The 110,085-nt window shown below is 68.2% G+C and carries 108 protein-coding genes, 1 other RNA gene and 1 pseudogene (1 of these 110 only partly in view); 64 read left to right on the top strand and 46 right to left on the bottom strand.

The window, feature by feature from the left end:
* From I7S92_RS15665 to I7S92_RS15645, 5 genes are all read right to left on the bottom strand, one after another.
* Positions 1–239, bottom strand: the start of a protein-coding gene (locus I7S92_RS15665; protein ID WP_197646044.1) for a P1 family peptidase. It extends 766 nt beyond the left edge of the window; the window shows 239 of its 1,005 coding nt (coding positions 1–239); it begins with the start codon at positions 237–239; the stop codon falls past the left edge of the window.
* Between the two features lie 160 nt (positions 240–399).
* On the bottom strand, positions 400–2,259 hold the full coding sequence (gene uvrC / locus I7S92_RS15660; protein ID WP_197646042.1) for an excinuclease ABC subunit UvrC: 1,860 nt from the start codon (positions 2,257–2,259) through the stop codon (positions 400–402).
* A 298-nt stretch (positions 2,260–2,557) separates the two neighbouring features.
* Positions 2,558–3,331: an SDR family oxidoreductase gene (locus I7S92_RS15655; protein ID WP_197646040.1), complete on the bottom strand. Its 774-nt coding sequence runs from the start codon at positions 3,329–3,331 to the stop codon at positions 2,558–2,560.
* Complete coding sequence (locus I7S92_RS15650; RefSeq protein WP_197646038.1) at positions 3,328–3,513, bottom strand: hypothetical protein; 186 nt, start codon at positions 3,511–3,513, stop codon at positions 3,328–3,330. The genes I7S92_RS15655 and I7S92_RS15650 overlap by 4 nt, the downstream gene beginning before the upstream one ends.
* Complete coding sequence (locus I7S92_RS15645) at positions 3,514–4,305, bottom strand: S49 family peptidase (protein WP_197646036.1); 792 nt, start codon at positions 4,303–4,305, stop codon at positions 3,514–3,516.
* Positions 4,306–4,366: 61 nt separating this feature from the next.
* Between I7S92_RS15645 and I7S92_RS15640 the strand changes: the two genes are divergently transcribed.
* The 6 genes from I7S92_RS15640 to I7S92_RS15615 all read left to right on the top strand — a co-directional run bounded on the left by I7S92_RS15640 (position 4,367) and on the right by I7S92_RS15615 (position 11,185).
* On the top strand, positions 4,367–5,248 hold the full coding sequence (locus I7S92_RS15640; RefSeq protein ID WP_197646034.1) for a LysR family transcriptional regulator: 882 nt from the start codon (positions 4,367–4,369) through the stop codon (positions 5,246–5,248).
* Positions 5,249–5,334: 86 nt separating this feature from the next.
* Positions 5,335–5,793: a formate dehydrogenase subunit gamma gene (locus I7S92_RS15635; RefSeq protein WP_197646032.1), complete on the top strand. Its 459-nt coding sequence runs from the start codon at positions 5,335–5,337 to the stop codon at positions 5,791–5,793.
* A complete protein-coding gene (locus tag I7S92_RS15630) occupies positions 5,790–7,295 on the top strand; it encodes a formate dehydrogenase beta subunit (protein WP_197646030.1) in 1,506 nt (501 codons plus the stop codon). Before I7S92_RS15635 ends, I7S92_RS15630 begins: the two co-directional genes overlap by 4 nt.
* Positions 7,292–10,168: a formate dehydrogenase subunit alpha gene (gene fdhF, locus I7S92_RS15625; protein WP_197646028.1), complete on the top strand. Its 2,877-nt coding sequence runs from the start codon at positions 7,292–7,294 to the stop codon at positions 10,166–10,168. The genes I7S92_RS15630 and fdhF overlap by 4 nt, the downstream gene beginning before the upstream one ends.
* On the top strand, positions 10,165–10,965 hold the full coding sequence (fdhD, locus tag I7S92_RS15620; protein WP_197646026.1) for a formate dehydrogenase accessory sulfurtransferase FdhD: 801 nt from the start codon (positions 10,165–10,167) through the stop codon (positions 10,963–10,965). Before fdhF ends, fdhD begins: the two co-directional genes overlap by 4 nt.
* Entirely contained in the window at positions 10,955–11,185 is a 231-nt protein-coding gene (locus I7S92_RS15615; protein ID WP_197646024.1) for a formate dehydrogenase subunit delta, read from the top strand. Before fdhD ends, I7S92_RS15615 begins: the two co-directional genes overlap by 11 nt.
* A gap of 129 nt (positions 11,186–11,314) precedes the next feature.
* On the opposite strand, the gene rfbA is transcribed toward I7S92_RS15615, so the two are convergent.
* Genes rfbA through rfbC form a run of 4 tightly spaced genes read right to left on the bottom strand, consistent with a single transcriptional unit; the run spans position 11,315 to position 14,620 of the window.
* The gene (gene rfbA / locus I7S92_RS15610) at positions 11,315–12,187 is read right to left on the bottom strand and encodes a glucose-1-phosphate thymidylyltransferase RfbA (RefSeq protein WP_197646022.1); all 873 of its coding nucleotides are present in this window, start codon (positions 12,185–12,187) and stop codon (positions 11,315–11,317) included.
* On the bottom strand, positions 12,184–13,029 hold the full coding sequence (gene rfbD, locus I7S92_RS15605; RefSeq protein WP_197646020.1) for a dTDP-4-dehydrorhamnose reductase: 846 nt from the start codon (positions 13,027–13,029) through the stop codon (positions 12,184–12,186). The genes rfbA and rfbD overlap by 4 nt, the downstream gene beginning before the upstream one ends.
* Positions 13,026–14,063, bottom strand: coding sequence for a dTDP-glucose 4,6-dehydratase (gene rfbB / locus I7S92_RS15600; RefSeq protein WP_197646018.1), 1,038 nt, complete (start codon positions 14,061–14,063; stop codon positions 13,026–13,028). The genes rfbD and rfbB overlap by 4 nt, the downstream gene beginning before the upstream one ends.
* Positions 14,060–14,620 carry a dTDP-4-dehydrorhamnose 3,5-epimerase gene (gene rfbC, locus I7S92_RS15595; RefSeq protein ID WP_197646016.1) on the bottom strand — a complete coding sequence of 187 codons (561 nt, stop codon included), beginning with the start codon at positions 14,618–14,620 and terminating at the stop codon, positions 14,060–14,062. The genes rfbB and rfbC overlap by 4 nt, the downstream gene beginning before the upstream one ends.
* 133 nt (positions 14,621–14,753) lie before the next feature.
* Here rfbC and I7S92_RS15590 point away from each other — a divergent pair, with 133 nt between their 5' ends.
* The 11 genes from I7S92_RS15590 (at position 14,754) to I7S92_RS15540 (ending at position 27,943) form a co-directional block, all read left to right on the top strand.
* A complete protein-coding gene (locus I7S92_RS15590; protein WP_197646014.1) occupies positions 14,754–15,803 on the top strand; it encodes a saccharopine dehydrogenase in 1,050 nt (349 codons plus the stop codon).
* A gap of 84 nt (positions 15,804–15,887) precedes the next feature.
* Positions 15,888–17,039, top strand: coding sequence for a saccharopine dehydrogenase family protein (locus I7S92_RS15585; protein ID WP_197646012.1), 1,152 nt, complete (start codon positions 15,888–15,890; stop codon positions 17,037–17,039).
* A 129-nt stretch (positions 17,040–17,168) separates the two neighbouring features.
* Positions 17,169–18,875 carry a heparinase II/III family protein gene (locus I7S92_RS15580; RefSeq protein ID WP_354001340.1) on the top strand — a complete coding sequence of 569 codons (1,707 nt, stop codon included), beginning with the start codon at positions 17,169–17,171 and terminating at the stop codon, positions 18,873–18,875.
* 43 nt (positions 18,876–18,918) lie between these two features.
* Positions 18,919–20,505 (top strand): bifunctional phosphoribosylaminoimidazolecarboxamide formyltransferase/IMP cyclohydrolase, encoded by a 1,587-nt coding sequence (purH, locus tag I7S92_RS15575; RefSeq protein WP_197646010.1) that lies wholly within the window; start codon positions 18,919–18,921, stop codon positions 20,503–20,505.
* 2 nt (positions 20,506–20,507) lie between these two features.
* Positions 20,508–21,002 (top strand): signal peptidase II, encoded by a 495-nt coding sequence (gene lspA, locus I7S92_RS15570; RefSeq protein WP_197646087.1) that lies wholly within the window; start codon positions 20,508–20,510, stop codon positions 21,000–21,002.
* A 63-nt stretch (positions 21,003–21,065) separates the two neighbouring features.
* Positions 21,066–21,596, top strand: a complete 531-nt coding sequence (locus I7S92_RS15565) for a DUF3035 domain-containing protein (RefSeq protein ID WP_197646009.1) — start codon at positions 21,066–21,068, stop codon at positions 21,594–21,596.
* Between the two features lie 68 nt (positions 21,597–21,664).
* A complete protein-coding gene (locus I7S92_RS15560) occupies positions 21,665–23,053 on the top strand; it encodes a M16 family metallopeptidase (protein WP_386003938.1) in 1,389 nt (462 codons plus the stop codon).
* Positions 23,050–24,342 (top strand): M16 family metallopeptidase, encoded by a 1,293-nt coding sequence (locus I7S92_RS15555; RefSeq protein WP_197646005.1) that lies wholly within the window; start codon positions 23,050–23,052, stop codon positions 24,340–24,342. The genes I7S92_RS15560 and I7S92_RS15555 overlap by 4 nt, the downstream gene beginning before the upstream one ends.
* 42 nt (positions 24,343–24,384) lie before the next feature.
* The gene (gene mutL, locus I7S92_RS15550) at positions 24,385–26,208 is read left to right on the top strand and encodes a DNA mismatch repair endonuclease MutL (protein WP_197646003.1); all 1,824 of its coding nucleotides are present in this window, start codon (positions 24,385–24,387) and stop codon (positions 26,206–26,208) included.
* Positions 26,205–27,359 (top strand): DNA recombination protein RmuC, encoded by a 1,155-nt coding sequence (locus I7S92_RS15545; RefSeq protein ID WP_197646001.1) that lies wholly within the window; start codon positions 26,205–26,207, stop codon positions 27,357–27,359. The genes mutL and I7S92_RS15545 overlap by 4 nt, the downstream gene beginning before the upstream one ends.
* 59 nt (positions 27,360–27,418) lie before the next feature.
* On the top strand, positions 27,419–27,943 hold the full coding sequence (locus tag I7S92_RS15540; protein ID WP_197645999.1) for a HutD/Ves family protein: 525 nt from the start codon (positions 27,419–27,421) through the stop codon (positions 27,941–27,943).
* Positions 27,944–27,968: 25 nt separating this feature from the next.
* Here the strand turns inward: I7S92_RS15540 and I7S92_RS15535 are convergent, their stop codons facing one another.
* On the bottom strand, positions 27,969–28,613 hold the full coding sequence (locus tag I7S92_RS15535; protein WP_197645997.1) for a ChrR family anti-sigma-E factor: 645 nt from the start codon (positions 28,611–28,613) through the stop codon (positions 27,969–27,971).
* Positions 28,610–29,197 carry a sigma-70 family RNA polymerase sigma factor gene (locus I7S92_RS15530; protein ID WP_386001757.1) on the bottom strand — a complete coding sequence of 196 codons (588 nt, stop codon included), beginning with the start codon at positions 29,195–29,197 and terminating at the stop codon, positions 28,610–28,612. Before I7S92_RS15530 ends, I7S92_RS15535 begins: the two co-directional genes overlap by 4 nt.
* Before the next feature lie 190 nt (positions 29,198–29,387).
* On the opposite strand from I7S92_RS15530, the gene I7S92_RS15525 reads away from it, so the two are divergent.
* From I7S92_RS15525 to I7S92_RS15515, 3 genes are read left to right on the top strand one after another with little or no spacing between them, the layout of a single operon-like run.
* Positions 29,388–30,683: an NAD(P)/FAD-dependent oxidoreductase gene (locus tag I7S92_RS15525; protein ID WP_197645995.1), complete on the top strand. Its 1,296-nt coding sequence runs from the start codon at positions 29,388–29,390 to the stop codon at positions 30,681–30,683.
* On the top strand, positions 30,680–31,504 hold the full coding sequence (locus tag I7S92_RS15520) for a DUF1365 domain-containing protein (RefSeq protein ID WP_197645993.1): 825 nt from the start codon (positions 30,680–30,682) through the stop codon (positions 31,502–31,504). Before I7S92_RS15525 ends, I7S92_RS15520 begins: the two co-directional genes overlap by 4 nt.
* Entirely contained in the window at positions 31,501–32,259 is a 759-nt protein-coding gene (locus I7S92_RS15515; protein WP_197645991.1) for an SDR family NAD(P)-dependent oxidoreductase, read from the top strand. The genes I7S92_RS15520 and I7S92_RS15515 overlap by 4 nt, the downstream gene beginning before the upstream one ends.
* A gap of 35 nt (positions 32,260–32,294) precedes the next feature.
* Here I7S92_RS15515 and I7S92_RS15510 read toward each other — a convergent pair whose 3' ends face one another.
* From I7S92_RS15510 to I7S92_RS15460, 11 genes are all read right to left on the bottom strand, one after another.
* Positions 32,295–32,711, bottom strand: a complete 417-nt coding sequence (locus tag I7S92_RS15510) for a c-type cytochrome (RefSeq protein WP_197645989.1) — start codon at positions 32,709–32,711, stop codon at positions 32,295–32,297.
* A gap of 80 nt (positions 32,712–32,791) precedes the next feature.
* A complete protein-coding gene (locus I7S92_RS15505) occupies positions 32,792–32,986 on the bottom strand; it encodes a hypothetical protein (RefSeq protein ID WP_354001339.1) in 195 nt (64 codons plus the stop codon).
* Positions 32,987–33,011: 25 nt separating this feature from the next.
* Complete coding sequence (locus tag I7S92_RS15500) at positions 33,012–34,679, bottom strand: nitrite reductase (RefSeq protein WP_197645985.1); 1,668 nt, start codon at positions 34,677–34,679, stop codon at positions 33,012–33,014.
* The gene (nirJ, locus tag I7S92_RS15495; protein WP_197645983.1) at positions 34,654–35,862 is read right to left on the bottom strand and encodes a heme d1 biosynthesis radical SAM protein NirJ; all 1,209 of its coding nucleotides are present in this window, start codon (positions 35,860–35,862) and stop codon (positions 34,654–34,656) included. Before nirJ ends, I7S92_RS15500 begins: the two co-directional genes overlap by 26 nt.
* Positions 35,862–36,347: a siroheme decarboxylase subunit beta gene (ahbB, locus tag I7S92_RS15490; protein WP_197645981.1), complete on the bottom strand. Its 486-nt coding sequence runs from the start codon at positions 36,345–36,347 to the stop codon at positions 35,862–35,864. The genes nirJ and ahbB (I7S92_RS15490) overlap by 1 nt, the downstream gene beginning before the upstream one ends.
* Positions 36,344–36,814 carry an Lrp/AsnC family transcriptional regulator gene (locus tag I7S92_RS15485; protein ID WP_197645979.1) on the bottom strand — a complete coding sequence of 157 codons (471 nt, stop codon included), beginning with the start codon at positions 36,812–36,814 and terminating at the stop codon, positions 36,344–36,346. Before I7S92_RS15485 ends, ahbB (I7S92_RS15490) begins: the two co-directional genes overlap by 4 nt.
* Positions 36,814–37,785 (bottom strand): siroheme decarboxylase subunit beta, encoded by a 972-nt coding sequence (gene ahbB / locus I7S92_RS15480; protein ID WP_197645977.1) that lies wholly within the window; start codon positions 37,783–37,785, stop codon positions 36,814–36,816. Before ahbB (I7S92_RS15480) ends, I7S92_RS15485 begins: the two co-directional genes overlap by 1 nt.
* 1 nt (position 37,786) lies before the next feature.
* Positions 37,787–38,929 carry a cytochrome D1 domain-containing protein gene (locus I7S92_RS15475; RefSeq protein WP_197645975.1) on the bottom strand — a complete coding sequence of 381 codons (1,143 nt, stop codon included), beginning with the start codon at positions 38,927–38,929 and terminating at the stop codon, positions 37,787–37,789.
* Positions 38,926–39,231, bottom strand: coding sequence for a c-type cytochrome (locus tag I7S92_RS15470; protein ID WP_386003940.1), 306 nt, complete (start codon positions 39,229–39,231; stop codon positions 38,926–38,928). The genes I7S92_RS15475 and I7S92_RS15470 overlap by 4 nt, the downstream gene beginning before the upstream one ends.
* A gap of 58 nt (positions 39,232–39,289) precedes the next feature.
* Complete coding sequence (gene cobA, locus I7S92_RS15465; protein ID WP_197645971.1) at positions 39,290–40,093, bottom strand: uroporphyrinogen-III C-methyltransferase; 804 nt, start codon at positions 40,091–40,093, stop codon at positions 39,290–39,292.
* A 105-nt stretch (positions 40,094–40,198) separates the two neighbouring features.
* Positions 40,199–41,926 carry a nitrite reductase gene (locus I7S92_RS15460; protein ID WP_206761095.1) on the bottom strand — a complete coding sequence of 576 codons (1,728 nt, stop codon included), beginning with the start codon at positions 41,924–41,926 and terminating at the stop codon, positions 40,199–40,201.
* A gap of 166 nt (positions 41,927–42,092) precedes the next feature.
* Here I7S92_RS15460 and I7S92_RS15455 point away from each other — a divergent pair, with 166 nt between their 5' ends.
* From I7S92_RS15455 to I7S92_RS15415, 9 genes are all read left to right on the top strand, one after another.
* On the top strand, positions 42,093–44,108 hold the full coding sequence (locus I7S92_RS15455; RefSeq protein ID WP_197645967.1) for a NosR/NirI family protein: 2,016 nt from the start codon (positions 42,093–42,095) through the stop codon (positions 44,106–44,108).
* On the top strand, positions 44,105–45,310 hold the full coding sequence (locus I7S92_RS15450; RefSeq protein ID WP_197645965.1) for an NnrS family protein: 1,206 nt from the start codon (positions 44,105–44,107) through the stop codon (positions 45,308–45,310). The genes I7S92_RS15455 and I7S92_RS15450 overlap by 4 nt, the downstream gene beginning before the upstream one ends.
* Entirely contained in the window at positions 45,307–46,173 is an 867-nt protein-coding gene (locus I7S92_RS15445; protein ID WP_197645963.1) for an FAD:protein FMN transferase, read from the top strand. The genes I7S92_RS15450 and I7S92_RS15445 overlap by 4 nt, the downstream gene beginning before the upstream one ends.
* A gap of 161 nt (positions 46,174–46,334) precedes the next feature.
* Complete coding sequence (locus tag I7S92_RS15440) at positions 46,335–46,790, top strand: c-type cytochrome (protein WP_197645961.1); 456 nt, start codon at positions 46,335–46,337, stop codon at positions 46,788–46,790.
* Between the two features lie 11 nt (positions 46,791–46,801).
* On the top strand, positions 46,802–48,199 hold the full coding sequence (locus I7S92_RS15435; RefSeq protein ID WP_197645959.1) for a cbb3-type cytochrome c oxidase subunit I: 1,398 nt from the start codon (positions 46,802–46,804) through the stop codon (positions 48,197–48,199).
* A 5-nt stretch (positions 48,200–48,204) separates the two neighbouring features.
* Positions 48,205–49,005 (top strand): CbbQ/NirQ/NorQ/GpvN family protein, encoded by an 801-nt coding sequence (locus I7S92_RS15430; RefSeq protein WP_197645957.1) that lies wholly within the window; start codon positions 48,205–48,207, stop codon positions 49,003–49,005.
* A gap of 8 nt (positions 49,006–49,013) precedes the next feature.
* Positions 49,014–50,936: a nitric oxide reductase activation protein NorD gene (locus I7S92_RS15425; RefSeq protein ID WP_197645955.1), complete on the top strand. Its 1,923-nt coding sequence runs from the start codon at positions 49,014–49,016 to the stop codon at positions 50,934–50,936.
* 110 nt (positions 50,937–51,046) lie between these two features.
* On the top strand, positions 51,047–51,547 hold the full coding sequence (locus tag I7S92_RS15420) for a cytochrome c oxidase subunit 3 (protein WP_197646083.1): 501 nt from the start codon (positions 51,047–51,049) through the stop codon (positions 51,545–51,547).
* Positions 51,544–51,789: a cytochrome C oxidase subunit IV family protein gene (locus I7S92_RS15415; protein ID WP_197645953.1), complete on the top strand. Its 246-nt coding sequence runs from the start codon at positions 51,544–51,546 to the stop codon at positions 51,787–51,789. Before I7S92_RS15420 ends, I7S92_RS15415 begins: the two co-directional genes overlap by 4 nt.
* Positions 51,790–51,876: 87 nt before the next feature.
* On the opposite strand, the gene I7S92_RS15410 is transcribed toward I7S92_RS15415, so the two are convergent.
* The 5 genes from I7S92_RS15410 to I7S92_RS15390 all read right to left on the bottom strand — a co-directional run bounded on the left by I7S92_RS15410 (position 51,877) and on the right by I7S92_RS15390 (position 56,519).
* Positions 51,877–52,578, bottom strand: a complete 702-nt coding sequence (locus tag I7S92_RS15410; protein ID WP_197645951.1) for a Crp/Fnr family transcriptional regulator — start codon at positions 52,576–52,578, stop codon at positions 51,877–51,879.
* Positions 52,579–52,664: 86 nt separating this feature from the next.
* Complete coding sequence (locus I7S92_RS15405) at positions 52,665–53,795, bottom strand: NnrS family protein (protein WP_197645950.1); 1,131 nt, start codon at positions 53,793–53,795, stop codon at positions 52,665–52,667.
* A 2-nt stretch (positions 53,796–53,797) separates the two neighbouring features.
* Positions 53,798–54,460, bottom strand: coding sequence for an iron-sulfur cluster repair di-iron protein (ric, locus tag I7S92_RS15400; protein WP_197645949.1), 663 nt, complete (start codon positions 54,458–54,460; stop codon positions 53,798–53,800).
* The gene (locus I7S92_RS15395; protein WP_197645948.1) at positions 54,457–55,038 is read right to left on the bottom strand and encodes a UbiX family flavin prenyltransferase; all 582 of its coding nucleotides are present in this window, start codon (positions 55,036–55,038) and stop codon (positions 54,457–54,459) included. Before I7S92_RS15395 ends, ric begins: the two co-directional genes overlap by 4 nt.
* A complete protein-coding gene (locus I7S92_RS15390) occupies positions 55,035–56,519 on the bottom strand; it encodes a UbiD family decarboxylase (protein ID WP_197645947.1) in 1,485 nt (494 codons plus the stop codon). The genes I7S92_RS15395 and I7S92_RS15390 overlap by 4 nt, the downstream gene beginning before the upstream one ends.
* A 120-nt stretch (positions 56,520–56,639) precedes the next feature.
* On the opposite strand from I7S92_RS15390, the gene ubiT reads away from it, so the two are divergent.
* The 3 genes from ubiT to ubiV are packed head-to-tail and all read left to right on the top strand — an operon-like array spanning position 56,640 to position 59,052.
* Positions 56,640–57,167 (top strand): ubiquinone anaerobic biosynthesis accessory factor UbiT, encoded by a 528-nt coding sequence (ubiT, locus tag I7S92_RS15385; RefSeq protein ID WP_242070232.1) that lies wholly within the window; start codon positions 56,640–56,642, stop codon positions 57,165–57,167.
* On the top strand, positions 57,167–58,144 hold the full coding sequence (gene ubiU, locus I7S92_RS15380; protein WP_197646081.1) for a ubiquinone anaerobic biosynthesis protein UbiU: 978 nt from the start codon (positions 57,167–57,169) through the stop codon (positions 58,142–58,144). Before ubiT ends, ubiU begins: the two co-directional genes overlap by 1 nt.
* A gap of 2 nt (positions 58,145–58,146) precedes the next feature.
* Positions 58,147–59,052: a ubiquinone anaerobic biosynthesis protein UbiV gene (gene ubiV / locus I7S92_RS15375; RefSeq protein ID WP_197645945.1), complete on the top strand. Its 906-nt coding sequence runs from the start codon at positions 58,147–58,149 to the stop codon at positions 59,050–59,052.
* A 23-nt stretch (positions 59,053–59,075) separates the two neighbouring features.
* Here the strand turns inward: ubiV and I7S92_RS15370 are convergent, their stop codons facing one another.
* Positions 59,076–60,311, bottom strand: coding sequence for an RsmB/NOP family class I SAM-dependent RNA methyltransferase (locus tag I7S92_RS15370; protein ID WP_197645944.1), 1,236 nt, complete (start codon positions 60,309–60,311; stop codon positions 59,076–59,078).
* Positions 60,312–60,393: 82 nt separating this feature from the next.
* Between I7S92_RS15370 and I7S92_RS15365 the strand changes: the two genes are divergently transcribed.
* A complete protein-coding gene (locus tag I7S92_RS15365; RefSeq protein WP_197645942.1) occupies positions 60,394–60,567 on the top strand; it encodes a DUF1674 domain-containing protein in 174 nt (57 codons plus the stop codon).
* Positions 60,568–60,619: 52 nt separating this feature from the next.
* On the opposite strand, the gene I7S92_RS15360 is transcribed toward I7S92_RS15365, so the two are convergent.
* Entirely contained in the window at positions 60,620–61,156 is a 537-nt protein-coding gene (locus tag I7S92_RS15360) for a c-type cytochrome (RefSeq protein ID WP_197645940.1), read from the bottom strand.
* Positions 61,157–61,281: 125 nt separating this feature from the next.
* Between I7S92_RS15360 and I7S92_RS15355 the strand changes: the two genes are divergently transcribed.
* Entirely contained in the window at positions 61,282–62,115 is an 834-nt protein-coding gene (locus I7S92_RS15355; RefSeq protein WP_197645938.1) for a prephenate dehydratase, read from the top strand.
* On the opposite strand, the gene I7S92_RS15350 is transcribed toward I7S92_RS15355, so the two are convergent.
* Both I7S92_RS15350 and nudC read right to left on the bottom strand, forming a co-directional pair.
* A complete protein-coding gene (locus I7S92_RS15350; protein ID WP_197645936.1) occupies positions 62,116–62,601 on the bottom strand; it encodes an SRPBCC family protein in 486 nt (161 codons plus the stop codon).
* A gap of 36 nt (positions 62,602–62,637) precedes the next feature.
* On the bottom strand, positions 62,638–63,588 hold the full coding sequence (gene nudC, locus I7S92_RS15345; RefSeq protein ID WP_197645934.1) for an NAD(+) diphosphatase: 951 nt from the start codon (positions 63,586–63,588) through the stop codon (positions 62,638–62,640).
* Between the two features lie 229 nt (positions 63,589–63,817).
* Between nudC and I7S92_RS15340 the strand changes: the two genes are divergently transcribed.
* The 3 genes from I7S92_RS15340 (at position 63,818) to ffs (ending at position 66,569) form a co-directional block, all read left to right on the top strand.
* Positions 63,818–65,749, top strand: a complete 1,932-nt coding sequence (locus I7S92_RS15340; RefSeq protein ID WP_197645932.1) for a bifunctional 2',3'-cyclic-nucleotide 2'-phosphodiesterase/3'-nucleotidase — start codon at positions 63,818–63,820, stop codon at positions 65,747–65,749.
* A 36-nt stretch (positions 65,750–65,785) separates the two neighbouring features.
* A complete protein-coding gene (locus tag I7S92_RS15335) occupies positions 65,786–66,412 on the top strand; it encodes an HAD family hydrolase (RefSeq protein ID WP_197645930.1) in 627 nt (208 codons plus the stop codon).
* Positions 66,413–66,472: 60 nt separating this feature from the next.
* Positions 66,473–66,569: signal recognition particle sRNA small type (gene ffs, locus I7S92_RS15330), an RNA gene on the top strand.
* A 535-nt stretch (positions 66,570–67,104) separates the two neighbouring features.
* Here ffs and I7S92_RS15325 read toward each other — a convergent pair.
* Positions 67,105–67,302, bottom strand: coding sequence for a cupin domain-containing protein (locus I7S92_RS15325; RefSeq protein ID WP_197645928.1), 198 nt, complete (start codon positions 67,300–67,302; stop codon positions 67,105–67,107).
* On the opposite strand from I7S92_RS15325, the gene I7S92_RS15320 reads away from it, so the two are divergent.
* Positions 67,288–67,467: a MarR family transcriptional regulator gene (locus I7S92_RS15320; RefSeq protein ID WP_197645926.1), complete on the top strand. Its 180-nt coding sequence runs from the start codon at positions 67,288–67,290 to the stop codon at positions 67,465–67,467. The two genes, I7S92_RS15325 and I7S92_RS15320, sit on opposite strands and share 15 nt — an antisense overlap.
* A 190-nt stretch (positions 67,468–67,657) precedes the next feature.
* Here the strand turns inward: I7S92_RS15320 and I7S92_RS15315 are convergent, their stop codons facing one another.
* The 3 genes from I7S92_RS15315 to I7S92_RS15305 are packed head-to-tail and all read right to left on the bottom strand — an operon-like array spanning position 67,658 to position 70,617.
* Entirely contained in the window at positions 67,658–68,989 is a 1,332-nt protein-coding gene (locus tag I7S92_RS15315) for an NAD(P)/FAD-dependent oxidoreductase (RefSeq protein ID WP_197645924.1), read from the bottom strand.
* A complete protein-coding gene (locus I7S92_RS15310) occupies positions 68,989–69,876 on the bottom strand; it encodes a dihydrodipicolinate synthase family protein (RefSeq protein WP_197645922.1) in 888 nt (295 codons plus the stop codon). Before I7S92_RS15310 ends, I7S92_RS15315 begins: the two co-directional genes overlap by 1 nt.
* A gap of 18 nt (positions 69,877–69,894) precedes the next feature.
* Complete coding sequence (locus I7S92_RS15305) at positions 69,895–70,617, bottom strand: GntR family transcriptional regulator (RefSeq protein ID WP_197645920.1); 723 nt, start codon at positions 70,615–70,617, stop codon at positions 69,895–69,897.
* 116 nt (positions 70,618–70,733) lie between these two features.
* Between I7S92_RS15305 and I7S92_RS15300 the strand changes: the two genes are divergently transcribed.
* Positions 70,734–71,705 (top strand): 2-hydroxyacid dehydrogenase, encoded by a 972-nt coding sequence (locus I7S92_RS15300; protein ID WP_197645918.1) that lies wholly within the window; start codon positions 70,734–70,736, stop codon positions 71,703–71,705.
* Positions 71,706–71,948: 243 nt separating this feature from the next.
* Here the strand turns inward: I7S92_RS15300 and I7S92_RS23510 are convergent, their stop codons facing one another.
* A complete protein-coding gene (locus tag I7S92_RS23510) occupies positions 71,949–72,368 on the bottom strand; it encodes a hypothetical protein (RefSeq protein ID WP_287863215.1) in 420 nt (139 codons plus the stop codon).
* Here I7S92_RS23510 and I7S92_RS15295 point away from each other — a divergent pair.
* Entirely contained in the window at positions 72,321–77,255 is a 4,935-nt protein-coding gene (locus tag I7S92_RS15295) for a RecQ family ATP-dependent DNA helicase (protein ID WP_354001338.1), read from the top strand. The genes I7S92_RS23510 and I7S92_RS15295 overlap by 48 nt on opposite strands.
* Before the next feature lie 842 nt (positions 77,256–78,097).
* On the opposite strand, the gene I7S92_RS15290 is transcribed toward I7S92_RS15295, so the two are convergent.
* Positions 78,098–78,859 (bottom strand): outer membrane protein, encoded by a 762-nt coding sequence (locus I7S92_RS15290; RefSeq protein WP_197645916.1) that lies wholly within the window; start codon positions 78,857–78,859, stop codon positions 78,098–78,100.
* A gap of 702 nt (positions 78,860–79,561) precedes the next feature.
* Between I7S92_RS15290 and I7S92_RS15285 the strand changes: the two genes are divergently transcribed.
* The 13 genes from I7S92_RS15285 (at position 79,562) to I7S92_RS15225 (ending at position 93,387) form a co-directional block, all read left to right on the top strand.
* The gene (locus tag I7S92_RS15285) at positions 79,562–80,206 is read left to right on the top strand and encodes a response regulator transcription factor (protein ID WP_197645914.1); all 645 of its coding nucleotides are present in this window, start codon (positions 79,562–79,564) and stop codon (positions 80,204–80,206) included.
* A 354-nt stretch (positions 80,207–80,560) separates the two neighbouring features.
* On the top strand, positions 80,561–80,965 hold the full coding sequence (locus I7S92_RS15280; protein ID WP_197645912.1) for a hypothetical protein: 405 nt from the start codon (positions 80,561–80,563) through the stop codon (positions 80,963–80,965).
* Positions 80,962–81,534 carry a hypothetical protein gene (locus I7S92_RS15275; protein ID WP_197645910.1) on the top strand — a complete coding sequence of 191 codons (573 nt, stop codon included), beginning with the start codon at positions 80,962–80,964 and terminating at the stop codon, positions 81,532–81,534. The genes I7S92_RS15280 and I7S92_RS15275 overlap by 4 nt, the downstream gene beginning before the upstream one ends.
* A gap of 2 nt (positions 81,535–81,536) precedes the next feature.
* Positions 81,537–82,868: a CsgG/HfaB family protein gene (locus I7S92_RS15270; protein ID WP_197645908.1), complete on the top strand. Its 1,332-nt coding sequence runs from the start codon at positions 81,537–81,539 to the stop codon at positions 82,866–82,868.
* 137 nt (positions 82,869–83,005) lie between these two features.
* Complete coding sequence (locus I7S92_RS15265; protein WP_197645906.1) at positions 83,006–83,635, top strand: hypothetical protein; 630 nt, start codon at positions 83,006–83,008, stop codon at positions 83,633–83,635.
* 60 nt (positions 83,636–83,695) lie between these two features.
* On the top strand, positions 83,696–84,607 hold the full coding sequence (locus I7S92_RS15260; RefSeq protein WP_197645904.1) for a hypothetical protein: 912 nt from the start codon (positions 83,696–83,698) through the stop codon (positions 84,605–84,607).
* A 55-nt stretch (positions 84,608–84,662) separates the two neighbouring features.
* A complete protein-coding gene (locus I7S92_RS15255; protein ID WP_197645902.1) occupies positions 84,663–85,553 on the top strand; it encodes a hypothetical protein in 891 nt (296 codons plus the stop codon).
* A gap of 331 nt (positions 85,554–85,884) precedes the next feature.
* A complete protein-coding gene (locus I7S92_RS15250) occupies positions 85,885–86,508 on the top strand; it encodes a response regulator transcription factor (RefSeq protein ID WP_197645900.1) in 624 nt (207 codons plus the stop codon).
* A gap of 282 nt (positions 86,509–86,790) precedes the next feature.
* Positions 86,791–87,510, top strand: a complete 720-nt coding sequence (locus tag I7S92_RS15245) for a hypothetical protein (RefSeq protein WP_197645898.1) — start codon at positions 86,791–86,793, stop codon at positions 87,508–87,510.
* Positions 87,511–87,942: 432 nt separating this feature from the next.
* Complete coding sequence (locus tag I7S92_RS15240; RefSeq protein WP_197645896.1) at positions 87,943–88,896, top strand: glycine betaine ABC transporter substrate-binding protein; 954 nt, start codon at positions 87,943–87,945, stop codon at positions 88,894–88,896.
* 74 nt (positions 88,897–88,970) lie between these two features.
* Entirely contained in the window at positions 88,971–89,996 is a 1,026-nt protein-coding gene (locus I7S92_RS15235; protein WP_197645894.1) for an ATP-binding cassette domain-containing protein, read from the top strand.
* Positions 89,993–91,963, top strand: coding sequence for an ABC transporter permease (locus I7S92_RS15230; RefSeq protein WP_197645885.1), 1,971 nt, complete (start codon positions 89,993–89,995; stop codon positions 91,961–91,963). Before I7S92_RS15235 ends, I7S92_RS15230 begins: the two co-directional genes overlap by 4 nt.
* The gene (locus tag I7S92_RS15225) at positions 91,963–93,387 is read left to right on the top strand and encodes an amidase (protein WP_197645884.1); all 1,425 of its coding nucleotides are present in this window, start codon (positions 91,963–91,965) and stop codon (positions 93,385–93,387) included. The genes I7S92_RS15230 and I7S92_RS15225 overlap by 1 nt, the downstream gene beginning before the upstream one ends.
* Here the strand turns inward: I7S92_RS15225 and I7S92_RS15220 are convergent.
* The 4 genes from I7S92_RS15220 to I7S92_RS15205 all read right to left on the bottom strand — a co-directional run bounded on the left by I7S92_RS15220 (position 93,371) and on the right by I7S92_RS15205 (position 97,341).
* On the bottom strand, positions 93,371–94,201 hold the full coding sequence (locus I7S92_RS15220; RefSeq protein WP_197645883.1) for a helix-turn-helix domain-containing protein: 831 nt from the start codon (positions 94,199–94,201) through the stop codon (positions 93,371–93,373). The genes I7S92_RS15225 and I7S92_RS15220 overlap by 17 nt on opposite strands.
* Positions 94,202–94,342: 141 nt before the next feature.
* Positions 94,343–95,101: an ABC transporter ATP-binding protein gene (locus I7S92_RS15215; protein WP_197645882.1), complete on the bottom strand. Its 759-nt coding sequence runs from the start codon at positions 95,099–95,101 to the stop codon at positions 94,343–94,345.
* Complete coding sequence (locus tag I7S92_RS15210; protein ID WP_197645881.1) at positions 95,095–96,165, bottom strand: FecCD family ABC transporter permease; 1,071 nt, start codon at positions 96,163–96,165, stop codon at positions 95,095–95,097. Before I7S92_RS15210 ends, I7S92_RS15215 begins: the two co-directional genes overlap by 7 nt.
* Positions 96,166–96,216: 51 nt before the next feature.
* Positions 96,217–97,341 carry an ABC transporter substrate-binding protein gene (locus I7S92_RS15205; protein WP_197645880.1) on the bottom strand — a complete coding sequence of 375 codons (1,125 nt, stop codon included), beginning with the start codon at positions 97,339–97,341 and terminating at the stop codon, positions 96,217–96,219.
* A 133-nt stretch (positions 97,342–97,474) separates the two neighbouring features.
* On the opposite strand from I7S92_RS15205, the gene I7S92_RS15200 reads away from it, so the two are divergent.
* From I7S92_RS15200 to I7S92_RS15185, 4 genes are all read left to right on the top strand, one after another.
* Positions 97,475–98,254, top strand: coding sequence for a class I SAM-dependent methyltransferase (locus I7S92_RS15200; RefSeq protein WP_197645879.1), 780 nt, complete (start codon positions 97,475–97,477; stop codon positions 98,252–98,254).
* Between the two features lie 392 nt (positions 98,255–98,646).
* Positions 98,647–99,255 carry an HdeD family acid-resistance protein gene (locus I7S92_RS15195; RefSeq protein WP_197645877.1) on the top strand — a complete coding sequence of 203 codons (609 nt, stop codon included), beginning with the start codon at positions 98,647–98,649 and terminating at the stop codon, positions 99,253–99,255.
* Positions 99,252–100,103 carry a 4,5-DOPA-extradiol-dioxygenase gene (gene ygiD, locus I7S92_RS15190; protein WP_197645875.1) on the top strand — a complete coding sequence of 284 codons (852 nt, stop codon included), beginning with the start codon at positions 99,252–99,254 and terminating at the stop codon, positions 100,101–100,103. The genes I7S92_RS15195 and ygiD overlap by 4 nt, the downstream gene beginning before the upstream one ends.
* 95 nt (positions 100,104–100,198) lie before the next feature.
* The gene (locus I7S92_RS15185) at positions 100,199–100,666 is read left to right on the top strand and encodes a universal stress protein (RefSeq protein ID WP_197645873.1); all 468 of its coding nucleotides are present in this window, start codon (positions 100,199–100,201) and stop codon (positions 100,664–100,666) included.
* A 54-nt stretch (positions 100,667–100,720) separates the two neighbouring features.
* Here the strand turns inward: I7S92_RS15185 and I7S92_RS15180 are convergent, their stop codons facing one another.
* On the bottom strand, positions 100,721–101,107 hold the full coding sequence (locus I7S92_RS15180; protein WP_197645870.1) for a DUF302 domain-containing protein: 387 nt from the start codon (positions 101,105–101,107) through the stop codon (positions 100,721–100,723).
* A 132-nt stretch (positions 101,108–101,239) separates the two neighbouring features.
* Entirely contained in the window at positions 101,240–102,040 is an 801-nt protein-coding gene (locus tag I7S92_RS15175; RefSeq protein WP_197645868.1) for a glutathione S-transferase family protein, read from the bottom strand.
* 102 nt (positions 102,041–102,142) lie between these two features.
* On the opposite strand from I7S92_RS15175, the gene I7S92_RS15170 reads away from it, so the two are divergent.
* From I7S92_RS15170 to I7S92_RS15145, 6 genes are all read left to right on the top strand, one after another.
* A complete protein-coding gene (locus I7S92_RS15170; RefSeq protein WP_197645866.1) occupies positions 102,143–103,888 on the top strand; it encodes a DNA polymerase III subunit gamma/tau in 1,746 nt (581 codons plus the stop codon).
* On the top strand, positions 103,885–104,349 hold the full coding sequence (locus I7S92_RS15165) for a GNAT family N-acetyltransferase (protein ID WP_197645864.1): 465 nt from the start codon (positions 103,885–103,887) through the stop codon (positions 104,347–104,349). Before I7S92_RS15170 ends, I7S92_RS15165 begins: the two co-directional genes overlap by 4 nt.
* A gap of 54 nt (positions 104,350–104,403) precedes the next feature.
* Positions 104,404–104,757, top strand: coding sequence for a YbaB/EbfC family nucleoid-associated protein (locus I7S92_RS15160; protein ID WP_197645863.1), 354 nt, complete (start codon positions 104,404–104,406; stop codon positions 104,755–104,757).
* Entirely contained in the window at positions 104,757–105,353 is a 597-nt protein-coding gene (recR, locus tag I7S92_RS15155; RefSeq protein WP_197645860.1) for a recombination mediator RecR, read from the top strand. Before I7S92_RS15160 ends, recR begins: the two co-directional genes overlap by 1 nt.
* A gap of 104 nt (positions 105,354–105,457) precedes the next feature.
* The gene (gene accD, locus I7S92_RS15150; RefSeq protein ID WP_197645858.1) at positions 105,458–106,363 is read left to right on the top strand and encodes an acetyl-CoA carboxylase, carboxyltransferase subunit beta; all 906 of its coding nucleotides are present in this window, start codon (positions 105,458–105,460) and stop codon (positions 106,361–106,363) included.
* Positions 106,360–107,637 carry a bifunctional folylpolyglutamate synthase/dihydrofolate synthase gene (locus I7S92_RS15145; protein WP_197645856.1) on the top strand — a complete coding sequence of 426 codons (1,278 nt, stop codon included), beginning with the start codon at positions 106,360–106,362 and terminating at the stop codon, positions 107,635–107,637. The genes accD and I7S92_RS15145 overlap by 4 nt, the downstream gene beginning before the upstream one ends.
* A gap of 84 nt (positions 107,638–107,721) precedes the next feature.
* Here I7S92_RS15145 and I7S92_RS15140 read toward each other — a convergent pair whose 3' ends face one another.
* Together I7S92_RS15140 and I7S92_RS15135 are read right to left on the bottom strand one after the other, a co-directional pair.
* Positions 107,722–108,348, bottom strand: a complete 627-nt coding sequence (locus tag I7S92_RS15140) for a TetR/AcrR family transcriptional regulator (RefSeq protein WP_197645854.1) — start codon at positions 108,346–108,348, stop codon at positions 107,722–107,724.
* A gap of 64 nt (positions 108,349–108,412) precedes the next feature.
* Entirely contained in the window at positions 108,413–108,580 is a 168-nt protein-coding gene (locus tag I7S92_RS15135) for a hypothetical protein (protein ID WP_197645852.1), read from the bottom strand.
* 132 nt (positions 108,581–108,712) lie between these two features.
* Between I7S92_RS15135 and mbfA the strand changes: the two genes are divergently transcribed.
* Positions 108,713–109,714, top strand: coding sequence for an iron exporter MbfA (mbfA, locus tag I7S92_RS15130; RefSeq protein ID WP_197645850.1), 1,002 nt, complete (start codon positions 108,713–108,715; stop codon positions 109,712–109,714).
* 3 nt (positions 109,715–109,717) lie between these two features.
* Here mbfA and I7S92_RS15125 read toward each other — a convergent pair.
* Positions 109,718–110,085 (bottom strand): annotated as a pseudogene (locus tag I7S92_RS15125) (hypothetical protein); the annotation flags it as partial.

Here is a 110,085-nt window from a genome sequence, read left to right as displayed (position 1 = left end):
TCGAGCCCGAAGGCCGAGCCGCCGGAGAGGAAGAGCGCGTCCACCTCCTGCACCAGCCGGTCGGGGGCGAGAAGGTCGGTCTCGCGCGTACCGGGCGCGCCGCCCATGACATGGACGGCGGCAATGAAGGGCAGGTCGGCGGTCAGGACGGTGACGCCGGAGCGCAGGGCGGCGTCCTGGGCGTTGCCGACGCGAAGGCCGGGAACATCGGTGATCAGGTTCTTCGGACCGGGGCGCATCGGGCAAGTCTAGCCGAGGTGCAGGGGCGCGGGAAGGCCAAGCCGTCGCGCGCGGTGCGGGCGGCTGCAGGGTGGGGCGTGGCGCAGATTCTTTCTCGACCGAAGATCGGGGAAGGGTGGATCCGGTTTGGTGCGCTGTAGCGCACCCTACGACGACGAGTCAGCCTTTCGCCGAGAAGTAGTCGGCGATTGTCCTCGCCATCGCTTCGGAGATCCCGTCCACGGCCTGGAGGTCGGCCACTCCGGCCCGGGCCACGGCCTTGGCGCTGCCGAAATGTTGCAGGAGGGCGCGTTTCCTCATGGCGCCGATGCCGGGAATGTCGTCGAGCGGCGTCAGGCTGACGGCCTTCGCCCGTTTGGCGCGATGGGCGCCGATGGCCCAGCGGTGGGCCTCGTCGCGCAGGCGCTGGATGAAGTAGAGGACGGGGTCGTTCCTCTGCAGGGCGAAGGGGCGTTCGCCGGGGCGGTGGAATTCCTCCTTGCCCGCGTCGCGGTCGATGCCCTTGGCCACGCCGACCATGGCGATGTCGTCTACGCCCAGTTCCGCCATGATCCCGGCCACGGCCGAGACCTGCCCGGCGCCGCCGTCGATCAAGAGGAGGTCGGGCCACATGTCGGTCTTGCGCTCGGGGTCCTCCTTCAGCAGGCGCTCGAAGCGGCGGGTCAGGACTTCCTTCATCATGCCGAAGTCGTCGGAGTTGGCCCCGGCCTCCGACCGGATGTTGAACTTGCGGTATTGAGATTTCAGGAAGCCCTCGGCCCCGGCGACGATCATGCCGCCGACGGCGTGCGCTCCCTGGATGTGGGAGTTGTCATAGACCTCGATCCGCTGCGGCGGGCCGTCGAGGTCGAAGGCTTCGGCAAGGCCCATGAGGAGCTTGTTCTGCGTGGTCGACTCGGCCATCCGGCGGGCCAGGCTTTCGCGGGCGTTCCTGACCGCATTCTCCACCAGCTCGGCTTTCTCGCCACGCTGGGGCACGGCAAGCTCCACCTTGCGGCCTGCGCGTGCGGCAAGGGCCTGTGCCACCAGGTCGGGGTTGTCGACGGGGTGCGACAGCAGGATCAGCCGGGGCGGCTCCTTGTCGTCGTAGAATTGGGTGAGGAAGGCTTCCAGGATCTCGGGCGCCTCGGCCCCGGCGCCGGTCTTGGGGTAGAAGTCGCGGTTGCCCCAGCTTTGATTGGCGCGGATGAAGAAGACCTGCACGCAGGCCTGGCCGTGTTCGAGGTGGAGCGCCACGACATCGGCCTCGGTCACGCCCTGCGGGTTGATGCCCTGGCTCTGCTGGATCTGCGTCAGCGCCTTGATCCGGTCGCGCAGCGCGGCGGCGCGCTCGAACTCCATCGCTTCCGAGGCGGCGGCCATGTCGCGGGCGAGGTCGGCCTGGACCGAGGTGGTCTTGCCCTCGAGGAACCGCTTGGCGTCGTCGACGAGGGCGGCGTAGTCCTCGGCGGTGATCTTGCCGACGCAGGGGGCCGAGCAGCGCTTGATCTGGTATTGCAGGCAGGGGCGGGTGCGGCTGTCGAAGATCGAGTCGGAGCAGTTGCGGAGGAGGAAGACCTTCTGCAGCTGGTTCAGCGTGCGGTTCACCGCGCCGGCGCTGGCGAAGGGGCCGAAGTAGGCGCCCTTCTCGGACTTCTTGCCCCGGTGTTTCTTCAACTGGGGGAAAGGGTGTTCAGCCGAGATCAGGATGTTCGGGAACGACTTGTCGTCGCGCAGGAGCACGTTGTAGCGCGGCTTCAGCTGCTTGATCAGGTTCTGTTCCAGAAGCAGCGCCTCGAGTTCCGTTCGCGTGGTCAGGAACATCATTGACGCCGTTTCGTGGATCATCCGGGCGATCCGGCCGGAATGTCCCGTAGGGCGAGCGTAATTGGACACGCGCGCCTTCAGGTTGCGCGCCTTGCCGACGTAAAGCACCTCGGAGGCGGTGTTCAGCATCCGGTAGACGCCCGGCGAGCCGTCGAGCGTCTTGAGGTAATCCTGGATCACCTCATGTCCGGTGCGGGGTTTTTCGTCGGTCATCTGGCGGCGTCGATTCTAGGGGAAGGGCTGCACTGAACGGGGGGTGGTGGCAAGAGCAAAGCTGTCCACGGAATCTGGGGATAACTCTGCGGAGAAGATTTCGGGAGCGGCGAATTTCCCTTGTTTTCGGCTGGTTTCGTGAGGTTGCCTGTTTTTTAGGCAGATTTTTAACCATTTGAAAAGAAAGGGAAAATATTTCAGGTCGGACGCAAATCCCTGATATATCAGGCGAATTGTAACCGGACTGTGAAGGCGCGGCCGCAAGTGGACAAGTTGCCGCAAGGACATTCCGGAAGGGCTATTCCACGCCCAGAACATCGGGGGTCTTCCAGCCGAGATGCTGGCCTCCGTCCACGGCGATGAACTGGCCGGTGACACCGGGGCTGTCGAGGAAGAATCCCAGCGCGGCTGTGATGTCGGCGGGGTTCGCGCCGCGCCCCAGAACCGTCGCGGCGCGCTGGCGGGCGAAATGGCCGTCGCTTTGCCGGGAGCCTTGCAGGGTGGGGCCGGGGCCGATGGCGTTGACGCGGATATGGGGGGCAAGGCCCTGCGCGGCGGTCTGGGTCAGGGCCCAGAGGCCCATCTTGGCGATGGTGTAGGTGCTGAACTCGGGCGTCAGCTTCAGGACGCGCTGGTCGATCATGTTGACGATCAGGCCAAGGGGCAGGGGCTCTCCGGCCGCGTCGGTGCTGGCGGGGGGACACTGGCGGGCGAAGGCCTGCGTCAGGACATAGGGCGCGCGCAGGTTCGATTCGATGTGGCGGTCCCAGCCCTCGCGGGTAGAGGTCTCGATCCGGTCGTATTCGAAGATCGAGGCGTTGTTGACCAGCACGGTGAGCGGGCCGAGCGCCTGTGTCGCGGCGGGGATCAGGGCCCGGACCTGCGCCTCGTCCAGAAGGTCGGCCCGGAAGGTCCGGGCGCGGCGGCCCATGGCACGGATCTCGGCCACGACGGCCTCGGCCTCGTCGGTGGAGGAGGCGTAATGGACCGCAACGTCATGGCCGCGCCCCGCGAGGTAGAGCGCCATCGCCCGGCCCAGCCGCTTGCCCGCCCCGGTGACCAGCGCCGTCATTTCGCGCGGCCCCCGCAGTCGCAGCCGCCGCGCCCGATCAGGTAGCGCCCGCATTTGCCGCAGCGCGGGGCGCCCTTGCGCTTGCGCAGCACGGGCGGCAGGGCCGAGGGGAACAGCACCCGGCCGACGATTGCGACCAGGAACATGGCAAGCATGAAAAGAAGGATGATCTTCAACAGCATCTAGAGACCGTAACGCGCCCAGAGCGCCCTGTCCTCGACCGCGCCGAGGGTTTCGTCGATCAGCGACATGCCGAGGCGCTGGAACAGGCTGCGCTTGCGGCCGAGGGGCAGGAGCTTCACCTTGTCGCCGTAAAGCTGCTTCAGCCGGGGGACCATATGCGAAACCCCGTCGGCCAGGCCAAGGTCCACCGCCTGCTGGCCCACCCAGATGTCGGCGTTGAAGAGGTCGGCGGTTTCGCTGAGCCGGGTGCCGCGTGAATGTTTCACATGGTCGATGAAGGCCTGGTGGATCGGGCCCTGCAGGGCCTTCAGCCGCTCCACATCCTCGGCCTTCTGCGGCAGGAACGGGTCGGCAAAGCTTTTCGAGCGGCCGGCGGTGACGACGCGGCGCTCGACGCCCTGTTTCGCCATCAGCTCGGGGAAGCCGAAGGAGGCGAAGATCACCCCGATCGAGCCGACAAGGCTGCTGGGATCGACATGGATGTCATCCGCCGCGCAGGCAAGCCAGTAGCCGCCCGAAGCCGCCACGTCCTCGACGAAGGCGTGGACGGGAATCTTCTTCTCGTCCGCCAGCCGCCGGATGCGGGCGGCGATCAGAGAGGATTGCACCGCCGAGCCGCCGGGGGAATTGACCTGAAGCGCCACCGCCACCGGCTTTGCGCGGAAGGCCTTTTCGATCAGCGGGGCCAACGCCTCGTCGCTGATGGAGCGGGTGCCGGTGCCGATGGTGCCGGCCAGGCGGATCACCGGGACGAAGGCGGGTTTCGGCAGGAAGGGGATGAAGCGGCGCATGAGGCCAGAGGTAAGCCCTATGGGGCTTGCGGGCAAGGGCGGGGAGGGGCAGGGTCGTGGCATGATCGAAAAGCTGGAAATGTTCATCGCGCTGGCGAAAGAGCGGCATTTCGGCCGCGCGGCCGAAGCCTGCGGCGTGACGCAGCCCTCCTTGTCCTCGGCGATCCGGCAGCTGGAGGATCAGCTGGGCGTGCAGCTGGTGTTCCGGGGCAGCCGGTTCCAGGGCCTGACCCCGGAAGGGCAGCGCGTGCTGGACCGGGCGCTGGGCATCGTCGGCGACGTGCGGGCGCTGAAGGACGAGATGCGGGTGGTGCGCACCGGCCTGTCGGGAAACCTGCGGATCGGGGTGATCCCGACCGCCTTGCCGATGGTCGCCGACCTGACCGGGCCTTTCACCAAGAAGCATCCGAATGTGCGGGTCTCGATCCTGTCGCGGACCAGCATCGAGATCCTGACCGGGATCGAGGCCCTGGACCTGGAGGCCGGGATCACCTACCTCGACAACGAGCCGCTGGGCCGGGTGTCGCAGGTGCCGCTGTACACCGAGTTCTACCGCCTGCTGATCGCGCCGGGATCGGAGCTTGCCTCGCGCCGGCATGTCACCTGGAACGAGCTGTCCTCGGTGCCGCTTTGCCTGCTGACGTCCGACATGCAGAACCGGCGGATCGTGAACCAGCACCTGGGCGAGGCGGGGGTGGATGCGGTGCCGATGATCGAATCGAACTCGACCATGGCGCTGATGGCGCATGTACTGACCGGGCGCTGGGCCTCGATCGTGCCGAAGAAGCTGGCGGACATGTTCGTGGCGGACGGGCGGCTGCATTCGATCCCGATCGTCGAGCCGGAAGCCGAGCACACGGTCGGCCTGATCGCGGCCCGGCGCGACCCGCAGACGCCGGTGTTGCAGGCGCTGGTGGACGAGGCGATCCGGCTGTTTCGATAGGCATCTCCTATCAATTGACGATATATCGACATTGATTATCCTATCGACGGGCGTATACCGCTGCATGCTAGCAAGAGGTCGCCCGCATGCTCGATTCCCATCCCCATTCCGACCGGATCGCCGAAATCCTCGAGGCCCATCGCGGGCTTGAGGGGCCGCTGCTGCCGATCCTCCATGCCATCCAGGAAGCCTTCGGCCATGTGCCGGAAGCTGCCGTTCCGCAGATCGCCAAGGCCCTGACCATGTCGAAGGCCGAGGTGCATGGCGTGATCAGCTTCTACCACGATTTCCGCAAGGCCCCCGCCGGGCGGCATGTGCTGAAGCTGTGCCGGGCCGAGGCCTGCCAGACCATGGGCGCGGATGCGGTGGCCGAGCAGATCAAGAAGGCGCTGGGGATCGACTGGCACGAGACGACGCCGGACGGACGCGTCACGCTGGAGCCGGTGTTCTGCCTGGGCCTCTGCGCCTGCGGGCCTTCGGCGATGGTGGACGGGCGGCTGGTCGGCCGCTGCGACGAGTCGGTGCTGGCGGAGGTGGCGAAATGAAGATCTACGTTCCCCTGGATTCGGCGGCGGTCGCGCTGGGCGCGGACAAGGTCGCGGCGGCGATCACGGATGAAGCGGCGCGCCGCGGCGTGACGGTTGAGGTGGTGCGCAACGGCAGCCGCGGGATGGTCTGGCTGGAGCCGCTGGTCGAGGTGGTTTCCGCCGAGGGCCGCCTGGGCTTTGGTCCGATGGCGGTGGCCGATGTGGCCGGGCTGTTCGGCGATCTCGCCTCGCATCCCAAGGCGGTGGGGCTGGTCGAGGAATTGCCCTGGATGAAGGGCCAGACGCGGCTGACCTTTGCCCGCGTCGGCGTGATCGACCCCCTGTCGCTGGACGACTACCGCGCGCATGGCGGCCTGGTGGGGCTGGAGCGGGCGGTGAAGATGGCCGCGCCCGAGATCGTGGCGGAAGTGACCGAGTCCGGCCTGCGCGGCCGGGGCGGCGCGGGCTTCCCCACGGGGATCAAGTGGAAGACCGTCTCGGAGGCGGTGGCGGACCAGAAATACATCGTCTGCAACGCCGACGAGGGCGACAGCGCCACCTTCGCCGACCGGATGCTGATGGAAGGCGATCCCTTCACCCTGATCGAGGGCATGGCGATCGCCGGGCTCGCCACCGGGGCGACCAAGGGCTACGTCTACATCCGCAGCGAATATCCGGTGGCGATCCGGGTGATGGAAGCCGCCGTGCGCATCGCGCGCGAGGCGGGCGTGCTGGGCCCGCGCTTCGACATGGAGATCCGCGTCGGCGCCGGGGCCTATGTCTGCGGCGAGGAAACCTCGCTCCTGAACTCGCTGGAAGGCAAGCGCGGCGTGGTGCGGGCCAAGCCGCCGCTGCCGGCGCTGCAGGGCTTCCTGGGCCGGCCGACCGTGGTCAACAACGTGATCTCGCTGGCCTCGGTGCCGGTGATCATGGCCAGGGGGGCGGCCTACTACAAGGACTTCGGCCTTGGCCGGTCGCGCGGCACGATCCCGCTGCAGATCGCAGGGAACGTGCGCTTCGGTGGCCTCTACGAGGTGGCCTTCGGCCTGACCCTCGGCCAGATCGTGAACGAGATCGGCGGCGGCACCGCCTCGGGCCGCCCGGTGAAGGCGGTGCAGGTCGGCGGGCCGCTGGGGGCATGGTTCCCGGTCTCGCTCTTCGACACGCCCTTCGGCTATGAGGAATTCGGCGCGAAGGACGGGCTCATCGGTCACGCCGGCCTGACGGTGGCTGACGACACCATCGACATGCTGCAGATGGCCCGCTTCGCGATGGAATTCTGCGCGATCGAGAGCTGCGGCAAGTGCACGCCCTGCCGCATCGGCTCGATCCGCGGGGTCGAGACGCTGGACCGGCTGGCGCGCGGCGATACGAGCGCGATTCCGCTGATCACCGACTTGTGCAACACCATGAAGCTGGGCTCGCTTTGCGCCCTTGGCGGATTCACCCCATATCCGGTGATGAGCGCCCTCACCCATTTCCCCGATGACTTCGTCCGCGCGAAGGAGGCTGCCGAATGAAAGACTTCATCATCCCCGACCGTGACTTCGGCACCCCGGCCGCGAAGTCGAAGAAACTGGTCACGCTGAACATCGACGGCTACGACGTGACCGTGCCGGAAGGCACCAGCATCATGCGCGCGGCGGCCGAACTGGGCATCTCGGTGCCCAAGCTCTGCGCCACCGACAGCATGGACGCCTTCGGCTCCTGCCGCCTGTGTCTGGTCGAGATCGAGGGGCGGAACGGCACGCCCGCCTCGTGCACGACGCCGGTCATGCCGGGGATCAAGGTGCACACCCAGTCGCCGAACGTGCAGCAGATCCGCCGCGGCGTGATGGAGCTCTACGCCTCGGACCATCCGGTGCCGGGCCTGACCGATGCCGCGAACGGCGACAGCCAGCTGCAGACCATGGCCGCCCGCGTCGGCCTGCGCGAGATCCGCTATCAGCCGGTCGCCGACCATGTGCGCCAGTATGGCGCGGATGGCACCGCCAACCCGGACTGGCGCCCGGTCGACGAGAGCAACCCCTACTTCACCTTCGACAGCTCGAAATGCATCGTCTGCTCGCTTTGCGTGCGGGCCTGCGAGGATGTGCAGGGCACCTTCGCCCTGACCATCGAGGGCCGGGGCTTCGACAGCCGGGTCAGCGCCGGGGTGTCGGAGGACAACTTCCTGTCGTCTGACTGCGTGTCCTGCGGCGCTTGCGTGCAGGTTTGCCCGACCGGCAGCCTGCAGGAGAAATCCATCGCCGAGATGGGCCTGCCTGACCGTTCGGTCATCACCACCTGCGCCTATTGCGGCGTCGGTTGCTCGTTCAAGGCCGAAATGCGCGGCGACGAACTGGTGCGGATGACGCCCTACAAGCACGGCAAGGCCAACCGGGGCCATTCCTGCGTCAAGGGCCGCTTCGCCTATGGCTATGCCACGCACCAGGACCGCATCCTGAACCCGATGATCCGCGACGCGATCACCGACCCGTGGAAAGAGGTCTCCTGGGCCGAGGCGATGGAATTCGCCGCGGCGAAGATGAAGGGGCTCCAGGCCAAGTACGGCCGGAACTCGGTCGGCGTGATCACCTCCAGCCGCTGCACGAACGAGGAGACCTATCTCGTCCAGAAGCTGACCCGCGCGGTGTTCATGAACAACAACACCGACACCTGCGCCCGCGTCTGCCATTCGCCTACCGGCTATGGCCTGGGCCAGACCTTCGGCACCTCGGCCGGCACGCAGGACTTCGACTCGGTCGAGGACTCGGACGTGATCATGGTGATCGGCGCCAACCCCTCGGCGGCGCACCCGGTCTTTGCCAGCCGGATGAAGAAGCGGCTGCGCAAGGGCGCGAAGCTGATCGTCGTCGATCCGCGCCGGACAGAAACCGTGGAAGGCCCGCACTACAAGGCCGACCATCACCTGGCCCTCACGCCGGGGACGAACGTGGCGGTGGTCTCGGCGCTGGCGCATGTCATCGTGACCGAGAAGCTCTACGATGAGGAGTTCATCCGCACCCGCTGCGACTGGGACGAATTCCAAGACTACATGGAGTTCATCGCCGATCCCAAGCACTCGCCCGAGGCGCTGGAACTGGTGACGGGCGTGCCGGCCGCGGAAGTGCGTGGCGCGGCGCGGCTCTATGCCACCGGCGGCAATGCGGCGATCTACTACGGCCTCGGTGTGACCGAGCACAGCCAGGGCTCGACCACGGTGATCGGCATCGCCAACCTCGCCATGCTGACCGGCAACATCGGTCGGCAGGGCGTGGGCGTGAACCCGCTGCGCGGCCAGAACAACGTGCAGGGCTCCTGCGACATGGGGTCCTTCCCGCATGAACTGCCGGGCTACCGCCATGTGAAGAACCCGGAAGTGCGTGCGATCTATGAAAAGGCCTGGGGCGTCACCATCGACCCCGAGCCCGGCCTGCGCATCCCGAACATGCTGGACGCCGCCGTCGAGGGCACGTTCAAGGGCCTTTATTGCCAGGGCGAGGACATCCTGCAATCCGACCCCGACACCCATCATGTCGCGGCGGGCCTGGCGGCGATGGAATGCGTGATCGTCCACGACCTGTTCCTGAACGAGACCGCGAACTATGCGCATGTGTTCTTCCCCGGCTCGACCTTCCTGGAGAAGGACGGCACCTTCACCAACGCCGAGCGCCGAATCAACATGGTCCGCCAGGTGATGGCGCCGAAGCAGGGCTACGCCGACTGGGAAGTCACCCAGATGTTCGCCAACGCCATGGGCGCGAACTGGAGTTACACCCATCCGTCGCAGATCATGGACGAGATCGCGATGACCACGCCCTCCTTTGCCGGCGTGACCTACGAGAAGCTGGAGACGCTGGGCTCCGTCCAGTGGCCCTGCAACGAGAAGGCGCCGGAAGGCACGCCGATGATGCATATCGACGGCTTCGTCCGCGGCAAGGGCAAGTTCATCCGCACCGAATATGTGGCGACGGATGAAAAGGCCGGGCCGCGCTTCCCGCTCTTGCTGACCACGGGCCGGATTCTCAGCCAGTACAACGTGGGCGCGCAGACGCGGCGGACGGCGAACGTCGTCTGGCACGACCAGGACCTGCTGGAGATCAACCCGCATGACGCCGAGAACCGGGGCATCCGGGAAGGCGACTGGGTGCGGCTGGCCAGCCGGGCGGGGGAAACCACGCTGCGGGCGACGATCACCGACCGGGTGGCGGCGGGGGTGGTCTACACCACCTTCCACCACCCCGACACCCAGGCCAACGTCATCACCACCGATTTCTCGGACTGGGCGACGAACTGCCCGGAATACAAGGTGACGGCGGTGCAGGTCTCGCCCTCCAACGGCCCGTCCGAGTGGCAGGAGGAATATGCCGCGCAGGCGGCCCTGTCGCGACGGATCCTGGCGGCGGAATGAAGGGCGCGCGGGCCACGCCCCGGCTGGTGTTCGGCCCCTCGGTGACGCCGGGGGACCGGATCCTGCCCGAGGAAGTGGCCGTCGCGCTGTCGTTCAACGGCACCACGCAGGCGGTGATGATGGCGACCCCTTCGGACCTGGAGGACTTCGGCTATGGCTTCGCCGTGACCGAGGGGATTGCAGGCCCGGAGGAGGTGCTGTCGGTCGAGGTCGAGACGGTTCCCCGGGGCCGCGACGTGCAGGTCTGGCTGAAACCCGAGGCCGAGGCGCGGCTGGCCGCCCGGCGGCGGGTGATGGCGGGGCCGGTCGGTTGCGGGCTCTGCGGGATCGACAGCATCGACCAGGCGCTGCGCGAGGTTCCGGTGGTGGGGCCTTCGGCGTTCCGGATGACGCCTTCGCAGGTCCGGGAAGCCGTGGCGGCGCTTCCGGGCGAGCAGCGGCTGCATGACGCGACGCGCGCCGTGCATGGCGCGGCGTTCTGGAACGGGCGGTTGCTCTTGGCCCGGGAAGACGTGGGCCGGCACAATGCGCTGGACAAGCTGGTGGGCGGGATGGTCCGGCAGGGAACCCGGCCGGAGGGTGCGGTGGTGCTGACCTCTCGCGTGTCGACGGACATGGTGCAGAAGGTGGCGATGCTGGGCGCGCCCATGATCATTGCGGTCTCGGCCCCGACGGCCGAGGCGGTGGAACTGGCCGAGCGGGCGGGGATCACCCTGGTCGCCCTGGCGAGGGGGGACCGATTCGAGGTCTTCTCGCATACGGATCGCTTGATGACGGAGGGGGCCGATGTCGGCTGACAAGATTGTGCGGATGGCCAACCAGATTGCGCTGTTCATGGAGACGAAGCCCCATGCCGAGGGGGTCGCGGGCCTAGCGGGCCATATCAACGACTTCTGGGAGCCCCGGATGCGGCGCGAGTTCTTCACGCTGGTCGACGCCGGCGGGGCGGGGTTCCGGCCCCTGGTGCTGGAAGCGGCCCCGTCGATCCGGCGGCCGGTCGCCGAGCCCGCGTCCTGATCGGGGCGCCGGAATTCTGAAGGAGAATTCCGGTCCGGAAATCGTTCGATTTCCGGGGGTCGCGCGTTGGCCAGGCGGGAGTCCTTTGCACTGATCGACGCCGTCTGGCCCCGTCGGTCCCCGGCGCGGTCACTCTTTCAGCACGCCTTCCAGATGTGCGCCGTAGCTCGACTTGCCGAAGACCTGCGCCCGCTCGGCCAGCCCGGCGCGGTCGATCCAGCCTTGGTGGAAGGCCACCTCGTCCGGCGAGCCGACCTGCATCCCTTGCCGGTCTTGCAGCGTGCGTACGAAGTTTCCGGCATCGAGAAGGCTGCCCGGAGTGCCGGTATCGAGCCAGGCAAAGCCGCGGCCCATGCGCTCGACCTGCAGGCTGCCCTCGGCGCGGTAGTGTTCTAGGAGGTCGACGATCTCCAGTTCTCCGCGCGGCGAGGGCGTGATCCTTGCGGCGAGATCGGGGGCGCGGCCGTCGAGGAAGTAGAGCCCGGTGATGGCGAAGCTGGAGGGCGGGTCCCGCGGCTTTTCCACGATCCGGGTGACACGGCCTTGGGCATCGAAGGCGGCGACGCCGTAGCGTTCGGGGTCGGCGACGTGGTAGCCGAAGACGGTGCCACCGGAGGGTTGCAAGTTGGCACGGTGCAGGATCTCGGGCAGGCCATGGCCGAAGAAGATGTTGTCGCCCAGGACCATGGCCGAAGGCGCTCCGGCAAGGAAATCGCGGGACAGCAGGTAGGCTTGCGCCAGGCCCTCGGGGCGCTCCTGGATGATCCAGGTGAAGCTGAGGCCCCATTGGCTGCCGTCGCCCAGGAGGCGCTGGAACTGCGGCTGGTCCTCGGGCGTGGTGATGATCGCGATCTCGCGGATGCCGGAGAGCATCAGGACCGAGATCGGGTAATAGACCATCGGCTTGTCGTAGATCGGCAGGAGTTGCTTCGAGGTGCCCAGCGTGATCGGCCAGAGCCGGGAGCCGGTGCCTCCGGCGAGGAGGATGCCCTTGCGGGTCATGGATGAAGCTCCTTCACGATGGTGGCGAGGCCCGGCCGCCAGTCGGGGCGCGGGATGCCGAATGCCGTGGTAAATGCGCTGCAATCAAGGCGGGAATTCAGCGGGCGTCGGGCCGGAGTGGGGTAATCGCTGGTCGGGATGCCGTCGATCCGGCAGGGAAACCCGGCCTCGGCCATGATGGCGCGGGCGAAACCGGCCCAGCTGGTGTCGGGTCGGCCGGAGAAATGGTGGGTGCCGCCCGGCGCGCCGCGGGTCAGGGCCCGGGCGGCGGCGACCAGGGCCTGCGCGACGGCGGCGGCGGGGGTGGGGCCGCCGATCTGGTCGGCGACGACCGCGAGGCTGTCGCGCTCGGCCCCGAGGCGCAGCATGGTCTTGACGAAATTCGCGCCGTGGGCCGAGACGACCCAGGAGGTGCGCAGGATCAGGTGGTTGCCGCCTGCGGCGCGGATGCCCTGCTCGCCGGCCAGTTTCGACCGGCCATAGGCGTTCAGCGGCGCGGCGGGGTGGTCCGGCGCGAAGGGCCGGTCGCCCGATCCGTCGAAGACATAGTCGGTGGAGATGTGGAGGAAGGGGAGGCCCCGCGCGGCGGCAGCGCGGGCCATTGCGGTGGGCGCGTCGCCGTTGACCAAGGTGGCGGCGGCCTCCTCGGTCTCGGCCTTGTCCACGGCGGTCCAGGCGGCGGCGTTGATCACGGCATGCGCGTCGGTGGCCGCGATGGCGGCGGCGCAGGCGGCGGGGTTCGTCAGATCGGCGTCCTCGCGGCCAAGGAAGGTGGCGTCCGGCGCGATCCGGGCAAGCTCGCGGGCGACCTGGCCGGTCTTGCCGAAGACGAGCAGTTTCATGCCTTCCCCAACCGTTCGCCCACGCCCTTCCGGTCGAGCAGCGGGCGCCACCAGGCTTCGTTGTCGAGATACCAGCGCACGGTGCGGCGCAGGCCCTCTTCCACGGTGACCGAGGGCCTCCAGCCGAGTTCCTCGCGGAGGCGGGTCGGGTCGATGGCATAGCGGGCGTCGTGGCCGGGGCGGTCGGCGACGAAGGTGATCTGGTCGGCGTAGGGGGTGGCCTTTGGGGCCATCTCGTCGAGGAGCGCGCAGATGGTGCGCACGAGGTCGATGTTGCGGCGTTCGTTCTCGCCGCCGATGTTGTAGCTGCGGCCCGGTGCGCCCTTTTCCAGGACGAGGAGGAGGGCGTCGGCGTGGTCCTCGACATAGAGCCAGTCGCGGATGTTCTCGCCGGTGCCGTAGACCGGGATGGGCTTGGCGTGAAGGGCGTTCAGGATGGTGACGGGGATCAGCTTTTCGGGGAAATGGTAGGGGCCGTAGTTGTTGGAGCAGTTGGTGAGGACGGTCGGAAGCCCATAGGTTTCGGCCCAGGCGCGGATCAGGTGGTCGGAGGCGGCTTTCGACGCGGAATAGGGCGAGCGGGGGTCGTAGGGGGTGTGTTCGGTGAACTGGCCGGTGGGGCCGAGGGAGCCGAAGACCTCGTCGGTGGAGATGTGGTGGAAGCGGAAGCTTGCGGGTTTGCCGTGGCGGGTCCAGTGGGTGCGGGCGGCTTCGAGGAGGTTGAAGGTGCCGGTGATGTTGGTTTCGATGAAATCCGCCGGCCCGTCGATGGAGCGGTCGACATGGCTTTCGGCGGCGAGGTGCATCACGGCGTCGGGGTTGTGGGTGGCGAAGATGCGGTCCAGCGCGGCGCGGTCGCGGATGTCGGCCTTCTCGAAGCTGTAGAGGTTGGAGTGGGCGACGGAGGCGACGTTGGCCCCGTTCGCGGCATAGGTCATGGCGTCGAGGTTGACGACCTCGTGGCCCCGGGCCACGGCCAGACGGACGACGGCGGAACCGATGAAGCCGCAGCCTCCGGTGACGAGAAGTCTCATTTCGCCTCCCAACGGAAGGGCTGGCCGATCCCGGCCAGCAGGGGGGCGCTTGCGTCCTTGTCCGAGAGGATCGGCGCGGAGGTGCCCCAGTCGATGCCGAGGGCGGGATCGTCCCAACGGACGGCGCCGTCATGCTCCGGGCTGTAAAGGTCGGTGCATTTGTACTGCACCTCGGTGTCGTCGGCCAGGGTCAGGAAGCCATGCAGGAAGCCCTTGGGGACAAGGAGTTGCCGCCCGTTCCCGGGGGTCAGTTCGACGGCGACATGGCGACCGAAGGCGGGCGATCCGGTGCGGATGTCGACTGCGACGTCAAGGATCGCGCCGCGGGTGCAGCGCACCAGCTTGTCCTGCGCGCGGGGAGGCGACTGGTAGTGCAGGCCCCGCAGGGTGCCTTTCGCGGCGGAGAAGGAGTGGTTGTCCTGCACCCAGGGCAGGTCGAGGCCGGCATCGGCCATGCGGGCGGCGTTCCAGCTTTCGGTGAACCAGCCGCGCGCGTCGCCGAAGCGGCGGGGGGTGAGGACCAGGACCTCGGGCAGGGCGGTGGGTTCGATCTGCATCGGAAACTCGTATCGGCTCCGGGCAGGGTTGCGTCGAATGGCTGCGAATTGCAAGCCGGACGGGCTTGCTGGCCTATGGTCTTGGGCGGAGGTTCTGCTAAAGGGGCGGCGTGAGCAAGCGGAAGGACCGGACATGACCCATCTCTGGGTGCGCGCCGAAGAGCGGCCGAACGAGGAGCGCGTGGGGATCACGCCCGAAGGCGCGGCCGCGCTGGTCCGGGCGGGGATCCGGGTCACGGTGGAGCGGTCCTCGGTCCGGGCGATCCCGCTGGACGGCTATGTGGCGGCGGGCTGCGGGATCGCGGCCGAAAACTCCTGGCCCGGGGCCCCGGCGGAGGCGATCGTCTTCGGGCTGAAGGAACTGCCCGAGGTGGGCACGCCGCTGACGCATCGGCACATCATGTTCGGCCATGCCTACAAGGGCCAGCCGGCGGGGCGGGTGCTCTTGCAGCGGTTCAAGGCCGGGGGCGGGACGCTGTATGACCTGGAATATCTGGTGGACGAGGGCGGCCGCCGGGTCGCGGCCTTCGGCTATTGGGCGGGCTATGCCGGGGCGGCTGTCAGCCTGAAATGCTGGGCGGCGCAGCAGCGCGGCGGGATCGCCGGGCCGGTCCGGAAGGTGGCGTCGAAGGATGCGCTTCTGGCCGAGCTGGGCGCAGAGCTGGCGGGCCTCGGCCGGCCACGGGCGATCATCATCGGGGCGCTGGGGCGCGTGGGGACCGGGGCGGCGGATCTGTGCGACGCCATGGGCGTCGAGGTGACGAAATGGGACATGGCCGAGACCGCAAGCGGCGGGCCGTTCCCGGAGGTGCTGGAGCACGAGATCTTCCTGAACTGCATCCTGGCGCGTCCGGGCTGCCCGGTGTTTGTCCCGGCGAGCGCCAAGACCGATCCGAGGAAGCTGACGGTGATCGGCGATATCGCCTGCGACCCGACCTCGGATTTCTCGCCGATCAAAGTCTATGACCGGGCAACGGACTGGGACGCGCCGGCGCTGCGGGTGGCCGAGAACCCGCCGCTGGACGTGACGGCGATCGACAATTTGCCCAGCCTGATGCCGGTCGAGTCCTCGCAGGACTATGCGGCGCAGCTTCTGCCTTCGCTGCTGACGCTGAAGGACCTGGACAAGGGCGTCTGGGGGCGGGCGAAGGTGGAATTCGACAGGCACGTCGCGAGCGTGTGAGAGGGCGCAAATCTTTTCGAAAAGATTTGCAAGAGTTTTCGAAAACTCTTGGTCGCGCATCGGCCAAGCGAGGGGAGTGAGAACATGACGATCCATTGGTGCGGCACGGGGCTGTCGTCGATTCCGGGGCTGCGGCGGCTGATCGAGGCGGGCCATCCCGTCACGGTGTGGAACCGCACGGTCGAGAAGGCGCGTGCCGAGGTCGGCGACCTGACGCAGGACATCCGGCCCTTCAGCCTGGAGGCGCTGGCCGCCGTGCTGAAGCCGGGCGACATCGCCGTGTCGATGCTGCCCGCCGACCAGCATGTCGGGATCGCGAAGCTCTGCCTGGAGAAGGGGGCGAACTTCTGCTCCTCCTCCTACATCGCGCCCGAGATGCGGGCGCTGGACGAGACGTTCCGGGAAAATGGGCTGGTCTCGGTGAACGAGGTCGGCCTCGATCCCGGCATCGACCACCTGATGGCGCATGACCTGGTGGCGCGGTACCGCGCGTCCAAGGCCTATGATCCCGAGAATGTGCTGTCCTTCACCTCGTACTGCGGCGGGGTGCCGAAGGTCGCGAATGCCTTCCGCTACAAGTTCAGCTGGGCCCCGGCGGGGGTACTGAAGGCGCTGCGCTCGCCCTCGCGCAGCTTGCGGCATTTCTCGGAACTGCGGGTCAACCGGCCCTGGGATGCGATCACCCGCTATGACGCGCCCCTGCCGGTGCCGGAAAGCTTCGAGGTCTATCCGAACCGTGACAGCTATCCCTTCATGGAGGAATACCGCTTCGAGAAGCACTGGAAGGTGCGCGACTTCGTGCGCGGGACGATCCGGCTGAACGGCTGGGCCGACGCCTGGGCGCCGATCTTCCGAGAGATCGAGGGGCTGGAGGGCAAGAGCGCGGCCGAGGTCGATGCGGCGCTGAACGCGCGGGCGGCGGAACTGCTGAAGGAGAATTCCTATGCCGAGGGCGAGCCGGACCGGGTGGTCCTGTTCGTGGCGCTGAAGGCGGAAAAGGATGGCAAGCCGGTGTTCCACCAGACCTGGGCGATGGATGCCTGGGGCGATGAGCGCGGAACGGCGATGGGGCGGCTGGTCTCGATCCCGGTGTCGCTGGCGATCGAGGCGGTGATGAACCGCGAGATCGCGGCGGGGGTGCATGGCGCGCCGCATGATCCGAAGCTGCTGGCGCGCTGGCTGGGCGAGGTCGGGCATCTCGCGCAGGTGCTGCAACGCATCGACCATCTGGCCTGAGGCTTTCTCCACTTCGTCTCCTCGTCGGCGCAGACCCGCGAGGGGTGACGAAGTCATCGACGGGCGGGCCGGTCTTGCCTATCATCGCCGCACGTTCCGGGGCTACCGGACAGGTGAGCGAGGCGGGGCGTGGGCCGGATCAGCAACGCGTCAGGGCGATTGGACCGGCTGGCCGACCGGCTGGCGGTGCTGGCGGCGCTTCGGGCGCGGCCGGCCTCGGGCTTCGCGGTGCAGCCCGAGCCCCGCTCGGTCGGGTCCGTCACGCGGGGCGAGCGGCTGGTGGCGGGAGAGGTGTTCCTGGCCGGACATCTGGTCGCGGCCCCCGGCGTCCCGCTTTGGGACATCGCCGCGCCGGATGCCGATTTTTCCGCCGCGGCGCAGGGGTTCGGCTGGCTGGACGATCTGGCGGCCCTGGGCACGAAACCGGCCCGGCGGCAGGCGCAGGACTGGACCTGGCACTGGATCGCCCGACATGGCGCAGGGCAGGGAGCGGGCTGGACGCCCGAGCTGACCGGGCGGCGGATCCTGCGCTGGCTGCATCATGCGGCACTGCTGCTGGCGGGGCGCGACCGGGCGCAGGCGGGGGGCTTTTACCGCGCGCTGTCCCGGCAGGCGGCCTATCTGGCGCGGCGCTGGAAGGCGGCCCCCGCGGGCCTGCCCCGCATCGAGGCGCTGGTGGGCCTGGTCCATGCCGGGGTCCTGCTGGCCGGGATGCAGCGGCTGATCGGCCCTGCGACGGCGGCGCTGGCGGCGGCCTGCGAGGCGGAGATCGACGCCGAGGGCGGCATCGCCTCGCGCAATCCCGAGGAGCTTTCGGAGCTGCTGACGCTGCTTGCCTGGACGGCCGGCGTGCTGACCGAAGGCGCGCATCCGGTGCCTGCGGCCCTGTCGGCGGCGATACGGCGCATCGCCCCGACGCTGCGGGTGCTGCGCCATGCCGATGGCGGGTTGGCGCGGTTCCATGGCGGCGGCGCGGGGGCCGAGGGGCGGCTGGATCAGGCGCTGGCGCTGGCCGGGGTGCGTGCGGGGGCGTCCGCGCCGATCGCGATGGGTTTTGCCCGGCTGAGCGGGCGGCGGACCACGGTAATCGTCGATGCCTCCGCGCCACCCGGAGGGCGGGCGGCGCGGCGGGCGCATGCCTCGACCGCCGCTTTCGAGTTGACCTCGGGGCGGCGGCCGGTGGTGGTGAGCTGCGGCGCGGGCGAGGCGTTCGGCCCGGCCTGGCGACAGGCGGCGCGGGCGACGCAATCGCATTCGGTGCTGGCGATGGAGGGGGCCTCGTCCTCGCGGCTGGGGGCGGGCGAGGATCTGGCCGAGCGGGCGGTGGTGACGGCCTGCCGGATCACGCCGGGGCTTGAGGGGACGGACCTCTACCTGGCGCATGACGGCTGGCTGGCGAGCCACGGCCTGACCGCCAGCCGGAGCCTGACCTTGAGCCATGACGGCCGCCGCCTGTCGGGCGTGGACAGCCTGACCGCGTTGACCCATGAGGCGCGGCGGCGCTTCGAGGAACTGATGACCGCGACCGCGATGACCGGGGCGGGTTTCGCGATCCGCTTCCACCTGCATCCCGAGGTGGAGGCCGAGCTGGACCTGGCCGAGGCTGCCGTCACGCTGCATCTGCGCAGCGGCGAGGTCTGGATCTTCCGCTTCACCGGCCCCGTGGCCCTGGGGCTGGAGCCCTCGGCCTATCTGGAGGCCGGGCGGTCGCAGCCCTGGCCCTGCGCCCAGATCGTGCTGCACGGCAACGCGCGGGGATTCGAGACGCGGATAGGCTGGACCTTGGCGAAGGCAAAGGATACTCCGCTGGCCATCCGGGACCTGGACGGCGCCTGACGGTCGCCCGAAGGCCCCGCCGGGCATCTGAGAGGGTATCGCCATGACCAACCTCGTCCCCATCGGCCGCGCGCTGATTTCGGTTTCCGACAAGTCCGGCCTCCTGGAGCTGGCGCGGGCGCTGGATGCCCAGGGGGTCGAGCTGATCTCGACCGGGGGCACCTCGATCATGCTGCGGGCGGCGGGGCTGAAGGTGCGGGACGTGGCCGATGTGACCGGCTTTCCCGAGATGATGGACGGTCGCGTCAAGACCCTGCACCCGATGGTGCATGGCGGCCTCCTGGCGCTGCGCGACGATGACGAGCATCTGGTCGCCATGGCGGCGCACGGGATCGAGCCGATCGACCTCTTGGTCGTCAACCTCTACCCGTTCGAGGAGACGGTGGCCAAGGGCGCGGACCATGCCACCTGCATCGAGAATATCGACATCGGCGGACCGGCGATGATCCGGGCGGCGGCGAAGAACCACAAGTTCGTGACGGTGGTGACCGACCCGGCGGATTACGGCCCGCTCCTGGACCAGATGCGCGCGCATGACGGCGCGACGACCCTGGCCTTCCGGCAGAAGCTGGCGCTGACGGCCTATGCCCGGACGGCGGCCTATGACACCGCCGTCAGCACCTGGCTGGCGGGCGAGATCAAGGAGCCGACCCCGCGCTATCGCAGCTTTGCCGGCAAGCTGGCGCAGCCCCTGCGCTATGGCGAGAACCCGCATCAGGCGGCCGCCTTCTACCTGGACGGCAGCCGCCGCCCCGGCGTGGCGACGGCGCGGCAGTGGCAGGGCAAGGAGCTGTCCTACAACAACATCAACGACACCGACGCGGCCTTCGAGCTGGTGGCCGAATTCGCCGGCGGCGCCCCGGCCTGCGCGATCATCAAGCACGCGAACCCTTGCGGGGTGGCCACGGCCGCGACCCTGACCGAGGCCTACCAGCGTGCCTACCAATGCGACCAGACCAGCGCCTTCGGCGGGATCGTCGCGCTGAACCAGGTGCTTGACGGGGCCACGGCGGAAGAGATCGTGAAGATCTTCACCGAGGTGGTGATCGCCCCCGATGCGACGGAGGAGGCCAAGGCGGTGTTCGCGGGCAAGAAGAACCTGCGGCTCTTGACCACGGGCGCGCTGCCGGACGCCAAGGCCGGGGGGCTGGCCTTCAAGCAGGTGGCGGGCGGCTTCCTGGTGCAGGACCGCGATGCGGGGCATGTCGCGCCGTCGGACCTGAAGGTGGTGACCAGGCGCGCGCCCTCGGATGCCGAGATGCGCGACCTGATGTTCGCCTGGACGGTGGCCAAGCACGTCAAGTCGAACGCGATCATCTACGTCAGGGACGGCGCGACCGTGGGCGTCGGCGCGGGCCAGATGAGCCGCGTCGATTCGACCCGGATCGCCGCCCGCAAGGCGCAGGACATGGCCGAGGCCCTGGGGCTGGCGGGGCCCTTGACCAAGGGTTCGGTCGTGGCCTCGGACGCCTTCTTCCCCTTCGCCGACGGCCTCATCACCGCGGCCGAGGCCGGGGCGACGGCGATCATCCAACCGGGCGGCTCGATGCGCGACGACGAGGTGATCGCGGCGGCGGATGAGCGTGGGCTGGCCATGGTCTTCACCGGCATGCGGCACTTCCGGCACTGATGATGCGGCGATTCTGGCTGAGCGCGCTTGCGACCTTTGTCCTGGACCAGCTGACCAAGCTGGCCGTGGTCTTCGGGCTGGACCTGGCGAACCGGGTCGAGATCGATATCTTCCCGCCCTTTCTGGTCTTCCGCATGGCTTGGAACCGGGGGATCAACTTCGGCCTGATGGCGCATGGCTCGGACATCGCGCGCTGGGGGCTGATCGCGGTGGCTCTGGCGATCTCGGCCTGGGTGATCTGGTGGCTGCGGCGCACACCTGGCGGGCGCTGGCTGCAGGTCGCGGGCGGGCTGCTGGTCGGCGGCGCGCTGGGTAATGTGGTGGACCGGCTGGCCTATGGCGCGGTGGCGGATTTCCTGAACATGTCCTGCTGCGGGATCAAGAATCCCTATGCCTTCAACGTGGCTGACATCGCGATCTTCCTGGGCGCGGTCGGGCTGGTGTTCCTGGCCGATGGCCGGAAGGACGGCGGGAAGCCTTCCCGCGCAAGGAAGTAATCCCCCCGTGACGACCGGATCGCTTTAGGCTAAGAGGGGGCAAAGACGGGTTCGGAGGCAGGCATGCAGGCGGCAAGGGGCAAGGCGTTCATCGCGGTTGCAGCGGTGTTTGTCCTTACGGCTTGCGGCGGCAAGGGCGCGCCCGAGCTGATGAACCTGCGGACGGGCAGCGGGCCGGACGAATTCGCCATCGTGCCGCCGAAACCGCTGGAAATGCCCGAAACCCTGACCGACCTGCCCGAACCGACGCTGGGCGGGACCAACCGCACCGACCGCCGCCCCGAGGATGACGCCGTCATCGCGCTGGGCGGGCGTCCGGGCGCGGCCGGCGGCATCCCCTCGGCCGACAGTGCGATCTACGCCCATGCGGCGCGGTTCGGGGTCGACTCCGGCATCCGCGCGACGCTGGCGGCCGAAGACCTGGAATGGCGGCGCGACAACAACGGCCGGATCCTCGAGCGGCTGTTCAACGTGAATGTCTACTACAAGGCCTACCGCGACCAGAGCCTGGACCAGCAGGCTGAACTCGCCCGCTGGCGCAGGCTGGGCCTGCGCACGCCCTCGGCCCCGCCGCGCAAGGCTGGCGAAGAGTAACAAGCGCGTTCCCCCGCCTTGATCGCAGGCCGCCGGTCTGCACTATGCCCCCACGCCATAGGGAGAGCCTGATGCATCGTGATCTTGTCCGGGGCGCCGCCCTGTCGCTGGCGCTTGCCCTTCCCGTGGCGGCCGAGCCAGTGACCACCTTCACGCTGGACAACGGCCTGGACGTGGTGGTGATCGAGGATCACCGCGCCCCGGTCGTGGTGCAGATGATCTGGTACCGGGTCGGCGCGGCGGACGAACCCGCAGGCCATTCCGGCATCGCGCATTTCCTGGAACACCTGATGTTCAAGGGCACCGAGAAGGTGGGGCCCAACCAGTTCTCGGCCATCGTCGAAGCGCAGGGGGGCGACGACAACGCCTTCACCTCTTGGGACTATACCGCCTATTTCCAGCGCATCGCCGCCGACCGGCTGGAGTTGGTGATGGAGATGGAAGCCGACCGGATGCGCAACCTGCGCCTGACGGAAGAGGATGTCGCGACCGAGCGGCAGGTGATTCTGGAAGAGCGCGCACAGCGGACGGACAGCTCTCCCGGCTCGCTCTTGTCAGAACAGATGCGGGCGGCGCAGTTCCTGAACAATCCCTATGCCATCCCGGTGATCGGCTGGCGGCATGAGATCGAGGCGCTGGACCGCGAGGATGCGCTGTCCTATTACGAACGCTTCTATGCGCCCAACAACGCCACCCTGATCATCGCCGGCGATGTGCAGCCCGATGCCGTGAAGGCGCTGGCGGAAAAGCACTACGGCCCGCTGGAACCCTCTGACGGCATCGCGCCGCGCACGCGCCCGCAGGAGCCGCCGCAACTGGCCGAACGCCGGATCGCGCTGGCCGACGAGCGGGTGTCGGAGCCCTATCTCATCCGCACCTACCTCGCGCCCGAGCGCGACCCCGGCAACCAGAAGGACGCCGCCGCCCTGACCGTGCTGGCCGAGCTTCTGGGCGGGAACGGCCAGACCTCGGTCATGGCGCGGGCGTTGCAGTTCGATGCGCAGGTGGCGGTCTATGCCTCGGCCTTCTATGACGGGACCTCGATCGACGATGCGACCTTCGGACTGGTCGTCGTGCCCGCGCCGGGAGTGGAGCTTCAGGTCGCCGAGGCCGAGATGGACCGCGTCCTGGCCGATTTCCTGGAGACCGGCCCCGATCCCGCCGCGCTGGAGCGGATCCGCACCCAGGTCCGCGCGGCCGACATCTACGCCCGCGACGACGTGAACGCGCTGGCCCGCCGCTATGGCGAGGCGCTGTCGGTCGGACTCTCCCAGGCCGACGTCGACACCTGGGACGAGGCCCTGTCGGCCGTGACCGCCGAGGATGTGGTCGCCGCCGCCCGCAAGGTTCTGGACCGCAGGAACGCCGTGACAGGCTGGCTGACCCGGCCCGAGGGCGCCCCGGCCGAGGTCGCCGCGCCCGAAGCGCCCGTCGAACCCGCAGGAGAGACCGAATGATCCGCGCCCTTTTCGTCCTTCTTGCGCTTGCGCTGCCCGCGCGGGCCGAAATGCAGATCCAGGAGGTCACCTCGCCCGGCGGGATCACCGCCTGGCTGGTCGAGGATCACAACATCCCCTTCACCGCGCTGGAAATCCAGTTCCGGGGCGGCACCTCGCTGGACGCGCCGGAAAAGCGCGGGGCGGTCAACCTGATGACCGCGCTGATCGAGGAGGGCGCGGGCGAGATGGACAGCCGCGCCTTCGCCGAAGCGCGCGACGCGCTGGCGGCCGAGTTCCATTTCGACGCGGGCAAGGATTCGGTCGGCGTCTCCGCCCGCTTCCTGACCGAGAACCGCGATCAGGCCATCGACCTTCTGCGCGCGGCGCTGGTCACCCCGCGCTTCGATCAGGATGCGGTGGACCGGGTGCGTGGCCAGGTCCTTTCGATCCTGCGCTCGAACGAGAAGGACCCCGACAGTATCGCGTCGGAGACCTTCGACGCTCTGGCCTTCGGGGCGCATCCCTATGGCTCGACCGGGGACGGGACCATCGAGACGGTCACCGCGCTGACGCGGGACGATGTGGCGGCGGCGCACAAGGCGGCGCTGGCGCGTGACCGGATCTTCGTGGCGGCGGCGGGGGATATCACGGCCGCGGAGTTGGGGCCGCTGCTGGACCGCCTGCTGGGCGACCTGCCCGCGACCGGCGCGCCGCTGCCGGGGCGCGCGGAATGGCTGTTGCAGCCGGGCGTGACGGTCACGGATTTCCCCAGCCCGCAATCCACCGTGCTCTTCGGCCACCAGGGCATCAAGCGCGACGATCCCGACTTCTTCGCCGCCTTCATCCTGAACGAGGCGCTGGGCGGCGGCCGCTTCACCGCGCGCCTGATGAGCGAGGTCCGCGAAAAGCGCGGGCTGACCTACGGGATCGGCAGCTATCTGGTCGGGCTCGACCAGGCCGAGATCTACATGGGCCAGTTCTCGGCCTCGAACGACAAGGTGGCCGAGGCGATCGCGGTGGTGCGGGCGGAATGGGCCCGGATCGCCGGGGAGGGGCTGACCGAACAGGAGCTTGCCGATACCAAGACCTATCTCACCGGCTCTTACCCGCTGCGCTTTGACGGCAACGGGCCGATCGCCAGCATCCTTGTCGGGATGCAGATGGAGGGCATGCCGATCGACTATGCGGTGACGCGGAACGCGAAGATCGAGGCGGTGACGATGGAGGATATCCGCCGAGTCGCGGCGCGGCTCTACCAGCCGGAGGCGCTGCATTTCGTCGTGGTGGGCCAGCCGACGGGGTTGTGACATCCCTTCCCCGACTCGGGCGGGACTGCTACAGATGGGGGCATGACGTTGCACACCCCCAAGATAACGGGCGCTGACGGCCGCCCGGTCATCCGGCAACTGGACGAGGCCGCGATCAACCGCATCGCGGCGGGCGAGGTGGTGGAACGTCCGGCCTCTGCGGTGAAGGAACTGGTCGAGAACGCGCTGGACGCGGGCGCCAGCCGGATCCAGGTGGATATCGCCGATGGCGGCAAAACGCTGATCCGGGTCACGGACGACGGCTGTGGCATGACGGCCGAGGACCTGCCGCTCGCGCTCTCGCGCCACGCGACGTCGAAGATCGACGGGTCGGACCTCCTCGACATCCGCAGCTTCGGCTTCCGGGGCGAGGCGCTGCCCTCGCTGGGCTCGGTCGGGCGGCTGACCATCACCTCGCGCGCCGGGGGCGAGGCGGCGCAGATCGCCTGCGAGGGGAGCCGGCTCTCCCCCGTCCGCCCGGCGGCGCTGACGCGGGGCACCGTCGTCGAACTCCGCGACCTGTTCTTCGCCACCCCGGCGCGGCTCAAGTTCCTCCGGTCCGACCGGGCCGAGCTGCAGGCGGTGGCCGAGGTGATGCGGCGGCTGGCGATGGCCGAGCCGCAGGTCGGCTTCACCCTGCGCGACGTGACCGGGGGTGAGGCGCGGGTCCTGTTCCGCGCCGATCCGGCAAGCGGCGACCTTTTCGACGCGCTGGAGGGGCGGCTCTCGGGCATCCTCGGCCGCGAATTCACCGAGAACGCGCTGCGGATCGACGCCGAACGCGAGGGGCTGCGGCTGCAGGGCTATGCCGCGCTGCCGACCTATTCGCGCGGCTCGTCCTCGCAGCAATACCTGTTCGTGAACGGCCGCCCGGTGCAGGACCGGATGCTCTACGGCGCGCTTCGGGCGGCCTATTTCGACGTCCTTTCCCGCGACCGCCACCCGGCCGCCGTGCTGAACCTGATCGCCGATCCGCAGCGGGTGGACGTGAACGTCCACCCCGCCAAGGCCGAGGTCCGCTTCCGCGAGCCCGACGCGGCGCGGTCCCTCATCATCACCGCCCTGAAATCGGCGCTGACCGGGGCCGGTCACCGTGCCTCCTCCACCGTCGGCGCGGCGACCCTGCAGGCCATCCGTCCCGTCTACCAGATGGACCGCCCCAGCCAGCCGACCCTTGCCCGCGCCTTCGCCTTCCAGGCCCCCCAGACCTTCGCAGGCTTTGCCGAAGCGCCGATGGCCCCCGCCTTCGCGCCCCCCCGCGAGGCGGAGACGACGTCGAACGACGAGCACCCCCTCGGTGCCGCCCGCGCGCAACTGCACGAGAACTACATCGTCGCCCAGACGGCGACCGGCATCGTCATCGTCGACCAGCATGCCGCGCATGAACGCCTGGTCTACGAGCGCCTGAAACGCCAGCTGGCCGAGACCGGCATCCGCGCCCAGGCCCTCCTGATCCCCGAGATCGTGGACCTCTCGCCCACCGATGCCGCCCGCCTTCTCGACGCTGCGCCCGCGCTGGCCGGGGTCGGGCTGACCATCGAGCCCTTCGGGGGCTCCGCCGTGGCGATCCGCGAGGTTCCCGCCGTGCTGGGCCAGGTCAACGGCGCAGCCCTCTTGCGCGACATCCTCGACGAACTGACCGACAGCGGCGACAGCACGCTTGTCCGGGCGAAGATCGACGCCATTCTTTCCCGCATGGCCTGCCACGGCTCCGTCCGCTCCGGCCGCCAGATGCGCCCCGAGGAGATGAACGCCCTCCTGCGCGAGATGGAGGCGACGCCGCTTTCGGGCCAGTGCAACCACGGCCGGCCGACCTATGTCGAGCTCAGCCTCCACGACATCGAACGCCTGTTCGGCCGCCGATGATCACGCTGTTCGGCCAGAGCTACCAATGGAACGCGCCCGAGATCCTGCTCCTCGGCGGGGCCGCCCTCGTGCTCCTGATCCTCCTCGTCCTCATCCTCCGCGCCGCCGCCCGCGCCTCCTCCACCGCCGAACCGCTGTTGCGCGAGGTCTCCTGGCTGTCCTCCCGCGTCCAGACCCTGAACGACGGGCAGGAACGGCTGGCCGGGGGCCTGCACCATGTCTCGGAGGCGCAGGCCGTCAGCCAGACCGCCATGCTGCAGGTGATGGAGCAGCGCCTGGCGGATGTGCAGCGCCAGATGACCGAGGCCCTGCACGGCACCTCGACCCGCACGGCGCGGTCGCTGGGGGAACTCCAGCAGCGGCTGGAGACCATCGACAAGGCGCAGGCGAATATCGAGAAGCTGTCCGGCAACGTCCTCAGCCTGCAGGACATCCTGTCGAACAAGCAGACGCGCGGGGCGTTCGGGGAAATCCAGCTGCACGACATCGTGCAGAAGGCCCTCCCGAAGGACGCCTATACGATGCAGGCGACCCTGGCGAACGGTCGCCGCGCCGACTGCCTGATCCACCTGCCCAATCCTCCCGGCCCCATCGTCATCGACGCCAAGTTCCCGCTGGAGGCCTACGAGGCCCTGCGCCGCGCCGACACCCCCCGCCTCGCGCAGGAGGCCGCGCAGGCGATGCGGCAGGCCGTCCGCGCCCATATCCGGGCGATCAGCGAACGCTATATCCTGGAGGGCGAGACGGCGGACGGCGCGCTGATGTTCCTGCCCTCGGAAGCGGTCTACGCCGAACTGCACGCCAACTTCCCCGACCTGGTGCGCGAGGGCTTTGCGGCCAAGGTCTGGATCGTCTCGCCCACCACCTGCATGGCGACGCTGAACACGATGCGCGCGGTGCTGAAGGATGCAAGGATGCGGGAACAGGCGGGGGCGATCCGCAAGGAGCTGTCGCTGCTTTATGCCGACGTCGAACGGCTGGGGACGCGGGTGGAGAACCTGGACCGCCATTTCGGCCAGGCGGCGAAGGATATCGAGGAGATCAAGATTTCCTCGGACAAAGCCACGAAACGCGCCCGGCGGCTGGACAATTTCGACTTCGAGGAACTGGCCCCCGACACTCCCGCGAAGGTGATCGGCGCGGCGGAGTGAGGTAGGGTGGGTGGTCCCGCGATTCCTCGCGGATTCACCCGCCGGCCGATAGGAACACGATGCGCCACCTGACCCCTGCCGACTACACCCGCCAGCCCTGGAAGAACGGCAAGGGCAACACCACCGAGCTTTGGCGGCTTGAGCGGGACGGCCAGCTCCTCGTTCGCCTCTCCCGTGCCTCGGTGGTCGAGGACGGCCCGTTCTCGCTCTTTCCCGGCATCGAGCGGAACCTGACCGTGCTCTTCGGCCCCGGCTTCCGGCTGACCGGGCCGGGCCTGGATTTCCGCTGCGAGCCGCTGGTGCCGGTGGCCTTCCCCGGCGACGTGGAGGTCACGGCGACCGAAACCAATGGCCAGCAGTCCGACGATTTCAACGTCATGACTGCGCAGGCGCTGGCAAGGCCGCAGGTCATCGTCGCCCGGAACGACAGCCTTCCCGCCAAGGGGACCCTCGCGCTCTACGCGCTTGGCCCGTGCCGCATCAATGGCGCCGCCGTGAACCGCGACGACCTGGTCCTGACCGATGGCCCCGCCCGGTTGGACGGCGACTGGCCGGTGATCGCAGTCAGGTTGCAGCTTCCGTAGGCCGGGCTTCAGACCGGCGCCCCGGTCAAATCCGGAACAACGGCTGCGCCAGGCGCGGGATCAGGCCTCGAAACCGCAGCGGCGCATCCGTCGCCGCCAGGCAGATGCAATCCTGCCCGGCCAGCGCGACCGGAGTATGCTCCAGCGCCTCGTCCGCGATCTCGACATCGCCGCGGGAGAAGCGGTCGGTCTCGTCGGCGAAGGCGCCCTGCAGGACCAGCGTCAGCTCCAGCCCGCGGTGGCCGTGGTCCGGTACCGCCGTTCCCGCCGGGATATAGAGAAGACGCGCCGTCGCGTCGCGGTCGGTCGGCAGGATCGCTTGCCGCACCCCGCCGCCCACCCGCCGCCAGCGCACCGCCGGGAGATCGCCGCCGACATAATCCACCAGCGGCGCCGGGAAGATGCCCGCCGCACGCCGGGGCTTCGGGGCCGCGGCCCGCGGCAGCCACTCGATCCGGGCCAGGGTTCGCGCCAGGGCGTCTTCGCCCATGGCGATCTCTCCGGCTTCTTCCAGCACCGCGCCGCCGACCGCATCGAACGAGTCCGCCTGTGCCCGGCAGTCGTCGCACAGCGACAGATGGGCCGCCACGACCAGGCTGAACGCCTCGGGCAATTGACCGGCGGCATAGGCCATCAACAACTGGTCCGAGAGGTGGTGGCGTATCGTCATGTCCGCTTCGGTCCTTCACCCATCCGGTGGCGCAGCTTGTCCAGCGCCAGCCGTATCCGCGACTTGATCGTCCCCAGCGGAAGCCCCGTCTCGGCGGCGATCTCGCTATGGGAAAGCTCGCCATAGAAGGCGCGCTCGATCAGCGTCCTCTGCGGCGTGGGCAATGCGGCAAGCGCACGGCCCAGCCGTTCCGTCTCCTGCCGGGTCTCCAGCGCCTCGGCCTGGTCAGGCTCGGGCGCGGGGCCCCAGTCCAGCTCCTCCGGTTCCGCCCGGCGCGCGCGGCGCAGGGCGTTGATCCGGCGGTTGCGGGCGATCGTATAGACCCAGGTCGCCACGCTGGCCCGCGCCGGATCGAACAGATGCGCCTTCTGCCAGAGCACCGCCATCACGTCCTGCGCGCATTCCTCGGCCAGGGACGCCCCGGCGCCCGACTTCATCAGGAAGGCCTTCACCCTCGGGGCGAAATGCCGGAACAGGACGGCAAAGGCCGCCCTGTCCTGATGGTCGCGCACCCGCAGCAGCAGGGCCGCCCAATCCGTCTCATCCTCGCTCGACACCAGCCCGTCCTTCTTCCGGCGTAGCACGGCCCTTCCCGCCGCGCCGCGATGGCGCGATGGACCTGCCTGTCCCGTGATAGCGAATTCGCCGGTGTCCAGCATCATGCGATTTCATACGCCGCAGATGCCGGGCCGGATCACACCTCCGCGCGGGACAAGTGATCCGATCCGGCGCGGCCTGCGTAAGTGCCGAAAATCACCGAAGGAACCCACCGGAATGCCGTTCGAGACCTTGGGCCAGGCTCCTCGCCGCATCGCCGTCATCGGAGGGGGCATTTCGGGGATGGCGGCCGCACATCTGCTGGCCGAGACCAACACAGTCGTCCTGTTCGAGGCCGAACCGCGCCTTGGCGGCCATGCCCGCACCGTGATCGCGGGCAAGCGCGGCGACCAGCCGGTCGACACCGGCTTCATCGTCTTCAACCGGATGAACTACCCGAACCTCGTGCGCCTGTTCGAGAAGCTGGGCGTCTCCACCGTCGAAAGCCGCATGTCCTTCGCCGCCTCGATCCGAGGCGGCGCGCTGGAATACGGGCTGGCCACGATGGACACGCTCTTTGCCCAGCGCAGGAACGCCTTCAACCCGCGCTTCCTGCGGATGCTGGCCGACATCCTGCATTTCAACCGCAATGCCGTGGCCCTGGCGGCCGACCCCGCCATGACGATCCGCGAACTGCTGGATCGTCTCGGCACCGGGCCCTGGTTCCGCGACCATTACATCACCCCCTTCTCGGGCGCGATCTGGTCGACGCCGACGCGCGGCATCCTGGACTTTCCGGCGCGGGCGCTGGTGCGCTTCTTCCGCAACCATGCGCTGATGGGCCACAAGGGCCAGCACCAGTGGTATACCCTCCGCGGCGGCTCGGTCGAATATGTCCGCCGGCTTGCGGCCACGATGACCGCGCAAGGCGTCCACATCCGCACCAATACGCCGGTGGCCGGCGTGCGGCGCGAGGCGGGGTCGGTCCTGGTCCGGGCGCAGGGCGGAGAGTGGGAGCTTTTCGACGACGTGGTCCTGGCGACGCATTCCGACATCTCGCTGAAGCTTCTCGCCGACGCCACCCCGGCCGAGGCGGGGGCGCTGGCCGCGATCCGCTACCAGCCGAACCAGGCGGTGCTGCATTCCGACCCCTCGCTGATGCCGAAGTCGCGCAAGGTCTGGTCCTCCTGGTCCTATGTCGAGCCGAAGGCAGGGCCGGGAGAGCGCATCGACCTGACCTACTGGATGAACAGCCTGCAGCCGATCCCGCAGGACGATCTCCTGTTCGTCACGCTGAACACCAGCCGCCCGATCCGCGAGGACCTGATCCATGACGTGACCACCTTCCACCACCCGGTCTTCGACCTGGCCGCCCTGGCCGCGCAGGACCGGCTGCGCGCGATGAATGGGACCGGCAACACCTGGTTCTGCGGTGCGTGGATGCGGAACGGCTTTCACGAGGATGGCTTCGCCTCGGCGGTCGATGTGGTGCAGGCGATGGGAGAGCGGCAACGCTTCCGGCTGGCGGCATGACCAGGGTCGAGCGGATCCGGGCCGAGACCTTCCACCGCCGCAAGGGCCCGGTGAAGAACGCCTTCCGCTATTCGGTGGACTATGTGCTGCTGGATCCCGACCGGGCGCAGGGACCGTCGCTGTTTTCCCGCAACCGGGGCAACCTGATGGCGGTGCGTGACAGCGACCACGGCGGCGCTCCGGGGCGGGGGCGGGGCGCCGCATGGGCGCGCGAAGTGCTGGCGGGGCAGGGGCTGGCGCATGACCGGCTGCTCCTCCTCGCCCAGCCACGCCTGCTCGGCCATGTGTTCAACCCGGTCAGCTTCTGGCTGGCCCAGGATGCCTCCGGCCAGTTGCGCGCCGTGATCGCCGAGGTCACCAACACCTGGGGCGACCGGCATTCCTACCTCTGCCACCGCGAGGATCGTGGCCCGGTCACCCGCGAGGACACGCTTCGGGCGCAGAAGATCTTCCACGTCTCGCCCTTCCAGCCGGTCGCGGGGCGCTACGACTTCCGCTTCGACATCCGGCCCGACCGGATCGGGATCTGGATCGACTACACCACGCCGGACGGCGGGCTTTACACCAACCTGATCGGCCCACGCCTGCCCCTGACCAATGCCGGGATCATCGCCTCGGCCCTGCGCCGCCCCTTCGGCTCGCGCCGGGTGCTGGCGCTGATCCACTGGCAGGCGCTGAAACTGTGGTGGAAAGGCGTCCGCTTCACCCCCTGCCCGCCGCCGCCCCAAGGCGAGGTCTCCGGTCCGGCATCGCCCTTTCAGACTGGCCCAAATATCCCCGCCGGAGGCACGCGCAAGCCGCGTCGTAGGCGCCCGACATGAAAGGCGCCAGGCGGGGGCGGGAGTTCCGGGGCAAACGCTACTGGCTGGTCGGCGCCTCGCATGGGTTGGGCCTCGCGCTCGCCCGGCTGATGTCCGAGGCGGGGGCCGAGCTGATCCTCTCGGCCCGCGATGCCCAGGCGCTGGACGCGGCGGTGGCGGGCCTTCCGGGCAAGGCCCGGGCGCTGCCGGTGGATGTGGGCTGCCGCGCCAGCGTGGCGCGGGCGGCAGAGCAGTTGGGCGATCTGGACGGGATCGTGTTCCTGGCCGGCGTCTACTGGCCGATGCGGGCGCAGGACTGGGATGCGACGAAGGTCGAGGCGATGGCCGAGGTGAACTTCACCGGCTGCATCCGCGCCCTGGGGGTTGCCCTGCCCGCCATGCTGGCGCGGGGGCGGGGGCATGTGGTGATCACCGGCTCGCTCTCGGGCTTTCGCGGCCTGCCCGGCGCTATCGGCTATGCCGCGTCCAAGGCCGGGGTCATGGTGCTGGCCGAATCGCTACATGCCGACCTGCGCCGGTCGGGCATCGCGGTGCAGCTGGTGAATCCGGGCTTCATCCGCACCCGGCTGACGGCGAAGAACGATTTCGCCATGCCCTTCGTCATGCAGCCCGAGGCCGCGGCAAGGATCATGTTCCGGCACATGCGGTCGGGCCGGTTCAAGACCAGCTTCCCGACGCTCTTTTCCTGGATCTTCCGCGGCGGTCGGCTCCTGCCGGACTGGATCCATTACCGCCTTTTCCCGCCCCGCGAATGAGTAGGGTGGGCGATTCGCCCACCCTGCGCCTGGGCTTACTTCAGCGTGGCGAGATAGGCCGCGATATCCTCGGCTTCCTCGGCCTTCGGCAGCTTGAAGGTCATCTTCGACTTCGCGGCGTCATCGCCCGAGGCCGTCTTCACCCAGGCGTTCGGATCGGCCAGGTAGGTGACAAGCTGCGCCTCGTCCCAGACCGCGCCCTTTTCCTTGGCCGCCAGGATGCCGTCGCCGTATTTGAAGTCGGCCGACGAGGCGACCGGGTTGCCGACGATGCCCCAGAGGTTCGGGCCGGTCTTGCCGCCCTTCACCACCTCGGTTCCGTCCGCAGCCACGATCGAGTGGCAGGACTTGCACTTCTTGAAGCTGTCCGCGCCATCCTCGGCGCTGGGATCGGCAAAGGCGGGGGCCGCGAAGGCCGCGAGGGCGAGAACGGGGAGAAGTCTTTTGAACATGGGTCTTCCTTTCAGCTGCGTAACGGTCGGATCTGGCCATGCCATATGGCGGGCCCGGTATTCCTTGACTTTTGTCAGTTCTAGCCTGTCCCCTCGGCCTCGGCAATCAGGCGCGTCACCCAGCGGGCACCTGCCCAGGTGGCGGGCAGTCCCAAGGGCAGCGACAGCCAGAGCGCCGTGACCGGGGGAATCGCGGGCAGGCCGATGCTGACGCCGATCAGCCCCAGGAGGAAGAGGTTGATCGCCACGGCGCCGGTGGCAAAGGGCCACAGCACCGCCAGAAGCCGCCACGACGGCTGTCTAGTGGCTGGTGCCGTCCTCGAAGGTGATCTTGTTCCAGACATTGTATTTCCCAGACGGCTTGACCATCGGCAGCCGCTCAAGTTCCGTGAAGGTCGCCGCATCATAGATGATGACCGCGCCATCCATTTCCCAGATCGAGACCAAAGCATATTTCCCGTCCCGGGTGAATTCGGTATGCGCCACGGTCTTGCCGGGCTCCGGCTTCAGGACCTTCACCACCTCAAGCGACTGCTTGTCGATGATGTGCATCTCGCCCTTGTGCTCGCCGGTGAAGACATCGGCCCAGAGATAGGGCGTGCCGTCATGGCTGCGCAGGAAGAAGCCGGGGCCCGAGGTCTCGATCACCTTGACCAAGCTCCAGTCCTCCATGTCGATGATGCTGATCCGGGGTTCGTTCAGATGCGGGATCGCGACGACGCGGTGGCCGTTCCTCTCCCAGCTGATTCCCGAGCCGAGATGCGGCATCCCCGGCAGGGGCAGGCTGGCGATCTCGCGGCCGACGTCCAGATTCACCACGACGCCGGTTTCGCCCTCGCGGTTCGCGCCGATCAGTTCCCGGTAGTCGGGCGAGAAGAAGAAGTCGTCCAGCGGCGCCGAGACGTCGATCCGGCGCCGGGCGAAAAGGCCTTTCTCCACCCCGACCGCTTCCTCCATCCCGTTCTCGTTGTTGTGGACGAAGCCCTCCGAATAGGGCCCGCCGTCCTCGGTGAAGGCGACCTCCCAGATTTCGGGGACGTCCTTCAGCGCCAGGACGAAGGTCCCGCGCTCCGGGGCCTGGTAGACGGCCGAGACGCGGCTGGGCTCGCCCTTGCGGCCCGAGACCTCGAACACCCTGGCCACGGTCAGGTCGGCGGCGTTCAGGATGGTCAGGGTGTTCGGCAGGTAGTTGGCGACGGCAAGGTATTTCCCGTCCGAACTCATCGCGATGTTGCGGCTGTTCAGGCCGGCACGCACCCGGCCGACCTCGTGCAGCGACCAGAGATCGTATTTCTGCACCCAGCCGTCGCGTGACATGACGAAGACATAGCGCCCGTCCGAGCTGAACTTCGGCCCGCCATGCACCGCGAAGGGCGTCTCGAAGCGATCGAGGACGTCGAAAGTGTCGCCGTCGAGGACCGAGATATGGCTGTCGCCGGTTTCCACCACCAGCGTCACGTTCATCGGATCGGCGGTGAACACCGGCGCGGCGGCGGGGGTATAGTCGTCCCGCAGGCTGCGGGTGGCGAGGATTTCCGCCTCGCCCCAGACCGGCGCTTCGGCCAGGGGCTGCGAGATGAACTCGGCTACGGCGGCAACGCTCTCGGGCGAGAGCTGGTCCTTGAAAGCCGGCATCTGCGTCATGGCGCGCCCGTCCGCGATGACGGCCGTCAGCCTGTCGCCCGCCAGCCGCCCCAGGCTTTCCGGGATCAGCGCCGGACCCTGCGCGCCCAGCCGGGTTTCGGCGTGGCACGAGGCGCAGAGATCGGCATAGATCGTCGCGCCATCGGGCCCGGCAAGGGCAGGGGTGGCGACAAGCGTCAGGGCCAGCAGGACGCCGGAGAACCGGCGTCGCGCCCCCCACCCCCATCCCCTCCCCACGGGGGGGAGGGGAAGCGTGAAATGGTCATGGCGGGGACGGGTGGCCGGGCGGGCAGGCCTGTCAGGCGAATCGATGCGCGGGGTCATGGCTCTTTCCCCGGAAGGGGGTGACGGTGACGCGGTCGGCCTCGTCCACCCCGATCTCGGCATTGGTCAGGTAGCAGGCCGGATCCTCGGCCCAGGGGTCGCCGGTGACCTGCAGGGCGCGGATGCGGGTGTTGCCGCCGCAGATGTCCTTGAAGGCGCAGGCGCCGCAGCGGCCCTTCAACGGGCGCGGGCGCTGCCGCAAGGTCGCCAGCATCGGGTCGGGGCCGGTCCAGAGCTGGCTGAAGGGCGTATCCTTGACGCTGCCCACGGTGTAGTCGGACCAGTAGGTATCCGGATGCACCTTGCCCTGCGGGTCGATGTTCGCCACCCCAAGGCCGCTGGAGTTGCCGCCCCAGGCCTCAAGGTGCTGCGCCACATGTGCGGCGCGCTGTTCGGGGAAGTTGCGCTCTACCCAGCGCAGGAACCAGACCGCGTCGGCGTCGTTGTTGCCGGTCACGATCTCCAGGGGCTGATCCTCGGCCACCGCGACCCAGGCCCTGTCGATCAGCTGGGTCATCGCCTTGCGGGTGCGGGCATGGGCGGTGTCGTCGCCCCGGTTCTTGTCACCGCGCCCGGCATAGACGAGGTGGGAAAGGTAGAACTTGTCCACCCCTTCCGCATCGCACAGGTCGATCATCGCCGGCAGCATGTCGGCGTTGTCCTCGGTGATGGTGAAGCGCAGCCCCACCTTCACGCCCTTGGCCTTGCAGGCCCGCACCCCGGCCAAAGCCGCATCGAACGCCCCGTCCACACCGCGGAACCAGTCGTTCATCTGGCCGATCCCGTCCAGCGAGATCCCGACATAGTCGAATTCCAGATCCGCCAGCCGGTCGATGTTCTCGGCCACCTTGGTCCCGTTGGTCGACAGCGACAGGTGACGGAACCCCAGTTCCCGCGCCCGTTCGGCCAGCGGGAAGAAGTCGAAACGGCTCAGCGGTTCGCCGCCTGACAAGATCAGCGCCGGGATGCCGAAACCCGAAAGGTCTTCCAGCACGCCCATCGCCTGCTCATGCGTCAGCTCGCCCGGAAAGGGCACATCGGCGCTGGTGGTATAGCAATGCCGGCAGCGCAGGTTGCAGGTGCGGGTCAGGTTCCAGATCACCACCGGCTTCACCGGACCCGACCGGCGGCGGACGGGGGTGGGGTGGACCAGTTCGCGCATGTATTGCGTCAGGCGGAACATCAGCCTTCTCCGGCAAGGCGCATCCCGGTCTTCTTCAGGATGCGGGTGGAATACAGGATATCATGGCTGCGGCAGGCGTCACCCAGCAGCGCGGCGACCTCGGCCCGCTTGGCCTCGACCTCGTCGCGGGTCTTGCCATGCAGCATGGCGAACAGGTTGTAGGGCCAGTCCGGCAGGGCGCGCGGCCGCAGGTAGCAATGGCTGACGAAGGCCAGCGCGCCGACCCTGGCGCCCAGCGTCTCGGCCACCGGATCGTCCAGGTCCCAGACGCTCATCCCGTTGGCGGCCATTCCCAGCGCGTAATGGTTCGGCGCCACGGCCACGCGGCGGATGACGCCGTCGTCCTGCATCGCCTGCATCCGGGCGATGACCTCGTTCTCCGGCAGGAACAGCCAGCGCCCGACCTCCTCGAAAGGATGCGGCGTCAGCGGCAGGCCCGAGGCCGTTGCCTTCAATATCCGCCGGTCGGTTGCGTCAAGCGTCATGCCTCTACCCGGAAGCCGATGAAGAACTCTTTCAGTTTCGGAAAGCGCAGGACCTTCAGCCCCGTCTCCCGCTCGATCCGCGCCGCCGTTTCCGCGATCTGTTCGGCCTTTTCGCAGGCCAGGACGAACCACATGTTCAGCTGGTGCTGGCGTTCATAATTATGCGCAACCTCGGGAAGTTCATTGACATAAGTCACGACCTCGTCGAACTGCCCGGCCGGGACCGACATGGCGCACAGGCAGAAGGCCCCGCCCATCGCCTCGGCATCCAGGAACGGACCGAAGCGCGTGATCGCCCCGATCTCGCGCAGTTGGGCGATGCGGTCGACGACCTCGGCCTCGGTCAGCCCGGCCTCGGCCGCGATCGGGGCGAAGGGGGCATGGGTCAGCGGCAGCCCGTCCTGAAGGCGGTTGATCAGCAGGCGGTCGGTCGCATCCAGGGCATCGGGGGGAAGGGTTGCGCGCATCAGGCAGCCTCCTGCAGGCGGGCACCGGACTGTTTGAAGCAGCGGGTGGAGAACAGGACACGGTGGTCCGCCCCGGCCAGTTCCGGCAGGGCGCGGGCGGTTTCCAACACCGCGAGCGCCTCGGAGCGCGAGCGGGCGTGGATCATGCAATACAGGCGATAGGGCCAGACGCCGGGGACGGCGACGCGCTCATAGGCCAGCGTCACCCCTGGCAGCGCGGCAAGGGCGCGACCGGCGGCCTCGGTCTGCGCGACGTCCCAGACCACCATCGCATTGGCGGTGTAGCCCAAGGCGCGGTGCCGGACGATCACGCCCAGCCGGGTCAGGATCCCTGCCGCCAAGAGGTCGCCGATGCGGGCGGTCACCTCGCCCTCCTCGCGGCCAAGCTTCAGCGCCAGCGCGGCATAGGGCTGCGGCACCAGCTCCAGCCCCGCGCTGAGGGCGTGCAGCAGCGGCCGGTCCTCCGGGCGCAATGCGGCGGTCTCGACCTGCCGCCCGCCGGGCATTGCGACCGGGCCACCTGCCAGCGGAAAGCCGAGGTCGATGTTGAACGGCCGCACCAGCCGCAGGTCCAGCAGTCGCAGGCCGGTCGCGGCCTCGATCCGTGCCAGCATTGCCGAAAGCGCCGCTCCATCCGGCGCTGTGGCGACGAACCAGAGGTTCCAGTCCGCCTCGCGCAGGTAGGAATGGTTCACCCCCGGCTCGGCCCCGACGATGGCGGCGACCTCATCGATCCGCGCCTCCGGCACCGCCAGCGCGGCAAGGGTGGAGGCCCCGGCGGTGTTCGGCCTGACCGTGCCGCCGACACGGCTGATCCGCCCCGCTGCCTGCATCCGGGCCAGCCGCCCGATCACCTCGGCCTCGTCCAGGCCAAGCACCGTACCGATCCGGGCGAAAGGCCGGGCCTCCAGCGGGAAATCGCGCTGGAAGCGGTCGAGAAGGGCAAGGTCGGTCGGGTCGATCCGGTCCATGTCAAAGCCCCGTCTGATGCGCCCGGGCGGTGAAGAAGATGCCCGAAGGCGCCTCGGCCGCGATCTCGGCCACCTTCTCGCGGGTGCGGGTGTCGTAGATCAGCACCTTGTTGTCATCGCGGCTGGAGATCCAGACCTCGGCCCCGCGCGGGGCGAATTCCATGTGCAGCACCGCCTTGCCGGGGCTCAGGGTCGCCACGACCTCATGCGTGCGACTGTCGACCACCTGCACCGTATCGTTCAGCGGCGTCGCGAAGTTGACCCAGACATAGGGGCTGGCGGGCTGGGCGATGATGAACACCGGCTGGCCATGCACCGGCGTCGTCGCCACTGTCTTCTCGCTCGCGCGGTCCACCCACAGGATCTCGTGCCGCCCCACGGCGGGCAGGGCATATTGTCCCTCGGTGAAGGCCCAGCCCTGCAGGTGCGGCATCTTGTAGACCGGCATGTCCTCGCCGTCCTTGCCGTAGTCGGTCAGGAACTTCTGCGGCTTCGGCGCGGGGTCCCAAAGGTCGAAGGAGGTCACGCCCTTCTCGCCGAAGAGGCCCACCAGATAGGTATGCGCATCGTCGGTCAGCACCGCGTCGAACGGGTTCTTCCCGGCATTTCCCAGCGGCGTGATCACCGGCTCGGCACCCGAGAAATCGCCCAGGAAGACCTCGCCCGTGTCCCAGATCGTCCAGGCGAAGCGGCGGCCGGGGACATCGACCAGACCGATGGTCTTGCCCGCCGCCGGAATGTCCGCGACCAGCTCCAGCGTCTGGGCGTCGAAGACCTTTACCCCGCCGGGCTCGTAGTTCGACACCGCGACCAGCTTGCCGTCATCCGAAATCGCCCCGCCGATCGAGTTTCCGGCCTGCACGGTGCGGGCGACGACCTGGCGGGTCAGGATATCCACCTTGGTCAGCCCGCCGTCGCGGCCGAAGACATAGGCAAAGCGTTCGTCCGGCGAGTAGGTCAGCGAGGCGTGGCTCAGGTCGCCCAGCCCCTCGATCCGGCCCAGCGCGGCACGGTCCGAACGGTCGACCAGCACCAGGCTGCCGGTCGCGCGCTCGATCACCAGACCCAGGTCGCCGGTCGCGACCAGATCCTCGGCCCAGAGCGGCGTGGCAAGGAAGGCGGCCAGAAGGGCAAGGCGTTTCATGGGGTTACCCCTTTCAGGTAATCGGCGATCCACAGCGCCTCGTCCTCGGTCAGAAGGGGGCGCCAGGGCGGCATGGCGGTTCCGGGTACGCCATCAAGGATGATCAGCGCAAGCGTTTCCCGGTCGGAAGGGGCCAGCGCCTCATGCGTGAGCGGGCGGCCGAGACCGCCCTTCATCGTCAACCCGTGGCAGGACCCGCAATCCTGCACCACCATATGCTCCAGCGCCGCAGCCCGGTCGGGGGCGATCTCGGCGGCGGCGGGCGTGGCCAGCAGGATCAGCAGGCACAACTCCTTAAGCACCGCGTGCACGCGTGCCGGCGGGCGAGGAGTGCACGAAGTGCTCGACGAGCGGCGGCGGTCAGGCATAGGCCGCCATCCCGGCCCCCTCGCACAGGGAGGCTTCCAGGGCGGTGATCTCGGGATACATGCCCGCGACCTGGCCGATGATGAACAGGACCGGGGCTTCGGGCTGGGTCTTGGCCACATCGGTGCCGATCTGGCCCAGGGTGGACAGCATCCGCGTCTCGCGCGGGGTGGTGGCGGCGCTGACCGCCAGCACGGGCAGCGAATGGGCCAGCCCGTGCCGCATCAACTGCAGCGCGATCTCGGCGATGTTGCCTGCGCCCATGTAGACGACCAGCGTCGTGTCGCCGCTGGCCAGCGAGGCCCAGTCGAGGTCCAGCGCCGCGTCCTTCGCGCGGTGGCCGGTGACATAGCGCACGCCCGTCGCCAGGCCGCGATGAGTCAGCGGCACCCCGGTGGACGCCGCCGCGCCTTGCGCCGAGGTGATGCCGGGGATGTAGCTGGTCGCGATGCCGGCCTCGCGGCAGGCCTCGGCCTCTTCCGAGCCGCGGCCGAAGATCAGGGGATCGCCGCCCTTCAGGCGCGCGACGGTAAGGCCCTCGCGGGCAAGGTCGACCAGCAGCGCGTTGATCGCCTCTTGCGGGACCTTGTGGAATTTCGGCAGCTTGCCCACGTCGATGCGACGGGTGGCAGTAGGGACCAGATCCATGATCTCGGGGCTGACCAGCCGGTCGTGCACCACGACATCCGCCGTCTGGATCAGCCGCAGCGCCTTGAGCGTCAGCAGCTCGGGGTCACCGGGACCCGCGCCGATCAGGTGGACATGGCCAGAGGTGAGATGGCGGTCCAGGTCTTTCATGGCTGTCGGGTCCCGATGGCTGGAAGGAAAAAGGCGGGGATGGGGGAATGAATCCACCCCCGCCAGGTTATGCCCGCGACACGCCTGCCGCAGGCACGGGATTGCTCAGTAGACGTCGTCCTTCGTGTTCAGCACGTTGAACTTGCCGGTCGGGGTGATCAGTTTCGGGTCCTTGATCACCTTCTTCAGCTCCAGCGTCTTGTCATCGACCACGACGATGGCCGATTCCTGCTCCTTGCCGTTCCAGACGCTGAACCAGACCTCGGTGCCTTCCTTGTTGAACTCGGGCTGCACCACGCGCGGCTGGCCTTCCGGGATCCCCGCCCATTCCGCGATCGGAAGGGTGACGAATTCCGGATCGGTCTCGGTGTCGCCGCCCATCTTGGAGATGTCGAACACCGCGACCGAGGCCGAGATCTCCGCATCCGGGTTCAGGGTGGCGTCGACGTAGAGGTGCGTCGAGTTCGGGTGGGTCTTGATGAAGAGCGACCCGCCGCCCAGGGCGTAGAAGCTGTCCACGACCTTCCAGGCCTGGTCCGGGTGCCCTTCCGGGTCGGTCCCGATCAGCGCCACCGATTCGTCACCAAGGTGCGAGGTCGCCCAGACCGGACCGAAGACCGGGTGGTTGAAGTTCGCGCCGCGGCCCGGGTGCGGGGTCGCGCCGCCGGTTTCCACCAGCGCGGTCAGCTTGTCTTCCTTGGTGTCCACCACCGCGATCTTGCCGCGCTGGTTCGCCGCCACCATGAAATACCGCTTGGTGCTGTCGAAGCCGCCGTCATGCAGGAAGCGCTCGGCCTCGACTTCCACGGTCTTCAGGTTCTTCAGGTCGGTGTAGTCGACGAAGATGATCTTCCCCGTCTCCTTCACGTTCACGATGAACTCGGGCTTGTAGTGCGACGACAGGATCGAGGCCACGCGGGGTTCCGGGTGGTAGACCTGCTCGTCATAGATGTTGCCGCGGGTCGAGACGATCTTCTTCGGCTCCAGCGTGTCGCCGTCCATGATCACATATTGCGGCGGCCAGTAGGCCCCGGCGATGGCCAGCTTGTCTTCCCAGCCCTCGAACTTCGAGGTCTCGATCGAGCGGGCCTCGATGCCGATCTTGATCGAGGCGACCGAGGCGGGCGTCTCCATCCAGAGGTCGATCATGTTGACCAGGCCGTCCCGGCCGATCACGAACAGATAGCGGCCCGAGGCCGAGATCCGGCTGATGTGCACCGCATAGCCGGTGTCGATGATCGCGCGGATCTCGTAGGTGCCACCGTCGATCAGGGCGACCTGACCCGCGTCACGCAGCGTCACCGACATCAGGTTGTCGATGTCGATGTCGTTCATCTTTTCTTTCGGACGGTCCTCGGGTTTGACCAGGACCTTCCAGGACGCCAGCATCTCGGGCATGCCCCATTCGGGCGGCGCCGGCGGTTCCAGCAGCAGATAGCGGGCCATCATGCCCGTCTCTTCCTCGGTCATCGCGCCCGAGGTGCCCCAGTTCGGCATCCCCGCGGGCGAGCCGTAGGTGATGAAGCTGTGCAGGTAGTCATAGCCGTTCGCACGGGTGATGTCGGTGGTCAGCGGCTTACCCGTCGCCCCCTTGCGCAGCACGCCGTGGCAGCCGGCGCAGCGTTCGAAGTAGATCGTCGAGGCCTTCTGGAATTCCTCCGGCGTCATCACCGGATCGTCGGGCTTGAAGCCCGGGATTTCCACCTTGAGCTGGCCGAGCGTGGTCATCGAGGGCTCATAGGCGGCGGCGGGGGTGTCCGCGTGATCCTTCGGCTTGTCTTCGGCCATTGCTGGCGCGGCGACAAGGCCGAGGAACAGGGCCGCGGTGCCCATCAGGACTGTCCTGGCAGGTCTGGCTCTGGGGGTCATGGATTTGCTCCGTTAGCTGGTGAGGCTGGAAGGGACATTTAGCCGATGACGGATCCGTTACCTTGATTAAGGTCAAGGCGGCCTGGGCCATCACGCCGCAGGGTCGCGGCACCGGACGGATCCTCCCGACATGCGCATCATCCTGACTGCCCTCTTCCTGCTGCTCTCGCCCCTGGCCGCCCTGGCGGGGGGGCTGATCGCCGACGACACGCTCGCGGTGACGGCGCCCACACCCGAACAGGCGGCAGAACTCCTTGATCTTTCTGGCCCGGTGCAGCTTGCCCGCATCGACCAGGGCGTGCCCGGATGGCAGGTCAGCCAGGCGGGCAGGGTGGCGGGCCAGATCGGCTCGACCTGGGAAATCTCGACCACGGTCGGCTATTCCGGGCGCCCGCTCGACGTGCTGGTGGCGATCTCGCCCCAGGCGCGGATCACGGGGGCGATTCTGGTGCGACATGATGAACCAGTCCTGACGCTGGGCATCTCGGATGCCGACATCGCCGCCTATGTCGCGGGATTCCGCGGCTTCGACCTTGCTGCGACCGGCCCGGCCGAGGGATTGCCCGACGTGATCAGCCGGGCCACCGTCTCGACCGGGGTGATTCGCGATGGCATCCTCCGCACCGCCCGGACCCTTGCCATCGGCCGCGGCCTGATGGCCGGGGGCGGCGGGATCGACCGGCTGAGCTATCAGCCGCTGGGCTGGGACCAGCTTCTCGGGCTGGGGGCGCTGGCCGAGGTCCGGGTCACCATGGCCGAGGCGGCAAAGGCGCTGGCCGGGGCGAAAGTGCCGGTCGAGCCGGGCGACGGCGATTTCCTGCGTCTCTGGGCCGGGGTGATCGACACGCCGACGGCGGGCAAGAACCTCTTGGGCCAGCGGGAATTCACCCGCGCCATCGGCAACCTCGGCGCGGGCGGCTCGGTGCTGATCGTGATGTCGCAGGGCCTGCAGTCGCATCGCGGCACCGACTGGACCAGGACCGGCGCCTTCGACCGGCTGACCGTGGTGCAGGGCGAGACCCGCTGGCAGCCCGGCGCGGACGATTATCAGATGGTGAAGCATCTGGCGCTGGAAAACGTGCCGCAGCTGAAGGAGATCAGCCTTTTCGCCCTTCCGGCCCTGATCGACCCCACCCAGCCCTTCACGCTGGAGGTCCGCGCCACCCGTCCCACCGAAAGGGGCGAGGTCGCCATGACCGTGGCGCTGCCCTACACCCTCCCCGACGCCTTCCGCCTCGCCGCGCCGACCGAGCCCGAGCCGCTGTGGAAACAGGCCTGGCAGACGAAGCGCCCGCAGGTCGCCGTCGTGGCGCTGATGCTGACCGTCCTCACCCTGATCCTGTTCGCGCAGGAATGGATCACCCGGCGGCCGCGCCTGTGGCGCATCGGGCGTCTTTCCTTCCTCGCCTCGACCTTCCTCGTCCTCGGCATGGGGCTAAACGGGCAGCTTTCCGTGGTGCAGGTCGTGGCCTTCGTCCACTCGCTCCTGACCGGCTTCCGCTGGGAGACCTTCCTGATCGAGCCGGTCATCTTCATCCTGTGGAGCTTCACCGCGCTGGGGATGCTGTTCTGGGGCCGGGGGGTCTATTGCGGCTGGCTCTGCCCCTTCGGCGCGCTGCAGGAACTGGCCAACGCCGCCGCGCAACGCCTTGGCGTGAAACAGATCGCCGTGCCGCAGGCCCTGCACGAAAGGCTCTGGGTGGCCAAGTACACCTTGTTCGTGGGCATCCTGGCCCTATCCTTCTACTCGATGCACCATGCCCTGATCCTGGCCGAGGCCGAGCCGTTCAAGACCGCAATCTCGCTGCGCTTCATGCGCGCCTGGCCGTTCCTGCTGTTCGTCGCGGCGCTCCTCGGCGCGGGGCTGTTCGTCGAGCGTTTCTACTGCCGCTACCTCTGCCCCCTCGGCGCGGGCCTTGCGATCCCGGCCAAGCTGAAGATCTTCGACTGGCTGAAGCGTCGTCCGCAATGCGGCCGCGAATGTCGGATGTGCGAGACGAAATGCACCGTCGGAGCGATCGATTCGATCGGTCGGATCAATGCGAATGAATGCGTCCTTTGCCTGCGCTGCCAGGTCATCATGAACGACGGCACCCAGTGCCCGATCCTGAAGCGGCGCGCCAGAAGCGAAGGAGCCCCGGCATGACCGCGCTCAAACGACTGTTCGGTGAAGGTTTCCGGGTGTTCTTCCTTGCCGCCGGCCTGTTCGCCGTCCTCGCGATGGCGGTGTGGCAGCTTTACCTGACCATCCAGGCCCTTGGCGGAGTGATGCAGCTGCCGACCGCCGCGCCGCCGCAGCTGTGGCACGCGCATGAGATGATCTTCGGCTATGCCTCGGCGGCGCTGGGCGGCTTTCTCCTCACCGCCGTGCCGAACTGGACCGGGGCGAAATCCGCGCCGCACCTCTTCATCGCCGTGGTCGCGGGCTTCTGGCTGGCGGGGCGGATCGCGGTCCTGGCCTCGGGCAGCCTGCCGCCGGTGCTGGTCGCGGTGGCCGACCTTTCCTTCGTCCCTGTCCTTGCCGCCAAGCTTCTGGCCCAGCTTCTGAAGCGCCCCAAGCCGCAGCAGCTGATCATCCTGGCCATCCTGACGGTCTACTGGATCGCTAACCTCCTCGTGCATCTGGAGTGGATCGGCCTGACCTCCGACACGGTCTGGAGCGGGCTGCGCGGCGGGCTTCTGACCCTTGCCGCCATGATCATGGTCCTCGGCGGCCGCGTCACCCCCGGCTTCACCCGCAACGCCATGGTCCAGTCGGGGCGCGAGGACCGCCTGCCCTGGAACCCGATGCCGCTGGCCGGCTTCTCGATCGCCGCCGCCATCACGCTGCCGCTGGGCTATCTGCTGGGCCTGCCCGAGGGGCTTCTCGGCCTTCTCGCGCTGGTTGCGGGGGCGGCCGGCCTGATCCGCGTCGTGCTCTGGCGCGGGCTCTGGACCCGGGACAAGCCGATCCTCTGGTCGCTGCACCTGTCCTACGCCATAAACGCGGCCGGGCTCGTCGCGCTGGGGCTGGCGAACCTCGGCCAGGGTTCCGAGATCGCAGCCCTGCACCTTCTGGGCATCGGCGGGGTCGGCGGGATGACGCTGGCGGTCATGTCCCGCGCCTCGCTGGGCCATACCGGACGCGCGCTTGTCGCCCCCGGCCCGGTGGCGCTGGCCTATGCGCTGGTGCCGCTGGCCGCGCTGGCGCGCTTCGCCGGCTCGGCGATCCCCTCGCTTTACACGCCGGGCGTCCTGACCGCCGGTGCGCTCTGGCTGCTGGCCTTCCTGCTCTACGTCGTCGCGCTCTGGCAGGTCTTCTGGGGGCCGCGCCAGCCCCGCAAACCGGCAGGGAGGCCCCCCGCATGAACCGCCGCCGCTTCCTCTGCATCTCGGCCGCGGCCCTGGTGCCCATGCCCGGCCATGCGCAGGCCGTCACCGACTGGCAGGGCCACGGCCTTGGCACCGCGCTCTCCCTGCGCCTTGTCGGGGCAGAGCCGAACCACACCCGCCAGACCTTCGCCCGGGTCGAGGCCGAGATCGAGCGGATCGAACTGCTCGCCTCGCTGCACCGCGATTCGGCGCTGACCCGGCTCAATCGCGACGGCCGTCTCGCCTGGCCCGCGCCCGACCTGGTTTCCCTGCTGAAGCTGGCCGGAGAGGTCCATGCCGCGACCGGGGGCGCCTTCGACCCGACGGTGCAGCCGCTCTGGCGGGCCCTCGCCGACGCGGGCGACACCGAGGCCGCGCGCAAGCTGGTCGGCTGGGACCGCGTCCGGCTTGACGAGACCGAAATCCGGCTGGAGCATGGCCAGGCGCTGACCCTGAACGGCATCGCCCAGGGCTGGGCCGCCGACAGGATCGCGGCCCTTCTGCGCCGCGAGGGCTTTTCCGCCGCGCTGGTCGACATGGGAGAGGTCGCCGCCCTGGGTCAGGGTCCGCAAGGCCCCTGGATCGCCCGGATCGAGACGCCCGAGGGCCGGATCCTCGCCGAAAGCCACCTGACGAACCGGGCGCTCGCGACCTCGTCGCCCTCCGGGACGCTGGTGAACGGCCGGCCGCATATCCTGGGTCCGAGGGGGCAGCAGCCGCGCTGGCAGACGGTCAGCGTCAGCGCGGAATCGGCCGCGCTGGCCGATGCGCTTTCCACCGCCTTCTGCCTGATGGACAGCCCGCAGATCGTCGCGGCGCTGGGCTGGTTCCCCGGCGCACGGCTTGAGGCGCTGGCCTGACAACTCTTTGACCGGCGCCCGTCGTGCGCCGGTTTTACTCGGTGCGACAAAGACTTCACCGGCCTGAATGTCGCACCCGCTGGTTGACTTCGGTCAAGGCTGCTGCTTAACCAATGTCTCACACACACGTTACCTGTAAGCTTCTCGGGAAGGATTCCGCCATGCGCGAAGTCATGACCAAGAGCATGGCCCGCAACATCTTCTACGGCGGTTCCCTGTTCTTCATCCTGATCTTCGTGGGCCTCACGGTCCATTCACATTACTACATCACCACCACCTCGACCGACAAAGCCACGCTGACCGAAAGTGTCGTGGCCGGCAAACACCTGTGGGAAAAGCATTCCTGCGTGAACTGCCACACGATCCTTGGCGAAGGCGCCTACTACGCGCCCGAACTGGCCAACGTGATGACCCGCTGGGGCGTCGCGCCCGGCGACCACCAGGGCGCCTTCGAGGCGCTGAAGACCTGGATGGACGCCATGCCCTCGGGGATCGAGGGTCGCCGTCAGATGCCGAACTTCGGCCTGACCGACGCCGAATACCAGAACCTCGCCGACTTCCTGCTCTGGACCAACACGATCCGGGCGCAGGACTGGCCCCCGAATGACGCGGGCTGAGGAGTGAAATCATGAAATACCAGACGCAGAAAATCGCGCTCGGCTACTTCGCTGTCGCGCTGGCGCTCTTCGCCGTGCAGGTCTCCATGGGCCTGATCCTGGGCTGGACCTATGTCAGCCCGAACTTCCTCTCGGACATCCTGCCCTTCAACATCGGGCGGATGCTGCACACCAACAGCCTGGTGGTCTGGCTGCTGCTCGGCTTCTTCGGGGCGGCCTACTATCTCGTGCCCGAGGAATCGGAGCGCGAGATCCATTCGCCGACGCTGGCCTGGCTGCAATTGGCGATCTTTGTCCTCGGCACCGCCGGGGTCGTGGTGACCTATCTTTTCAACCTGTTCGACGGCAGCTGGCTCATGGGCAACGAGGGGCGCGAGTTCCTCGAACAGCCGCGCTGGGTGAAGGTGGGCATCGTCGTCGCCGCGCTGATCTTCCTTTACAACATCACCATGACGGTGCTGGCCGGGAAGAAGACCGCGATCACCAACATCCTGCTCCTGGGCCTCTGGGCGCTGGCGCTGCTGTTCCTGTTCGCCTTCTACAACCCCGGCAACCTGGCGCTCGACAAGATGTACTGGTGGTATGTCGTCCACCTCTGGGTCGAAGGCACCTGGGAACTGGTGATGGCCTCGATCCTCGCCTTCCTGATGCTCAAGCTGACGGGCGTCGACCGCGAGGTCGTCGAGAAATGGCTCTACGTCATCGCCGCCCTGGCGCTGTTCTCGGGGATCCTGGGGACGGGGCACCACTACTTCTGGATCGGTACGCCGGGCTACTGGCAGTGGATCGGCTCGATCTTCTCCAGCTTCGAGGTCGTGCCCTTCTTCACGATGATGAGCTTCGCCTTCGTCATGGTCTGGAAAGGCCGCCGCGACCACCCGAACAAGGCTGCCCTGCTGTGGTCGCTCGGCTGCGCGACGCTCGCCTTCTTCGGCGCCGGCGTCTGGGGCTTCCTGCACACGCTGCACGGGGTGAACTACTACACCCACGGCACGCAGATCACCGCCGCCCACGGCCACCTGGCCTTCTACGGCGCCTATGTCTGCCTCAACCTTGCGATCATCACCTATGCGATGCCGCACCTGCGGGGGCGTGACCCCTATAACCAGGTGCTGAACATGGCCTCGTTCTGGCTGATGTCCGGTGGCGTGGTGTTCATGACCTTCACGCTGACCTTCGCCGGCACGGTGCAGACGCACCTCCAGCGCGTCAACGGCGAGTACTTCATGGACGTGCAGGACCAGCTCTGGATCTTCTACGCCATGCGCTTCGGCTCGGGTGTCGCCGTGGTCCTGGGCGCGCTGCTGTTCATCTACTCCGTCGCCTTCCCGCGGCGCGAGGTGGTGACGCCCGGCCCGCTGGAAAGCGGTCGTCTCGAGCATGACCCCGACCATGTGGCTGCGGAGTAATGACCATGGACGGAACCCTGATGGGGGCGGCAAACGCCCCCTTCTACCTCCCGCAAGGGGATGAGGTCCAAGTCTTCCAGGCCGCCGCCGCGCGCAAGCTGCCGGTCCTGCTGAAAGGCCCGACCGGCTGCGGCAAGACCCGGTTCGTCGCCCATATGGCGGCGAAACTGGGCCGCCCGCTCTATACCGTCGCCTGCCATGACGACCTCAGCGCCGCCGACCTGATCGGCCGCTGGCTCCTGAAAGGCGGCGAGACCTCCTGGGCCGACGGCCCCCTGACCCGCGCCGTCCGCGAAGGCGCGATCTGCTATCTCGACGAGGTGGTCGAGGCCCGCAAGGACGTCACCGTCGTCCTGCACCCCCTCACCGACGACCGCCGCATCCTGCCGATCGACCGCACCGGAGAGGAACTCGAGGCCCATCCAGACTTCCTCCTGGTCGCCTCCTACAACCCCGGCTACCAGAACATCCTCAAGACCCTGAAGCCCTCCACCCGGCAGCGCTTCGTGTCGCTGGAATTCACCTTCCCCAAGCCGGAACACGAAATCCCCGTCGTCGCCCGCGAATCCGGCCTGGCCGAGGATCGCGTCGCCCCGCTGGTGCGCCTTGCGGGCAAGCTGCGCGCGATGAAGGGCCAGGATCTCGAGGAAGGCGTCTCCACCCGCCTCGTCGTCTATACCGCCCAGCTCATCGCCGGGGGCATGCCCATCGAGCGCGCCATCCGCGCCGCGATGATCGAACCCCTGACCGACGACCCGGATGTGAAGGCCGGGCTCCGCGATCTCGTGACCGCCGTTTTCGGGTGAGGCCGGCAATGTCACGGATCGACTTCGAGCCATGGGAACCCGAGGAATCCGTCGGGAAACTGTGGCACGCCTTTGCCAGCCGTCTGGACGCTGATCCCGTCCACGATGGAGCCCGTGTCCTGCTCTCACAGGTAGGCGGACGGTTGGCAGTCCTGTTCCACGGCCTTGGCGGCGACGCCGCCGTGGAAATCAAGCCGGTGGCCGAGGAAACCTCGCACCACCGGCTCTCCTTCCTGCGCCGCCTCGGCACCTGGGCCGAGACCGCACCCCGCGCCAGCTTCGACGGCGCCACCCTGCGCCTGCCCGAATCGCTCGCCGCCTTCCCCGCGCCCGAGGCCAATGCCGCGCTCTACCTCTGGCTCGCCGCCGCCGCCGTGGCGCTGAAGGACCAGACCCCGGCCGCGATCTCCGACCCGCTGCAGGCCGACCTCGCCGCGATCGAAACGGCGAAGGCGATGACCGCCGAAGCCCTGCGCCTCGCGCCCGGTTTTGCCAGGCTGCACGCCGACCTCTGCGCGGCGACGCTCCTCTTCCGCCGCACCGCGCCGCTTCCCCCGGTCGAGGCCGCGGTCGAGGCCCGGGTCCGCGCCGCCCTGGGCGAGACCATCGACCTGCTGCCGCTGCCCGCGAAGGCCCCGCGCGGCTATCGCTCCTTCCGCCCGGTGACGCTCTGGCCCGACTTGCGCACCCTGTCGCGCTCCGAGGCCACCGCGGTCGAGAACCGCCAGACCGAAGGCTCACCCGAAGAGGTGGCCGAGGAAAAGACCGCCCGCAAGGCCCGCCGCCGCAAGGCCGACCAGGCCGACCGCAACGACAGCTTCATCCTGCACAAGTTCGAGGCGATCCTGTCGATGACCGAGTTCCTCAACCTCAACCGCCGGGTGGAGGATGACGACGAGGATACCGCCCGGAAGGCCGCCGACGATCAGGACGAGATCGGCCTCGCCCAGGTCTCCAAGGCCCCGGCCACGCGGCTGAAACTCCATCTCGACCTCGCGCCCGAGGATGTGGACCGCGAACAGATTTCCGGCCGCTTCACCTATCCCGAATGGGACGTGCGCACGAACGGTTACCTGGCCAGCCACGCCTGCGTCCTGCATTCCCGCGCCGAGGCCAGCGAGACGGTGCCCGCCTTCCGCGCCGATCCCCGCGCCGCCGCCCGCATCCGCGCCGTCCGCCGCCAGTTCGAGGCCCTGCGCCCCAGCCTCGTCTCGACTCCCGGCCACCCGGACGGCGATGTGCTGGACACCGAACGCGCGGTCCGCGCCCGCGTCGACCTGCTCTCGACCGGGGAAAGCACCGACCGGATCTGGCGCCAGACCCGCCCCGAACGCCGCGACCTCGCGGTCTCGATCCTGCTCGACGTCTCGCGCTCGACCGAAAGTGCGATCCCCGGCCATGGTCACGACGGGCGCAGCGTGATCGACATCGAGCGCGAGGCGCTGGCCGCCCTGTCCTGGGGCCTTCACGCCTGCGGCGACAGTTTCGCGATCCACGCCTTCTCCTCGCTGAAGCGCAACCGAGTCTTCGTGCAAGAGGTGAAGGGCTTCGCCGAACCGATGGCCGAGGCGGTCGAAAGCCGCATCGCCGCGCTGAAGCCGGGCCATTACACCCGCCTTGGCGCCGCGATCCGGCATACCTCCGCGCTTCTGACCAGGGAATCGCGCAAGCGGCGGCTCCTGCTGGTCATCACCGACGGCAAGCCCAACGACCTTGACCATTACGAAGGCCGCCATGGCATCGAGGACAGCCGCATGGCCGTCCAGGAGGCCCGCCGCGCCGGTCACGCCGTCTTCGGGATCACCGTGGACCGCGACGGCAAGTCGTGGTTCCCGCGTCTCTTCGGGCAGGGGGCCTTCGCCCTGATCCCGCATCCCGAGAAACTGACCCAGGCGCTGCCGCAGATCTACCGGCAGTTGGTGACCGGATGAGCGACGCTCCTCGGTCACTTCCTGCCTCGTCGCAGACCGTCCCCACCCGCGAGGAGGAGACGAAGTCGCACGACGAGCACCCGCCCGGCCAGCTCCCCGGCGAGCTTCTGATGTGGGTGCTGATTCTCTCCGAGATCGCCGTCTTCGGCGCCGGCCTCCTGGCCTTCCTCTCGGTCCGCCTGACCGATCCGCAGGGCTTTGCCGAGGCGCAGGCCCATCTGCACCGTACCGGCGCGGCCGCCAACACCATCGTCCTCGTGACCTCCGGCTGGCTGGCCGCCCTCGCGACCCGCGCGGCCGAGGCCGGGCAGACCCGCCGCCTGCGCCTGCTGCTGGTCCCGGCGATCCTCCTTGGCGCGGTGTTCCTGGTCCTGAAGGGCAGCGAATATGCCGACCTCTTCGCGCAGGGGATCGGTACCGAGACCCACGCCTTCTACACCTTCAGCTTCCTCTTGACCGGATTCCACGCCGCGCATGTGCTGGCGGGGATGGTGCTTCTGGCCGTCGTGGGCTGGCTTGGCACCCCGAAGGCGGTCGAGACCGGGGCGGCCTTCTGGCACATGGTGGACCTGGTCTGGGTCCTTCTCTTTCCCGTGGTCTACCTGCTATGAGCCGCGTGACCAAAGCCTGGGCGCTGCTCATCGTCCTCTCCGCCGCCTCCACCGCCTTCGCGGCCTCGGGTCTTGGCGGCGCGGCGCTGGTGCTGCCGGTGTTGCTGCTTGCGGGACTGAAGGCGCATGTGATCCTGCGCGACTATCTCGGCCTTGCCGTCGCACCCGCCTGGCTGCGCGGCTTCGACCTCGGCCTCGCGTTCCTGATGCTGACCTTCGCCGGGCTCGCGCTTGCGGCCTGAGGTGTTAACGCCCGGTAAATGCCCGCGCATAACCCATTGAAAAGGCGGGACGCGCCAGATTGTCCACGCGTGGACAGCCCTCCACCCTCAACCCTTCGACCAGGCCCGCGCCGGGTCTTCCTCGACATAGTCCCGCAGCGCCGCCACATCCTCGATCGAGGCCAGGTTCTGCCGGATCGTCACCCCCTGTTCCTTCAGTCGCGCGAAGGCCCGGCTCAGGCTCTCCGGCTTCATTCCCAGGCGGCCCGCGATCAGGACCTTGTCATAGGGCAGCGTCACCTCGCAGGCCCCTTCCGCGCAGGGGGCCAGCTCCAGCAGGAATTCCGCCACCCGCTGCGCCCCGGTCTGCGCCTTCAGGGCCTCGACCTGGGCCACGAGGTTGTGCAGGTGGGCATAGGTTGCCGACAGGATCGAGATCGCCACCTCGGGATTCTCGCGGATCTGGCGCAGGAATGCGTCGGCCTCGATCCGGATCAGGCTGGTGTCGGTCACCGCCTCGGCCGCGACCGGGTAGGTGTCGTGCCGGAAGGCCACCGCCTCGCCGAAGCTCGCGCCCTTGGTGAAGACCCCCACCACTGCCTCGGCCCCCGAGGGCGCGATCCGGTAGAGCTTCACCCAGCCGTCCGCGACGATATAGATCGCGCTGGCCCGCTCGCCCTGCAGGAAGATGGTCTCGCCCCGCGCGAAGTTCCGCAAGCGGGCGGTTTCCAGCACGGCCCTGGCCACGGATTCCGGAGCCGCCGCCAGAAGCAGCGACCGCCGCGCGAGGGCAATGTGTTCGGATTTCATCAGCAGCCGCCCATTACCGGAATTCCCTGATCGCCTCTTTGGACCATCTGGCGCCGCAGCGAAAGCCGCTTTGCTGTCGCGGGGGATCAGGAAGGCGGGGCCGTGCCCGTAAGGCTGCGCCGCGCGCTGAGCACCGGATGCGGCACCGGGCGGCGGATGGCGCGGGCGCTCTCCAGGATGGCGAGGGCCCAGCCCGCGCTCCAGGCCAGCAGCGGGAGCAGGGGATCAGCCAGGGCAAGCCGAAGGGCGGCGGCAAGCTGCACCAGAAGGAAAGCCGCCGCCGTGACCCGCCCGACCTGCAGCCGTCCCGGCGCGCGGATCATCCAGGATCGGGCCATGACCGCAAGGATCATGCCGCCCATCAGCCCCATCGTCAGGGCGTGCAGGGCGGCGGGGACGGGCAGGGGCGAGAGGCCGGCAAGCGCCGCGCCGACCAGGGCGAGGCCCAGCGGCAGCCAGAGCCAGGCCGCCAGCAGGAGGAGGAGGTCGCCCTGCCGGGGGCGCAGGGCCGGGGCCAGGGGCCAGCGCAGCATCCGCAGGGCCTGGGCCGGCGCGGCCGTCAGGAGGGTGACGCCGGTCCAGACCTCGGGCGCGCCGCCAAGGTGCAGCGCCAGCGCGAGGGCCGTGACCAGATCCGCCAGCCGCCCCCCGCGCGGCAGCGGCGGGCGCGAGGCGCGGGACCCGGCGCGGGCGGCGAGGAAGGCCGGTACGATCCGCCCCCCGACCAGCGCGACGAGAAGGGCCATGACGAGGACGGCGGTCAGCCCGTCGCCGTCAAGCCGCAGGCGGAAGGCGACGAGAAGGAGGCCGAGCGGGGCCAGCGCGATCGGCAAGCGGGACCATGCCCCCGTGCGACCCACCGGAACCGCGAGGCAAAGCGCCAGGCCGACGGGGTAAAGCGCCTGCCCGGCCAGCGCCAGCCCGTCCGGCAGGCAGGCCCCGCCCGCCAGCCGTCCGGCAAGCCATGCCAGCACCAGAAACACCGTGGCGCGGGGGGAAACGCTGCCCGCTCCGCCCGCCTGTTTCAGCCAGTGCGGCAGAGCCGAGAGGAGATAGCCCCCCATCGCCGCGCCCGCGAAGCCCAGCACCAGCTCTTGCCGGTGCCAGGCCAGGGGATCGCAGGCCCAGGGCGAAAGCCAGACCAGCGGCACCAGCGCCGCCCAGACCGCCGCCAGCAGGAACAGCGGCAGGTGCGGCGCGCGCCAGAGCCCGGCCACCGTCAGGCAGCAGCCTCGAAGCGCGGGAAGAGGACGGTGTTTTCCAGGTGCATATGCGTCACCAGATCCTCGGAAAACTTGGCCAGCCCGGTATAAAGCGCGGTCCAGGAGCGGCAGGCCCCCTCGGGCAGGTTCAGTCCGTTGGTCACATGCTCGACCCGGGCCAGCAGCTCGGCGGCATGGTCATGCTCGTGCCGCATCGCGCCGATCGGGTGGACGATCATCGGATGCCCGCCCTGCCGCATCATCGGGAACAGGACCTGCTCTTCCTTTGCCATATGGCTTTCCAGCTCGTCCTGCAGGTCGATCAGCGCCTGGGTCAGGCCGAGGGGGGCTTCGTCATGGTCGCCGTGGACGGTTTCCACCTTCTGCGCCAGCGGGATCAGCCAGTCCATCTCGGTCCGGTGGGTTTCGTGGTAGCGGGCGAGGATGTGGTCGATCAGCGGCAGGGTCTCGGACGGGGCGTCGCGGCCTGCGCCGGCCGCCAGCGCGCGCAGTTCGTCCAGCACGGCATCCACGGCGAGGCCCTGCTTCGCCGCCGCCTCGGACAGCGACAGCGTGCCGCCGCAGCAGAAGCTGATGCCGTTGCGGCGGAAGACCTCGGCGGCGCCGGGCAGGGTTCCGGCGATGTCGCCGACGATGGCAGAGGGAGAGAGTTCGGTCATGGTTGTTGTCCTTCGTCCGGGTTCCAGGCGCGCGCCTGGGGGGTTGCGATGCGCAGGAGGTCGACCGCCCGTGCGGCGACCTGGGCGGTGATCTGGGCCGTCGTCTCGGGCCGCAGGTAGAAGGCCGGGACCGGGGGCATCACCACGGCCCCCATCTCGGTCACGGCGGTCATGTTGCGCAGATGCGCGAGCGTCAGCGGGGCCTCGCGCGCAAGGAGGACCAGCGGGCGGCGTTCCTTGAGCTGGACCGAGGCGGCGCGGGTCAGGAGGTTATCGTCCAGCCCATTGGCGATGCCGGCCAAGCTGCGCATCGAGCAGGGGGCGACGATCATGCCGTGGACCGGGAACGAGCCGGAGGCGATGGCCGCGCCAAGGTCGATCACCGGGTGCAGGCGTTCGGCGAGGCTTACCAGTTCATCCCGCGCGCCGGGACCGATCTCCAGCGCCAGCGTGCGTTCGGCCATGGCGGAGAGCACCAGCTCCACCGCCGCGCCTGCCGCGCGCAAGACCCGCGCGCAGTCCAGCGCCAGCGCCGCGCCCGAGGCACCCGAGACGCCAAGGACGACGCGGGCCGTCATCGGATGACCCCGCGCAGAAGCTCGGTCGCGCGTGCCTCATGCGCGGGGTCCAGGGCCATGACGCGCCCCCACTCCCGCGTCGTCTCGGCCCCGATCTTGGTGGTGGCGTCGATCCCGAGCTTGCCGGCCAGCCCCTCGCGCGGGGAGGCGAAGTCGAGATAGTCCATCGGCGTGCCGTCCAGCACCATCACGTCGCGCGCCGGGTCCATCCGCGTGGCCATGGCCCAGGCGATGTCGTCCCAGTTGCGCGGGTCGATGTCGCGGTCCACGACGACGATGGTCTTGGTATAGCTGAACTGCGCCAGCATCCCCCAGAGCGCCAGCATCACCCGCCGCGCCTGGCCGGGATAGCGCTTGTCGATCTGGATCACCGCCATGCGGTAGGAACAGGCGGCGGGGGGGAGCCAGAGGTCAGTGACCTCGGGGATCTGGGCGCGGATCACCGGCAGGGCGAGGGTGTTGAAGACCTCGCCGATGACCGAGGGTTCATCGGGCGGCCGGCCGGTAACGGTGGTGAGATACAAGGGATCGCGGCGGTGGGTGATGGCGGAGAGGCGCATCACCGGGAAGGGTTCGACCGAGTTGTAATAGCCGGTGTGGTCGCCGAACGGGCCCTCGGGCGCGGTCTCATCGGGGTGGACCCACCCCTCCAGGATGATCTCGGCATTGGCGGGGACGAGGAGCGGGACGGTTTTTGCGGCCACGATCTCGGCCCGCGCGCCGCGCAACACACCGGAGAAGGCCATCTCGGAGACGGTCTCGGGCAGGGGCAGGGCGGCCGACAGCAGCGTCGCCGGATCGGCCCCCAGCGCGATGGCGACGGGCATCGGCTCACCCGCGCGGAGCCAGCTGCGGTGATGCGCCGCACCGCCGCGATGGGCGAGCCAGCGCAGGATCAGGCGGTCGGGGCCGATCACCTGCGCCCGGTAGACGCCCAGGTTGTAGCGTGCCACCTGGCCTGCCTCGGACCCATGTGGGCGGGTCACGACGACAGGCCAGGTGACGAGTGGCCCGGCATCCCCGGGCCAGGGAGTCTGCACCGGGACCAGGGACAGATCCAATGGTGCAGACTGCTCTTGCGCCACCGCATGGCGCAGGAGTTTCGGGCGCCCCTGCAGCGCGGCCCGCAGGACGGGCCAGCGCGACAGGGCGTCGCGCATGCCTTCCACCGGGGCCGGGCTGCGCAGGGCGGCAAGGAAATCGCCGAAGGCGGGAACCTCGTCGAGCTGCAGGCCAAGGCCTGCCGCCACCCGGGCGGGCGTGCCGAAGAGGTTGGCGACGACCGGCATCGCCGCGCGCTTGCCTTCGCTTGTCGCGGCGTCGAAGCGCAGGATCGGCCCGCCCTTGCGCAGGGCGGCAAGCTGGACGGCGGTCATCTCGTGCCGCAGATCCACCGGGGCCGACAGGCGCGCCAGATCGCCGGCTGCCTCGGCATGGGCGAGGAAGGCGCGAAGATCGGAAAAGACGGGCAGGCTGCGCATGGCGGGATGGGTCCTTTGGCCGATGCGGATACCGCGAAGCGCGACGCGGCGACTTGACTAAGATCAATCACCGCGCGGCTTCCTTCGCCTATGACAGGGCAACCGACCAAGGATCGCCCGATGCCCCCCACCCTGCCGCGCCTGCCGCGTGCCCTCGGCCTTGCCGCCCGGCCCCTGCCGCTGCCGCCGCTGAACCTGCTGCTGGGCCGCCTGACCCGCCGCCTCTCGGACGCCCATCCCGCGATGCTGCGCCGGTTGGGCGACCATGCCGCCCGCCGCTTCCTGATCGACCCGCTGGACCTGCCTTGGGTGCTGCTCCTGCAGCCGCAGGACGCGGCCATGACCGCGCATCCGCGCGCGCGCCCGCCCGCGCATGACGCGCGGATCGCCGGGACGCTCTCGGCCTTCCTCGCGATGATGCACGGGGCCGAGGATGGCGATGCCCTGTTCTTCTCGCGCGATCTGACGGTCGAGGGCGATACGGCCGCCGTCCTTGCGCTGCGCAATGCGATGGACGATGCCGAACTGGACCTGACCGAGGAGCTTGCCGCGCTGTCCGGTCCCTTTGCCCGGCCGCTGCGCCGGGTCCTTGCCGGGGCCGAGCGCGCCACGGGACTGCACCTGCACCGAATCGGAGGCTTGCCATGATGGAACTCGTCTGCCCCGCCGGCACTCCGGCCGCGCTGCGCGCCGCGGTCGAGACCGGGGCCCATGCGGTCTATTGCGGCTTTGCCGACGAGACCAACGCCCGCAACTTCCCCGGCCTGAACTTCTCGCCCGAGGAGCTGGCCGAGGCGGTCGCCTTTGCCCATGCGCGGGGCGCCAAGGTGCTGGTCGCGATCAACACCTTTCCCCGCGCCGGGGCAGAACCCCTGTGGCACCGCGCCCTGGCCAATGCCGAGGCGGCGGGGGCGGATGCGGTGATCCTGGCCGACATCGGCCTTCTCGCCCATGCCGCCGACCGTCATCCGGGCTTGCGCCGGCATCTCTCGGTGCAGGCGGCGGCGGCGAATCCGGATGCGATCAATCTTTATGCGAGCGCCTTCGGCGTCAGGCGCGTCGTCCTGCCGCGCGTGCTGACCGTCGACGAAATCGCCGCGATCAATCGCGAGATCGACGTCGAGACCGAAGTCTTCGTCTTCGGCGGCCTCTGCGTCATGGCCGAGGGGCGCTGTTCCCTCTCGTCCTACGCCACCGGCCAGTCGCCGAACATGAACGGTGTGTGCTCTCCTGCGAGCCACGTCGTCTATGCCGAGGAGGGCAGCGATCTTGCCGCGCGGCTGGGGGGGTTCACCATCCATCGCACGCCGAAATCCGCCCCCGCCCCCTATCCGACCTTGTGCAAGGGCTGCTTCACCTCGGGCGAGCAGACCGGGCATATCTTCGAGGACCCGGTCTCGCTGGATGCGACGCACCTGATCCCGAAGCTGGCGAAGGCGGGCGTCTCGGCCCTGAAGATCGAGGGGCGACAGCGCAGCCGCGCCTATGTCGCGCAGGTCGTCCGCGCCTTCCGCGCCGCGGTCGAGGCGCAGGCGGCGGGCCTGCCCCTGCCGGAAAGCGTGCTCGCCCGCCTGACCGAGGGCCAAGCCGCCACCGCCGGCGCCTATGCCAAGACCTGGAGATGACCATGGAACTCACCGTCGGCCCGAACTTCTTCTTCTGGCCCGCCGAGACCGTGCGCGGCTTCTACCGCGAGCTTTCGGACGCGCCGGTGTCGCGCGTCGTGCTGGGCGAACTGGTATGCTCGAAACGCCTGCCGTTCTGGCAGGGCGAGATCCCCGGCGCGATCGAGGCGCTGGTCGAGGCGGGGAAAGAGGTCGCGATCACCTCGCTCGCGCTGATCACCCTGAAGCGCGAGCGGAAGCTTACGGCCGAGTTGCAGGACCTGGGCCTGCCGGTCGAGGTCAATGACCTGACCGCGCTGGCGCATGTCCCCGAGGGCCAGCCGTTCTGGGTCGGCCCGCTGGTCAACATCTACAACGAAGGCACGCTGCGCTGGCTGATCCGGCGCGGCGCGCGGCGGGTCTGCCTGCCGCCAGAGTTGACCCTGGCCTCCATCGCCGTGCTGGCGCGGCTGGGGCGCGAGGAAGGGGTGCCGGTCGAGGTCTGGGGCCATGGCCGCCTGCCGCTCGCGATCTCGGGCCGCTGCTACCATGCGCGGCTGCATGACCGCGCCAAGGACAGCTGCCAGTTCGTCTGCGATCAGGACCCGGACGGCCGCGACGTGGAAACGCTGGACGGCCAGTCCTTCCTTGCGGTGAACGGGGTGCAGACGCTCAGCCAGTCGACGGCCAGCATGGCGCATCAGGTCGCGGCGCTGGAGGAGGCCGGGGTCGCCGCGCTGCGCCTCTCGCCGCAGTCGCAGGGTTTCCGGGCGATCTGCGCGGGCTATGCCGACAGGCTGGCGGGCCGGATCGACGGCGCCGGGCTGGAGGCGATGCTGCGCCCGATGGTGCCGGGTGGCCGGTTGTCCGACGGCTTTCTCGCCGGCCCCTCCGGCGCGCATTGGTCGGCAGCGACGGAACCCGCGTAGGGTGGGCGATTCGCCCACCTTCCTTACGGAAGCCGCAGCCGCGCCAGATAGAACCCGTCCATCCCGCCGCGCTCGGCCCAGTAGTCCGGCCGCAGGCGCAGGCCCCCGGCCGGGGTCCACCAGTCGGCGGGAACGCCGGGCAGGTCGGCCCGCTCCACCGTCAGGCCGGGATTGCGCGCCAGCGCGGCGGCGATCTGGTCCTCGCCCTCTTCGGGCAGGAGAGAGCAGGTGGAAAACACCAGCCGGCCGCCCGGCCTCAGCCAGCCAAGCGCGCGATCCAGAAGCCTCGCCTGCAGTGCGACCAGCGCGGGCAGGTCGCTGCCGTCCTTGACGAAGGGCAGGTCCGGGTGCCGCCGGATCGTGCCGCTGGCCGAGCAGGGCGCATCCAGCAGGATTGCGTCGAAGGCGCCCTCGGGCTGCCAGTGCAGCGCGTCGGCGGTGATCGTCCGCGCGGTCAGCCCGGTACGCCTCAGGTTCGCCTCGACCCGGGCCATGCGCGGGGCCGAGATGTCCAGCGCCGTCACCTCCGCCCCTGCCGCGGCGAGTTGCAGCGTCTTGCCCCCTGGCGCGGCGCAGAGGTCCAGCACATGCTCTCCGGCCTGCGGCGCCAGCAGCCGCGCGGGCAGGGCGGCGGCGGCGTCCTGCACCCACCAGCCGCCCGCCTGATAGCCCGGCAGGGCCGAGACCTGGGCCGGCCCGCGCAGGCGCAGGCTGCCGGTGGGCAGGACCTCGCCCTCGGGGGCGGGGAAGCCGGGGCGCAGGGTCAGGTCCAGCGGCGGCTCCTGCGCCTGCACCGCCTCGATCGCGGTCACCACCTCGCGGCCATGGGCATGGACCAGCGGCTGGCGCAGCCAGCGCGGCAGGCGCTGCGGCAGCTGGCCCTGGAACGGGTCGCCCTCGGGCAGGGCGCGCAGGACCGCGTTCACCAGCCCGGCGAAATGGGCGGTGCGCTTGCGCTGGCGCATGATCTCGACGGCGGCATTCACCACGCCATGCGCGGGTGCGCCCAGGGCCCGCTCCACCACCGCCAGCCGCAGGACATTGCGCACGGCAAGCGGCGGGGCCTTGCGCAGATGCCGGTCCAGCACGCGGTCGGCGGGCTCCAGATGCCGCAGGACGGTGGCGGCCAGGCGCAGCGCCCGGGCGCGGTCGGCCGGGGAAAGGTCGGGGGCCGAGACATCCTCCAGCATCCGGCCCTCGCCGAGGATGCCGCCCAGGATCTCTGCTGCTGCGGCGCGTGCCGCGACGCCTTCGGCCATCGGCCCACCCCTTGTTGTCGCCTTCCCGGCGCGTATATCAGCAAAGGACCGCCGCACAAGGAAGCGGCGCAAGGAAACCGCCATGGACAAAGACGACCTGCCCCCCGCTGCGCAACGCGCGCTTGCCGAGGCCGAGGCCCGCCGCAAGGCAGCCGAAGCCAAGGCCCCGCTGCCGCCCGAACTCGGCGGTCGCGACGGGCCCGAGCCGGTGCGTTACGGCGATTGGGAGAAGAAGGGCCTTGCGGTCGACTTCTGAAATGCAGACGGGGGCCGCGACGGGCCCCCGCTGACAGAAGGATCTTGGCCGATCAGGGATTGGCGGCCAGATAGGCGATGACGTTGGCGCGATCCTCGGGCTTCGGCAGGCCGGCGAAGGACATCTTGGTGCCCGGCATCGCGCTCTTCGGGTTCTCGAGGAAAGCGAACAGGGCTTCGGGCGTCCAGGGCTCGGACGAATGGGCGGCCATCGCGTCGGAATAGGCGAAGCCTTCCACCGAGGCGTGGTTGCGCCCGACGACGCCGTTCAGGTGCGGACCGACGGCGTTGCTGCCGTCCATCTTGTGGCAGGAGCCGCACTTCTTGAACACCTTCTCGCCCGCCGCGGCATCGGCCGAGGCCATCAGCGCCGCCACGTCCACGGTTTCCGCCGCCGCCCCATCGCCCTCGGCCGGGGCTTCCCCGGCGCCGGTGTCGATCGTGTAGGCCTGGGTCAGCTCACCCTCGGCGCCATGGCCGGTGCTGCCCACCGTGTAAAGCCCGTCGGCGGCCCAGCCCGCCAGCATGAGGACAAGGAGCGAGCCGCAAACCGCGCCCACCGCCTTGGTCATCGTCATCGTGTCGAACATGGTTCACCTATCCGGGGTCTTCGTTCCGCGCGGTATCTATCCGCTTCCACCCGCAGGTTTCAAGGTGTAGACGCGCCATGATGCGCCCAAACGGGCGGATTTCTTGCGCAGGGAGAGGAAAGCCGATGGCCGGACGCATCGCATTCCAGGGCGAACTCGGTGCCTATTCGCACCAGGCCTGCCAGCAGTCCCGCCCGGATTTCGAGCCGGTCCCCAGCACGACCTTCGAGGAAGTGGTGGACAAGGTCGCGCGGGGCGAGGTCGACCTGGGCATGCTCGCGGTCGAGAATTCGACCTATGGCCGGGTGGCGGACGTTCATTCCCTGTTGCCGCGCTCTGGCCTGCACATCGTGGACGAGGCCTTCGTCCGCGTGCATGTGAACCTTCTGGGCGTCCCCGGCGCGAAGCTTGAGGATGTGAAGGAGGCGCATGGCCATGTGGTGATCCTGCCGCAATGCGCGGGTTTCCTGAAGGCGCATGGCATCCGCGGCAAGGTCAGCAGCGACAATGCCCGCGCGGCGCGCGAGGTGGCCGAGGCCGGGGACCGCAGCCGCGCCGCGCTGGCCAGCGAGCTTGCGGCCTCGATCTACGGGCTGGAGGTGCTGGCCCGCCATATCGAGGACCATGCCAACAACACCACCCGTTTCCTGGTCATGTCGCGCGAACCCGATTTCACCCGGCGCGGGACCGGCAAGATGATCACCACCTTCGTCTTCCGGGTCCGCAACATTCCGGCCGCGCTTTACAAGGCGATGGGCGGTTTCGCGACCAACGGGGTAAACATGACCAAGCTGGAAAGCTACATGGTCGGCGGCACCTTCACCGCGACCGAGTTCTACGCCGACATCGAGGGCCACCCGGACGACCCCAACGTCGCCCTGGCGCTGGAGGAACTGCGCTATTTCACCTCGGAAGTGAAGATCCTGGGCGTCTATCCGGCCGATCGCGAGCGGGGCTGATCACATTCGCCCGGCCCGGGAGCGGCCGTCCTGGTAGCCTGCCGCGATGCGCTGGGCCAGCTGGGCGGTGCGGGCGTCGAACTTCGCCTCGACCCGGCGGCGGGTCAGGCGCAGGGTGTTCAGGAACAGTCGCGCGGCCAGGGTCTTGGGCCGGACCTCGAGCACCACCCGCAGCCGGGTGCGGCGCGGCGAGAGGGCCAGGACCTCGAACCGCGCCGTGCCTTCGACCGAAGGACTGTCCAGGCTGTAGCCCATCGCCTTGTCCGGCGCGGTCTCGGTCAGGCGCAGGAGCATCTGGCGCACCTTGCCCCTGACCCTGCCGCGAATCCGCCAGGCCGAGCCGATTCCGCTGTGCGGGGCATCGGCGGGGCGCTCTACCTGGACACCCTGACGGATCGCCATGCGCTCCCAGGCCGCGTGGTCGGCAAGCGTGGCAAAGACAAAGGAGAGCGGCGCTTCGAGGTCGCTCTTCGAGGTCAGTTTCATCTCGGTTCCTTCATCGGGGACGGGGGCAGGATCGGGTCAATCCAGCCGGTCGGCAAGCCAGTTCTGCAGGATGAAATGCGCGATCGACCCTTTCCGCGCCGGTTTGATCTGCGGGTTCAGCCCGGCAAGGGCGGTGACCAGCTCTTCCCGGCTGACCCAGCAGGCCTGTTCCAGTTCCTCGGGGTCGATGGTGATGGCCTCGCTCAGCGCCTCGGTGCGGGCGCCGATCATCAGCGAGGCGGGGAAGGGCCAGGGCTGGCTGGCCAGATAGCCGACCGGCCCGCACAGGATCCCGGTCTCCTCCTGCACCTCGCGGCGGACGGCGGCCTCGATGGTCTCGCCGGGTTCGACGAAACCGGCCAGCAGCGAGAACATCCCGTCCGGCCAGCCGGCATCGCGGCCCAGAAGGACCGAGTTGCCGCGCGTGACCAGCATGATCACCACCGGATCGGTGCGCGGGAAATGATGCGCGCCGCAAGCCGGGCAGGTGCGCTGCCAGCCGCCCATCGCCAGATCCGAGGCCGCACCGCAGGCGGCGCAGAAGCGGTGGCTCGCGTGCCATTGCAGAAGCGCCTTGGCCGTGGCCACCAGTTCGGCCGCGCGGGGCGACAGCAGCGTCATCACGCCGCGCAGTTCCGCAAAGCCCCAGTCCGGCGGCAGGTCGGGGTGATGCTGGACGGAGGGATCGAAGAAGGCTGGCGGCACGCTGTCCTGGTCGGCGGCGGGCGTCCATGCCGAAAGCTCGGCGGCAAAGCGCGGGATCCCGTCGTCCAGCCCTAGGAAGACCGGCGGCGCGGCCGGCGCCAGGGCCGGGTGGCCGGGCGGAAGCCAGCCCGGCTGGTCGCCCCGCATCAGCGGCTTGCCGCGCCAGAGCGGCAGGATGCGGCCCCGCTCCAGCGCCGTGACCAGTGCCTGCGGGTCGCGGCGGAGCTGGGCGGCGCGATCCAGCGCAGAGCCGCCGAAAGTTACCGTTTCGGCAATCCGCATGATTTGGCCCTTCTCCCGGATTGTCGCCTCAAGGGGCGTGGTGCCGTGCTGTGATGGCAGAATCTGCATCCCGAAAGCAACCATGCCGTGAATTTCTTCAATTTGCCTTAACCTTGTCACAACTTCCGCGCCACTTCAGACCCGTCAAGATTGTGAAGTGCGATGGCGCGTGTTGTTCACCAGTGCTGCCGGGTGTTGCAGCCCCGTTTCCCGGAAGGGTCGTTAACCAGTGCTTAATGCGTCCGCTTTGACGAGTGATCCGCAACGATCCCCTGCCGACCTGCTTCCGTCCGCCGCGACCCAAGACCGGCAAGCCGGCGCAAGGGTCGATCTGCGCCTGATCGCCACAAGCGACCTGCACGCGACGCTTCTACCCTATGATTACTGCACCAACCGCCCGATCCGCGGCCGGGGGCTAAGCGAGATCGCCCGGCAGATCGCGGCCCGGCGGGCGGGCGCGGCAAATTCGCTCCTGTTCGACAACGGCGATTTCCTGCAGGGCAATTCCCTGGCCGATTACGTCGCGGGGAGCACGCGACGCCGCAGGGCGCATCCGGTGATCACGGCGTTCAACACGCTGGGCTATGATGCGGTGACGCTGGGCAATCACGAATTCAATTACGGCTTGCCGTTCCTTTCCGCCTCTCTGGCACAGGCGCGCTTTCCGGTCGTCTCGGCCAATATCGCGACCCGGCTGGGGCGAAGCCCGCAGCGGGACCGCACCTTCGTTCCGCCCTATGTCGTGCTGAAGCGGGTGGTCAGGGACCGCGAGGGACGGCCGCATCGGCTTCGGATCGGGGTGATCGGCTTCGCTCCGCCGCAGATCGAGGTCTGGGACCGCGACCATCTGGCCGGACGGATACGGATGCGCGACATCCTGGCCGCGGCAAGGGCCTGGCTGCCGCGGCTGCGGGCCGCCGGCGCCGACGTGATCGTGGCGCTGGCCCATACCGGCATCGGCCCGGTCGAGCCCCTGGACGGGATGGAGAACGCGGCCACCGCGCTTGCCTCCCTGCCCGAGATCGACGCGGTGATCGCCGGCCATTGTCACCTGGCTTTTCCCGGCGCGGCGGTCCCGGCGGGGCCGGGTGTGGACCCCGAGCGCGGGCTGCTGGCGGGCAAGCCCGCGGTTATGCCGGGCCATTCCGGCAGTCACCTGGGGGTGATCGACCTCGTGCTGTCCAGGTCTCTCACCGGCGGGCGGCGCTGGCTGGTGCAGGGTGCCTCGGCGCGGCTGGATGTGGTGGACGCCGGGCGGGATGCGCCGAAGCATCTTCTTCGGGCGATCGGGCCGGATCACCGCGCCGCGCTGGCCTGGTCGCGGCAGGTGCTGGGCCGGACAAGGGTGCCGCTGCACACGCATTTCGCCACGGTCGCCCCCAGCGCCGCGCTGGAGCTGATGGCCGAGGCAAAGGCCGCCCATGTCCGGGCCGCGCTTGCCGGTACGGCCTGGGACGGGCTTCCGGTGCTGGCCTCGGCCACGCCATACCGCTCGGGCGGGCGGGCCGGCCCGGGGAATTTCACCGACATTGCGCCCGGCCCCTTCCGGATGCGCAACCTGTCCGAGCTTTACCTCTACCCCAACACCCTGGCCGCCCTCGAGCTTTCCGGCGCCGAGGTCGCCGACTGGCTGGAGGTCTCGGCCTCGATCTTCCGCCTAGTGCCCGCGGGTTCGGTCGATGCGCCCCTGCTGGACCCCCACCGCCCGGCCTTCTTCTTCGACGCGATCCCGGCGCTCTCCTATGCGATCGACCTGAGCAAGCCTGCGCGCTTTGACGCCCAGGGTCGGCTGGCCGATCCCGCGGTGCGGCGGATCGTCGGCCTTTGCCACGCGGGCCGCACGGTGGCAAAGGATGACCGCTTCATCCTGGTCACCAACAGCCACCGTGCGAACCGGACCCGGGTCGAGGGTGCCGCGCAGGTGCCGGTCCTGCCGCAGGGACGGCGGGTGCAGTCGGTGCTTGCCGACCATCTGCGCAGCCGGGGCGAGGTCGGCGCTGCCCCGGTCCGGAACTGGCGCTTCCTGCCGATGCCCGGCACCTCGGTCGTCATCGCGGCTGGCGAGGGTTCGGCGCGGCATCTTGCGGACATCGCCCACTATCGGCCCCAGGCCCTTGGCACGGACAGCGAGGGCTTCTCCCACTATCGGCTGCACCTCTGATCGGTTATACCGCCCGCGCCCAATCCGGAGGCGGGGATGTATGACGCCGTATTCTTCGATCTCGACGGCACGCTGATCGACACCGAAAGCATCGCGCTGGCCACCGGGCTGGCGGCCTTTGCCGCGCATGGCCATGCGGTTGACGAGGCCTTCATGCACGCCCTCGTCGGCAAGGATGAACCGACGGCCGCCCGGATCATCCGCGCCGCGCTGCCCTTGGCCGACCTGGATGCCGTCAACCGCCACTGGCGCGAGGGCTTTGCCGCCGGGGTGGATGCGGGGCTGTCACTGAAGGCGGGGGCGGAGGAGCTTCTGGCCCGGACGGCGCGGCCCATGGCGATCGTGACCTCCACCAGCCGGGCGGGCGCACATCGCAAGCTGGCCATTGCCGGGATCGCCCGGAGCTTCGCCCATGTCGTGACCCTGGACGATGTGCGTGCGCCGAAGCCTGCGCCGGACCCCTATCTCCTTGCGGCGGGGCTGTTCGGCCTGGATCCCGCCCGCTGCCTGGTGTTCGAGGACAGCGAGACCGGGGCCGAGGCCGCCCACCGCGCCGGCTGCGTGGTGGTGCAGGTCCCCGACGTGGTCCCAAGCCAAGGCCGCTGGGCGCATCACCTGGCCCCCGACCTTCTGGCCGGGGCGCGGATGGCGGGGCTGCTTTAAGGGGGCGTGCGGTCGCACGCCACCTTGCACCGCATCCGCCTTTCACTTATATCCGCGCTCGAGAGGTTGGCGCGGGCAGGCGCCTCGCCAACCCGGTCAGGTCCGGAAGGAAGCAGCCGTAACGAGCCCCGCTTGGGTCGTTGTCCAGCCTCTCACCCAATCACCTCCCAAGCCTTTGATGCGGAATAATGCCCTTGCACTCAAGGACTTGGTGCCGTTTCTGGTGCCAGAGCAGGCGCCAGAATGGGGTTGGAGATGGCTGGGAACCCGCGATACATCGAGTCGAACAGGTCGCGCACCTTGGCGTTCGTCCAGACGAACGGACGCTGGATGTCTGGCAGCGCGATGTCGCCGAGATCGATGAAGTGGAGGAGACCATCCAGATCGTATTCTGCGCGCTTGAGCGGGGACTGGCTCCTGCAGTCGCCAGGTCACGGTGATCGGCCTTTCGCCCGTCCAGCTCTCGAACACAGGCCAACCGCAGTAGAGGAAGGGTGCGCCGTTGCCGTTGCGGAGCTTGCCGTTGCGCACGAAGAGATGGACGTGCGCCTGGTGCAGTTCCGGCGATCATCCGGCCGATCTGACCATCCCGGCGCGTCTGCGTCTGGCTCTGCCACTGCATCCATGTAGTCACCGACCACTATGCGCAGTTGTCCGCCCCGCTCGATGAGATCGCGGAACCAGAGTCGTGGTCAGCGTGCCGCCGAGCCCGTAGACCACCTCGTCCACATCACGGTGGAAATGCGGGCGGGCACACGGGCCCGGGGTGGAACGGTGAACTCGAACATCACGAGGTCGCCCGCGCCGTGGGACTCGTCGATCAGGAACTTCAACTCCAGATTGCCGAAGCGGTCCGAGCGGCTGGGTTCGATGACTTGCAGGAGGCGCATCTGGCCGTCTTCACTTACCCCCTGCCTGATGGCGTGCGGCCCTCGGACCTCGCCCGGCGGATGGAAATGACCCCGCAGGCAACGAATTACCTGATCGCCCAGGTCGAGACCCTCGGCTGGAACGCCGTGCGCCCGAGGGCAGTGACCGACGTCTGGTGCACCTGACACCCCGTGGCCGGCAGGTCGGCGAGGTCATCTACACCTGCCTGCGCGATGTGCACGTTGCCTGGGCCGAGGAGATCGGACATCTGAGTCAATCGGGCCGAAGCCGCACTGGGCCGATCGGGACGCAGTGGTCGTGGTCGAAGCCAAGGGCGGAAAGCGGATGGTGAGGCTCAGACTTCAAGCAGAGCCGTTACTCGTCCCCCGCCCGCCATTCCTTCCACCGCAGCGCCGCCTTGCCGCCGATCGTGGCGACAGGTTCCGGCGGGATCGCCCTGGCCGGCGCGGCCTCGGCGTAGTGCTGCCCCAGTTGCGACAGGTGCCCCAAGGCGCGCTCTGCCGCCACGATGCCGTTCGCGGTGGCGTTGGTCGCGCCGACCCCGTTGCATCCGGCGGCAAGCCAGAGGCCCTGATCCACCTCATCCACCACGGGCACGCTGTTCCATGTCAGCGCCATCGCGCCGGCCCATCGGTATTGCATCGGCAGTCCCGCAAGGTCCGGAAAGCGGGAAGCGAGCTTTCGGTCATGCACCCGCCCCGCGCTGGCGAGGGCCGCGTCGCTGACCGTGATGGACGGGTTGTAGGTGTATCGCGACCTTACGAGGATGCGGTCGCCCTCGGGGCCCGAGAGGCGGCGGATCGTCGTGCCCATCGGCAGGGCGGGCGTGGCGGCCCAGTTGCGTTCGCCCCCCAGCAAGGCCGGGTCGAAAGGTTTCGTCAGCGAGGCATAGGTGAAGACATGCATCAGCTTGCGCGGCAGCAGCCCGAAGCTTCGCGCGTGGCCGTTGACGGCAAGGACGACCCTCCCCGCCGCAACCGTTCCGGCCTTGGTTGTCACTTGCCAGCCGCTGCCCTGTCTCTCGATGGACAGGACGGGCGATTGCTCGAAGACCGTGACGGGATCGCGCAGCGCGTCAGCGAAGCGCCGCACGAAGTCGGCAGGCTGGATCATCGCCGTTCCCGGCGTGAACAGGGCCGAGGAGAAGGACCGCGTCCCGGTGAGCCGCGCCGTTTCCTCGGCGTCCAGCAGACGGTGCGCCTCGCCCAGCCCCTCCAACTGCTTTGCGTAATCCGCAAGATGATGATCCCCCGCCGCACCGCGCGCGATGGAATAGCGGCCCGACAGGGAAAACACCTCCGGCCCCCAGCCGTGTTCCTCGGCCATTCCTTGAGCCAGCGCGATGGCTGTCCGGTTCTTGAAGATGTCACGCCGCGCATGGGTGGCAGAGTCGCTGCCGAGGCTTTCGGCGGACACCTCATGCGGAAGGTCGATGATGAAGCCCGAATTGCGCCCCGCAGGTCCCCCGCCCACGATGCCCGCCTCCAGCACGGCCACCTGCAGGGTCGGATCGAGCTGCGACAGGCGGCGAGCGGCTGCCAGCCCCGCGAAGCCTGCGCCGATGATGGCGACGTCGGCCGTCACCGCCCCCAGCAAGGCGGGGCGCGGGCGGCGGTCCGGCAGCATGGCGACCCAGCCGGAAACGCCCGGCTGTCGCGGCAGGGCCTTGGCGGTGTAGCGAGTCATCAGGGTTTCTCTGCGTCGATCAGATCGCCCAAAGCCTCGCGGATCGCGGGCAGACGATCGGCGGGAAGTGCGCGCAGCGGCTTGCGCGGGTTGCCTGCGCCGTGGCCGGTCATGGCGGCTGCGGCATAGACGGACTGCACATAGTCGCCGGCCCAGATCAGCGACATGATCGGCTCCAGCTTGCGCCAGAGCGCCCGCGCTTCGGCCCAGCGACCCTCCTGCGCGGCCTTCACGACGGCAAGGCAGGTCTTGGGCGCGATGTTCGCCCCGCCCCAGATCAGCCCCGAGGCCCCCGCCAGCAGGGCATAGGGCACCAGCGTATCCGCTCCGTTCATCACCGGCAGCCCCGTCCGCATCAGCGACGCCTGCGCGGCCAGATCACCGCTCGAATCCTTGACCGAGGCAAAGCCCGGGATCGCGGCAAGCTTGCGGAACAGGTCGGGCGTGATCTCCACCCCCACCGCATGGGGCACGTTGTAGCCGATCACCGGAAGGCCCGCCGAGGCCACCTCGGCGTAGAAGGCGACGACGCCCTCGTCATCGGTCGGCCCCTCGAAGAAGGGCGGCAGGACCATCACCCCCTCCGCCCCCGCATCCTGCGCCCGCTTGGTCCGCATCACCACATCCTCGGCCATCAGGGCCGAGGTCTGCGCGATGATCCGCGCCCGGCCATTGATGACCTTTGCCCCACGTTCGATCACCTGCTGCGCCTCGTCGGGCGAGAGGTAGACATGCATCCCCGTTCCCGAGGACAGCACGAAGCCCGTGATCCCCGCCCCGAGGTAGCGTTCGATATTCGCCTCCAGCCGCGCGAAATCCACGCGGCCCGCGTCGTCGAAGGGCGTGGCCAGCGCGAGGTTCAGGCCGGAAAAGGCAAAGGCGGTCATCGGGGGTCCTTTCGGGGATCAATTGTCGAAGCGGATCGCCATGCCCTCGGGCGCGGCATACATCGCCATGTTGCGGCGCGAGAGGTCGAGATGGGCGCGCACCAGCGCCTCGGCACGGTCGGGATCGCGGGCTTCGATCGCGGCGATGATCTCGTCATGCTGGGCGGCGGCCTCGTCCCGCTCCTCGGCCATTTTGGGATGACGGGCGGCAAGCTGGTCCTCGTAGAAGACCTTGGCGATGCGGGCATGATCGATCAGGCAGCGCCGCAGGCTGGGCAGGACATAGGCGTTATGCGCCATCTCGCCGATCTTCAGATGGAAGCGGTCGTTCTCGAACACGCGGCCATCCACATCACCGTCGCGGATCGCGGCGCGGAAGCGGTGCTGGATCTCCTTCAGTTCAGCCACCTCGGCATCCGTGCGCCGTTCCGCCGCCAGCCGGGTCGAGGCGACATAGACGACCGGGGCAAACAGGAAGAAGTCCCGCAGCGACCGATAGCCGAGAGGCGTGACCCGCGCGGGGCGGTTCGGCTCCAGCTCGATATACCCCTCGCCAGCCAACTGCCGCATTGCCTCTCGCACCGGAGGGCGGGACAGGCCGAACTCCTCGGCCAGTTCCGTCTCGTCGATCACAGCGCCAGGCGCGAGGTGCATGGTGAGAATGCGTCGGCGCAGGGCACCGCCGAGGCTGGCCTTGCGATCCGGCGAAGCATGCGGGTCGGAGGGGTTCGTAGAGGGCATTAAAGGCCTCGCTTTCTTTGTCCTATCTATTGTAGACAGCTGGTAGTCCGTCAAGCCACAAATCTCCGACCCCACCCGCCTTGCCCTGCACGCGCCTTTCTGGAAACGTCACGACCATGAAGCCGACCATCCTCATCCTCAACGACTTCTCCGCGCCCCACAGAGAAAGCCTCGCCCAATGCTTCACCGTGCTGGGGCGGGACGATATCGCGGGTCCGGCGGCGGAAGAGGGCCTTTACCGGATCCGCGCGGTCGTGACGGACAGCGGTGCCGGATTGTCGCGCGACTTGCTCGCCCGTCTGCCCGCGCTTGAGATCGTCACCTGCTCCAGCGCGGGCTATGAAAGCGTCGATGTGGACGCGCTAAGCAAACGCGGCATTGCGATGACCAACGCCTCCGAAGCGCTGCTGGACGATGTGGCGGATACGGCCATGCTGCTGTTGCTTGCCAGCTGGCGCAGCCTGGTCGCGGCGCATCGCCATGTCGAAAGCGGGGATTGGGGCCGTCTGGGGGAGTTTCCGCTCCAGCGGTCGCTGCGCGGCAAGCGACTTGGCATCGTCGGGATGGGACGGATCGGTCAGCATCTCATCGGACGGGCCCGCGCCTTCGGTCTGGAACCCGCCTATTTCAACCGCACCGAACGACCGGAGGTCGGCGTCCCCTTCCAGCCGGACCTGACGGACCTCGCGGCCTGGGCGGACATCCTGCTCGTGATCGTCGCAGGCGGAGAGGGAACCCGCGGCATGATCGACGAACGCGTGATCCGCGCCCTTGGCCCCACGGGAACGCTGGTCAATGTCAGCCGCGGCTCGGTCGTCGATGAACCGGCCCTGATTGCCGCCCTCCGGGACGGCGGCCTTGGCGCGGCCGCACTGGACGTCTTCCGGAACGAACCGCATCCCGATCCTGCCCTGACCAGCCTGCCGAACGTCACGCTGCTGCCTCATATGGGAAGCGCCACGGTCGAAACTCGCTCGGCCATGGCACAGATCGTTCTGGACAACCTCGACGCCCATTTCGGCGGGGGCACCCTGCGGTCCGTGGTTGTCGAGCCACCAAACCGACGGCAGCACGCCCGCTTTTCTTGATGCCGTAAGTCCTCTCCGGGCTTGAGAAGGCGATGTCTGTCGACATGCGATGCAAGCATCTCTGGTCAGAGTCATCCGGTTGCAGCGGAAGGAGTGAATGGCCGCTGTGGGCCGCTTGCAGGTCGGTCAGGGAGTGGCAGGTTCGGGCATCCCCGACCGGCTGGATGCATCCCCATCTCAGGCGGGCGCGACCCGAGGATCACGCCCGACCGCGTCCGGGCGCTGCGACAGCTGCTTGACTCCTCATGAAGCTGGAGCCGGCCGATTGTCAGCCGTTCCCCGGAAACCAGGGGTCTTCGCCGCCCCCAACGCGCCAGCTGATTCCAGGCGCCGGTGGCGACTTGCCATGTTGCCGCGCCTGGCTGAGACTTCTAAGCTTGCCGCCAGATCATTGTTTTCTTGGACTTGATGGCTCTTCTCAACCTCATACGCTTCAAGACTGAGGACCGAAGGCCTCTGCTGGAGAAATGCCTGTCGGTCGACCTGGAAGTAGACCCGAAGACCATCAGGATCTTCGACATCGCTGCGGTCCGGCTCGACGGTGAATCTGCCATCCTCGCGCCGAAAGGCAGGACCGAACAGCGGCTGGACCAGCTTGAAAAAGCGCTGGGAAAGGTGGCACACGTTATCGGCCACAACATCCTGCGCCACGACATCGAGCACCTGCTCGCCGCGCGGCCACGGCTTGCTGCGAAGCTGGCTGCGCCGATCGACACGCTCTGGCTCAATCCGCTGGCCTTTCCGCGCAACCCCTATCACCACCTGGTCAAGCACTATCACGATGGTCGGCTTCAGGCGGGACACGTGAACGACCCCGAGCAGGATGCGCGGCTGGTGTTCGAGGTGCTCAGGAACCAGATCCGGGCACTGACCGAACTTGCGTCGCAATCCCCCGAGATCGTGTTGGCCTATCACTATCTCGCCACGCGCCGCGACCGCTCCGAGGGGTTCGACTCGGTCTTCCGCGACATTCGCAAGGCAGCGGCACCGGACCGCGCCTCTGCGCTCTTGGCCATCAGGACACTTCTCACAGGAAAGGCCTGCGGCGCACGGATCGGGCCGGCACTGGATGAGCTTTCCGATCCGCAGATGGGTTGGCCGATGGCTTATGCCCTGGCCTGGATTTCTGTTTCCGGCGGAGAATCCGTGATGCCGCCCTGGGTCCGCGCCGCCTTCCCCGAGGCCGCCCTGCTTGCCCGGGACCTGCGGGATACCAACTGCGGAAATCCGACCTGCACCTGGTGCGCCACGATGAACAACCCTGTTGGGGCGCTGAAGAGGTGGTTCGGCTTCGACGGCTTCCGGCCCCAGCCGACCGACAGCGCAGGCCGGCCGCTGCAAGAGGTCATCGTGGCCAAGACGATGGCCCATGCGAATGTCCTCGGCATCCTTCCGACCGGGACGGGCAAGTCGGTCTGCTACCAGGTCCCTGCGCTGAGCCTTTATGACAAGACCGGCGCGCTGACGGTGGCGATCTCGCCCCTCGTGGCGCTCATGGCCGACCAGGTGCAGGGGATGGAGCGGGCCGGGATCTCCTCGGCGGTGACGATCAACGGCATGCTCTCGATGCCCGAGCGGCAGGACGCGCTGGACCGCGTGCGGTTGGGCCAGGCGGCGATCCTGCTGATCTCGCCCGAGCAGCTGCGCAGCGTGTCCGTGCGTTCCGTGCTGAAACAGCGCGAAGTCGGGCTCTGGGTGCTGGACGAGGCGCATTGCGTCTCGAAATGGGGGCACGATTTCCGGCCAGACTACCGCTACATCGGCCGCTTCATCCGCGAGTTCTCGGGCGATGCGCCGCCAGCGCCAGTGCTGTGCCTGACGGCCACTGCCAAGCCCGAGGTTGTGCAGGACATCACGGCGCATTTCCGTGAACGGCTCGGAATCGACCTCGGTCTCTTCGACGGTGGCGCGACACGGACGAACCTGAGCTTCTCGGTGCGCGAGACAGGGCGGGAAAGCAAGCCGGACGACATCCTGACGGCACTCCGGGACCATCTTCCTGCCGATGGGAAATCCGGCGCGGTGGTCTACTGTGCGACGCGGAAGGAAACCGAGCGGGTCGCGTCACATCTGAAGGTCCAGGGCTTCGCCGCGGCTCACTTCCACGCGGGGCTCACGGCCGATGACAAGCACCAGGTCCAGGAAGCCTTCCGGGTGGGCGAGCTGCGCGTGATCGCCGCCACCAACGCGTTCGGCATGGGGATCGACAAGCCGGACATCCGGCTGGTCGTCCATGCCGACATCCCGGGATCATTGGAGAATTACCTGCAAGAGGCCGGACGCGCCGGGCGCGACCGGGCTCCTGCCCACTGCGTGCTCCTCTACCACCCGGACGATGTAGAACGGCAGTTCTCGCTGACCGCCCGCTCGCGCCTGGAACGGCACGAGATCGGCGCGATCCTGAAGGCGCTGCGCCGGATCGATGAGCACAGCCGCAACAGCGGGATCGTGGTGGCAACCACGGGCGAGATCGTGCGCGAGGAGAAGGACCGCGAATTCATCCGCGACGACGCGACCGACGACACGCGCGTCAAGACCGCCCTGTCCTGGCTGGAAGAGTCCACACTCGTCTCGCGCGAGGAGAACCGCGTGCAGGTCTTCCCCTCATCGCTGCTGGTCCGAACCCTGGCCGAAGCAGAGGCGCGTCTCGCTGGCACTCAGATCACCGGGGCGCATCGGCAAAAGCTTCTGACCATAGTGCGTCATGTGATGAACGCGCCCCCGGATCAGGGTATCACCACCGACGAGCTGACGGGGGTAAGCGGGCTGTCGCACCGCGAGCTTGCCAAGGCGATGGCCGACCTTGAAGCGCAGGGTATCGCGCGCAACGATATCGCCGTGACCGTCGCGGTCCATGTCGGCGTCGAGAACCAGTCGCGGCAGCGCATGGCGACAGCGATGCGGCTGGAAAATGCGCTGATCGCCCGGATGCGCGAGCTGGCACCCCAGGCGGAGGCAGAGCACGGCGCGGCCCTTGACCTAACGGTGGCGGCCCATGTTCTTCGGACCGATGGCCTCGACAATCCGAGCCCCCACATCCTGGAGCGCCTCTTGCGCAGCATTGCCCGAGACGGGCGCGACCGCGACGGCGGAAAAGGCAACATCCGGCTGCGGAAGCTGTCCGGCAAGGCGGTCGAGGTGGCGTTAGAGCGGCCCTGGCGGGTGGTGGCGCAAACCGCCGAGCTGCGCTGGATGGCAGCAGAGAAGCTTCTGGACTTCCTGATCGCCAAGGTGCCTTCGGGGACAAAAGGAAAGGACATCCAGGTCGAGACGACCATCGGCGACCTGCTTTCGGCTCTGACCGGCGACGCCCTGATCAAGGCGGCGGGCGTCAAGGACATGACCAAGCTGATGGAGCGCGCGCTGCTCTGGCTGCACGAACAGCAGGTGATGACCCTTGGCAAGGGCCTGACTGTGTTTCGGTCGGCGATGACGATCCACCTGAAGCCCAGCCGTGCGGGCTTCACCCGGAAGGACTTCCTGCCGCTCGAAGAGCATTATCGCGAACAGACGGTCCAGACCCATGTCATGGCCGCCTATGCCGAAACCGGGATGCAGGACATCGGCAAGGCGATGCAGCTTGCCGAGGACTATTTCGCACTCGACCAGGACACTTTCCTTCGGCGCTGGATGCCGGGCCGCAACGTCGAGATCCGTCGCCAGACCACGGGGCGCGCCTGGAAGCAAATCGTCGAGGACCTGGGGAACCCGGCCCAGCAGGACATCGTGGCCGACGACCGGGAAGAGACCAACGTGCTGGTCCTGGCGGGGCCCGGTTCGGGCAAGACACGGGTCCTGGCCCACCGTATCGCCTACCTTCTGCGGGTCAGGCGCGAGGATCCGACAGGCATCCTTGTCCTGACCTACAACCGCCACGCCGCAGGGGAAATCCGCGCGCGCCTGCGCCACCTTGTCGGGAACGATGCAGCGCGGGTGACCGTCTCGACCTGCCACGCGCTTGCCATGCGGCTGGTGGGCGCAAGCTTTGCCAGCAAAGGGACCGAGCCGAAGGACTTCGACGCCATTCTGCGCGAGGCTGTAAGACTAATCAATGGCGACGGTCTCAGCCGGTCCGAGGCGGAGGCGCAGCGCGAGGCGCTGATCCAGGGCTACCGCTGGATCCTCGTCGACGAATACCAGGACATCGGCCCCGAGGAATATGCCCTTGTCGCCGCCGTGGCTGGCAGGTCGCTGGACGATCCCGACCAGCGGCTCAGCCTCTTTGCCGTAGGTGATGACGACCAGAACATCTACGCGTTCACCGGCGCCTCGGTCTCGTTCATCCGCCGGTTCGAGGAGGACTACCGCGCCAAGCCGAAGTTTCTGACCGAGAACTACCGCTCGACACGCTATATCATCGACGCCGCGAACCAGGTGATCGAACCCGCCCGCGACCGGATGAAGGCCGGACATCCGATCACCGTGGACAAGCTGCGCAACCTGGAACCGGGCGGCGGGGCGATGGCGCGGCTTGACCCGGTCGGCCAAGGGCGGGTGCAATTCCTGGACGTGGCGGGCGACGACGCGGCTCAGGCCGTGGCGGCGGTGGACGAGCTGGTGCGCCTGTCGCGGCTCGATCCCGACTTCAGCTGGACGCGCACCGCGATCATCTCCCGCGACTGGAGAAGGCTTGGCCCGGTCCGCGCCTATGCCGAAAGGCTTGGGCTGCCAGTGGAGATGGCCAACGAGAAGCTGCCGAGCGTCTGGCGCCTGCGCGAGATGCAGCGCCTCGTCGCAGCCCTGCGGACCCGATTGACGACGATGCTGACCATCCAGAACATTCTGGATGTGCTGAACCGGCAGCCCGAAAACCGCTGGGTCGATTTGATCGCCGAAGGCGTCGCCGGACTTGCGCGAGAACTTGGCAGGAAGACCATTCCGGTCCCCGATGCGATCGACTGGTTGGCGGAATGGTCGCGCGACATCCGCAGCGCGCAGAGGGGGCTGCTGCTGTTGACCGCGCACCGGTCAAAAGGCCTGGAGTTCGACCATGTGGTAATCCTGAACGGCGGTTGGAAGGCACTTTCGCACGGCGAAGACGGCGAAGCGCCACGTCGGTTGTTCTACGTGGCCATGACGCGCGCGCGCCGCAGTCTGGCCGTCGTGACAAGCGGAGCGCACGCCTTCGTGCGGGCAGACAGCGACAGCGAAGTGCTGCGCAAGGTCGAGACGCCGCCCCGGCAGGACCTTCCGGACCCCGATCAGTATCAGGTGCCCGACCTGACGTCGGTGGACCTTTCCTACGCAGGTCGGCTGCCCGAGACCAGCCCAACCCTTGCCGCCATTTCTGCGGCGAACGTGGATGAGCGGGTCACTCTGGACTGGCGCGACGGCAAGTGGATGATCCTGGACGCCAGGCGCCAGGTGCTGGGCCGAATGTCCGGGAACTGGGCGCCACCCGAAGGAACTGATCTCGTGAGCGGAAAGATCGGCGCGATAGTGCGCTGGCGCAGATCAGACAACGAAGAGAGCTACCAGAGCTACCTCAAGCGCGACGAATGGGAGACCGTCCTGCCGGAACTGGTGTTTCGGAGGCGCGGGGGAAGGTGAAGCCGAGCCACGGTTATCGCTCGGAATCGTGCAGTGCCTTGCGGGTCTGCTGGAAGTAGCCAGTTTGCGCAGGTCGACCGTCGTCGTTGCCGAAGTGGCGAAGAAACCGAAAACATCTGCGCCGCGATATCCATTCCATCTGTCTACGGTTTTGGCAGAACCAAGCTGACCTGAGTCGTGCGAGACCGAAGCCCACGCCCGACCGTGGCCGAGTGCCGCGACGGCTCCTGGACACGGGATGAGGCGTCGGCGAGCGGAGGGTGCGCCGGTTCCCGGGCGAGCCGCTGCGTGTAGAGAACTCTTGGTGCCTTGCGATCTACCGCCTGGTGCCCGACACTGTTCGAAGGCCCCGAAATTTCGGTGCCAGAATATGGGCGATTTCCGGTGCCAGGGCTCCACCTAACTCATTGAAGTCATTGGAATGCGTGAGTTGTCCAGCCTCTCACCTTTCCCTCTTCACATCGTTGAATTTGCAGAAACTCCTTGCAGACAAGGGGTCAAGCTTCCTGCGCTGCTACAAGACGGCGCTCGGGGCGGGATGGAATACGTGCGGAAGGTCGTCGTTCCCGGAGATCTGACAGCTTATCGGAGGGAACAAGCTCTGTCACATCGGCCTGCCGACAACGCGAAGGAACGCGAGAAGCGGGCGCTGCGGATCGTGAACGCTTACGTTGCACAGATGACCACGCCCGCCAAGTCTGGGAGGCGCCTCGTGACGGTATCGCGTCCACGGGCGCTGTTCATGGCATCTGGTGGGATCTGGGGCCGAGAGGCGTCGGGGTGTTTGCCTCCAGTCGGCGCGTGGCATCGGACATACCAGCCACGCGCCCATTGCGTCTGCCTTAGAACTTCCGGGCCAGCGTCACGCGGAAGGTCTGGACCTTGGTCGCCAGCCAACCGTCGAAATTCGCGGCGTCGATCGATTCGTCGTAGATGCTGTAGTCGCCGAAGTCGGTAATCCGGTAATCGAACTTGAGCGAGAGATCCTTCGCGATCTGGGTTTCAGCCCCCACGCCGAGCGTAACGCCCCAGGTTTCGATGGAGAAGTCGTTTTCGGACGTTGCCGCTCCGCTGATCGAGGCCGAGCCTTCGAATTCGGCACGGGTTGCGCCACCCATGCCGAAGATCAACGTTCTGTCATTGACCAGATAGCCGAACCGCGCGCCCAGCGTCGTCAAGGTGGCCGGTTTGAAGTGGGTCTCGATCGCGAACGGCACGGATGTCGCAAATTCGGAGCCGGTATCGATCCCGCTCACGGCATGATCGAACTGCACCCCCCAGACCATATTGTCGGCGAAGCGGCGACCATAGCCCAGTTCGATCGCAGCGAAAGCGCCATCTCCTCCGTAGTCCGGCAGGTTCAGGCTGACGAATTCGCCGGGATCCGACGGATTGCTTATACGGGTCCCGAAATCATAGTTTGCGAAGCCGCTGCCAAGCGACAAGCCGACCCAAGGGCCGGTCCAGGTATCGGCCTTGGCGGGGGCCGCTGCTGCGGGTTCGGGTTCAACAGATGCGGGCGCAGGGCCTCCGGCCAGGGCGGGTGTGGCAAGGGCAATCGCCGCCGCGGCAAGCAGCGCAAAACTGGAAATGACGGCAGTCATGAATCTCTACGGGTTCCTCTGGTTGGCTGCCCAACGCAGCCCGCCATAGAAATCCGATCCGCACGAAGTCCCGCAACGTTTCAAAAGGGGGGATGTGGATATCCGGTGGTGTTCATCCTATCCATGGTGCTCGATCGGCGTGCCCGCGATGGCCAATATCTCTTATGGTATGCAATTGGGGCGGCAGGTGGCGACCTCTTTCCCCGGATCGCATTCGGCGCCGGGCCATTGGCACGGAAATCGCTGCCCTCGACCCACATCCGGCGCAGGATGACATCCAATGCGCCGCGCCAGCGCCCGCCTCTTCGTGTTTTGATCCGAAGTAGGCGGCGGCGGCCCGCTATCGGAATCCAGGCTTGAGATCCTCCGCAACGCCGGAAAACCGCAGAAGGTCACGGCTGTCGCCGGAAAGCGCGTCATCCTTACGAAGACCCCATGCAAGAACCGTCAGAAACGGGTGGCTCCAGCGCCCTGACGGATACGGTTGCTGGTGGCGAAGGTTTTGGCAGCGTTACCGATGGAGTGGAGTCCACCCGGCGGCATCGCATGGCATCACGAAAGTTATGCCAAGGACCAACTATTGGCCGACCGCCAGTCCCGGAATGATCCGGCAATGACCAATAGGACTCCCCAGCGTCAAATATGTGCCCCGCTTCAAATTAGATGCAGTCCTACAAACTACTTGCACAGCGAGAAAATCCGATGACCGAATCCGATCTGCCCACGAGGAAACTGCGCGTTCTGATTGCCGATGACCATCGGATGATTCTGGATATGCTCGCGCTATTCCTTTCCACATCTGCGGGATTACAGGTGGCCGTGGCGAACGACCTGGACGATGCAGTGCTTCAGGTCCAGCAGAGCGGGCCCTATGACGTCGTGCTGCTCGATCTCAACATGCCCGGAATGAACGGTGTCCAAGGCCTGCGCCGGATGGTGAGGCTGAACCATGGTAATCCGGTCGGTATCATCACCAGCAGCCCTACTGCGCGAATGACGGACGAGATTCTGAACTCGGCTGCTGCGGGAATCGTGCTGAAGACGACACCGTTCCGCAGTCTGGCAAATGCGATCCGCTTCATGCACGCGGGCGAGCGTTACTTGCCGATGGAACTGATGCGCCGCAGTTCCGAGCAGCTGCGCGAAGCACGCAAGAGCGAGCTGAGCGAAAGGGAAAACAAGGTGCTAGAGTATCTCGTCGAGGGGCAGACGAACAAGGCCATTGCCGTCGAGATGCAATTGGCCGAGCCGACGGTGAAGATGCACGTCACCGCGATCTGTCGCAAGTTGGGCGCGCACAACCGGACGCATGCTGTCGTGCTGGCGCGTGATCTGGGCCTGGTCTGAGCCGGGCCGGACTACCGGCCGGGGCGGTCCACGGGACGGAACCGCCGCCGGGCGGACGCATAACAGACATCGCGCAGCCACCGGATCGGCTGCTTCTTCTCATCCGTCCAAACCGACGCGCCGCCCAGGCACCATAGTGTCCACTATCGATGGCGGACGCTATCCGACACCCTCGTCCCGCGACCGTTCGGTCAGGCCAGACGCTTACGGAGCAACTATCGCCATGACGGCATCCATTCGGACAGTGCAGAATCCTTTTGCGCACTGGATTGCCGACAGGCCACGGGCGAAACAGAAAATTCCACGAGATTTCCTGCGCTTGGCCACGGCCGGGCCGTCGTCATAGGGGCCATGATGCCGAAATATCAGATCGTCTTGCTGACCATAACCGGCATTGCACTCATGGGCTGCGCGCCGCAGCGGCCGCTGACCTCCGAGCAGGTGGTCTATTGCGTACAGGCGCCGCCGGCGGGTTACGTGCTTTCACAGGACAAGTGGGATCCCTATCTGGTTCCCTGCCCGGTCGTGGTTCCAGCCGTCCCGCCCGTTTCGCCGGATCTGCCCGACCCGCAGCCGGGTCCGACGCCGACACCGAATCCGAATCCGACGCCGCGCAGGCCGCCCGGCGTGGTGACCGCCAACACCAAGGAGACCTATGCGGGGATCAACGACCGTGAGGTCGTCGCCGGCACGGACAAGACTGGTGTCCATATCGATCGGGAAACCGGCGATATCTCGTTCGACAAGTTCGGCAAATGACCCGCGCGCGCCATCTCCCCCTGCGGTCGCTGCGACTTGCGGCCTCGCTGATCCTTGCGGTCTCCGCCCCCGCTGCGGCGCAGAACTATTCCAGCGCCGGGCAAAGCTGGGCCGGCGTCTTCGGCTTCAACACCGCCAGTGACCGCAGCGTGGCCCTGCAGCGGGCCGAGGCGATCCGCAACGCCGAGGAGGGCGACCCGCAGGTCGTCTACAATACGAACAACTACAACGACAACCGCTCGAACTACATCGAGATGGATTCGGGCGGCGGCACGATCAGCGGCTCGTCCCAGATCGGCGATGCCATCGGCGAACAGACCTATTCGGTGGGCGCGCTGAACACCGGCTCGACCACGATCACGGTCGAGGGGGACAACAACAGCCTGGTGGCCAACAACACCGCCGAATCTTCGGGCTGCGTGGACGGCTCGATCGTGCACAGCGCGACCACCACCTCGCCGGGTGCGGCCGATGCCAATGCCTATGGCGGGTTGGGGAGCAGCTATACGCTGCCCTATGTCACCGTGACGGACAGCGGTCAGGTGAATTCGGCCTGCGCGATCCCCTGACCATGCGCCCGACCCTGGCCCTGTACCTTCTGCTGGCCCTTGCGGCCTGTGCGGTGCCGACACCGGGCGCAGTCACGCCCAAAGGAAAGAACGCCGAGATCGTGAAGGGCCCGCCGATGCAGGACATCGTGACCGACTTCGACCGGGCGCTGATCTGCATGAAGGGAAAGTTCCCCGAGCGCCTGTCCTTCGGGGTCGGGACGATCGCCGACACCACCGGCAAGGAACAATATGCGGACAGCGGCACCGGCAAGCTGGTGTCGCAGGGTGCGGGCGACATGGTGCAGTCGGCGCTGTTCCGGGCCGGGCTGACGGTGGTGAACCGCCGCGACCCCAACATTCCCCTGGCCGAGAACAACTGGGGCATCCGCAACATCCGCACCCAGATTCCGGCCGACCTGTTCATCTCGGGCTCGATCAACAGCCTGGATTTCATCCCCGGCGGCGGGGCCGAGCTGAGCGTGGCCGGCGTCGGCCCGCGCTACAGGCAGAACCGCGTCCTGATCGGACTCGATCTGGCGCTGACCGATGCGAACACGGGCCGCGTCGTCGCCAATGTCCCGCTGCAGAAGCAGCTTTACGAGAAGGAAATCGGCTTCGAGACCAGCCGCTACCTCGGTGAAACCCTGGTCGAGGCCGATATCGGCGGGATGGAGCGCGAGGCGCTGCAACTGACGCTGCGCCAGATGATGAGCTATGCCGTGTTCGAGCTTCTGGCGCAGACGCTGGACGCGGATGCCGCGGCCGCCTGCCGGGCCGAGATCAGGTCCATCGACGCCGCGCCAAGCGGGATGCTGTCGTCTGGGGATGGCAGCACACTTCGCGAGATCACCGCCGCGGCGGACGAGGCGGCGGCGGCGCGCAAGGGGCCACCTGCGGCAGCGGGTGCGGCCCCGACCGGGGCGGGCGGGGGAGGGCCCGCCCCGGCCAGCGCGGCCCCCGCCCCGCAACCGGCCCCGCAGAAATCCGCTGCGGCCAGCCCACCCGAGGCCCGCCAGCTGGCGGGCAACGCCACGGCTTATGCCGCAAGGGCGATTGCCGCCGCCGACCGCGCCGCCCGCTCCAAGACCGCCGAGGAGGCCGACAAGGCGGCGAGGGAAGCGGAAATGAACATGGCCATGGCGGTCAAGACGCTGAAAGAGGCTGCGGCCGCCGGATTGACCGGCCCCGAGGGCGACGCCGCCGCCACGCTGGTGGAACAGGCCATCGCCGTCGCGCAGGAGGCCCGCCGCCTGGCCAAGGCCAAGGCCGCCGCCGCCCCGACACCCGAGTCGCCCGGCGCGCCGGGACCGGATGACAAGAAGCTTGGAGGGACCGGCATGCCGACACCCTGAAGGCGGCCGGGCCGCTTCATCGACCATCCGTTCGGGTGCCCCACACCCGAACGGCAAGACCGGCCCCTCCTCGCGCCGGGTGCAATCGCTGTTTCCCATGGGGGTGGGAAACGGTCAATCAGGACAGGAAACTTCAGATGAAGAAACTCCTTGCAACTACCGCTCTGGCCCTTGTCGCCCTGTCGGGCGCGGCTTCCGCCCAGTCGGTTCTCGAGCGGGTACTCGATCAGATCGACGGCTCGTCCAACATGGAAACGGTGAACGGCGTCTTCGCCAACATCGCCGAGAACATCGGCACCGTGGGTGAAACCGGCGAGATGCTGACGGCCATCGACGGCTCGATCACCAACCTGCTGAGCGGCTTCGATGGTCCGACCGCCGATGTGAACAACGCCGTCACGGCCGTCGAGCAGGTCACGGTCGACCTGGGCGACATGGCCACCACGGTTCTGGGCGCGGTCAACACCGGCGACATCACCCTGGGCGTGAACCAGGACGTGAGCGAAGCGATCGCCGGCACCTCCTCGGCCGTCTCGAACGCCATCGACCAGCTGGGCGGCTCGGCCGACACCTCGGCGATCGTGCTGAACGTGGCGTCGAACGCGACCGACATCATCGGCTCGGTCAACACCACCTTCGACGGGCTGAACGGCTCGCTCGGCAACGTGGCGACCACGGTCCTTGGCGCGGTCAACACCGGCACCATCACCTCGGGCGTGAACTCGGCGGTGGAAGGCATCCAGTCGGGCATCGTCGGCACGAACTGAGCATGAACCCCACCCCCGCGGCGCAGGGTCGCGGGGGTCCCCCAACACAAGAGGTTCGAGATGAACAAACTGCTTCTGACCACGGCCCTTGGCCTGGCCCTGAGCGCCGGCGGCGCGCAGGCGCAATCCGTCCTGGAGCGCGTCCTGAGCACGATCGACGGCAACACCAACATGGAGAAGGTGAACGGCGTCTTCGCCAACATCGCCGAGAACATCGGCACCACCGCCGGTGGCACGGTCTGGACCGATGCCGACGACGCCGTGGTGACCGTTGCCGAGATGGAAGCCGCCTATGACGCTGCGCTGGCCACAGCGGTCACCACCGCACAGGGTAACGTCACCTACACCGACACGAACGGCGCCGATGTTGGCGGCGACAAGTGGGTCTACGACGGCGTCAACTACGACACCGAGGCCCTAGCGGACGCAGCGGCTGCGGCCGATGCCACCGCAGACTTCGCCGACTTCGGTGACTGGGCGACCACTGCCGGCTATACCAGCAGCTTCGTCGAGCCGCTGACCATGATGACGGCGATCGACGGCTCGATCACCAACACGCTGACGGGGGTGACCACCGCCACCGCCGACGTGGGCGGCACGGTCATCGCGCTGGATCAGGTCACGGTCGACCTGGGCGACATGGCCACCACCGTCCTCGGCGCGGTCAACACCGGCGAGATCACCCTGGGCGTGAACCAGGACGTGAGCGAAGCGATCGCCGGTTCGTCCTCGGCCGTCTCGGCCGCGATCGAGCAACTGGGCGGCTCCGTCGACTCGGCCGCGCTGGTGCTGAACGTGGCGTCGAACGCCACCGACATCATCGGCTCGGTCAACACCACCATGACCGGCCTGAACGGCAGCATGGGCGACGTGGCGACCACTGTCCTCGGCGCGGTCAACACCGGCACCATCACCTCGGGTGTGAACGCGGCCGTGAACGGTATCCAGTCGGGCATCGTCGGCACGAACTGAGACCCAACCGCCCCCGGCCCGCAAGGCCGGGGGCCCCAAGGCAGGGAGGTCCGACATGCTGCGAACCGCTTCGGTTTTGTCCTGCCATCTTCTGGTCGTTGCCGCGTTGGTGGCCAGCGCGCCCCCGGCCCGGGCCAGCGGCTCGATCCTGGAGCGCGTGCTCCGGTTGATCGAGGCGCAGGATTTCGCGGGCGTGTTCATCAACTCGGCCATCGCGATGGAGGGGCTGCACGACGCCGCGCTCACGCTTCAGCCGGGGCAGGAGGTGGTTGTGGGCTTCGATGCCCTCGGCAATCCCGTCACCGCCACGGCGGGGGCGACGGGTCTTGTGGTCGACGACGCGGCGGCGGGCGGCATTGTCTCGGGGCTGGCGCGGGGACTTTATCCGGTGGGCAGCGCGCTTTATTCGCTGCCGCCGGCCGGGCAGCTGTCGCTTTGGCAACAGGATGCGCAGGGCAGCGCGCTGCGCGAGGCGCGCGGCCTGATCGCGGGACGGGTCGACGGACGCATCGGCATTGCCGCCCTGGCCGACGACCTGCAGTTCGCGCAGTTGGGCGCGACCGCCGTCACCGACCGGGCCGTTACCGCAGCCACCGGGCGGGTCTTTGCCTCGACCGTGCTGGGCGTGTCGAACGCAGGCACGGTGCTGAGCGGGCTGACATCCGAGGCGCTGGTGCCCGACCTTTCCTCGGTGACCATGGGGGCGACGGGACGCATCGACCAGGCGATCGCGGCCGGCGGGGTCGAGGCGCTGGCGCAGTCGAGCCGCCTTATCTCGGGCGGAGACGGCCCCTCGCTGGTCGCGCTGAACCTGGGCAGCAACGCGCAGGACGTCACTGGTGCGGTGCGGCTGCAGGTGGAACGGGTCGCGGTGCGGGTCGGCGCCATTACCCCCACGGTCCTCGGGGCCGTGAACGACGGGCTCATCGTCGCGGTCGCGCCGTGACCGAAAGAGAGCCCATGGCAAACCTATGCCCTCACCCGTTTCAGGCGCGGGCCGATACTCTAGTATTTGCACTTGGCCCTAACCGACTGCCCTTTCGGCCGAGATGTCCGTCGGGCGAAAGCCTGTACCTTGGCGCCCGGATCTCCGGGCGCCCTTTTTCCTTTGCTCCAGCGGAACAGGCCCGTCCGGGTTCCTCCGGCCATCCATTTCCGAATGGAGCGCGGACCTGTCTTTCGTCAGTCTCGATTGATTTGATCGTTCGGTCAGATAAACGTCGCCAACCGAAAGCCGGGACGCAACGCCGGATGCACAGTAGAGAGTCATCTCCTTCATGTCCGAATTCATCGACGTCCTTATTGCCGACGATCATATCCTTGTGGCCGAGGCGGTGGCCCACATCCTGCTGCGCGAGGGTGATTTCGTCGCGCGCACCACACGCTGCCTCGACGAAGTTCTTGCGGCCCTTGGGGAGCAGAGCTTCAGCCTCGTCCTGCTGGACCTCATGATGCCGGGAATGGACGGTTTGCCCAGCATCGCACAGGTCATCGCTGCGGCGAATGGCGCGAAGGTGGTGCTGTTCTCGGGAAATGTCTCGACCGAGTTTGCGCTCAAGTCCGTCAACGCCGGGGCCGCGGGCTACATTCCCAAGACCATGCCGTTGCGGTCCCTGCCGGCGGCGCTGCGGCTGGTGTGTTCGGGAGAGGTCTTCCTGCCCGCCGGGAGTGCCGAGGGCCCGCCGCAGGGGCAGGGTGCCGAGGCGCGGCCGGTGCTGAACGCGCTTCAGGCGCAGATCATGAAGCTGGTGCAGGAGGGCCGCACCAACAAGGAAATCGCCCGGGCGCTGGAAAGCACCGAGATGGCGGTGAAGATGCATCTGCGCACGATCTTCGCGAAGCTGCAGGCCCGCAACCGGGCCCATGCCGTGACCATCGCGCAGGGGGTGGGGCTGATCTAGTGCGGGGGTCGCTCACCCGCAACGCGGTCAAGCGGTAACCGCCAAACCGCATCGGCGGCCCCGATGAACAACCCTCGATGCCCGCCTGCAATCGGGAACGGATGACTGTTCCCTCTCCAGCCGGTGGCTGCGCGACAAGCGTCGGCCTATTCCTGCCGCAACGGAACCCGGCATGGTTCTCAACGACAGGAACATCCCGCCGACCGTCCCGGTTGACCAGAAGCCGCAGCGGATGACGCCGGAAGGTTCCGGCATGGCGCGGGCAGGAAACTGGAGAGAGACATGGCACAACGATATGACGACGACGACCAGCGCATGGGCTCGTATCGCGGGCGAAGCGACGAGCGTTCCATGCGGGGCAGCTCTCGGGGTCGGGGCGGATCGTTCGGGCGCGGCTATCCGGAGGATGAGCGCGATCTACGGCGCGGCGCTTCCGGATTCTCGCGTCGGGATGACGAGGACGATTACGGCTCGTCCCGTGGCGACTGGTCGGAAGACGGCCGTCCCGGCGGCTATGGCTCGCGCGGGCAGTCCGGATACGGACAAGGCCGGGGTTATGGCGAATCCGGGGGCGGGATGTACCAGGGCCAAGGCTATTCTGGCGACCAGCAGGGCCCGGGCCGATCCAGATATGGGCAAGGCGGGTACGAGGACTATCATTCGGGCTATGGACAAGGCGGCCGCGGTCAGTCCGGCTATGGTGAGGGCATGGGTCAGCGCGGGTACCAGTCGGGCTACGGCCAGGGTGGCTACGGTCAGTCCGGACAAGAGCAGGGACAGCATGGCCGCATGGGCCATGACCAGCACTACCAGAACTGGCGCGAACGGCAGATGCAGGCCCATGACGAGGATTACCGGGCCTTCAACGAAGAGCGCCAGAAGAAATTCGATACCGAATTCGAGGACTGGCGCAAGAACCGTGGGGCGGGCTCCAGCGGCTCGAGCATGGGCGGCAGCACGGGAAGCGAAAGCGGCGTCGGCCCTTCGGGCAAGAAGACCTGACCGGAACGCACCGGCCGTTTCCGGCCGGTGCAACCCCGGAGCTGGCCGCTGGGACTGATCAGGGTGGATTTGTGCGCCGGGCGTCGCCCGGCCGCGGGACCTTCCGGGCGCGCGATGGCCTGCAGGGTGATGGGCGGATCGGGTTCACGCTGGACGGGTCCCCCTGCTCCCGTATCACATCGAGACAGATCCCGCCTGGTCGACGCAGGGGCCGACCTGACCAATGCCAGCCCCGGCCGGTGTGGTTGCAAAGTTCGGGCAACCGGAAACGCGATATCCCTCGAAGATTCTGTCACTTTTGGTCGCTTGATGAGCGACAGAAAGCGACAGTCAGGCATCTCGTCAGATCGACCCGGTCTGGTAGACTGATGCCCGACCGCCCTGAAACCCGGCGCAGTCCGGACTTGGGCAATCAGGGGAGGAGACTTCGAAATGACCGCATCCAGCAGGAACCTGAAGCTGAGCGCAGTGATACTGAACACGGCGCTTTCGATCGCGCCGCAACTCGCCCAGGCACAAGACGCACCCGTCATCAAGCTGACGGTCATCAACTCCTCGGAAACCGACGTGCCGACCTATATCCTCGGCCATGTGCTGGCCCGCGCGGGGCATGAGGTGGAATATGTCTCGGCGGACTACACGGCCGGGCTGACCGGGTTGCAGCAGGGCGACCTGCATACCTTCCTGTGCTGGGACACGACCTGGGACGCCTGCCAGGAGGCGGTTGCCACGGGCGACGTGATCAACGCCGGCTCCAGCGGCATCGGCGTCCGCGAGGGCTGGTGGTATCCGGCCTATCTCGAGGTCTCCTGCCCCGGTCTGCCGGACTATGGGGCCCTTCTGCAGGAAGGCTGCGTCAAGGCGCTGTCCACCGCCGAGACCGAGCCCGAGGCGCAGTTCGTGGCGGCCCCGGCAGACTGGATCACCTATGTCGACGAGACCATCGACGCCTTCGGCCTGCCGGTCCAGCCGATCACCTCGGGCAGTTCCGGGGCGCTGATCGCGACGGTGAAGGGGGCCTATGACCGGAAAGAGCCGGTCATGGGCTGGGGCTACAGCCCGCATTGGTTCTTCGACAAGGCCGAGGGCAATTACGTCGCCTTCCCCGCCTATGAGCCGGCCTGTTTCACCGACCCGGCCTGGGGTCCGATCCCCGACAAGACGCATGACTGCGCCACGCCATCGGGCTTCCTGTGGAAGCTGATGAACCGCGACATCGCGCTTGAAGCGCCGGGCGCGGCGCGGATCCTCTACCTGTTCGCGCTGGATGCCCGGACCGTTGCGGACGGGATGGAGAAGATCGACGTGGACGGGCAATCCTATGATCAGATGGCCGAGGACTGGGTGAACGCCAACGAATCCGTCTGGCGCGGCTGGCTGCGCTGACCGCCCTCTCGCCGTGCCCTTCCGGTCCGCCCGAACGCGGCGGGCCGATGCCTCCTGACCGAAAGACCCCTCCCATGACCGAGAACGGCCTTATCCGCTGCCAGAACCTGTGGAAGGTCTACGGGGCCGATGTGGGTGCCCTGCGCGGCCTGACGCCCGATGCGGCGCGGGCCCGGATCGCCGCCAGCGAGGGCTGGCTGACCGCGCTCGGGGACGTGACGCTGGAGGTCGCCCGCGGCGAGGTCTTTGTCATCATGGGGCTGTCGGGGTCGGGCAAGTCGACGCTGGTGCGCTGCATGACGGGCCTGGCCGCTCCGACGCTGGGCGACCTGATGATCGACGGGGTGAACCTGCGCGGCATCGATCCCGCGCTACTGATCGAGATGCGGCGGCACAAGATCAGCATGGTGTTTCAGGATTTCGCCCTGCTGCCGCACCTGAACGTCCGCGACAACATCGCCTTTCCGCTGCGTGTGCAGGGCATTCCGCGCGCGCGCCGTGAGGAGCTTGCCGACAGGCTGATCCAGACCGTAGGCTTGGGCGGGCGGGCGACCCACTTCCCCAAGGAACTTTCGGGCGGCCAGCAGCAGCGCGTCGGCATCGCCCGCAGCCTGATCACCGAACCCGAGATCTGGTTCCTGGACGAGCCGTTCTCGGCCCTCGACCCGCTGATCCGCGACGAGATGCAGGGTGAGCTGTTGCGCCTTCAGGCCAGCCTGCAGAAGACGATCGTGTTCATCACCCATGATTTCGACGAGGCGATCCGGATCGCCGACCGCATCGCGATCATGCACAACGGCCGCGTGGTCCAGATCGACACGCCAGAGCGGCTGGTTCTGGCGCCGGCGGACGACTACGTCGCCGCCTTCACCCGCAAGATCCCCCGCGCCCGCGTACTGCGCGTGGCCTCGGTGCAGGCACCGGCGAGCGAACGGGCCGCGGGCGCCCCGGTGAGTGCGGCGGCGCTGGTCGGCGATGTGGCGGCGCGGGTTCTGGCCTCGGAGACGCCGATCCCGGTTGCGGATGGCGCCGGGCGGATCGTTGGCTCGCTTGACCGCAGGACCGTGATCGAGACCGTCTTTTCCGGAGCGTCGGCATGATGCGGGTGGCCGCAACAGGTTCCGGGCGCGCGGTCTGGCCCCTGCTGGCCGGCATCGCCCTTTTGCTGGCGGGGCTGGCGCTGGCGGCCGGTCTGCCCGACTGGGCGCGCAGGCTTCCGGCCGACTGGCAGGTGGATGCGGCGGGGACATTGAACAGCTTCTTCAGCTGGTTGAGCCGGAAGGCCCATGTCGGGCCGCTGGCGGTCAAGGATATCACCCGTGCGCTTGGCACAGCAGTGGAACTGCCGCTGGATCTGGTCCGTGGCCTGCTGGCCGGGGGGTTCCGGCTGCGCCTCGGCGGGATGCGGCTGGAGATGGCCCCGCTGCCCTGGTGGGCGCTGACCGCCGTCTGGACGCTGGCTGCGCATCGGATCAGCGGGCGGGGCGGGGCCGCCCTGGTGCTGGGAAGCTGCCTCTATTTCCTGCTGTTCGGCCTGTGGGAACCGGCGATGTTCACCCTGGCCTCGGTGGCGCTTTCGGTGCTGGTCGGGGCCGGGCTGGGGCTGCTCCTGGGCGCCTGGGCCTGGCGCTGGCCGCGGCTCGATGCGGTGCTGACGGTGCTTTACGACATCATGCAGACGCTGCCGGTCTTCTCCTATCTGGTGCCGATCCTGTTGTTCTTCGGCTTCGGCCCGGTGGCGGCGCTGATCGCGACCGTGATCTATGCCATGCCGCCGATGGCCCGCAACACGACGCTGGCGCTGCGCCGACTGCCGCAATCGGTGGAGGATCTGGCCACGATGACCGGCTGCACGCCCCGGCAGCGGCAATGGCTGGTCCTGCTGCCCGCCGCGCGGCAGGGGCTGCTCACCGGGCTGAACCAGGTCATCATGCTTTCGCTGTCCGCGGTGATCATCGCCTCGATCATCGGGGCGGGCGGTCTGGGCAACGACGTGCTGCAGGGGCTGAAGTCGATGCGCCTCGGCCGCGCCTTCGAGGCCGGGCTGGGCATCACGCTTCTGGCCATCGTGCTGGACCGGATGTCCCGCGCCTATGCGCTGCACCGCCCCCGGCACGGCAGGCCCGGCAGACCGGCGCGGCTTCTCCTCGGCACTTTCGGCTTTCTGCTCCTCGCCCTTCTTGCGGGGCAATTCCTGCCGGTCTTGCGCGACTTTCCCCCGGCGCTGACGGTCTCGACCGGGAAGATGCTGGACGATGCGGTGGCCTGGATCAACCTGGCCTGGCAGGGCCCCATCGCGGCGCTGAGCGACGGCACCGTCCGCTACCTGCTGCGTCCCCTGAAGGAGCTACTTCTTGCCCTGCCCTGGCTTGGCGTGACGGCGGGCGCGGCCCTGCTGGCCGCCGCGCTTCAGGGGCCGAGGCTCGCCCTCGTCTGCGCAGCCCTGCTGAGCCTTCCGGCGCTGACCGGCTACTGGGACCAGGCGATGATCTCGCTTTACCTTGCGCTGGTCTCGACCCTGATCGCGATGGTGCTGGGGCTTCCCGTCGGCCTGCTGGCCGGGCAGCGGCCGCGGCTTGACCGGGTGGTGACGGCGGTGATCGACACGCTGCAAACCCTGCCGACCTTCGTCTATCTCATCCCGGTGGTGATGCTGTTCGGGCTGGGCGACTTTCCGGCGATGATGGCCATCGTGCTTTATGCCCTGCCGCCGGCGATCCGCTATGCCAAGGATGGCGTCGCCCGGGTGCCGCCAAAGCTGATCGAGGCGGCCGACATGGCCGGCTGCACGCCCCGGCAAAGGCTCTGGCTGGTGCAGGTGCCGCAGGCGCTGCCGGAGCTGATGCTGGGGCTGAACCAGACCCTGCTGATGGCCTTCGGAATGCTGGTGATCACCGCCCTGGTCGGCACCCGCGGGCTGGAGCAGGAGGCGCTGGTTGCCGTCAGCAAGGCGAAGGTTGGCGAGGGGCTGATCGCGGGGCTCGGCATCTCGGTGCTGTCGATCCTGGCCGACCGGCTGATCACCGCCGCCAGCCAGCGCCTGCGGCAAAGGCTGGGGCAGGGGTGATGCGGGCGGTTGCCGAGCAGGTCGCCGTCGGCCATTCCGGCCCTGCCGGTCTTGCCGCCGATGTGCTGCGCGGGATGATCCTGTCGCGCCGGATCTCGGTGCCCGAACTGGTGGCGGATGCGCTGGCCGCGATCGCGCGGCTGGACGGCGGGCTGCACGCGTTCCTCTCCACCTGTCCCGAGCGCGCCATGGCCGAGGCGCGGGCGGCGCAGGCGCGGCTGGATGCCGGGGGCGCGCCGGCGCCGCTGACCGGCCTGCCCCTGGCGGTGAAGGATGCCGAACCCGTCGCCGGGCTGCGCTTCACCTGCGGTTCGCTGATCCATCGCAGCCGAGTTGCCATCGAGGACTCGCTGCATGTCGCCCGCCTGCGCGCCGCTGGGGCGATCGTCGTCGGCAAGACCAACACGCCCGAGTTCACCCTTCTGGGCGAGACCCGCAACCGGCTTGGACCGGACAGCCGCAATCCCTGGAACCCGATGCTGACGCCGGGCGGCTCGTCCGGGGGCTCGGCTGCGGCGCTGGCGGCGGGGATGGTGCCGCTGGCGACCGGCTCGGACACTGCGGGCTCGATCACGGTTCCGGCGGCCTTCTGTGGCGTGGTAGGGTTGAAACCCGGCCATCGGCGGATCCCCCTATGGCCGGGCCCGGAGGACTGGGAGCCCTATTCCGATGTCGGGCCGATGGCGCGCACGGTCGCGGGGCTGGCCATGATGTTCGAGGCCGCCGTCGGGCGCGACCCGCGCGATCCGCAGTCGATGCTGCCGGTCCCCGCCCTGCGCCGCCCCGACACCCTGCGGATCAGCTGGGGGAACAGCCTCGCCGGTCTTCCGGTAGCCGGGGACTGCGCCGGGGCGGTGGACCTTGCCGTCCGGCTTCTGGCCGGGACGCGGCACGGCATCCGGCACGAGACCCCCGATATTCAGGATCCCGGCCCGTTGCACGACCTGCTGGGCGCGGTCGAGGAATACCGGATAAGGGGCGATCTCCTGCGCAGCCATCCCGATGCGCTGGTTCCCGAAACCCGCGCCATTCTGGAGGCTGGACGGAGGGTTTCGCCGCAAGTCCTCGCCCGGGCAAGGGCTGACGCCGCGCATCTTGCCGCAGGGTTCCGGGCCTTCATGGCCGGGCGGGATATCTTCCTTCTGCCCGCAACTGCCTGGCCGGCCTTCCCATTGCGCCAGCCGCCCCACCGGATCGCCGGGCGCGACGTGCTGCCGGATTGGCCCAGCTATGCGCCTTTCAACATGCTGGCCAATCTCACGGGCCTGCCGGTGGGGACGCTGCCCCTGGGCCTGACCGATGCGGGCCTGCCGGTCGGGGTGCTGCTCTTTGCCAATGCGGGGCAGGAAAGGACGCTCCTGTCGCTGATGGCGGAGCTCGAGATGCTACGCGGGCCGCTCTCGGCCTTCAGGCCGGCGCGTTGACCCAGGGGCGGGCGACAAAGGCGTCCTCGCCGGGGGCAAGGTCGTTCGTTACCGCCACGCGGATATCCTGCGGGATGACCGGGCTGGCGAGATCGTAAAGCCCGGTCCCCGCCAGCGCGGCGCGAAGGTCGATCTGGGGGCCAAGCGATTCCCAGATCACCCGGTAACAGGCCACATCCCGCGCAATCCCCGAGCTGATCCCCAGCGTCAGCCCCGACATGAGCGAGGATTGATCCATCCGCGAGGGCAGAAGGACGGTGGTCCACATCATCTGGCCGACATGGGCCTCGCGCTCGTGCACCAGGATGCGTTCGCCGGTGTGATAGAGGATTCCGGTATATTTCAGGATGCGCCGCGACCGCCGCTTGATCGCGGCATAATTCTCGATCGTCTTGCAATAGACAAAGCCGCCACGGCTGAACACGCTGACCAGCGAGCGCAGGATCATGTCCGGAAATTCGACGGGGCGGAAATAGCTGTAGTAGAATCCGAGATACGGTTCCAGCTGCCGCGAGGAGCGCGGGTTGATCCGGTGGAGGCCCGCGACAAAGGTGCCAAGCGGGTCCAGGGGCGTGGTGCTGCGGCGGCGGATGGCGATGATCTCGCGGAACTGCGCGTGATCCATCAGGATCTCGGCTTCCTCGACCCCGAAGAAGTCGCAGATCAACTGCATCCGGCGGGCGGTCGGTCGGGCAGCGCCGGAGAGATAGCGATGAAACTGCTGCCGATTCACCTCCAGCCGCCGGCAGATCTGCGAAACCGATCCAGAGTAGGACACGAGAAGACGGAGGTTCTTCTGGAAGTTCAGATTCATTCCTGCCCTTCTAGGCTTCGGATATATTTGAATCTAAAATTATAGCAGCAAGGGAAGATTGTCCTCCATTTTGGTAATATCCCCAACCTGGGGATTCACGCCTGCACCTTGATAAGGCCGACCCGTGGCTGACGATCCTGGCTACCCCTCCCGAACCGCCCGGTCCACGATCATCATCGGGCAGCCCCGCGAGCAGGTTTCCACCCTGGCTTCGATGCCGTAGAGTTGGCGGATCAGCTCTGGCCGTAATGTTTCCAGCGTCGGGCCGGCGGCAACGATGCGGCCTTCCGCCACCGCGATGGTCATGGTGCAGGCGCGCATGACCTGGTTCAGGTCATGGAGCGCGAGGATCGTCACCGAGCCGGTGTCGGCGGCGTAGAGGCGCAGGTATTCCAGCACCTCGTATTGCCGGTAGAGGTCGAGCGCGGAGGTCGGTTCGTCCATCAGGACGATGCGGGGTCGGCTCACCAGCGTCTGGGCGATGGACACCAGCTGGCGCTGGCCGCCGGACAGCTCGGACAGGGGCCGGCCGGAGAGGGCCGTGATCTTCAGGCCGGCAAGGATCTCGTCCACGGCGGCCAGTTCGCCCGCCCCCATCCGCCAGCCGCCCCGGCCTTGTTTCAGCGCAAGGATCACCGATTCATAGACGCTGAGGGCTGCGGTCATGCCGGTGTCCTGCGGCATGTAGCGCAAGTCGTGCAGCCCGGCACCGACGAACCTGACTTCTCCCTTGCCGGCCAGTTGCCCGGCGATCCGGCGGAAGAGCGTGGACTTGCCGGCCGCGTTGGCCCCGACCAGCGCGGTCAGGCGGCCCCCGGCGATCTCGGGTGTCGAAGCCTCGGCATAGACGACCTTGCGGCCATAGCGCGCCTCGACCGCGTTCAGTTGCAGGCTTACCATTGGCGACGTCCGTGGGTGAAGATCAGGGTGGCGAAGAAGGGCACGCCGACCAGCGCGGTGATGATCCCGATCGGCAGGACCGCGCCGGGCAGGATCGCCTTGGACAGGACCGAGGTGGCCGACAGGATCAGCGCCCCGGCCAGGATCGAGCCCGGCAGGAAGAAGCGCTGGTCCTCGCCCAGGAGAAGCCGCGCGATATGCGGACCGACGATGCCGATGAAGCCGATGGTGCCGACGAAGGACACCGGCACCGCCGCCAGCGCCGAGACAAGGACCAGCGTCTCCAGCCGCAACCGGCGCACGGGCACCCCCATCGCGGCGGCGCGGGTCTCGCCCAGCCGGATCGCGGTCAGTGCCCAGGCGCGGCGGGCAAAAAGCGGTGTCACGATCACCAGGATCAGCGCCGTCACGGCGACCTTGGTCCAGGTGGCCTTGGTCAGGCTGCCCATGGTCCAGAACACCACGGCGGCCAGCGCCTGTTCCGAGGCGAAATACTGCAGCAGCGCCAGAAGGGCGTTGAAGGTGAAGACCAGCGCGATGCCCAGAAGCACGATGGTCTCGACCGTCACGCCCCGCATGGTGGAGAGTGCGAAGATCAGCAGCGCGGCGACCATCGCCATCGCGAAGGCGTTGATCGGCACCATCAGCGCCAGCGCGGTCGGCACCAGCGCCACGCCCAGGACCATCGCCAGCGCCGCGCCGAAGCTGGCGGCGGCCGAGATTCCCAGCGTGAAGGGGCTGGCCAGCGGGTTCGCCAGGATGGTTTGCATCTGCGCCCCGGCGAGCGAGAGGCAGGCCCCGACCGTCACCGCCATCAGCGCCATCGGCATCCGGATCTCCCAGACCACCATGCGCATCTGCGCCTCGGCCTGCGCCGGTTGCAGAAGGGTGGCGACCACCTCGCCCAACGCATAACGGGCAGGACCGAGCGAGACATCGACGGCTACCGACAGCGCCAGAAGCAGGGACAGCCCGGCAAGGATCAGGATGCGCCGCAGGACAAGCCGGCGGTAGGGGTGGTGCCCTGTCTCTGCGGGCACCTGGAGATCGGCGAGGCTGGTCATGGAAGGTCCCCGAACGGGAGGGGCGGCACGGGATGCGCCGCCCGGATGCGATCAGTTCAGCGAGACCCAGTAGCCGGGCCGATAGTCCACGGGCAGAAAGCGGCTGTGCAGTTCCTTCAGCGTGGCCTCGGGGTCGAGGTCGGCAAAGAGCTCGGGATGCAGCCATTTGGCCAGTTGCTGGACGGCGACGAAGCTGTAGGGGTTGTTGTAGAACTGATGCCAGATGGCGTGGACCCGACCGGATTCCACCGCCCGCGTCCCGGCAAAGGCAGGGCGCTGCATCAGCCCGGCAAGCTTGTCCTTCGCCACCGCCAGGTCGGCGCCGGGCGCGACACCGACCCAGGCGCCTCCGGGGACATAGGCTTGCCAGTTGCCGCCGGTCACCACCACGACCTCGGGGTCCGAGGCGACGATCTGCTCGGCGTTCACCGTGCCGAAGGTCCCGGGAATGAAGGGCGCGGCCATGTTGGTGCCGCCCGCTTCCTCGACCATGCGGCCGAAGTTATCCGACCCGAAGGACATGCAGCAATCCTCGGAATAGCCCCCGGCGCGTTCGACGAAGACCAGCGGCCGGGCCAGCCCGGTCTGCGCGGCGATGACCGAGCGGACCTTGTCCATCTCGGCGGTGAAGAAGGCGTTGAACTCGGCCGCGCGGTCTTCCCTGCCATAGAGCTGGCCGATCAGTTCCATCGACTTCATGGTGTTCTCGAAGGGCTTTTCGCGGAAGTCGACGTAGACGATCGGGATGCCCACCGCGGCGAGCTTTTCCTCATACCCGGCCTCGTCGGTCGCGGCCTTCGCCTCGAGGTTCAGGATCATCACGTCGGGATCCAGCGACACCGCCTGCTCGATGTCGAAGGTGCCTTCCTTGAAACCGCCGAAGGTCGGGATCGCGCCGATCTCGGGGAATTGCTCCAGATAGGCGGCATAGCTGTCCGGATCGGCCTCCCTCAGGTCGTCGCGCCAGCCCACGACGCGGGCGAAGGGGTCCTCGGTTTCCAGGACGGCGGTGAAGAACGCCTGCCGCCCCTCGCCCAGGATCACGCGCTGGACGGGAGTCTCGACCTGCACCTGCCGTCCGGCAATATCGGTGAGGGTGACTGTGTCGGCTTGCGCGAGGCTGGCTGCGAACAGGCTCAGCGCAGTCGCGCCGAGCAGGGTGGGAAGACGGGTCATCGTGGCTCCTTGGTTGTCGTAGGAGGAGCTAGATTTCCTTAGTTTGTTTGTCAACAATATATTCCGACTTGTTTAGTCGGAAATGATCGGCTAACCACCGCAAGAACCACCGGCTGGTAACGAGCTGATCGCAATGAACATTCCCACTTCCCTGACGAATCGCGACCTGCGGGACGAGATCCGCGACTACTGGTCCGACCGGGCGGCGACCTTCGATCAGGACCCCGGCCACAAGATCGCCGTAGGGGCCGAGCGGGCGGCCTGGATGGGGCTGTTCCGTCGCCATCTGGGCGCGGCCGAGGGGCGGCGACTGCTGGACCTTGCCTCGGGGACCGGAGAGATCGCGCTTCTCTGCCACGACCTGGGCTACCGCGTGACCGGACTGGACTGGGCCGAGCCGATGCTCGCCCGCGCCCGCGCCAAGGCCGCGGCGGCCGGGGTGCCGGTCGCGTTCCTGCAGGCGGATGCCGAGCGCACCATGCTGCCCGCGGCATCGCAGGACGTCATCGTAACCCGCCACCTGGTCTGGACGCTGGTCGATCCGCAGGCCGCCTTCGCAGAGTGGTTCCGGGTGCTGGCCCCCGGCGGCAGGCTGCTGGTGGTGGACGGGGATTTCGTGACGCGCAGCTTCCTCGGCCGTCTGCTGGCCCGCCTGGCCGGCCCTTCACATTCGCGATGCGGTGCCGAGCTGGCTCTGCGCCATGCCTCGATATTGTCTCAGGTGCACTTCTCGCGCGGGGCGCGGGCCGACACTGTTGCCGCGCTATTGCAGGAGGCCGGGTTTCGGGAGATCCGCATCGACATGCGGCTGGCTGCCATCCACCGTGCACAGGCGCGGGACCTTGGTCTGGCCAAATCACTCCTTCGCCGCAGCGAACACCGCTACGCGATCAGCGCAACCAAGGCAGGATAAGCACGGGATCGCCCCCCGCTTGCCTGCCGCGGTGCCGGTACCTGGCTCGACCTGGCGGCCCTGCCTGGCGCGGGCAGATCGCCGGCGCGGAGCCGGATGCGCGGCAGGGGATGGCCGAGCTGGCCCAGGCGGGCTGTCCCTTCCACAGCCAGGTCGAGATCGACGAGAGCACCTTCGGTCCGGCCCGCTTCCGGGGCGTGGGGGCCGCGGCGCGGGCCCGGCTTCTTTCCATTACCCCAGCCATGTGCTCGACGCGTAGATGCCGGTCGCCGACTGCGTCGCGGCAAAGTGGTCCGCGCGCGACCTTGTGTCGTTGAGATTTTCACCTTGTGGCTTAACATCACGGACAGGCCCGATCCTGCAGGGGGCACAACAAGGATACGAGGTTATCCATGTCAGACGGATTCCCGAACAATGTCGACAGCCGCTCGCCGTTCTGTTCGCTTGCGCCCAACTGGAAGATGTTCGTCCTGCGCGGGGTCATCGCGCTGGGGATCGGCGTGCTTGCCTGGCTCCTGCCCGGTGAAGCGGTCATGGCGCTGACGCTGGTCTTCGGCGCCTTCTCCTTCGTCGACGGGATCTTCGCGCTCTGGGCCGGGGTCACCAACCTGCGTGCGGGCGAGCGTTGGGGGTGGCTGATCGCCAGCGGCCTTCTCGGGATCGCGACCGGCGTGGTGGTGGTGCTGTCGCCCCTGGTCGCGACCCTGGTCATGGCGGTGTTCCTGTGGTCGATGGTTTCCTTCTGGGCGGTCGTCACCGGGGCCGCGCAGATCGCCGCCGCGATCCGGCTGCGCAAGGAGATCGAGGGGGAATGGGTGCTTGGTCTGAGCGGGCTCATCTCGGTCCTCCTGGGGGCGGCCGTGCTGTGGTTCATGCTCACCGCACCCGAGGGCGGCATCCTGGCGCTGGGCTGGATGCTGGGGCTTTACGCGGTCCTGTTCGGCATCCTGATGATCCTGCTGGGCCTGAAACTGAAGCAACTCACGGGGGCTGGGCGATGAACCAGGTGATGCCGGCGCTGTTTCTGGGCCATGGCAGCCCGATGAACACGCTGGAGGAGAACGGCTATACCCAGGCCTGGCGCCGGCTGGGGGAGGCGCTGCCACGACCACGCGCCATCCTTGTCGTCTCGGCGCACTGGTTCATCGGCGCGACCGCCGTCACCGCCATGGCGCGGCCGCGCACGATCCATGACTTCTACGGCTTCCCGCAAGAGTTGTTCGAGTTCGACTATCCGGCGCCGGGCCTGCCGGAGCTGGCCGGCGAGATCGCCGAGGTGGTCAAGCCGCATTGGGTGGGGGCCGACCATGACCAGTGGGGCCTGGACCATGGCACCTGGAGCGTCCTGGCCCATCTCTTCCCCAGGGCCGATGTTCCGGTGGTGCAGCTGTCGATCAACGCGCTGAAGCCGATGGACTACCACCTTGACCTGGCCGCCAAGCTGAACAAGCTGCGCAGCCAGGGCGTGATGATCGTCTCCAGCGGCAATGTGGTGCACAACCTGCGCCGGATCGAATGGAACAAGCCCGATGCCGGCGCCGCCTGGGCGCAGCGGTTCGACGACATGATCGCCCGCCAGATGACCGAAGCCCCGGCCGATATCCTGAAATCGCTGGAACATCCCGACTATGACATGGCCGTGCCCACGCCCGACCATTTCATCCCGCTGCTCTATACCGCCGGGCTGGCGGCGGAAAAGGCGGACGCGAAGACCCTCTTGCGCGGCTATGCGCTCGGGTCGCTGTCGATGACCTGCTATGGCGTCGGCATGGAGGGTGTGACCTGCGAGGAGGCCGGGGGCGCTGCCCCCCTGCCGCAGGGCGTGCCGCCGGACCAGACCAACATCTGAACCCCGGTCCGTAACGGGTTCGGAACATGGGCGATTGTTCCAAGGCCATCCGGGGAGTATGATGTTCCCATCATCGGCAACGGACGGAGATAGTCATGTATGGCACGATCGTTCTGGCCTATGACGGGTCTCTCGAGGGCCGGCTCGCCCTTCGCGAAGGGGCCCGGCTGGCCCAGCTGTGCAAGGCCCGTGTCGTCCTGGTCGCCGTCGTCGAGCCGGTGCCCGAGCTTTTCGTCGGCGATCTCAGCCCGGTCTATCTGTCCAGCGACAAGGCCGGCGAGATCCAGAAGATCCTGGATGAGGGCGTTGCGCGTCTGAAGCGCATGGGTCTTGTCCCCGAGGCGAGGCTGGAGCGCGGCCAGCCGGCCGAGCGGATCACGGCCATCGCCAAAGAGACCGGCGCGGATCTGGTCGTTGTCGGGCACCACAAGCAGGGCTCCCTGGCGCGCTGGCTGCTGGGGTCGGTCACCGCGACGCTGGTCGACACGCTTTCCTGCAGCCTCATGGTTGCCCGGCTCGATATCCCGGACGAGGTCCTGTTCGGAGAGGCCGCTCCGGGCTGAGCGCGCGGCTCGGGCCATATCGTCCGACCGCGCGCAAGAGTCGTGGCTGCGCCCTCAGATCGCGGCCACGGCCTTTGCCAGCAGGTCGCGCACCTCGCCCGCGACGCGTTTCAGTTCTGCATTCTCGATCGCCTGCATCGAGGCGACCGGGTCGATCGCGCTGACTTCCACTCCGCCTTCGGTCTCGCGCAGGATGACGTTGCACGGCAGCATCGCGCCCACCCTGGGCTCGATCCCGATGGCCTGATGCGCCATTCCGGGATTGCAGGCCCCCAGGATGCGATATGCGGGCATCTCGACATCAAGCTTCTTCTTCAACGTCGCCTTGACGTCGATCTCGGTCAGCACGCCGAAACCGTTGTCCGCCAGGGCCTTGCGCGCCCGCGCATCGACGCTGTCGATGTCCTGGCCCGAAATCACTCGATTGATCGTATATGTCATCAGCGCGTCCTTTCTTGCTTTCTGCAGACTTGCCTCTGGCTATAACGCCTGCACCATCATCCCGTTGCGGGCTGCCGGAAGGTTCGGCAACCCTATCACATCGAAGCGGTGACCACGACTTCACGCCTCTGCTCAGCCGAGAAGCCCCAACTCCCGGTCGCTTGCCGAGCCGTCGTATTTCCCACGGGGTGGCCAGGGGCGGTCCTTCCAGTGCGGGGTGAAGGCGAAGCTCGACACGCTCCGCCCCTTGACCAGCGCGCCGTTGCCGGCCCCAAGGGCATAGTCGTAGTACAGCTTGACGATCTTCTCGCGCGTTACCTGCCCGGCGGCGGGATGCGCAAGGCAGGCCTGCACCCAGGCGCGGACGCGGTGGTAGTCGGAGGTATCGGGCAGCTGGAACCCCTCGTAATAGTCCAGGAACCAGAAACGCATGAACATCGGCGTGAACACCGCCTCGGCCAGGCCGAAACTGTCGTACAGGAAAGTGCCGGCCGGGTTGTGCTCCAGCAGGAAGGCGTTCAGATCGCGGTAGATCGCCAGAAGCTTCGCCTCATGCTCGTCGCGGCGGGCGCGGTCCTGGTTCATCACGAACAGGTAGCCGGCCGTGGTGAACGGGCCTTCCCGGCCGATCAGCATGGATTCCACCGCATGTTCGGCAGGATCATGGCGGCGCAGCATCGGGCCGGGCAGCGTCTCGTCCAGATAGCGCAGGATCACCAGGCTTTCCTTCAGGATCCTGCCGTCCGGCGTCTCCAGCACCGGAAGCGCGGTCGTCCCGCGCGTCTTCGCAAGCAGTTCGGGCGCGCGCGGCCTGGTGATGTCGACCACCCGGAATTCCACGGCATCCCGTTGCCCGCGCAGGGCCAGCAGGATCTCCAGCCGCTGCGAAAAAGGGCAGACGGGGATGTGATGGACGATATGTCTTGCGTTCATTGAAAGGGTCCGGCGGCAAGGTCGCGCGATGCAAGCACAGGCGTGGGGCAAAGTCACCTCCCCTGCTTGCCCCTGCCGCCCGGCCCCGGCTAAGGTGGCGGCATGACTGACGCGACTCCCGCCTACCAAGTCCTTGCCCGCAAGTACCGCCCCCAGACCTTTGCCGACCTCATCGGGCAAGAGGCGATGGTCCGCACCCTGAAGAACGCCTTCGCGGCCGACCGCATCGCCCATGCCTTCGTGATGACCGGGGTGCGCGGGGTCGGCAAGACCACCACGGCGCGGATCATCGCCAAGGGACTGAACTGCGTCGGCCCGGACGGCACCGGCGGGCCCACGACCGAGCCCTGCGGGGTCTGCGAACCCTGCCGCGCCATCGCCGAGGGGCGGCATGTGGACGTGATGGAGATGGACGCCGCCAGCCGCACCGGGGTCGGCGACATCCGCGAGATCATCGACTCGGTCCACTACCGGGCCGCTTCCGCGCGCTTCAAGGTCTACATCATCGACGAAGTGCACATGCTGTCGACCGCCGCCTTCAACGCGCTGTTGAAGACGCTGGAGGAGCCCCCCGCCCACGTCAAATTCATCTTCGCCACCACCGAAATCCGCAAGGTCCCCGTCACGGTCCTGTCGCGCTGCCAGCGCTTCGACCTGAAGCGGATCGAGCCCGAGGTGATGATGGCCCACCTCGCCAAGGTGGCCGAGCTCGAGGGCGCGAAGCTCGCCCCCGACGCGTTGGCGCTGATCACGCGCGCCGCCGAAGGCTCGGTCCGCGACGCGATGAGCCTGATGGACCAGGCGATTGCGCATGGGGCAGGGGAGACGACGGGCGACCAGGTCCGCGCCATGCTGGGCCTCGCCGACCGGGGCCGCACGCTGGACCTTTTCGATCTGATCATGAAGGGCGACGCCGCGACCGCCCTGGCCGAACTCAGCGCCCAATATGCCGACGGGGCCGACCCGATGGCCGTGCTGCGCGACCTGGCCGAGATCACGCACTGGATTTCCGTCATCAAGATCAACCCCTCGGCGGCCGAGGATCCGACGACCCCGCCCGATGAGCAGACGCGCGGGCAGGATATGGCCTCCCGCCTGCCGATGCGGGCGCTGACGCGGATGTGGCAGATGCTGCTGAAGGCCATCGAGGAGGTCTCCCTGGCGCCGAACGCGATGATGGCGGCCGAGATGGCGGTGATCCGCCTGACCCATGTCGCCGACCTGCCCGACCCCGAGACTCTGGTGAAGAAGCTTGCCGACAGCCCGCGTCCCGCCGGGATGCCGGGCGGCGCCCCAGCAGGCGGCGGGACCGTCCACGCGCCACGGCTGGCTCCGGTCCACGCTGCACCGACTCGCGGTCCGACCATGACCGCCGCCGCTCCGGTCCTGGCCGAAAGCCAGCTTCAGGTCTACGCCACCTTCGACCAGCTGATCGAGCTGATCCGTTCCAAGCGCGACATGCTGCTGCTGAACGAAGTGGAAACCGGCCTCCGCCTCGCCCGCTACGCCCCCGGCCGGATCGAGTTCGAGCCCGCACCCGGCGCGAAGCCCGACCTTGCCGCCCGCCTCGGCCAGCGCCTGCAAGGCTGGACCGGCGCGCGCTGGGGCGTCTCGGTCGTGGCCTCCGGCGGCGCGCCCACCATTGCCGAGGCGCGCGACAGCGAACTGGCGCAGGTGAAGGCCGAGGCGGCGGAAAACCCGCTGGTGCAGGCGATCCTGACCGCCTTCCCCGGCGCGGAGATCACGGAAGTCCGCGCCCCCGAGGCCATCGCAGCCCAGGCCGCCGAGGCCGCGCTGCCGCTGGCGGAACCCGAGGTCGGCGACGACTGGGACCCGTTCGAGGAATGATCCCCCGCCGCGCCGAACCCAAGGACGCGGCGACCCTCGCCTGGCTGAACGCCCACCTGCAGGGTTGGCACGCGGAACATTACCCCGACACCTTCCACCCCCATCCCGACCCCAAGGCACTGACCGCCCATTTCGCCGCGCGCCTGGCCGACCCCGCCGTCACCGCCTTCCTGGCCGGCGACCCTGCGGTCGGCTATGCCCTCTGCAGCCTGCAAGAGCGTGAGGCGTCGATCTTCTCGCCCACGATCCGCCGCCTGATGATCGACCACATCGCCGTCGCCCCCGAGGCCCGGCGGCAGGGCCATGGCAAGGCGCTGCTGGCGGCCGCACGCGCCCTTGCCCGCGAGCTTCGGGTCGACGAGATCCTGCTGGATACCTGGGAGGGGAACCACGAGGCCCATGCCTTCTTCCGCTCCGAAGGCTTCTTGCCACGTCGAATGCTCCTCCGCGCCACGCCCTGACCTTGCGCCGCCCGCTCCGCGCCCGTATCTCACTTGAAACGGACGGAGAACGAGATGCTGAAGGGTCTGGGTGCATTGGGCGGGCTTGGCGACATGGCCAAGATGATGAAGGCCGCCACCGAGATGCAGACGAAGATCACCGAACTGCAGGCCGAACTGGCCCGCACGGTGGTCATGGGCGAGGCCGGGGCCGGCCTGGTCAAGGCGCGCGCCACCGCCAAGGGCGAGGTGACGGGGCTGGACATCGATCCCTCGATCCTGGTCGCGAGCGAGAAGGAAGTGGTCGAGGACCTGATCCTCGCCGCGATCCACGACGCCCAGGCCAAGGCCAAGACCCGCACCGACGAGGAAATGGCCCGCCTGGCGGAATCGATGGGCGTGCCGCCCGGCGTGAAGCTGCCGTTCTGATGGCCGACGGCACCGGCATCGAGACGCTGATCGATCTGATGGCGCGCTTGCCGGGCCTCGGCCCCCGCTCGGCCCGCCGGGCGGTGCTGGCCATGCTGAAGAAGCGGGCGCAACTCATGGCGCCCCTGGCCCAGGCCCTGGCCGAGGTGGCGCTTTCCGCCAAGGATTGCCGGGTCTGCGGCAATATCTCGACGACCGATCTCTGCCCGATCTGCACCGATCCCGCCCGCGCCACCGGCGAGATCTGCGTGGTCGAGGATGTCGCCGACCTCTGGGCGATGGAGCGCGGGCAGGCGTTCCGCGGTCGCTATCATCTGCTGGGCGGCACGCTCTCGGCGCTGGACGGGATCGGGCCAGAGGACCTCGGTATCCCCCGCCTCGTCTCCCGGGTGGCCGAGGAGAGCACGCGCGAGGTGATCCTGGCGCTGAACGCCACCGTCGATGGCCAGACCACGGCGCATTACATCGCCGACGCGCTGGCGGGAACGCAGGCGCAGATCACGACCCTGGCGCAGGGCGTGCCGGTCGGGGGCGAGCTGGACTATCTCGACGACGGCACGATCGGTGCGGCACTCCGGGCGCGGCGGCGGCTTTAGGCCGGGACCGGGGGCGCAACCGCCAGCAGACCCGTGTCCGATTGCATTTCCTCCCCCGCCGGCATATCTGGAACACCTGACGCAAGGGGCAGAACAGGCGCCAAATGAACTGGATCACCAACTACGTCCGTCCGAAGATCAACTCGCTGTTTTCCCGCCGCGAGGTGCCCGAGAACCTGTGGACGAAGTGCCCCGAATGCGGAACCATGCTGTTCCACCGTGAGCTTTCGGCGAACCTGAACGTCTGCTCGACCTGCGATCACCACATGGCGATCACCCCGCGCGAGCGGTTCGAGGCGCTGTTCGACGGCGGCATCTTCACCGAGGTGAAGGTCCCCGAACCCGTCGCCGATCCGCTGCATTTCCGTGACCAGAAGAAATATCCCGACCGGGTGAAAGCCGCGCAGAAGGCCAGCGGCGAGAAGGACGCGATGCTGGTGGCCGAGGGCGAGGTGAACCGCACGCCCGTAGTCGCCGCCGCGCAGGACTTCAGCTTCATGGCCGGGTCGATGGGCATGTATGTCGGCAACGCGATCATCGCGGCGGCCGAGCGTGCGGTGAAGCTGAAGCGTCCGCTGGTCCTGTTCTCGGCCTCGGGCGGCGCGCGGATGCAGGAGGGGATGCTCTCCCTGATGCAGATGCCGCGCACCACCGTCGCGGTGCAGATGCTGAAAGAGGCCGGCCTGCCCTATATCGTCGTCCTGACCCATCCCACGACTGGCGGCGTCACCGCCAGCTATGCGATGCTGGGCGACGTCCAGATCGCCGAACCCAACGCCCAGATCGGCTTTGCCGGGGCGCGCGTGATCGAGCAGACGATCCGCGAGAAACTGCCCGAAGGCTTCCAGCGCGCCGAATACCTGCTGGACCACGGGATGCTGGACCGCGTGGTGCATCGCAAGGCGATGAAGGAGGAACTGGTCACGCTGATCCGCATGCTGACCGGCCAGCCCCCCGCGATCCGGGGCGACCTGCCGCCGCCGGTCGACAAGGCCGAAACCGAAGCATGACCGCGACGCAAGGTTCCGACGTCATCCTCGAGCGGATGATGACGCTGCACCCCAAGGTCATCGACCTGACCCTGGCGCGCGTCGAGCGACTGCTGGAGGTGCTGGGCCACCCCGAGCGCCGCATTCCCCCGGTGATCCATCTGGCCGGGACGAACGGCAAGGGCTCGACCCAGGCGATGATCCGCGCGGGGCTCGAGGCCGGGGGCGACCGCGTCCACGCCTATACCTCGCCGCATCTGGCGCGCTTCCACGAACGCATCCGCCTGGCTGGAGAGCTGATCTCGGAACCCGCGCTGACCGCGCTGCTGGACGAATGCGTGACCGCGAACGGACCGGACGAGATCACCTTCTTCGAGATCACCACCTGCGCCGCCTTCCTGGCCTTCGCCCGGACCCCGGCCGACTGGACGCTGCTGGAAGTCGGCCTTGGCGGGCGGCTGGACGCGACGAATGTGGTGGACCAGCCCCGGCTGACGATCCTGACCCCGATCAGCCTGGACCACGAGGCCTTCCTTGGCGACACGATCGAGAAGATCGCCGGGGAAAAGGCCGGGATCATCAAGCGCGGCGCGCCGGTGATCGTCGGGCCGCAGTCCGAGGCGGGGCTGGCGGTGATCGAGGCCCGCGCCGCCCGGCTGCGTGCCCCCGTGCTGGCCTACGGGCAACACTGGCATGTGTCCGAGGATCGTGGACGGCTGGTCTATCAGGACGAGAACGGTCTTCTCGACCTGCCGCTTCCGAACCTGCCCGGCCCGCACCAGATCCAGAACGCCGGGGCCGCCATCGCCGCCCTGCGCGCGCTTGGCCGCGACGAGGCCGCCTGCGAGGCGGCGGTGACCCGTGCCGTCTGGCCCGCAAGGATGCAGCGCCTGCGCCACGGCCCGCTGGTCGAGCTTGCGCCGCAGGTGGAACTCTGGCTCGACGGCGGCCACAATCCCGCGGGGGGCGAGGCGGTGGCGGCGACGCTGGCCCGGCTGGCCCGGCGCGAGACGCATCTGATCTGCGGCATGCTGAACACCAAGGACGTGACCGGCTACATGCGCCCGCTCGCGCCGCATGTCACCTGCCTGCACGCCGTGTCGATCCCGGGCGAGAAGAACACCCTGCCCGCCGAAACAACCCGCGACGCCGCCCGTTCGGCGGGGCTGCAGGCGGTGACGGCAGGCTCGGTCGCCGAGGCGCTGGCCGGGATCGCAGCGGTTGCGCCCGAGGCGCGGGTGCTGATCTGCGGCTCGCTCTATCTGGCCGGCACCGTGCTGCGCGAGAACGGGTGACCGCGAAACGCTCGTCGATGCACTTCGTGCACTCCTCGCAGAGGACCGGCCGACGAGAAGACGAAGTCGAACCAGGAGGGCTCGTCAGCCCCCCACCCCGTAACGCGCCAGGAACATGTCCACCGCGCCGTGCACGCTGCGACGGGCAAGCTCGGGCGTGATCGTTTCGGTCATGCTGAAGATCAGCTTCTCGTGGATCGACGCCTTGCACAGTTGCGCGAACTGGTCGGCCGCAAGATCGAGATCGTCGATCCGCAGCGCCCCCTGCGCGACGTAGGATCCCAGGTGGTGCACCAGCCGGGCGTGGATCAGGCCCGGACCGAAGTCATGGAACTGGCGGCCGAGACCCGGAAAACGCTCGCCCTCGCCCACCACGATACGGAACATGCGCTGGCCGAAGTCGGACAGCTGGAACGCCACGATCCGCTCGGCCGCGATGGTCAGCGCGGTGCGCACCGGCACCTCGGCCGTGACCATGGCCTCGGCTTCCTCGGTCTGGCGGAGACATTCCCCGCGCGCCACCTCCAGGAAAAGCAGCTGCTTGTCGGGGAAATAGGCGTAGATCGTCGCCTTCGACACCCCCGCCTCGCGGGCGATGTCGTCGACCGACGCCCGCTCGAACCCGTCGCGCATGAACACCTTGCGTGCGCCGTCCAGCACCTGGCCGAACTTACGGCCGCGCCGGACCCGCTGATCGGAAATGACGTTCATCGCACACCCATGGCCCGACCATAGATGATCGGGGCCCGGCACAGCAAGCGGGCGGCGCTGCGGGTCACTCCTGGACCTGACACCCTTGCCTTTCCGCCGGACAATCCTTGGTGGACGGGCCGGTGATCGTCTCGGGAAAGCTGATCTGCGGCAGCAGGGTCGAGAGGGATTGCGCGGCGACCGGACCGGAGAAGGTCGTGGCAACGGCAAGGGCCAGCAAGAGGCGGTGCATTTGAAGACTCCATTTTGAACTCATCGGTTCAGATCGAGTCTCTGAACTGATCGGTTCAAATTTGCAAGCGCATTCTGAACTCGACAGTTCAGAATGCGCGATTGCGCCCGATATGGGGATGGATAGATTAGAATGATTCTAGAAAGGAATCCTGCCGTGCTCTCCGCCCTGACCTTCCGCCGCCGCTTCTCGGACCTTTCCGAACAGGAAGTCCTCGCCCTCGCCATCTCCTCCGAGGAGGACGACGCTCGCATCTACCGCAGCTATGCCGAACGCCTGCGCGGCGACTATCCCGCATCGGCCCTTGTGTTCGAGGACATGGCGCAGGAGGAAGACCAGCACCGCAGCCGCCTGATCGAGCTGCACCGCGCCCGTTTCGGCGAGGTGATCCCGCTCCTCCGGCGCGAACATGTCGCCGGATTCTACGCCCGCCGCCCGGTCTGGCTGGCCGAGACGCTGCCCCTGGACACGATCCGGGCCGAGGCGCGGGCGATGGAGAAATCGGCCCAGGACTTCTACCTGCGCGCAGCCGCCCGGACCCAGGATGCGGCCACGCGCCAGCTCCTGGGCGATCTCGCCGCCGCCGAGGCCGGGCACGAGGCCCATGCCGAGGGGCTGGAAGCGCGCCATCTGACCGAGGACGCCCGCAGCGCCGAGGACCAGAGCGCGCGGCGCCAGTTCATCCTGACCTGGGTGCAGCCGGGGCTGGCCGGGCTGATGGATGGTTCGGTCTCGACCCTGGCGCCGATCTTCGCCACTGCCTTCGCGACGCAGGACACCTGGACGACCTTCCTCGTCGGCGCGGCGGCCTCGGTCGGCGCGGGGATTTCGATGGGTTTTACGGAGGCGGCGCATGACGATGGCGTGCTCTCCGGCCGCGGCTCGCCGTTCAAGCGGGGGCTGGCCTCGGGTGTGATGACCGCGCTGGGCGGCCTTGGCCATGCGCTGCCCTATCTGATCCCGGATTTCTGGACCGCCACCACCATCGCCATCATCGTCGTCTTCATCGAGCTCTGGGCCATTGCCTGGATCCAGAACCGCTTCATGGAGACGCCCTTCCTGCGCGCGGCGCTGCAGGTCGTCCTCGGCGGGGCGCTGGTCTTTGCCGCCGGGGTGCTGATCGGAGGCGGCTGAGGCCTATCGCTGCGTCGCCACCCGGCGGGGCGTCACCGGGGCTTCTGTCGCCGGTTCCTGGCCCAACGGGGCGATTTCCTCGCGCATCCCTTCCCCTTCGGGATGCAACTGCAGCGGCAGGAGCATCGGTTCCGTCGCGAGTGTTGTCAGCCGTTTGGGGCGGGCGACGGCCATGGAGGGGCGGGCGAGGTCCTGTTTCGGGCGGGTGCTGGCGTCGTTCACCTTGATGACGGTGAAGCTGATGTTGTCCTGGTCCGGGTCGCCCAGCCGGGCCAGCTCCTCCAGCAGCCGCTCGGCGATCTCGGTCGAGCGGCTCTTGCGGTACTTGTGCAGCACCTTCCCGATCTGGGCATCGGTCAGGAACTGCAGCC

It is taken from the genome of Tabrizicola soli (assembly GCF_015999335.1).
In the GTDB taxonomy this organism is placed as follows: Bacteria; Pseudomonadota; Alphaproteobacteria; order Rhodobacterales; family Rhodobacteraceae; genus Tabrizicola; species Tabrizicola soli.
This window is presented reverse-complemented; position numbering and strand designations above follow the sequence as displayed.

What these genes read in the sequence shown, in the direction of transcription:
- uvrC (WP_197646042.1), bottom strand. Translation starts at nt 2,259, where the DNA reads ATGACCGACGAAAAACCCCGCACCGGACATGAGGTGATCCAGGATTAC.
- I7S92_RS15655 (WP_197646040.1), bottom strand. Translation starts at nt 3,331, where the DNA reads ATGACGGCGCTGGTCACCGGGGCGGGCAAGCGGCTGGGCCGGGCGATG.
- I7S92_RS15650 (WP_197646038.1), bottom strand. Translation starts at nt 3,513, where the DNA reads ATGCTGTTGAAGATCATCCTTCTTTTCATGCTTGCCATGTTCCTGGTC.
- I7S92_RS15645 (WP_197646036.1), bottom strand. Translation starts at nt 4,305, where the DNA reads ATGCGCCGCTTCATCCCCTTCCTGCCGAAACCCGCCTTCGTCCCGGTG.
- I7S92_RS15640 (WP_197646034.1), top strand. Translation starts at nt 4,367, where the DNA reads ATGATCGAAAAGCTGGAAATGTTCATCGCGCTGGCGAAAGAGCGGCAT.
- I7S92_RS15635 (WP_197646032.1), top strand. Translation starts at nt 5,335, where the DNA reads ATGCTCGATTCCCATCCCCATTCCGACCGGATCGCCGAAATCCTCGAG.
- I7S92_RS15630 (WP_197646030.1), top strand. Translation starts at nt 5,790, where the DNA reads ATGAAGATCTACGTTCCCCTGGATTCGGCGGCGGTCGCGCTGGGCGCG.
- fdhF (WP_197646028.1), top strand. Translation starts at nt 7,292, where the DNA reads ATGAAAGACTTCATCATCCCCGACCGTGACTTCGGCACCCCGGCCGCG.
- fdhD (WP_197646026.1), top strand. Translation starts at nt 10,165, where the DNA reads ATGAAGGGCGCGCGGGCCACGCCCCGGCTGGTGTTCGGCCCCTCGGTG.
- I7S92_RS15615 (WP_197646024.1), top strand. Translation starts at nt 10,955, where the DNA reads ATGTCGGCTGACAAGATTGTGCGGATGGCCAACCAGATTGCGCTGTTC.
- rfbA (WP_197646022.1), bottom strand. Translation starts at nt 12,187, where the DNA reads ATGACCCGCAAGGGCATCCTCCTCGCCGGAGGCACCGGCTCCCGGCTC.
- rfbD (WP_197646020.1), bottom strand. Translation starts at nt 13,029, where the DNA reads ATGAAACTGCTCGTCTTCGGCAAGACCGGCCAGGTCGCCCGCGAGCTT.
- rfbB (WP_197646018.1), bottom strand. Translation starts at nt 14,063, where the DNA reads ATGAGACTTCTCGTCACCGGAGGCTGCGGCTTCATCGGTTCCGCCGTC.
- rfbC (WP_197646016.1), bottom strand. Translation starts at nt 14,620, where the DNA reads ATGCAGATCGAACCCACCGCCCTGCCCGAGGTCCTGGTCCTCACCCCC.
- I7S92_RS15590 (WP_197646014.1), top strand. Translation starts at nt 14,754, where the DNA reads ATGACCCATCTCTGGGTGCGCGCCGAAGAGCGGCCGAACGAGGAGCGC.
- I7S92_RS15585 (WP_197646012.1), top strand. Translation starts at nt 15,888, where the DNA reads ATGACGATCCATTGGTGCGGCACGGGGCTGTCGTCGATTCCGGGGCTG.
- purH (WP_197646010.1), top strand. Translation starts at nt 18,919, where the DNA reads ATGACCAACCTCGTCCCCATCGGCCGCGCGCTGATTTCGGTTTCCGAC.
- lspA (WP_197646087.1), top strand. Translation starts at nt 20,508, where the DNA reads ATGCGGCGATTCTGGCTGAGCGCGCTTGCGACCTTTGTCCTGGACCAG.
- I7S92_RS15565 (WP_197646009.1), top strand. Translation starts at nt 21,066, where the DNA reads ATGCAGGCGGCAAGGGGCAAGGCGTTCATCGCGGTTGCAGCGGTGTTT.
- I7S92_RS15555 (WP_197646005.1), top strand. Translation starts at nt 23,050, where the DNA reads ATGATCCGCGCCCTTTTCGTCCTTCTTGCGCTTGCGCTGCCCGCGCGG.
- mutL (WP_197646003.1), top strand. Translation starts at nt 24,385, where the DNA reads ATGACGTTGCACACCCCCAAGATAACGGGCGCTGACGGCCGCCCGGTC.
- I7S92_RS15545 (WP_197646001.1), top strand. Translation starts at nt 26,205, where the DNA reads ATGATCACGCTGTTCGGCCAGAGCTACCAATGGAACGCGCCCGAGATC.
- I7S92_RS15540 (WP_197645999.1), top strand. Translation starts at nt 27,419, where the DNA reads ATGCGCCACCTGACCCCTGCCGACTACACCCGCCAGCCCTGGAAGAAC.
- I7S92_RS15535 (WP_197645997.1), bottom strand. Translation starts at nt 28,613, where the DNA reads ATGACGATACGCCACCACCTCTCGGACCAGTTGTTGATGGCCTATGCC.
- I7S92_RS15525 (WP_197645995.1), top strand. Translation starts at nt 29,388, where the DNA reads ATGCCGTTCGAGACCTTGGGCCAGGCTCCTCGCCGCATCGCCGTCATC.
- I7S92_RS15520 (WP_197645993.1), top strand. Translation starts at nt 30,680, where the DNA reads ATGACCAGGGTCGAGCGGATCCGGGCCGAGACCTTCCACCGCCGCAAG.
- I7S92_RS15515 (WP_197645991.1), top strand. Translation starts at nt 31,501, where the DNA reads ATGAAAGGCGCCAGGCGGGGGCGGGAGTTCCGGGGCAAACGCTACTGG.
- I7S92_RS15510 (WP_197645989.1), bottom strand. Translation starts at nt 32,711, where the DNA reads ATGTTCAAAAGACTTCTCCCCGTTCTCGCCCTCGCGGCCTTCGCGGCC.
- I7S92_RS15500 (WP_197645985.1), bottom strand. Translation starts at nt 34,679, where the DNA reads ATGACCCCGCGCATCGATTCGCCTGACAGGCCTGCCCGCCCGGCCACC.
- nirJ (WP_197645983.1), bottom strand. Translation starts at nt 35,862, where the DNA reads ATGTTCCGCCTGACGCAATACATGCGCGAACTGGTCCACCCCACCCCC.
- ahbB (WP_197645981.1), bottom strand. Translation starts at nt 36,347, where the DNA reads ATGACGCTTGACGCAACCGACCGGCGGATATTGAAGGCAACGGCCTCG.
- I7S92_RS15485 (WP_197645979.1), bottom strand. Translation starts at nt 36,814, where the DNA reads ATGCGCGCAACCCTTCCCCCCGATGCCCTGGATGCGACCGACCGCCTG.
- ahbB (WP_197645977.1), bottom strand. Translation starts at nt 37,785, where the DNA reads ATGGACCGGATCGACCCGACCGACCTTGCCCTTCTCGACCGCTTCCAG.
- I7S92_RS15475 (WP_197645975.1), bottom strand. Translation starts at nt 38,929, where the DNA reads ATGAAACGCCTTGCCCTTCTGGCCGCCTTCCTTGCCACGCCGCTCTGG.
- cobA (WP_197645971.1), bottom strand. Translation starts at nt 40,093, where the DNA reads ATGAAAGACCTGGACCGCCATCTCACCTCTGGCCATGTCCACCTGATC.
- I7S92_RS15460 (WP_206761095.1), bottom strand. Translation starts at nt 41,926, where the DNA reads ATGGGCACCGCGGCCCTGTTCCTCGGCCTTGTCGCCGCGCCAGCAATG.
- I7S92_RS15455 (WP_197645967.1), top strand. Translation starts at nt 42,093, where the DNA reads ATGCGCATCATCCTGACTGCCCTCTTCCTGCTGCTCTCGCCCCTGGCC.
- I7S92_RS15450 (WP_197645965.1), top strand. Translation starts at nt 44,105, where the DNA reads ATGACCGCGCTCAAACGACTGTTCGGTGAAGGTTTCCGGGTGTTCTTC.
- I7S92_RS15445 (WP_197645963.1), top strand. Translation starts at nt 45,307, where the DNA reads ATGAACCGCCGCCGCTTCCTCTGCATCTCGGCCGCGGCCCTGGTGCCC.
- I7S92_RS15440 (WP_197645961.1), top strand. Translation starts at nt 46,335, where the DNA reads ATGCGCGAAGTCATGACCAAGAGCATGGCCCGCAACATCTTCTACGGC.
- I7S92_RS15435 (WP_197645959.1), top strand. Translation starts at nt 46,802, where the DNA reads ATGAAATACCAGACGCAGAAAATCGCGCTCGGCTACTTCGCTGTCGCG.
- I7S92_RS15430 (WP_197645957.1), top strand. Translation starts at nt 48,205, where the DNA reads ATGGACGGAACCCTGATGGGGGCGGCAAACGCCCCCTTCTACCTCCCG.
- I7S92_RS15425 (WP_197645955.1), top strand. Translation starts at nt 49,014, where the DNA reads ATGTCACGGATCGACTTCGAGCCATGGGAACCCGAGGAATCCGTCGGG.
- I7S92_RS15420 (WP_197646083.1), top strand. Translation starts at nt 51,047, where the DNA reads ATGTGGGTGCTGATTCTCTCCGAGATCGCCGTCTTCGGCGCCGGCCTC.
- I7S92_RS15415 (WP_197645953.1), top strand. Translation starts at nt 51,544, where the DNA reads ATGAGCCGCGTGACCAAAGCCTGGGCGCTGCTCATCGTCCTCTCCGCC.
- I7S92_RS15410 (WP_197645951.1), bottom strand. Translation starts at nt 52,578, where the DNA reads ATGAAATCCGAACACATTGCCCTCGCGCGGCGGTCGCTGCTTCTGGCG.
- ric (WP_197645949.1), bottom strand. Translation starts at nt 54,460, where the DNA reads ATGACCGAACTCTCTCCCTCTGCCATCGTCGGCGACATCGCCGGAACC.
- I7S92_RS15395 (WP_197645948.1), bottom strand. Translation starts at nt 55,038, where the DNA reads ATGACGGCCCGCGTCGTCCTTGGCGTCTCGGGTGCCTCGGGCGCGGCG.
- I7S92_RS15390 (WP_197645947.1), bottom strand. Translation starts at nt 56,519, where the DNA reads ATGCGCAGCCTGCCCGTCTTTTCCGATCTTCGCGCCTTCCTCGCCCAT.
- ubiT (WP_242070232.1), top strand. Translation starts at nt 56,640, where the DNA reads ATGCCCCCCACCCTGCCGCGCCTGCCGCGTGCCCTCGGCCTTGCCGCC.
- ubiU (WP_197646081.1), top strand. Translation starts at nt 57,167, where the DNA reads ATGGAACTCGTCTGCCCCGCCGGCACTCCGGCCGCGCTGCGCGCCGCG.
- ubiV (WP_197645945.1), top strand. Translation starts at nt 58,147, where the DNA reads ATGGAACTCACCGTCGGCCCGAACTTCTTCTTCTGGCCCGCCGAGACC.
- I7S92_RS15370 (WP_197645944.1), bottom strand. Translation starts at nt 60,311, where the DNA reads ATGGCCGAAGGCGTCGCGGCACGCGCCGCAGCAGCAGAGATCCTGGGC.
- I7S92_RS15365 (WP_197645942.1), top strand. Translation starts at nt 60,394, where the DNA reads ATGGACAAAGACGACCTGCCCCCCGCTGCGCAACGCGCGCTTGCCGAG.
- I7S92_RS15360 (WP_197645940.1), bottom strand. Translation starts at nt 61,156, where the DNA reads ATGTTCGACACGATGACGATGACCAAGGCGGTGGGCGCGGTTTGCGGC.
- I7S92_RS15355 (WP_197645938.1), top strand. Translation starts at nt 61,282, where the DNA reads ATGGCCGGACGCATCGCATTCCAGGGCGAACTCGGTGCCTATTCGCAC.
- I7S92_RS15350 (WP_197645936.1), bottom strand. Translation starts at nt 62,601, where the DNA reads ATGAAACTGACCTCGAAGAGCGACCTCGAAGCGCCGCTCTCCTTTGTC.
- nudC (WP_197645934.1), bottom strand. Translation starts at nt 63,588, where the DNA reads ATGCGGATTGCCGAAACGGTAACTTTCGGCGGCTCTGCGCTGGATCGC.
- I7S92_RS15335 (WP_197645930.1), top strand. Translation starts at nt 65,786, where the DNA reads ATGTATGACGCCGTATTCTTCGATCTCGACGGCACGCTGATCGACACC.
- I7S92_RS15325 (WP_197645928.1), bottom strand. Translation starts at nt 67,302, where the DNA reads ATGCGCCTCCTGCAAGTCATCGAACCCAGCCGCTCGGACCGCTTCGGC.
- I7S92_RS15315 (WP_197645924.1), bottom strand. Translation starts at nt 68,989, where the DNA reads ATGACTCGCTACACCGCCAAGGCCCTGCCGCGACAGCCGGGCGTTTCC.
- I7S92_RS15310 (WP_197645922.1), bottom strand. Translation starts at nt 69,876, where the DNA reads ATGACCGCCTTTGCCTTTTCCGGCCTGAACCTCGCGCTGGCCACGCCC.
- I7S92_RS15305 (WP_197645920.1), bottom strand. Translation starts at nt 70,617, where the DNA reads ATGCCCTCTACGAACCCCTCCGACCCGCATGCTTCGCCGGATCGCAAG.
- I7S92_RS15300 (WP_197645918.1), top strand. Translation starts at nt 70,734, where the DNA reads ATGAAGCCGACCATCCTCATCCTCAACGACTTCTCCGCGCCCCACAGA.
- I7S92_RS15290 (WP_197645916.1), bottom strand. Translation starts at nt 78,859, where the DNA reads ATGACTGCCGTCATTTCCAGTTTTGCGCTGCTTGCCGCGGCGGCGATT.
- I7S92_RS15285 (WP_197645914.1), top strand. Translation starts at nt 79,562, where the DNA reads ATGACCGAATCCGATCTGCCCACGAGGAAACTGCGCGTTCTGATTGCC.
- I7S92_RS15280 (WP_197645912.1), top strand. Translation starts at nt 80,561, where the DNA reads ATGCCGAAATATCAGATCGTCTTGCTGACCATAACCGGCATTGCACTC.
- I7S92_RS15275 (WP_197645910.1), top strand. Translation starts at nt 80,962, where the DNA reads ATGACCCGCGCGCGCCATCTCCCCCTGCGGTCGCTGCGACTTGCGGCC.
- I7S92_RS15270 (WP_197645908.1), top strand. Translation starts at nt 81,537, where the DNA reads ATGCGCCCGACCCTGGCCCTGTACCTTCTGCTGGCCCTTGCGGCCTGT.
- I7S92_RS15265 (WP_197645906.1), top strand. Translation starts at nt 83,006, where the DNA reads ATGAAGAAACTCCTTGCAACTACCGCTCTGGCCCTTGTCGCCCTGTCG.
- I7S92_RS15260 (WP_197645904.1), top strand. Translation starts at nt 83,696, where the DNA reads ATGAACAAACTGCTTCTGACCACGGCCCTTGGCCTGGCCCTGAGCGCC.
- I7S92_RS15255 (WP_197645902.1), top strand. Translation starts at nt 84,663, where the DNA reads ATGCTGCGAACCGCTTCGGTTTTGTCCTGCCATCTTCTGGTCGTTGCC.
- I7S92_RS15250 (WP_197645900.1), top strand. Translation starts at nt 85,885, where the DNA reads ATGTCCGAATTCATCGACGTCCTTATTGCCGACGATCATATCCTTGTG.
- I7S92_RS15245 (WP_197645898.1), top strand. Translation starts at nt 86,791, where the DNA reads ATGGCACAACGATATGACGACGACGACCAGCGCATGGGCTCGTATCGC.
- I7S92_RS15240 (WP_197645896.1), top strand. Translation starts at nt 87,943, where the DNA reads ATGACCGCATCCAGCAGGAACCTGAAGCTGAGCGCAGTGATACTGAAC.
- I7S92_RS15235 (WP_197645894.1), top strand. Translation starts at nt 88,971, where the DNA reads ATGACCGAGAACGGCCTTATCCGCTGCCAGAACCTGTGGAAGGTCTAC.
- I7S92_RS15230 (WP_197645885.1), top strand. Translation starts at nt 89,993, where the DNA reads ATGATGCGGGTGGCCGCAACAGGTTCCGGGCGCGCGGTCTGGCCCCTG.
- I7S92_RS15225 (WP_197645884.1), top strand. Translation starts at nt 91,963, where the DNA reads ATGCGGGCGGTTGCCGAGCAGGTCGCCGTCGGCCATTCCGGCCCTGCC.
- I7S92_RS15220 (WP_197645883.1), bottom strand. Translation starts at nt 94,201, where the DNA reads ATGAATCTGAACTTCCAGAAGAACCTCCGTCTTCTCGTGTCCTACTCT.
- I7S92_RS15215 (WP_197645882.1), bottom strand. Translation starts at nt 95,101, where the DNA reads ATGGTAAGCCTGCAACTGAACGCGGTCGAGGCGCGCTATGGCCGCAAG.
- I7S92_RS15210 (WP_197645881.1), bottom strand. Translation starts at nt 96,165, where the DNA reads ATGACCAGCCTCGCCGATCTCCAGGTGCCCGCAGAGACAGGGCACCAC.
- I7S92_RS15205 (WP_197645880.1), bottom strand. Translation starts at nt 97,341, where the DNA reads ATGACCCGTCTTCCCACCCTGCTCGGCGCGACTGCGCTGAGCCTGTTC.
- I7S92_RS15200 (WP_197645879.1), top strand. Translation starts at nt 97,475, where the DNA reads ATGAACATTCCCACTTCCCTGACGAATCGCGACCTGCGGGACGAGATC.
- I7S92_RS15195 (WP_197645877.1), top strand. Translation starts at nt 98,647, where the DNA reads ATGTCAGACGGATTCCCGAACAATGTCGACAGCCGCTCGCCGTTCTGT.
- ygiD (WP_197645875.1), top strand. Translation starts at nt 99,252, where the DNA reads ATGAACCAGGTGATGCCGGCGCTGTTTCTGGGCCATGGCAGCCCGATG.
- I7S92_RS15185 (WP_197645873.1), top strand. Translation starts at nt 100,199, where the DNA reads ATGTATGGCACGATCGTTCTGGCCTATGACGGGTCTCTCGAGGGCCGG.
- I7S92_RS15180 (WP_197645870.1), bottom strand. Translation starts at nt 101,107, where the DNA reads ATGACATATACGATCAATCGAGTGATTTCGGGCCAGGACATCGACAGC.
- I7S92_RS15175 (WP_197645868.1), bottom strand. Translation starts at nt 102,040, where the DNA reads ATGAACGCAAGACATATCGTCCATCACATCCCCGTCTGCCCTTTTTCG.
- I7S92_RS15170 (WP_197645866.1), top strand. Translation starts at nt 102,143, where the DNA reads ATGACTGACGCGACTCCCGCCTACCAAGTCCTTGCCCGCAAGTACCGC.
- I7S92_RS15165 (WP_197645864.1), top strand. Translation starts at nt 103,885, where the DNA reads ATGATCCCCCGCCGCGCCGAACCCAAGGACGCGGCGACCCTCGCCTGG.
- I7S92_RS15160 (WP_197645863.1), top strand. Translation starts at nt 104,404, where the DNA reads ATGCTGAAGGGTCTGGGTGCATTGGGCGGGCTTGGCGACATGGCCAAG.
- recR (WP_197645860.1), top strand. Translation starts at nt 104,757, where the DNA reads ATGGCCGACGGCACCGGCATCGAGACGCTGATCGATCTGATGGCGCGC.
- accD (WP_197645858.1), top strand. Translation starts at nt 105,458, where the DNA reads ATGAACTGGATCACCAACTACGTCCGTCCGAAGATCAACTCGCTGTTT.
- I7S92_RS15145 (WP_197645856.1), top strand. Translation starts at nt 106,360, where the DNA reads ATGACCGCGACGCAAGGTTCCGACGTCATCCTCGAGCGGATGATGACG.
- I7S92_RS15140 (WP_197645854.1), bottom strand. Translation starts at nt 108,348, where the DNA reads ATGAACGTCATTTCCGATCAGCGGGTCCGGCGCGGCCGTAAGTTCGGC.
- I7S92_RS15135 (WP_197645852.1), bottom strand. Translation starts at nt 108,580, where the DNA reads ATGCACCGCCTCTTGCTGGCCCTTGCCGTTGCCACGACCTTCTCCGGT.
- mbfA (WP_197645850.1), top strand. Translation starts at nt 108,713, where the DNA reads ATGATTCTAGAAAGGAATCCTGCCGTGCTCTCCGCCCTGACCTTCCGC.